This window comes from Fluviicoccus keumensis, assembly GCF_004217445.1.
GTDB lineage: Bacteria > Pseudomonadota > Gammaproteobacteria > Pseudomonadales > Moraxellaceae > Fluviicoccus > Fluviicoccus keumensis.
Genome location: NZ_SHKX01000010.1, coordinates 739,103 through 853,498, shown reverse-complemented (window position 1 = coordinate 853,498; position 114,396 = coordinate 739,103). Strand labels below are relative to the sequence as shown.

Annotated in this window: 101 protein-coding genes, 1 pseudogene and 1 riboswitch (1 of these 103 running past the window's edge); of the genes and pseudogenes, 64 read left to right on the top strand and 38 right to left on the bottom strand. The window is 62.4% G+C overall.

Translation table 11 applies throughout. From position 1 onward, the window contains the following. Positions 1-920, top strand: the 3' portion of a protein-coding gene (locus tag EV700_RS04905; protein WP_130411253.1) for an iron-containing alcohol dehydrogenase. 235 nt of this gene lie to the left of the window's left edge; only the last 920 of its 1,155 coding nucleotides appear in the window; the start codon falls outside the window, past its left edge; its stop codon occupies positions 918-920. A gap of 319 nt (positions 921-1,239) precedes the next feature. On the opposite strand, the gene EV700_RS04900 is transcribed toward EV700_RS04905, so the two are convergent. From EV700_RS04900 to EV700_RS04895, 3 genes are read right to left on the bottom strand one after another with little or no spacing between them, the layout of a single operon-like run. Further along, a complete protein-coding gene (locus EV700_RS04900; protein WP_165391337.1) occupies positions 1,240-2,106 on the bottom strand; it encodes a Hint domain-containing protein in 867 nt (288 codons plus the stop codon). Positions 2,107-2,122: 16 nt separating this feature from the next. Beyond that, positions 2,123-2,350, bottom strand: coding sequence for a hypothetical protein (locus EV700_RS16770; RefSeq protein WP_165391336.1), 228 nt, complete (start codon positions 2,348-2,350; stop codon positions 2,123-2,125). A 17-nt stretch (positions 2,351-2,367) separates the two neighbouring features. Continuing rightward, positions 2,368-3,573, bottom strand: a complete 1,206-nt coding sequence (locus tag EV700_RS04895) for an OmpA family protein (protein ID WP_130411249.1) — start codon at positions 3,571-3,573, stop codon at positions 2,368-2,370. 266 nt (positions 3,574-3,839) lie between these two features. Here EV700_RS04895 and EV700_RS04890 point away from each other — a divergent pair, with 266 nt between their 5' ends. The 5 genes from EV700_RS04890 (at position 3,840) to EV700_RS04870 (ending at position 10,755) form a co-directional block, all read left to right on the top strand. Continuing rightward, positions 3,840-6,113 carry a heavy metal translocating P-type ATPase gene (locus tag EV700_RS04890; RefSeq protein WP_130411247.1) on the top strand — a complete coding sequence of 758 codons (2,274 nt, stop codon included), beginning with the start codon at positions 3,840-3,842 and terminating at the stop codon, positions 6,111-6,113. A 130-nt stretch (positions 6,114-6,243) separates the two neighbouring features. Next, a complete protein-coding gene (locus tag EV700_RS04885) occupies positions 6,244-7,431 on the top strand; it encodes an efflux RND transporter periplasmic adaptor subunit (RefSeq protein ID WP_130411245.1) in 1,188 nt (395 codons plus the stop codon). Continuing rightward, a complete protein-coding gene (locus EV700_RS04880; RefSeq protein ID WP_130411243.1) occupies positions 7,428-8,642 on the top strand; it encodes an ABC transporter permease in 1,215 nt (404 codons plus the stop codon). The genes EV700_RS04885 and EV700_RS04880 overlap by 4 nt, the downstream gene beginning before the upstream one ends. Before the next feature lie 9 nt (positions 8,643-8,651). Beyond that, positions 8,652-9,344 (top strand): ABC transporter ATP-binding protein, encoded by a 693-nt coding sequence (locus tag EV700_RS04875; RefSeq protein WP_130411241.1) that lies wholly within the window; start codon positions 8,652-8,654, stop codon positions 9,342-9,344. Between the two features lie 325 nt (positions 9,345-9,669). Further along, entirely contained in the window at positions 9,670-10,755 is a 1,086-nt protein-coding gene (locus EV700_RS04870; protein ID WP_130411240.1) for a lipid A deacylase LpxR family protein, read from the top strand. A 12-nt stretch (positions 10,756-10,767) separates the two neighbouring features. On the opposite strand, the gene EV700_RS04865 is transcribed toward EV700_RS04870, so the two are convergent. Next, positions 10,768-11,352 (bottom strand): YceI family protein, encoded by a 585-nt coding sequence (locus EV700_RS04865; RefSeq protein ID WP_130411238.1) that lies wholly within the window; start codon positions 11,350-11,352, stop codon positions 10,768-10,770. A gap of 192 nt (positions 11,353-11,544) precedes the next feature. On the opposite strand from EV700_RS04865, the gene EV700_RS04860 reads away from it, so the two are divergent. Both EV700_RS04860 and EV700_RS04855 read left to right on the top strand, forming a co-directional pair. Continuing rightward, positions 11,545-13,053, top strand: coding sequence for an alkaline phosphatase D family protein (locus tag EV700_RS04860; RefSeq protein WP_130411236.1), 1,509 nt, complete (start codon positions 11,545-11,547; stop codon positions 13,051-13,053). 401 nt (positions 13,054-13,454) lie between these two features. Then, positions 13,455-17,030 (top strand): restriction endonuclease, encoded by a 3,576-nt coding sequence (locus EV700_RS04855; protein ID WP_130411234.1) that lies wholly within the window; start codon positions 13,455-13,457, stop codon positions 17,028-17,030. Positions 17,031-17,410: 380 nt separating this feature from the next. On the opposite strand, the gene EV700_RS04850 is transcribed toward EV700_RS04855, so the two are convergent. Further along, a complete protein-coding gene (locus EV700_RS04850) occupies positions 17,411-17,707 on the bottom strand; it encodes a helix-hairpin-helix domain-containing protein (protein ID WP_130411232.1) in 297 nt (98 codons plus the stop codon). Positions 17,708-17,853: 146 nt separating this feature from the next. Between EV700_RS04850 and EV700_RS04845 the strand changes: the two genes are divergently transcribed. Further along, entirely contained in the window at positions 17,854-19,098 is a 1,245-nt protein-coding gene (locus tag EV700_RS04845; RefSeq protein ID WP_130411230.1) for a putative solute-binding protein, read from the top strand. Positions 19,099-19,118: 20 nt separating this feature from the next. On the opposite strand, the gene EV700_RS04840 is transcribed toward EV700_RS04845, so the two are convergent. The 4 genes from EV700_RS04840 to EV700_RS04825 all read right to left on the bottom strand — a co-directional run bounded on the left by EV700_RS04840 (position 19,119) and on the right by EV700_RS04825 (position 22,746). Beyond that, positions 19,119-21,209: a hypothetical protein gene (locus EV700_RS04840; RefSeq protein ID WP_130411228.1), complete on the bottom strand. Its 2,091-nt coding sequence runs from the start codon at positions 21,207-21,209 to the stop codon at positions 19,119-19,121. A gap of 207 nt (positions 21,210-21,416) precedes the next feature. Continuing rightward, positions 21,417-21,758: a type II toxin-antitoxin system RelE/ParE family toxin gene (locus tag EV700_RS04835; RefSeq protein ID WP_130411226.1), complete on the bottom strand. Its 342-nt coding sequence runs from the start codon at positions 21,756-21,758 to the stop codon at positions 21,417-21,419. After that, positions 21,758-22,033, bottom strand: a complete 276-nt coding sequence (locus tag EV700_RS04830; protein ID WP_130411224.1) for a type II toxin-antitoxin system Phd/YefM family antitoxin — start codon at positions 22,031-22,033, stop codon at positions 21,758-21,760. Before EV700_RS04830 ends, EV700_RS04835 begins: the two co-directional genes overlap by 1 nt. A gap of 62 nt (positions 22,034-22,095) precedes the next feature. Further along, positions 22,096-22,746: a TetR/AcrR family transcriptional regulator gene (locus EV700_RS04825; protein WP_130411222.1), complete on the bottom strand. Its 651-nt coding sequence runs from the start codon at positions 22,744-22,746 to the stop codon at positions 22,096-22,098. 68 nt (positions 22,747-22,814) lie between these two features. Here EV700_RS04825 and EV700_RS04820 point away from each other — a divergent pair, with 68 nt between their 5' ends. Further along, complete coding sequence (locus tag EV700_RS04820) at positions 22,815-23,999, top strand: acyl-CoA dehydrogenase family protein (RefSeq protein ID WP_423201208.1); 1,185 nt, start codon at positions 22,815-22,817, stop codon at positions 23,997-23,999. Between the two features lie 3 nt (positions 24,000-24,002). Here EV700_RS04820 and EV700_RS04815 read toward each other — a convergent pair whose 3' ends face one another. Beyond that, a complete protein-coding gene (locus tag EV700_RS04815) occupies positions 24,003-24,896 on the bottom strand; it encodes a LysR family transcriptional regulator (RefSeq protein WP_130411220.1) in 894 nt (297 codons plus the stop codon). Positions 24,897-25,010: 114 nt separating this feature from the next. Here EV700_RS04815 and EV700_RS04810 point away from each other — a divergent pair, with 114 nt between their 5' ends. The 8 genes from EV700_RS04810 to EV700_RS04775 are packed head-to-tail and all read left to right on the top strand — an operon-like array spanning position 25,011 to position 33,598. Next, positions 25,011-26,531, top strand: a complete 1,521-nt coding sequence (locus EV700_RS04810; RefSeq protein WP_130411218.1) for an NADH-quinone oxidoreductase subunit L — start codon at positions 25,011-25,013, stop codon at positions 26,529-26,531. Beyond that, on the top strand, positions 26,531-28,966 hold the full coding sequence (locus EV700_RS04805) for a YbcC family protein (protein WP_130411216.1): 2,436 nt from the start codon (positions 26,531-26,533) through the stop codon (positions 28,964-28,966). The genes EV700_RS04810 and EV700_RS04805 overlap by 1 nt, the downstream gene beginning before the upstream one ends. Further along, the gene (locus EV700_RS04800) at positions 28,963-30,348 is read left to right on the top strand and encodes a UDP-N-acetylmuramoyl-tripeptide--D-alanyl-D-alanine ligase (protein WP_130411214.1); all 1,386 of its coding nucleotides are present in this window, start codon (positions 28,963-28,965) and stop codon (positions 30,346-30,348) included. Before EV700_RS04805 ends, EV700_RS04800 begins: the two co-directional genes overlap by 4 nt. Next, a complete protein-coding gene (locus EV700_RS04795; RefSeq protein ID WP_130411212.1) occupies positions 30,336-31,283 on the top strand; it encodes an L-threonylcarbamoyladenylate synthase in 948 nt (315 codons plus the stop codon). Before EV700_RS04800 ends, EV700_RS04795 begins: the two co-directional genes overlap by 13 nt. Positions 31,284-31,335: 52 nt before the next feature. Then, on the top strand, positions 31,336-32,148 hold the full coding sequence (locus EV700_RS04790; protein WP_130411210.1) for a helix-turn-helix transcriptional regulator: 813 nt from the start codon (positions 31,336-31,338) through the stop codon (positions 32,146-32,148). 60 nt (positions 32,149-32,208) lie between these two features. Further along, entirely contained in the window at positions 32,209-32,754 is a 546-nt protein-coding gene (locus tag EV700_RS04785) for a YbhB/YbcL family Raf kinase inhibitor-like protein (protein ID WP_130411208.1), read from the top strand. 47 nt (positions 32,755-32,801) lie between these two features. Continuing rightward, the gene (locus EV700_RS04780) at positions 32,802-33,179 is read left to right on the top strand and encodes a nuclear transport factor 2 family protein (protein ID WP_207224575.1); all 378 of its coding nucleotides are present in this window, start codon (positions 32,802-32,804) and stop codon (positions 33,177-33,179) included. A 20-nt stretch (positions 33,180-33,199) separates the two neighbouring features. Then, entirely contained in the window at positions 33,200-33,598 is a 399-nt protein-coding gene (locus tag EV700_RS04775; protein ID WP_130411206.1) for a VOC family protein, read from the top strand. Between the two features lie 4 nt (positions 33,599-33,602). Here the strand turns inward: EV700_RS04775 and EV700_RS04770 are convergent, their stop codons facing one another. Continuing rightward, positions 33,603-34,286 carry a DUF4334 domain-containing protein gene (locus EV700_RS04770; RefSeq protein ID WP_165391335.1) on the bottom strand — a complete coding sequence of 228 codons (684 nt, stop codon included), beginning with the start codon at positions 34,284-34,286 and terminating at the stop codon, positions 33,603-33,605. 246 nt (positions 34,287-34,532) lie between these two features. On the opposite strand from EV700_RS04770, the gene EV700_RS04765 reads away from it, so the two are divergent. After that, on the top strand, positions 34,533-35,201 hold the full coding sequence (locus EV700_RS04765; protein ID WP_130411202.1) for a hemerythrin domain-containing protein: 669 nt from the start codon (positions 34,533-34,535) through the stop codon (positions 35,199-35,201). Between the two features lie 5 nt (positions 35,202-35,206). On the opposite strand, the gene EV700_RS04760 is transcribed toward EV700_RS04765, so the two are convergent. Continuing rightward, positions 35,207-36,550, bottom strand: a complete 1,344-nt coding sequence (locus EV700_RS04760; RefSeq protein ID WP_130411200.1) for a GAF domain-containing protein — start codon at positions 36,548-36,550, stop codon at positions 35,207-35,209. Beyond that, complete coding sequence (locus EV700_RS04755) at positions 36,547-37,032, bottom strand: hypothetical protein (protein WP_130411198.1); 486 nt, start codon at positions 37,030-37,032, stop codon at positions 36,547-36,549. Before EV700_RS04755 ends, EV700_RS04760 begins: the two co-directional genes overlap by 4 nt. Before the next feature lie 143 nt (positions 37,033-37,175). Between EV700_RS04755 and EV700_RS04750 the strand changes: the two genes are divergently transcribed. Next, a complete protein-coding gene (locus EV700_RS04750) occupies positions 37,176-37,826 on the top strand; it encodes an MOSC domain-containing protein (RefSeq protein ID WP_130411196.1) in 651 nt (216 codons plus the stop codon). Between the two features lie 6 nt (positions 37,827-37,832). Here the strand turns inward: EV700_RS04750 and EV700_RS04745 are convergent, their stop codons facing one another. The 4 genes from EV700_RS04745 to EV700_RS04730 form a co-directional block, all read right to left on the bottom strand. Beyond that, positions 37,833-39,533 (bottom strand): BamA/TamA family outer membrane protein, encoded by a 1,701-nt coding sequence (locus EV700_RS04745; protein ID WP_130411194.1) that lies wholly within the window; start codon positions 39,531-39,533, stop codon positions 37,833-37,835. A 91-nt stretch (positions 39,534-39,624) separates the two neighbouring features. Continuing rightward, positions 39,625-39,927: a hypothetical protein gene (locus EV700_RS04740; protein ID WP_130411192.1), complete on the bottom strand. Its 303-nt coding sequence runs from the start codon at positions 39,925-39,927 to the stop codon at positions 39,625-39,627. Positions 39,928-40,062: 135 nt separating this feature from the next. Then, entirely contained in the window at positions 40,063-41,577 is a 1,515-nt protein-coding gene (locus EV700_RS04735) for a hypothetical protein (protein WP_130411190.1), read from the bottom strand. Between the two features lie 23 nt (positions 41,578-41,600). Continuing rightward, the gene (locus EV700_RS04730; protein ID WP_130411188.1) at positions 41,601-42,890 is read right to left on the bottom strand and encodes a hypothetical protein; all 1,290 of its coding nucleotides are present in this window, start codon (positions 42,888-42,890) and stop codon (positions 41,601-41,603) included. Positions 42,891-43,147: 257 nt separating this feature from the next. Here EV700_RS04730 and EV700_RS04725 point away from each other — a divergent pair, with 257 nt between their 5' ends. From EV700_RS04725 to EV700_RS04705, 5 genes are all read left to right on the top strand, one after another. Then, entirely contained in the window at positions 43,148-43,894 is a 747-nt protein-coding gene (locus EV700_RS04725) for an START domain-containing protein (protein ID WP_165391334.1), read from the top strand. Positions 43,895-44,050: 156 nt separating this feature from the next. Further along, positions 44,051-45,571, top strand: a complete 1,521-nt coding sequence (gene exaC, locus EV700_RS04720) for an acetaldehyde dehydrogenase ExaC (RefSeq protein WP_130411184.1) — start codon at positions 44,051-44,053, stop codon at positions 45,569-45,571. A gap of 298 nt (positions 45,572-45,869) precedes the next feature. Beyond that, positions 45,870-46,793 carry an AraC family transcriptional regulator gene (locus EV700_RS04715; RefSeq protein WP_130411182.1) on the top strand — a complete coding sequence of 308 codons (924 nt, stop codon included), beginning with the start codon at positions 45,870-45,872 and terminating at the stop codon, positions 46,791-46,793. A 142-nt stretch (positions 46,794-46,935) separates the two neighbouring features. Further along, positions 46,936-49,794, top strand: a complete 2,859-nt coding sequence (locus EV700_RS04710; RefSeq protein ID WP_130411181.1) for a M48 family metallopeptidase — start codon at positions 46,936-46,938, stop codon at positions 49,792-49,794. Positions 49,795-49,841: 47 nt separating this feature from the next. Next, complete coding sequence (locus tag EV700_RS04705) at positions 49,842-50,513, top strand: hypothetical protein (protein ID WP_130411180.1); 672 nt, start codon at positions 49,842-49,844, stop codon at positions 50,511-50,513. Positions 50,514-50,568: 55 nt separating this feature from the next. Here the strand turns inward: EV700_RS04705 and EV700_RS04700 are convergent, their stop codons facing one another. Beyond that, the gene (locus tag EV700_RS04700; RefSeq protein ID WP_130411179.1) at positions 50,569-53,130 is read right to left on the bottom strand and encodes an FG-GAP-like repeat-containing protein; all 2,562 of its coding nucleotides are present in this window, start codon (positions 53,128-53,130) and stop codon (positions 50,569-50,571) included. A 185-nt stretch (positions 53,131-53,315) separates the two neighbouring features. Here EV700_RS04700 and EV700_RS04695 point away from each other — a divergent pair, with 185 nt between their 5' ends. The 6 genes from EV700_RS04695 (at position 53,316) to EV700_RS17295 (ending at position 59,776) form a co-directional block, all read left to right on the top strand. Continuing rightward, the gene (locus EV700_RS04695) at positions 53,316-55,616 is read left to right on the top strand and encodes a putative bifunctional diguanylate cyclase/phosphodiesterase (RefSeq protein WP_130411178.1); all 2,301 of its coding nucleotides are present in this window, start codon (positions 53,316-53,318) and stop codon (positions 55,614-55,616) included. 145 nt (positions 55,617-55,761) lie between these two features. Then, positions 55,762-56,319: a BLUF domain-containing protein gene (locus EV700_RS04690; RefSeq protein WP_130411177.1), complete on the top strand. Its 558-nt coding sequence runs from the start codon at positions 55,762-55,764 to the stop codon at positions 56,317-56,319. 87 nt (positions 56,320-56,406) lie between these two features. Beyond that, a complete protein-coding gene (locus tag EV700_RS04685) occupies positions 56,407-57,135 on the top strand; it encodes an SDR family NAD(P)-dependent oxidoreductase (protein WP_130411176.1) in 729 nt (242 codons plus the stop codon). 142 nt (positions 57,136-57,277) lie between these two features. Next, positions 57,278-58,423: a DNA cytosine methyltransferase gene (locus EV700_RS04680; protein WP_130411175.1), complete on the top strand. Its 1,146-nt coding sequence runs from the start codon at positions 57,278-57,280 to the stop codon at positions 58,421-58,423. Beyond that, positions 58,416-59,345, top strand: a complete 930-nt coding sequence (locus EV700_RS04675) for a DUF4928 family protein (RefSeq protein ID WP_130411174.1) — start codon at positions 58,416-58,418, stop codon at positions 59,343-59,345. The genes EV700_RS04680 and EV700_RS04675 overlap by 8 nt, the downstream gene beginning before the upstream one ends. A gap of 5 nt (positions 59,346-59,350) precedes the next feature. After that, positions 59,351-59,776, top strand: a complete 426-nt coding sequence (locus tag EV700_RS17295) for a very short patch repair endonuclease (protein ID WP_130411173.1) — start codon at positions 59,351-59,353, stop codon at positions 59,774-59,776. Between the two features lie 221 nt (positions 59,777-59,997). Here EV700_RS17295 and EV700_RS04665 read toward each other — a convergent pair whose 3' ends face one another. Both EV700_RS04665 and EV700_RS04660 read right to left on the bottom strand, forming a co-directional pair. Continuing rightward, on the bottom strand, positions 59,998-62,319 hold the full coding sequence (locus EV700_RS04665) for a fatty acid cis/trans isomerase (protein WP_242610182.1): 2,322 nt from the start codon (positions 62,317-62,319) through the stop codon (positions 59,998-60,000). A 150-nt stretch (positions 62,320-62,469) separates the two neighbouring features. Continuing rightward, positions 62,470-64,095: a hypothetical protein gene (locus EV700_RS04660; protein ID WP_165391333.1), complete on the bottom strand. Its 1,626-nt coding sequence runs from the start codon at positions 64,093-64,095 to the stop codon at positions 62,470-62,472. Between the two features lie 262 nt (positions 64,096-64,357). Between EV700_RS04660 and EV700_RS04655 the strand changes: the two genes are divergently transcribed. The 9 genes from EV700_RS04655 (at position 64,358) to EV700_RS04615 (ending at position 71,930) form a co-directional block, all read left to right on the top strand. After that, positions 64,358-65,668 (top strand): hypothetical protein, encoded by a 1,311-nt coding sequence (locus EV700_RS04655; RefSeq protein WP_130411171.1) that lies wholly within the window; start codon positions 64,358-64,360, stop codon positions 65,666-65,668. A 28-nt stretch (positions 65,669-65,696) separates the two neighbouring features. Beyond that, the gene (locus EV700_RS04650; RefSeq protein ID WP_130411170.1) at positions 65,697-66,551 is read left to right on the top strand and encodes a hypothetical protein; all 855 of its coding nucleotides are present in this window, start codon (positions 65,697-65,699) and stop codon (positions 66,549-66,551) included. A 57-nt stretch (positions 66,552-66,608) separates the two neighbouring features. Next, positions 66,609-67,127 carry a hypothetical protein gene (locus EV700_RS04645; RefSeq protein WP_130411169.1) on the top strand — a complete coding sequence of 173 codons (519 nt, stop codon included), beginning with the start codon at positions 66,609-66,611 and terminating at the stop codon, positions 67,125-67,127. Positions 67,128-67,216: 89 nt separating this feature from the next. Continuing rightward, positions 67,217-67,546 carry a hypothetical protein gene (locus EV700_RS04640; protein ID WP_130411168.1) on the top strand — a complete coding sequence of 110 codons (330 nt, stop codon included), beginning with the start codon at positions 67,217-67,219 and terminating at the stop codon, positions 67,544-67,546. 135 nt (positions 67,547-67,681) lie between these two features. Further along, positions 67,682-68,935, top strand: a complete 1,254-nt coding sequence (locus EV700_RS04635; protein WP_242610181.1) for an IS256 family transposase — start codon at positions 67,682-67,684, stop codon at positions 68,933-68,935. 417 nt (positions 68,936-69,352) lie between these two features. Continuing rightward, on the top strand, positions 69,353-69,913 hold the full coding sequence (locus EV700_RS04630; RefSeq protein WP_130411167.1) for a TIR domain-containing protein: 561 nt from the start codon (positions 69,353-69,355) through the stop codon (positions 69,911-69,913). Positions 69,914-69,929: 16 nt separating this feature from the next. Beyond that, entirely contained in the window at positions 69,930-70,517 is a 588-nt protein-coding gene (locus EV700_RS04625) for a hypothetical protein (protein WP_130411166.1), read from the top strand. Between the two features lie 14 nt (positions 70,518-70,531). Next, positions 70,532-71,335: a hypothetical protein gene (locus EV700_RS04620; RefSeq protein ID WP_130411165.1), complete on the top strand. Its 804-nt coding sequence runs from the start codon at positions 70,532-70,534 to the stop codon at positions 71,333-71,335. A 133-nt stretch (positions 71,336-71,468) separates the two neighbouring features. After that, positions 71,469-71,930 carry a toll/interleukin-1 receptor domain-containing protein gene (locus tag EV700_RS04615; protein ID WP_130411164.1) on the top strand — a complete coding sequence of 154 codons (462 nt, stop codon included), beginning with the start codon at positions 71,469-71,471 and terminating at the stop codon, positions 71,928-71,930. Between the two features lie 99 nt (positions 71,931-72,029). Here EV700_RS04615 and EV700_RS04610 read toward each other — a convergent pair whose 3' ends face one another. The 4 genes from EV700_RS04610 to EV700_RS04595 all read right to left on the bottom strand — a co-directional run bounded on the left by EV700_RS04610 (position 72,030) and on the right by EV700_RS04595 (position 75,991). After that, positions 72,030-72,233: a DUF2442 domain-containing protein gene (locus EV700_RS04610; protein WP_207224574.1), complete on the bottom strand. Its 204-nt coding sequence runs from the start codon at positions 72,231-72,233 to the stop codon at positions 72,030-72,032. Positions 72,234-72,264: 31 nt separating this feature from the next. Continuing rightward, entirely contained in the window at positions 72,265-72,696 is a 432-nt protein-coding gene (locus EV700_RS04605) for a hypothetical protein (protein ID WP_130411162.1), read from the bottom strand. Positions 72,697-72,741: 45 nt separating this feature from the next. Beyond that, positions 72,742-75,450 (bottom strand): DNA polymerase I, encoded by a 2,709-nt coding sequence (gene polA, locus EV700_RS04600; protein ID WP_130411161.1) that lies wholly within the window; start codon positions 75,448-75,450, stop codon positions 72,742-72,744. Positions 75,451-75,535: 85 nt separating this feature from the next. Further along, positions 75,536-75,991 (bottom strand): response regulator, encoded by a 456-nt coding sequence (locus tag EV700_RS04595; RefSeq protein WP_130411160.1) that lies wholly within the window; start codon positions 75,989-75,991, stop codon positions 75,536-75,538. Positions 75,992-76,305: 314 nt separating this feature from the next. On the opposite strand from EV700_RS04595, the gene EV700_RS04590 reads away from it, so the two are divergent. Genes EV700_RS04590 through EV700_RS04580 form a run of 3 tightly spaced genes read left to right on the top strand, consistent with a single transcriptional unit; the run spans position 76,306 to position 82,004 of the window. Further along, entirely contained in the window at positions 76,306-77,016 is a 711-nt protein-coding gene (locus EV700_RS04590; RefSeq protein WP_165391332.1) for a 4'-phosphopantetheinyl transferase family protein, read from the top strand. 7 nt (positions 77,017-77,023) lie between these two features. Then, positions 77,024-81,022 (top strand): Pls/PosA family non-ribosomal peptide synthetase, encoded by a 3,999-nt coding sequence (locus tag EV700_RS04585; protein WP_130411158.1) that lies wholly within the window; start codon positions 77,024-77,026, stop codon positions 81,020-81,022. A 31-nt stretch (positions 81,023-81,053) separates the two neighbouring features. Next, entirely contained in the window at positions 81,054-82,004 is a 951-nt protein-coding gene (locus tag EV700_RS04580; protein ID WP_130411157.1) for a homoserine kinase, read from the top strand. Between the two features lie 256 nt (positions 82,005-82,260). Here the strand turns inward: EV700_RS04580 and EV700_RS04575 are convergent, their stop codons facing one another. The 7 genes from EV700_RS04575 to EV700_RS04545 all read right to left on the bottom strand — a co-directional run bounded on the left by EV700_RS04575 (position 82,261) and on the right by EV700_RS04545 (position 88,889). Beyond that, complete coding sequence (locus EV700_RS04575) at positions 82,261-83,688, bottom strand: aldehyde dehydrogenase family protein (RefSeq protein ID WP_130411156.1); 1,428 nt, start codon at positions 83,686-83,688, stop codon at positions 82,261-82,263. A gap of 59 nt (positions 83,689-83,747) precedes the next feature. Next, complete coding sequence (locus EV700_RS04570) at positions 83,748-84,296, bottom strand: GrpB family protein (protein ID WP_130411155.1); 549 nt, start codon at positions 84,294-84,296, stop codon at positions 83,748-83,750. A gap of 66 nt (positions 84,297-84,362) precedes the next feature. Then, positions 84,363-84,803, bottom strand: coding sequence for an acyl-CoA thioesterase (locus EV700_RS04565; protein ID WP_130411154.1), 441 nt, complete (start codon positions 84,801-84,803; stop codon positions 84,363-84,365). Then, positions 84,803-85,954 carry an iron-containing alcohol dehydrogenase gene (locus EV700_RS04560; protein WP_130411153.1) on the bottom strand — a complete coding sequence of 384 codons (1,152 nt, stop codon included), beginning with the start codon at positions 85,952-85,954 and terminating at the stop codon, positions 84,803-84,805. The genes EV700_RS04565 and EV700_RS04560 overlap by 1 nt, the downstream gene beginning before the upstream one ends. Before the next feature lie 37 nt (positions 85,955-85,991). After that, the gene (gene hemB / locus EV700_RS04555) at positions 85,992-87,005 is read right to left on the bottom strand and encodes a porphobilinogen synthase (protein ID WP_130411152.1); all 1,014 of its coding nucleotides are present in this window, start codon (positions 87,003-87,005) and stop codon (positions 85,992-85,994) included. A 101-nt stretch (positions 87,006-87,106) separates the two neighbouring features. Then, positions 87,107-87,541 carry a hypothetical protein gene (locus tag EV700_RS04550; protein ID WP_130411151.1) on the bottom strand — a complete coding sequence of 145 codons (435 nt, stop codon included), beginning with the start codon at positions 87,539-87,541 and terminating at the stop codon, positions 87,107-87,109. A gap of 22 nt (positions 87,542-87,563) precedes the next feature. Beyond that, the gene (locus EV700_RS04545; protein WP_130411150.1) at positions 87,564-88,889 is read right to left on the bottom strand and encodes a coiled-coil domain-containing protein; all 1,326 of its coding nucleotides are present in this window, start codon (positions 88,887-88,889) and stop codon (positions 87,564-87,566) included. 131 nt (positions 88,890-89,020) lie between these two features. Between EV700_RS04545 and EV700_RS04540 the strand changes: the two genes are divergently transcribed. Further along, a complete protein-coding gene (locus tag EV700_RS04540; RefSeq protein WP_130411149.1) occupies positions 89,021-90,193 on the top strand; it encodes a helix-turn-helix transcriptional regulator in 1,173 nt (390 codons plus the stop codon). Positions 90,194-90,241: 48 nt separating this feature from the next. After that, positions 90,242-90,898 carry an isoprenoid biosynthesis glyoxalase ElbB gene (elbB, locus tag EV700_RS04535; RefSeq protein WP_130411148.1) on the top strand — a complete coding sequence of 219 codons (657 nt, stop codon included), beginning with the start codon at positions 90,242-90,244 and terminating at the stop codon, positions 90,896-90,898. A gap of 89 nt (positions 90,899-90,987) precedes the next feature. Here elbB and EV700_RS04530 read toward each other — a convergent pair whose 3' ends face one another. Further along, complete coding sequence (locus EV700_RS04530; RefSeq protein WP_130411147.1) at positions 90,988-91,563, bottom strand: DUF1415 domain-containing protein; 576 nt, start codon at positions 91,561-91,563, stop codon at positions 90,988-90,990. Between the two features lie 174 nt (positions 91,564-91,737). Here EV700_RS04530 and EV700_RS04525 point away from each other — a divergent pair, with 174 nt between their 5' ends. Further along, a complete protein-coding gene (locus EV700_RS04525; RefSeq protein ID WP_130411146.1) occupies positions 91,738-92,229 on the top strand; it encodes a thioesterase family protein in 492 nt (163 codons plus the stop codon). A gap of 121 nt (positions 92,230-92,350) precedes the next feature. Then, positions 92,351-93,340 carry a hypothetical protein gene (locus tag EV700_RS04520; RefSeq protein ID WP_130411145.1) on the top strand — a complete coding sequence of 330 codons (990 nt, stop codon included), beginning with the start codon at positions 92,351-92,353 and terminating at the stop codon, positions 93,338-93,340. 58 nt (positions 93,341-93,398) lie between these two features. On the opposite strand, the gene EV700_RS04515 is transcribed toward EV700_RS04520, so the two are convergent. Then, positions 93,399-95,534, bottom strand: coding sequence for an acetyl-CoA hydrolase/transferase C-terminal domain-containing protein (locus EV700_RS04515; RefSeq protein ID WP_130411144.1), 2,136 nt, complete (start codon positions 95,532-95,534; stop codon positions 93,399-93,401). Positions 95,535-95,697: 163 nt separating this feature from the next. On the opposite strand from EV700_RS04515, the gene EV700_RS04510 reads away from it, so the two are divergent. The 4 genes and pseudogenes from EV700_RS04510 (at position 95,698) to EV700_RS04495 (ending at position 99,754) form a co-directional block, all read left to right on the top strand. Further along, entirely contained in the window at positions 95,698-95,979 is a 282-nt protein-coding gene (locus tag EV700_RS04510) for a YkgJ family cysteine cluster protein (RefSeq protein WP_165391283.1), read from the top strand. Between the two features lie 21 nt (positions 95,980-96,000). Continuing rightward, positions 96,001-96,756: pseudogene (locus EV700_RS04505) on the top strand (class II glutamine amidotransferase); the annotation flags it as partial. A 44-nt stretch (positions 96,757-96,800) separates the two neighbouring features. After that, the gene (locus EV700_RS04500; protein ID WP_130411141.1) at positions 96,801-98,285 is read left to right on the top strand and encodes a sensor domain-containing diguanylate cyclase; all 1,485 of its coding nucleotides are present in this window, start codon (positions 96,801-96,803) and stop codon (positions 98,283-98,285) included. Between the two features lie 212 nt (positions 98,286-98,497). Then, positions 98,498-98,610: riboswitch (guanidine-I (ykkC/yxkD leader) on the top strand. Between the two features lie 61 nt (positions 98,611-98,671). Beyond that, on the top strand, positions 98,672-99,754 hold the full coding sequence (locus EV700_RS04495) for a putative urea ABC transporter substrate-binding protein (RefSeq protein WP_130411140.1): 1,083 nt from the start codon (positions 98,672-98,674) through the stop codon (positions 99,752-99,754). 54 nt (positions 99,755-99,808) lie between these two features. Here EV700_RS04495 and EV700_RS04490 read toward each other — a convergent pair whose 3' ends face one another. Continuing rightward, a complete protein-coding gene (locus EV700_RS04490; RefSeq protein ID WP_130411139.1) occupies positions 99,809-100,771 on the bottom strand; it encodes a GlxA family transcriptional regulator in 963 nt (320 codons plus the stop codon). A gap of 91 nt (positions 100,772-100,862) precedes the next feature. Between EV700_RS04490 and EV700_RS04485 the strand changes: the two genes are divergently transcribed. Beyond that, complete coding sequence (locus EV700_RS04485) at positions 100,863-101,447, top strand: glutathione S-transferase family protein (RefSeq protein ID WP_165391330.1); 585 nt, start codon at positions 100,863-100,865, stop codon at positions 101,445-101,447. A 27-nt stretch (positions 101,448-101,474) separates the two neighbouring features. Next, positions 101,475-101,894 (top strand): MAPEG family protein, encoded by a 420-nt coding sequence (locus EV700_RS04480; protein ID WP_130411137.1) that lies wholly within the window; start codon positions 101,475-101,477, stop codon positions 101,892-101,894. A 25-nt stretch (positions 101,895-101,919) separates the two neighbouring features. Here the strand turns inward: EV700_RS04480 and EV700_RS04475 are convergent, their stop codons facing one another. Next, on the bottom strand, positions 101,920-102,777 hold the full coding sequence (locus tag EV700_RS04475; RefSeq protein ID WP_130411136.1) for an ankyrin repeat domain-containing protein: 858 nt from the start codon (positions 102,775-102,777) through the stop codon (positions 101,920-101,922). A gap of 195 nt (positions 102,778-102,972) precedes the next feature. Here EV700_RS04475 and EV700_RS04470 point away from each other — a divergent pair, with 195 nt between their 5' ends. Beyond that, entirely contained in the window at positions 102,973-103,203 is a 231-nt protein-coding gene (locus EV700_RS04470; protein WP_130411135.1) for a TIGR02450 family Trp-rich protein, read from the top strand. A gap of 10 nt (positions 103,204-103,213) precedes the next feature. Continuing rightward, entirely contained in the window at positions 103,214-104,206 is a 993-nt protein-coding gene (locus EV700_RS04465) for an NAD(P)/FAD-dependent oxidoreductase (protein WP_207224573.1), read from the top strand. Between the two features lie 61 nt (positions 104,207-104,267). Here the strand turns inward: EV700_RS04465 and EV700_RS04460 are convergent, their stop codons facing one another. From EV700_RS04460 to EV700_RS04450, 3 genes are all read right to left on the bottom strand, one after another. Further along, complete coding sequence (locus EV700_RS04460) at positions 104,268-104,732, bottom strand: hypothetical protein (RefSeq protein ID WP_130411134.1); 465 nt, start codon at positions 104,730-104,732, stop codon at positions 104,268-104,270. Then, positions 104,713-105,669, bottom strand: a complete 957-nt coding sequence (locus tag EV700_RS04455; protein ID WP_130411133.1) for an alpha/beta fold hydrolase — start codon at positions 105,667-105,669, stop codon at positions 104,713-104,715. The genes EV700_RS04460 and EV700_RS04455 overlap by 20 nt, the downstream gene beginning before the upstream one ends. Before the next feature lie 117 nt (positions 105,670-105,786). Next, positions 105,787-106,530, bottom strand: a complete 744-nt coding sequence (locus EV700_RS04450; RefSeq protein WP_130411132.1) for an AraC family transcriptional regulator — start codon at positions 106,528-106,530, stop codon at positions 105,787-105,789. Between the two features lie 331 nt (positions 106,531-106,861). On the opposite strand from EV700_RS04450, the gene EV700_RS04445 reads away from it, so the two are divergent. From EV700_RS04445 to EV700_RS04405, 9 genes are all read left to right on the top strand, one after another. Beyond that, a complete protein-coding gene (locus EV700_RS04445; RefSeq protein ID WP_130411131.1) occupies positions 106,862-107,788 on the top strand; it encodes an alpha/beta fold hydrolase in 927 nt (308 codons plus the stop codon). 133 nt (positions 107,789-107,921) lie between these two features. After that, positions 107,922-108,449: a DUF2059 domain-containing protein gene (locus EV700_RS04440; protein WP_130411130.1), complete on the top strand. Its 528-nt coding sequence runs from the start codon at positions 107,922-107,924 to the stop codon at positions 108,447-108,449. 150 nt (positions 108,450-108,599) lie between these two features. Beyond that, entirely contained in the window at positions 108,600-109,871 is a 1,272-nt protein-coding gene (locus tag EV700_RS04435; RefSeq protein ID WP_130411129.1) for an AAA family ATPase, read from the top strand. Next, positions 109,871-110,545 carry an RloB family protein gene (locus EV700_RS04430; protein WP_130411128.1) on the top strand — a complete coding sequence of 225 codons (675 nt, stop codon included), beginning with the start codon at positions 109,871-109,873 and terminating at the stop codon, positions 110,543-110,545. Before EV700_RS04435 ends, EV700_RS04430 begins: the two co-directional genes overlap by 1 nt. Before the next feature lie 179 nt (positions 110,546-110,724). After that, positions 110,725-111,189 (top strand): hypothetical protein, encoded by a 465-nt coding sequence (locus tag EV700_RS04425; RefSeq protein ID WP_130411127.1) that lies wholly within the window; start codon positions 110,725-110,727, stop codon positions 111,187-111,189. A 190-nt stretch (positions 111,190-111,379) separates the two neighbouring features. Then, on the top strand, positions 111,380-111,766 hold the full coding sequence (locus EV700_RS04420) for a hypothetical protein (RefSeq protein WP_207224572.1): 387 nt from the start codon (positions 111,380-111,382) through the stop codon (positions 111,764-111,766). Between the two features lie 2 nt (positions 111,767-111,768). Then, positions 111,769-113,100: a nucleoside 2-deoxyribosyltransferase gene (locus EV700_RS04415; protein ID WP_130411126.1), complete on the top strand. Its 1,332-nt coding sequence runs from the start codon at positions 111,769-111,771 to the stop codon at positions 113,098-113,100. Next, positions 113,097-113,717 carry a 7-cyano-7-deazaguanine synthase gene (locus EV700_RS04410; protein WP_130411125.1) on the top strand — a complete coding sequence of 207 codons (621 nt, stop codon included), beginning with the start codon at positions 113,097-113,099 and terminating at the stop codon, positions 113,715-113,717. The genes EV700_RS04415 and EV700_RS04410 overlap by 4 nt, the downstream gene beginning before the upstream one ends. Further along, on the top strand, positions 113,714-114,364 hold the full coding sequence (locus EV700_RS04405) for an HhH-GDP family DNA glycosylase (protein WP_130411124.1): 651 nt from the start codon (positions 113,714-113,716) through the stop codon (positions 114,362-114,364). The genes EV700_RS04410 and EV700_RS04405 overlap by 4 nt, the downstream gene beginning before the upstream one ends. The last annotated feature ends 32 nt before the right edge of the window (positions 114,365-114,396 follow it).

Here is a 114,396-nt window from a genome sequence, read left to right as displayed (position 1 = left end):
GTGCCGTGGCCGTGGTGCGGGAACAGCGGCTGGACTTCATCCTGGGCGTGGGCGGCGGCTCGGTCAGCGACGGCGCGAAATTCGTGGCGGCGGCCGCGCTGTACGACGGTGAGGGCTGGGACATCGTCAGCGGCCGTCATGCCGTGACGCAAGCCCTGCCGGTGGGCGTGGTGCTGACGCTGCCCGCCACCGGCTCCGAATCCAACGCCGCCGCCGTGGTCACCCGCGCCGCCACCCGCGAGAAGCGGGTGTTCTACGCCCAGGCCGCGCGGCCGCGCTTCGCCATCCTCAACCCCCGCGTCATGGCCAGCCTGCCCGACCGCCAGTTGGCCAACGGGCTGGTGGACGCCTTTGTGCATGTTTGCGAGCAGTACCTGACTTATCCGGTCGGGGCGCTGGTGCAGGACGGTTATGCCGAGGCGGTGCTGCGCGCCCTGAAGACGCTGGCCGATACCTTCGAGCGGCGGCGCGAGCCGGACTGGGGGCAGAACCTGATGTGGGCGGCGAACCAGGCTCTGTGCGGCATTATCGGCGTGGGCGTGCCGCAGGACTGGGCCTCGCACCGGCTGGCGGTGCAGCTGACGGCGCTGTACGACATTGATCACGGGCGGACGCTGTCGATCATCCAGCCCTTTGTGCTGCGGGAAGGCATCGAGGCGCGGCGGGCGAAGCTGGAGCAGATGGGGCGGCAGGTGTTCGGGCTGGCGCAGCCGTCGGCCGAGGGGGTGATTGCGGCGATTGAGGCGATGTACCGGGGGCTGGGCATGCCGCTGCATGTGCGCGAGGCGGGGGTGAGTGAGGCAGATGCGGCCGGGCGGGTGCTGGCTTTGGCGCGGGCGCAGGGCCACGTACCGTTCAAGGGGGCGATGCCGTTGGATGAGGGGCAGGTGGAGAGGGTGATAAGGGGGGCGTGCGGGTGATGGTAAGCCGGCTTTTAGGCTGGCTTACGTTATTGCCATTTATTTATATACAACATACAGAAAAACGTTATGCCTGCTGCACTGAAATCTAATCCCATAAGAAGCGGCATACTATTTTTTGTTAAAAAATAATTTGCATTCTGATTCAAAAAAGATTGAATAAAAACAGATAAAAACATGCATGCAATTAAGCTTAAAGCAGTAATGTTTGCCTGCCATTCCCCATAACGAAATCGAAGGATAAATTTCGCAAAGAAATAACCTATGGCAGCCATTGCAAAAGGCAAAAAAAGTAAAGCTACTTTGCATGTAATTTCTTTCAGGATTCGCCCCCCTCCTGGACTAAATTGAGGTTTGTCTCCGATTCAATAGTCACTTCTACACAGTTTTTATGGTGAACAAAAATACCTCTCTGGCCAACAAAATAGGTATGATAATCCGCCACCTCTAAGTTATAAACTTTTTCTTTCTTCACAGGGAAACACCAGTCACCATCATTTGGCAAGCTAAAAGCACTATTATTGCTAACCTTATAACTAGAGACTAGGGGTGTGCGAGTAAAATCAATAAAATATCCATCCTCATCCCCATACTCCCACCAATCACCTAATGGATAGCCCTGCAAAAACCCACAATCTTGATTTGTCATCTGAAAAACTGGCTGGACAGCAAAGACACATGCTAAAATGCCATCTGCCCGCAAAACAACAGTGTATTTTCCTAGTTGATCTAATCTAGCCCAATATGGTTTCTGGTGTAAAACCAACTGAAAATCATCGTAATATAAAATCTCACCAACAACCCAAAATGGATGATTCGGCGTTCCAATTATTAGATCGGCGCAATGCGTCACTTTCCCCGACTGAAACATTTCATCTGGATAGCAACCAATAGAGGTAAATTTTACAATCCAAATCTCCTTACCCTCAAAATCAAAGATCTTCAACACTGGCTTATAGGTTAGTTCACCTTCACCGTTTTTAGGCTTAGACAAAACCATGTCGCCTACCTTTATCTGCTCGATCGGCACCAAACCTTTATCCGTATGCACCAATGTACCAGCAACAAAACACCCTATCGCATCGCGCTCCACATTCTTCGACGCTAACGAAACAATTTTCGTATACATCGCATCTCCAGAAAATCCTAGTGCAATACATTTCGCTTTGAAATCATCAAAGCTCATAATTGGTTGAAACAGATCAATTTGCTGTCTGCGCGAACACGCTGATTTCATTGAAAATGAAGCTGTCGCGGAAAGAAAGCTCCGGCAATCTTATCACTGACTTGCCGCCAATCCCAGTTGTTACAAGCCTTTGCGGAACATCTGAACTGCCGAAAAGAACCCGACCGATTGGCGTCTTCGCGGGGGAGCAAGCACCATTCCCTGGCGCGATGCCGCCGGATGCTACGCAGATAACGCGCATCATCCGGGCAGCGTATTTCCTTACTTCTTCATCTTGATGGCTTCGGACTCACCCTTGGCCGTTGCGACCACGCGGCGGTTCTTGGCCCGGCCTTCTTCGGTTTTGTTGTCAGCCACCGGCTGGCCGGCGCCATAACCCACGGCCTTCAGACGAGCGCCATCCACGCCCAGCTTCACCAGCGCTTCACGCACGGCATCGGCGCGTTGCTGCGACAGGGTCTGGTTCTTGGCGGGCTTGCCGCGACTGTCGGTGTGGCCTTCGATGGTCACGTTGACATTCGGGTAGCGCTTCATGAACTCGGCTACCTTGTTCAGCTCGGCGGATGCATCCCCGACAATCTCGGTCTTGCCGGTCACGAACTGCACGTTCAGGGCGATGGATTCGCTGTTCTTCAACACCACATAGCAACCCTGCGCATCCACGACCGCACCGGCCTTGGTGTCCGGGCACTTGTCCTGATAGTCGGCCACGCCGTCCTTGTCGTTGTCCAGCGGGCAGCCTTTGGCATCCACGGCGGCTCCGGCGGGAGTGTTGGGGCAGCGGTCCTGATCGTTGCTGACGCCGTCGCGGTCGTCATCGGCCGGGGCGACGGGCGCTACCGGCGTCACGACCGGGGTTGCCGCTACGGCGGGTTGTACGGCGACGGGTTCCGGAGTTGCCGGGGCGGCGGCCTTGGCGAATTTGCCCAGGTTGATTTCCACGCCCGCCAGCGCCAGCAGGTTGTTCCAGCTCTTGCCGGGTTCATGCTGGATGCGGGCTTCGGTGCGCAGGTTGATGCGTTCGTTCAGCGCCCACATCAGGCCGCCGCCGGTTTCGCCGAAACCGTTGGTGAAGGAGGCAGCAGCGTTATCGGCTTTGTAGATGTTGCGGCCGATACCCAGCAGCACATATGGGTTCAAACGGCTGTCGGCATTGAAGCGGTACAGGGCGTCCAGCGATTCGCCGCGCACGCGGGCGTTGACCGCGCCGAAGGGAGCGTCTTCCTGGGTTTTCACGCGGCCAAGGTTGGCTTCCACGCTCCAGGCGGGGGTAAAGCGGTAACCCAGACCGATGGCGTAGTGGGTGCCTTCATCCAGGCCTTTGGCGGGCAGGGTCAGGTCGGGCTGGGTCTTCTTGTCGAAGTCATGGTAGCCAACCAGCGGGCTGATCGTGACGACACCCGCCAGGGCCGAACCGGTGAGCAGGGCCAGGCTGACGCCGAGGGCGAGGGAATGAATACGGGACATGAAAACCTCCGGAATAAAGGGTCGTCGGTCTGGTGAACAGGACAAACGAGGGACAAAGCGGGCGCATCCTAAAAGTCGAGCTTCGGTGCGGCAAGCAAAATTTTGTAACGCAGGTTGTTAAAAAACCGTTTGTAATCAGATATCTACTATTTTTATTGTGGGTTTTTTCATCGGGTGTGGACGCGGGTGCGGGCGGGCTCCGCGCGCGTTACACTGAAAACGCGGAATATGGTTTCCGTGTCGTTTCCCTTCTACCGGAGTTTTTGATGCCTGCATTTTTGCTGCCGCTGGTGGTGGTGCTGACGATGGCCGGCGGGGTTATGGCGTTGGTCGGGCAGGAAGAGGCCGCCGCCCGGCTGTGGCAACTGGCCACCCTGCCGGTGCTGCTGTGGCTGGTGCTGGAAAGCCTGCGCAAGCTGCGCCGGGGCGAATGGGGCGTGGACCTGGTGGCGGGGCTGGCGATGGGCGGGGCGCTGCTGCTGGGGCACTCGCTGACCGCGGCCGTCATCGCGCTGATGTTTGCGGGCGGTCAGGCGCTGGAAAGCTTTGCCGCCAACCGCGCCCGCCGCGAGCTGACCGCGCTGCTGGCGCGCACGCCTGCCACGGTGGAACGGCAGGAAGACGGGGCCTGGCGCACCGTGGCGGTGGCCGAGGTGCGCGCCGGCGACCGGCTGCTGGTGAAAACCGGCGCAGTGCTGCCGGTGGACGGGCTGGTGGCGGCGGGCGGTCCGGTGTCGCTGGATGAGTCCTCGCTGACCGGCGAGTCGCTGCCGGTCAGTCACGCTGACGGCGAGGCGGTGGCCAGCGGTACTCTCAACCTCGGGCAGGGCTTCGAACTGACCGCCTTGCGCTCTGCCGCCGACAGCACCTACGCCGCCATCGTGCGGCTGGTGCAGGAAGCGCAAACCGGCAAGGCCCCCTTCACGCGCATGGCCGACCGCTACGCCTTCTGGCTGGTGCCGCTGACGCTGGCGGTGGCGGGGCTGGCCTGGCTGCTGTCCGGCGACCCGTTGCGGGCGCTGGCGGTGCTGGTGGTGGCGACGCCGTGTCCGCTGATTCTGGCGGCGCCGGTGGCGATTGTTTCCGGCATCTCGGCGGCGGCGCGTCGCGGCATCCTGATCAAGAACGGCGCGGCGCTGGAGGCGCTGGCCGACGGCAAGCGCCTGCTGCTGGACAAGACCGGCACCCTGACCACCGGGTTGGCGCGGCTGGTGGATATCGAAACCGATGGCGGCTGGACGGCGGAGGACGTGCTGAGGCTGTGCGCCTCGCTGGAACAGGTGTCGCTGCATCCGGTGTCGGCGGCGCTGGTGCAGGTGGCGCGGGCGCGCGGGCTGGCGCTGTCGACGCCGACCGGGCTGGCGGATGCGCCGGGTCACGGCCTGTCGGGCCTCGTGGACGGGCATCGCGTGGCGGCGGGTCAGCCCGGCTGGGTCGGCTCGGTGGCCGGGACGCCGGACTGGGCGCGGGCGGCGCTGGAGCGGGCCTTGAACGAGGGCGGCATGGCGGTGTTCGTGGCGGTGGACGGCCGCGTGGCCGGGGTGCTGCGCATGCAGGATGAAATCCGTCCCGATACGCCGCGCGCCATCCGCGCCCTGCGCGCCGCCGGGATCGAGCGGCTGTCGATGGCCACCGGCGACCGTCAGGACATTGCCGACAGCATCGGCGCGGTGCTGGGGCTGGATGCGGTCTACGCCGGGCTGACGCCGGAGGGCAAGGTGGAGGCGGTGCGCCGCGAGCGCGAGGGCGGGGTGACGCTGATGACCGGCGACGGCATCAATGACGCCCCGGCGCTGGCGCTGGCCGATGTCGGTATTGCCATGGGCGCGCGCGGGGCCGGGGCCAGTTCCGAGGCGGCGGATGTGGTGCTGATGGTGGATCGCCTCGACCGGCTGGCGGAGGCGCTGGCGTTGTCCCGCCGCGCCCGCGCCATTGCCCGGCAGAGCGTGCTGGCGGGCATGGCGCTGTCCGGGGTGGCGATGGTCGCCGCCGCCGCCGGTTACCTGACGCCGCTGGCGGGCGCGGTGTTGCAGGAAGGGATTGATGTTGCCGTCATCCTCAACGCGCTGCGCGCCCTGCGGCCGGTAGCGCGACCGCTGCCGGCGCTGTCGGCGGAAGAACAGGCGCGGCTGGCGGCGGCGCACCGCGACCTGCAGCCGGTGCTGGAGCAGCTGCGGCGGCAGGCGGAAGCGCTGACGCCGGGCCGCGCGCCCGACCTGGCCGGGTTGACCGCGCTGAGCGGGCGGCTGGCCGCCGAGCTGGTGCCGCACGAACAGGGCGACGAGCGCCACCTGCACCCGGCGTTGGCGCGGCGCATGCCCGGCCCGGACCCGCTGGCGCTGTTCAGCCGCACCCACCGCGAGATCCTGCACCTGTGCGAGCGCATCCGCCAGGACATCGCCGGGCTGGCCGCCGACGCCGTGCCGGATGAGCACACCCGGCAGCGGCTGGTGCGGCAGCTGTTCGCGCTGGAGGCGATCCTGCACCTGCACTTCGACCAGGAAAACGAGCTGTACGCCGGGCTGGCCGGGGAAGGCTGACCGTTTGTCCTCTTCCGGGGCCGGGTGCGCGCCGCTAGACTGGCTCCGCAACCCCCCGATGCCTGCGCATCGCCCCCCTGTTGCACAGGAGGGAAAGACTCCTTAATTGACGGTTAGTGATGACCCGACCATGAAAAAAACCGCTGTCGCCATCCTGTTCCTCCTGTTGATCGTCGGCGGCCTGTTCTACTGGCGGCAGCAGCCGCTGACCGTCGATGCCGAGACGCCGCGTCCGCTGGCCTTCCGCCAGAGCCTGGTGGCCACCGGCCGCGTGCAGACCGAGGCGACGCTGGCGGTGCGCGCCGAGACCGACGGCCGCCTGCGCACGCTGGCGGCGGAGGGCCAGGCGGTGCGGGCGGGCGAGGTGCTGGCGGAACTAGACGACCCCGACGGCGAGGTGCAACTGGCGCAGGCGGAAGCCGCCGTGCGCGCCGCCGAGCTGGAATGGCAGCGGCTGGCGCAGCAGGACCGGCCGCAGGCGCTGTTGCGCCGCGATCAGGCGCGGGTGCTGCGGCAGCAGGCCCAGCGCCAGCTGGACAACCTGAACGCACTGAAGCTGAGCCAGGATGTCTCGGCGGACGCGCTGGCCGCCGCCCGCGAAACGCTGGCCCTGCGCGACAGCGATCTGCAGCAGGCGGAACTGACGCTGGCGGCGGTGCGCGAGGGCGGCATCGACAGCCGCCGTCGCGAGGCGGCGCTGGCGCAGGCCCGCGCGCAGGCCCGCACCGCGCAGTTGCGCCGCAGCCGTGTCCGCGTCCTCAGCCCGGTGGACGGGGTGGTGCTGCAACGGCAGGTGCAGCCGGGCGAGCGCGTGCGCGCCGGCGACAGCCTGTTGGAACTGGCCGCCCGGCAAGGCCGCGAAGTGGTGGCCGACCTCGACGAGCGCTGGCTGCCGCAACTGGCGGTCGGCCAGAGCGCGACGCTGCTGGCCGACGCCTGGCCCGACCGGCCCTTCACCGCGCAGATCACCCGCATTTCCCCCGGCATTGACAGTCTGCGCGGCACGGTGCGCCTGCGGCTGGGCGCGGCGCAGTGGCCGGAATTCCTGCGGGAAGGGCTGACGCTGTCGGTGCAGATCGGCGGCGGCGAGGTGCTGGCGCTGACCGTGCCCGTCACGGCGCTGACCCAGGCCGACGGCCGCAGCGGCGTCTGGCTGGCGCGCGACGGCCGCGCCGAATTCCGGGCGGTGCGCGCCGGGCGCAAGGCGGAGGGACGGGTGGAAATACTGTCCGGGCTGGCGGCGGGCGAGACGGTGGTGAGCCAGTCCGCCGGGCTGAAGGCCGGTCAGGCGCTGCGCCTGCGGAGCCGCGCGCCATGAGCTTCGAGTGGCAGCTGGCTGTGCGCCTGCTGCGCGAGGGCCGGGCGCAGACGGCGCTGATCGCCGCCGGGATCGGCCTGGGCGTGGCGGTGGTGGTGTTCCTGACGGCGCTGATCAACGGCTTGCAGGCCAACCTCATCGCCCGCACGCTGGGCTCGCAGGCGCACATCACCCTGACCGCGCCCGACCGCGTGGTGATGCCCGCGCAACTGCCCGGTCCCGGCGAATTCCAGTCGGTGCAGCCGCGCCCGCAGCGCGTCGCGCCCATCCTCAACAGTGCGCTGCTGCTGCGGCAACTGGCGGCCGAACCCGAGATCACCGCCATTTCGCCGCTGGTGTCCGGCGCGGCCTTCGCGCTGCGCGGCGCGGCCGACAAGTCGGTGGCGGTGATCGGCGTCGACCCCGAGGCCTATGCGCGCATCATCCCGCTGCCGGCGCAGCTGGTGGCGGGCGAGTGGCGGCTGGGCAGCGAGGAGGCGGTGATCGGCCGCCGCCTGGCCGACGAGCTGGGCATCCGCACCGGCGACCGGCTGACGCTGCAAAGCGCGGGCGGGCGCAGCCTCAACGTCACCGTGCGCGGCATCTTCGAGCTGGGGGTGAAGGACCCGGACCGGCGCTGGGTGTTCCTGTCGCTGCGCTCGGCGCAGAACCTGCTCAACCTGACCGGCGAAATCACCGGCATCGACCTGACCGTGCGCGAGCTGTTTGCCGCCGACACCGTGGCCGCCCGCCTGCAACAGCGTTATGACATCCGGGCGGAAAGCTGGATGTCCAGCAACCAGCAGCTGATGACCGGCCTGCGCTCGCAAAGCGCCTCCAGCAGCGTCATCCGCTTTTTCGTGCTGGTGTCGGTGGCCTTCGGCATCGCCAGCGTGCTGGCGGTGGCGGTGGTGCAGAAGCAGCGCGATATCGGCATCCTGCGCGCCATGGGCATGTCGCGGCGGGCGGTGCGGCAGGTGTTCCTGATCCAGGGCGGGCTGCTGGGGCTGCTGGGGGCGCTGGCCGGTTGCGCCGCCGGGGCCGGGCTGGCGCGGCTGTTCGCCGGGCTGGTGCGCAACACCCAGGGCGACCCGCTGTTCCCCATCGCGCTGACGCCGGACCTGTTCCTCTCCGCCACCGCCGTCGCCGTGGTCACCGGCCTGATCGCCGCCGTGCTGCCCGCCGCCCGCGCCGCCGCCCTGGACCCGGTCCAGGCCATCCGCAACAGCTAGGACTCCGCCATGACCCCGCTCCTGCAACTGCGCGATGTCTGCCACGCCTACGGCGAGGGCGAGAACCGCCAGCCGGTGCTGCATCATGTCAGCTTCACGCTGGCCGCCGGCGAATTCACGGCGCTGGTCGGCCAGTCCGGTTCCGGCAAGTCGACGCTGCTCAACCAGGTCGGGCTGCTGGAGCACGCCGCCAGCGGCAGCATCCGCCTGAACGGCCGGGAAGTGACGACGCTGGACGATGACGCCCGCACCCGGCTGCGCAACGAACAGCTGGGCTTCATCTTCCAGTTTCATCATCTGCTGAATGCCTTCACCGCGCTGGAGAACGTGATGGTGCCGCTGAAGATTCGCGGTCAGCCGGAGAAGGCCTTGCGGGAACGGGCGCGGTCGCTGCTGGACCGGGCGGGGTTGTCCGGGCTGGAAAACCGGTTTCCCAACCAGCTGTCCGGCGGGCAGCAGCAGCGGGTGGCGATCGTGCGCGCGCTGATGGCGGGTCCGGCGCTGGTGCTGGCGGATGAACCCACCGGCAACCTGGACAGTGAAACCACGGGGCGGATTTTTGAATTGCTGCGGCAGATCAACCGCGAGGACGGCACTGCCTTCCTGATCGTGACCCATGATGACGGGCTGGCCGCCGCCTGCGACCGGCGTCTGACGCTGAAGGACGGGCGGCTGACCGGCGATTCGGCGGCGGCGCCGTGAAGCGGGCAAAAAAAAGCCCGACGGGGGATGTCAGGCTCAAGTTGCTCGTTTGACCATGGTAACCGGCCGAGGGGGCCGATCAGCTGTGTTCATGGTGACTATCCTAAGACCCGGACTGGTTTAGCGGTAGTCGCACTTTGGGCAAAAGCCTGTTCTTGATAGGGAAACACGGGCGGCTGATTGGCCCGTATTTCCCCCGTAATTCTTGTGGTGTTTCCTTCGGGAGAACAGGGCATTGCCGTCCCGTCATCTAGTCGTGGTCATGCATACCCCTTAGGGTAACGGTATCCGCAGTCCCGCCTGCGTCTGTCGGGAGGATACCCTCATGAATGCCCACCTGCTTCCCCGGCTTGGCCGGACGGCCGTTGCCGCGCTGGCCTTCGCCACCTTCACCATTTCTCCGGTTCAGGCCATCGAGGCCTTGGAACCGGACCACAGCGGCTGGTCGCTGTACATGGACAATGACCTGTTCGTGCCCAGCCCGCGTGATCAGGATTACACCGGCGGCCTGTCCTTTACGCAGGCCGGACAAGTCGCCATGCGCGGCGTATCGCTGGACCCGGCGCTGGACCGGGTGGATGCCTGGCTGGGCCTGCCGGGGGAAAACCCGGCCGAGGGCCGCCAGCAACTGCATGCCCGCCAGTTCGGGCTGGCGGTGTTCACCCCCGGCGAGATTGATGTCGGCGGCGTCACCCCCGGCGACCGTCCCTACGCCAGCCTGCTGTTCATGGCCGCTTCGCGCCTGACGCTGGATGAAAACCATCCCGATACGGTGCAACAGAGCACCCTGACCCTGGGCGTGCTGGGCCTGCCGCTGATCGCCGATGTGCAGGAGCAATTCCATAGCGTGATCGGGTCAACGCCGCCGCGCGGCTGGCGGCATCAGGTGTCCGCGGGCGGCGAGCCGACCTTCCGTTACAGCCGTTCGCTGCAGCATTTGCTGGCGGACGGCAATCTCGGCGCGTGGCGCTATGAGATCAAGCCCGCCGCCGAGGCCGGGATCGGCTTCATCACCGACGCCAACGCCTCGATCTCGCTGCGGCTGGGGCGCATCCACACCCCGTGGTGGAGTTTCGCCCCCGACCGCGCCGAGTATTTTTCGCAACCGGCCACCGGCATGACCTACCGCGAATTCGCGGGCGACCGCGAGCATTATGTCTGGGCGGGAGCGAAGGTGAAGGTGCGGCCGTGGAACGCCCTGCTGCAAGGGCAGTTCCGCCACAGCGACCTGCATTACAGCGCCGCCGAGGTGCGGCCGGTGTTGCTGGAGGCGTGGGCCGGGGTGACCCGGCAGGTCAGCCGCGATTACTGGGTGAGCTGGGTGCTGCGTTACCAGACTTCGGAGCTGAAGACCGCGCCGGGCGACCACGACCTGCTGTGGGGCAGCGTGTTCATCAACCGCTATTTCTAGCCCCGCTGCCGGTCAGGGTTTGGCCTTTTCCGCCACGGCTTCCACCTGGATACGCAGCGTCACATCCATCTTGAACCCCCAGTCCTTGCCCGCGCTGATGCCGAAGTCATCGCGGTTGAGGGTGGCGATGGCGTCCGCGCCGCAGAACTCGCGCTTCAGCATCGGGTGCGGCATGCACTTCACCGAATTCAGCGTCAGCACCAGCGGCTTGGTGACGCCGTGCAGCGTCAGCTCGCCTTCCACCCGCGACGGCACGCCGTTGCTGTAGCCGGCAAAATTGCCCTTGTAGTAAGCCTTCGGATACTTCTTCGCATCGAACAGCTCGGCGCTGCGCGCCTTGGCGTTCATGGCGTCCAGGCCATAGTCGATGCTGTTGATGTCGATGGTGATGTCGACGCTGCCGCTGCCGCCTTCCTTGTCGACAAGCAGCTTGCCGCTGGTCTTGTTGAACTTGCCGCGCCACACCGACATGCCGCCGAAGTGGTCGGCTTCAAAGCTGGGGTAGGTGTGGGTGGGGTCGATGACATAGGTGACCGGGGCGGCGGAGGCGGCGGCGCACAGGCCGAGCAGGGCGAGGGGAAGCAGGCGGATTTTCATGGGCTGTCCTTGTGAAGGTGATGTTGTAGTTTTGGGTGTAACGGAGTGATAGTACACCGGCTTTTTTGATTGGGAAAATGCCGACCCCGGTCGCTTTACTTCCCCCCGTTTTTCAACTAAAACAAGGCATCGTTCACCATTTGTTCCGGACACCCCAGGAAGCCCGCACGGGCTGTTTCACGGAGAGAAGCCATGTCCCTAGTCCTTGGTCCCATCCTGCAATTTCGCGGCATCCATTTCGGCCGTTACTGCGTGTCCGCGCTTGTGGTGACACCGCTCAACGCCGCGCCGCCCGTTGCCCTGTTTCCGCATCCTGAATATGCCCTGCCGGTGGTGAAGCTGGCCGCCGTACCCTTTGGCAGCCCGCGTTATCAGGTGTGGCGGGTGGACATGGATGTGTTGCAGGGTGAAGCCGCGCGGACGGTGGATTATGTGGTGGAAGGCGTGCCTCACCGGTTTGAAGTGCCCGCCGCCGGGCAGACGCCGCGCATGGCCTATGTGTCCTGCAACGGTTTTTCCGACCCCAAGCTGATGAAGGACGTGGGCGAGAAGTTCGGCCGCTGGCAGGACCTGGCCAAGGCGCACCGGGCGGGGGCTTATCACCTGCTGCTGATGGGCGGCGATCAGGTTTACAGCGACGAGATGTGGCAGGCGGTGCCCGCGCTGCATGACTGGACCTCGCTGTCCGAGGCAAAGAAGACGAAGGCGGCCTGGTCGCAGCGCTTGCAGGCGGCGGTGGACGGTTTCTTCTGCAACCTGTACCTGCGGCGCTGGGCGGAGCCGGATTTGCAGACGGTGTTCGGTTCGGTGCCGACGATCATGATGTGGGACGACCACGACATCATGGACGGGTGGGGTTCCTATCCGCAGGCGCTGCATGGCTGTGCGGTGTATCAGGGCATTTTCGCGGTGGCGCGGGATTATTTCCAGTTGTTCCAGTTGCAGCAGCCGCTGGGCGTGGCGCATCCGGCGGCGATACCGGGGCAGGATGCTTTCAGTCTGGGGTTTACCGGGCTGGGCGAGGTAAGCCTGCTGGTGCCGGATTTGCGGTCGGACCGGGCGCCCACCATTTCAGTGCCGAATATGCCGGTGCAGCCGACGCGGATTGTGTCGGCGGCGAACTGGAATGCGCTGTTTGCGTGGCTGGATGCCATGCGCGGGCACAAACATCTGCTGGTGTTGAGCAGTGTGCCGGTGGCGTATGTGGATTTGAATTTGCTGGAGCGGATGCTGGGGGCGCTGCCGGGGCAGCAGGAGCTGGAGGATGATTTGCGCGATCATTGGCGCAGCGTGCCGCACCAGCAGGAGCGTTTGCGGTTGATCAAGCGGTTGGTGGGGCATGCGCGGTCGGCGGGGTGCCAGGTGAGCATCCTGTCGGGGGATGTGCATGTGGGGGCGATGGGGGTGATAAGGGCAGCGGCGGAGGGGGATTTGCCGGCGGTGGGGGTGAATCAGTTGGTGTCGTCGGGTATTGTGCATCCGCCGGGACCGGCGTTGGCGCGGTGGGTGCTGGAGCAGGTGGCGGATAAGCCGGAGTTGGTGGCGGAGGGGGTTTCAGCTTCTTTGGAGCGGTTGGCGGGGAGCAGTCACTTTTTGATTCAGGCGCGGAATTGGCTGGCGTTGGAGCCGGATGGGCGGGGGAGGATTTGGGCGAATTGGCATGTGGAGGGGATGGGGCATGTGTTGACGAGGGTGGTTTGAGCAGTCTGGTCGTGTTATGGCGAGCAGATCATTGCTGGGTTATCCCGACAGCTGGAGGTTATCAAGTCACCCCGCAACACCCGGATTCTGAGGAGATGGGAGTGTGGTGGGTTGTGATTTATCTGCTAGGATTGTCGTTTAACGTACCCTCTGGCATTCGAGTCTGGCCCCGTTTCCGTTTCGGCGTAGTTGGCTGAGAGTTGCGGGGGAGCATTGATTGGGGAGCGACAGCAAGGCAACACAGATTTTGCCCAACAAATGTGAACAAGCATGATAAATTAAGACGATGGCGCAAGTGCTGTAAAGATCCTATTTGGGAATAGTTGGCAAGAACAACACACTTGAAAGATTCAATGCTGGTGATGATTGTTAATCAAATCATATGATGAGGATGAAATAAATTGAGTAATGACGTAAAAAAAATACCATTGTATAGAGGGCAACAATTGCCTTTGACAGGCCTATCTTCCGATTTGTTTGAAGATTTCACTTATCAAGTTCTAGTTAAATTAGGTGCTTACAAAGGTTTTGAGTTGATGGCTGGTCGCCAACCTTCGGGAGATCAAGGTTATGATTGCACGGCTATACGAAATGATGGTGGATTAGTTTGCATACAATGTAAAAGATATAGTGATACTCTTTATACTGATACTGTCATTGAAGAACTAATTAAAGTTGCGCTGGATGGCGCTGTAAATGGAAACTCTCCAAAAGAGCATTACATCATTACCGCGAGTGATGTTTCTGGAAAATTAAGGGTTCAGCTACGTCAGAAAAATTATATCGACATCAAGGAACTTTGCAGGGAGAAATTACAAGCAAATAAATACAATTCTGAGCAGTTGATTGTTGTCAAAGGAAAAGGACTAGATCCGTATTCTCTTGTTGTTAATTACCTTGACTCCCTTGATAAGCTTTTTATATGGTCAAGTATTGACTTTGGTAATGAGCTGGGCGTTATTTGGAGTGAGATCTCCCATATATTAGATCGATTTTTCGTGTTGGAGTTGGCTTTTAAAGAGCATCCACGTCCCGATTTTAATATTAAGAAATATATCAGTAATAAATTGCAAAAAAATAATTTTGTGTCCTTGGATTATTCATTTGCGGCGTTACCGAACAAATTTGAGTCTATCGAAGAATATAATGGTGATGGGGGGCCAATTTCGTTGGATGGTATTTTGAGTTGCTTGAGGGATGGGCGAAATATTGTGCTGTCATCTGCAGGTGGCAGTGGAAAAACAACTACAATCTCTGTAATTGAGCACCTATTACTAAAGCAGTGTGATGATTTTGAATATCTCCCAGTACGAATTGATCTTCGCGGTTATTCCAGGAATGTGCTAAAGCGGAAAATAAATGAAGTGCTTGGGATTAATTATGGCTCCTGGATGTCACTTCCGTACAAGTTTGTATATTTGTTTGATGGCTTGGACGAGATGCTTGAAACAGATACTCAGGCTTTTGTTGATGAGATTGAGTTATTGGGAATAAGTGGGTTTATCATTACTCTGAGGGATGTCGGTCTTAATATTCTTACGCGAATTAATAAGGTGGACTTTTGTATAAAGATACTACCAATATCTTACCGCACGGTTTTTGATTTCGCGAGAATTAATTTTAATGGTGAGGAATTAAGTTTATTTTGCGATGAATACAGAGGAAGTTTGGGTCGTTTTGGTAGAGAGTATTTGTCATTGCCGTTCTTTATGAGCATGACGATGGACTTCTTTAAATTTAAGAATAACCTACCGCAATCCATTAATGATCTCTTAGATCACTGGCTCGAAAAAAAGTTGGATGTCGACAGGTCAAAAATCAGAAGCGAAAATCTAAAGATTAGCAAGATACCAAAAGGACTGATAAAAAATATTTTGTCGCTGCTGGTGTATAATTTTCGAGTGAGAACTAAGTTGGTTAATATATCAACGAAGGATTTTGAGGAAGGCTTATTAGAGGTTTTCAAAACCGTTGAAAATGACAGCAGCATTAATGGGGTTATTGGTTTCGATGATCTCTTGTCAATGGTCACTTATTATGAAATTTTTAGAGAGGACTTTAATGGGTATTATTATTGTCATTTAATTATTGCTGATTATTTGGCTGCAGCGGTTTTCTCAGAAAATTGGAGGAAATTTAATTCAGAATATCACGATGATAGATATGAAGACTTATGGCTGTTCACGGCTATGCACATTAGTGATGACGAGAAAAAAAATTTTTTGAATTATGTTTTCTCCTTTAATATACTGCTTGGCGCTAATGTTGCCAAAAAATATGGTGGTGAATATTTGCTGCTTGCCGAGGAAATACTATTTGATCTTGTGCAGGGCGATAAATATTTAGAGAAAAGCAAGGCAATATTTGCTTTAGGAGTACTTGGTACGGATAATAGTATTGCAAGGTTAAAATACTTATCAAACATAAGTGATCATCATTATTCCTTTCAATGTCTGCGTTCGTTAGCAATCAATGGGCATAAGGAAACTCTTTTATTAATACTGCAAGATAATGAATTGAAGAGTCAAATGCCTGCCAAAATCTCCGGTGGCACTTATTCGTTATGGTTTAACTCCCCTCCTCAAGCTACTGTTGATATTGTTAGATCAAGATTGCACGAGTGGATCACTGATAAAAATATTCCACTTTGTTTTTCTTTGCGAACCTTAGCTTACTATGGCGATTTCGATGACGTAGAGTCTCTTAAGTTGGTTATGTTTAATACGTCAGAATTGCAAGAATTCTACGATGCATTTCATGCATTAAACGTAATTTCACATTCTGATCTCGTTTCCGCCTTGATCGATTATTCTGTTGGAGCGAAAAAATTTTCATTCTACTACGCAAAGAGTCTATTGATTTCTTTGGGATCCAATGTGGATATTAGTGAAGAGTTTAATTTTTTTCTTGAGTGCACTAATTATAATGAGGATTACATAGTTAATTCGAATTTATACTATTTTTTGGGAAAAATTGCTGACCTAATCATCAAAACAGAACTGTCAATACCGCAAAAAAATCGATTTATTGAAACTTATAAGTCTATGAGGTTTGCGAATGATTTTTTTTATTGGAATCTATTTCATCATATAGCCGCATCCTTAAAGTTGTACGATTTTTTAGAGATTGTCATAGATGCTTTTAAGAACGAAGATGCATCTGAAATTCACCAAGCATTTCAATTTGTTAATAGCCTCCAAATGGGGGAAATTCCTAATGAGTTAAAGTTATTGATCAATGCTTATGAGGCTAAAGTAGATAAATCATCATATGGCATTAAGCTTGACTATATCAAGTATAATATCAAAATGGGATTAGTGGAAAATGCCGCAGGGATTGCTAATGATTGTCTTATAGGCTTGCTTGATGCTTATGATTTCCCATCCGCGAGTTACGAGAAAGTGATGGAATATTTTACGTGGGAGCATATTATATATTCCATATTGCAAGAGTTTACTTCCATGAAAAATCTAATTGATGAGGAGGCTATATTAAAGTTATTGCTTTTAAATTCTAGGCATTATGCCAATGGCAATGATTTGAAGCAGTTTTTTTTGAAAGAATTATCCCCTCAGAAGATTAAATTAAAGTTATCAGAAGTATGCGACGAACAAGTAGATGTTTTTATTCGTGCCTATTTGGCTGAGATTGGTTTATTAGACTTTTCAAACGATGACTTGTCTCGGATTTTGGATTTTATGTTTGCGAATCACTTTAATTTCCCTAGCCTAAAGAAAATATGTTCTCGACTTTGGAGTGATGAGTTTTCTCAAGTATTTCTGAATTCTTTTGCTTGTGCGAAATGGAATCCAGTGACAGTTCAGGTATTTGAGGATTATGTTTTTTACTTTTCAGGATTGATTACAAAGAGCCAAATTGAATTATTTGAAAATAAAAGAGGTAATGCCTTGGATAATGGAGCAGAGAGAATATACTTAATATGGCTAGAATCAAAGGGGTGTTGCCTTTCCCGTTAATTATCAAGCATTTTAGTAGATGTGCCAAAAATTTAAAATACAGTGCGTTGAAAGAACACTGATTCCCGGAGTCGTTAGTCACAATCGTGTGAAAGGACTACAGAGTGTACCGACTTGTGCCCGGCACCTTCCCGCGCTCCAAAATAAACATTACAATCAAGCAACGAAAATTACACCGGTTTCCCTCCCCCCCCCCCGCAACAACCCTCTCACCACCCGCGCCGCCTGGGAAAGCGACCGACAGGCCTGCCAGACCGACCCCGGCCGCTACCACGGCAACATCGCCCGCAAGCAACTGCACGGGTAGATCGAACCAGAGAGTAAGGAAGCCCGCTGGTTCAGCTTCACCCCCAACGGCCGCAAGGGAGTAGGGCCACTTCTCATCGTCCCAGCGAGTCCATCCACGCCTTCCGCTCTGCCGTGTAATCCCACCACGGCCGCGCCTCTTCCCCATCTATAAAACGTATCACCGACATAAACGTATCCAGCATGCACGGATCGGAACGCACACCGTCAATTTCCGCCAGCCGGTCGTACAACGCCAGCGGACAGCAGCCAGCCAACTGCCCCGGCTCGGTAATGCCCAAGCGTTGCAGGTCGCCCGCCACGGCCTTCCCAACATTCGGTAAATCGGTCAGTTTCCGTACCCGTTCGCGCATCACTTTGGCGGGGTTCATCGTATTTTCCCTTGGTGGTTTTCAGCTCAGTTTAGACCTTACCGGCCCCTGCCGCCGTGACCGTCTGGCACAAATCATGACATCTGTCACTTGCCCTCCCGCCCCGCCCGCGCCAGCATCCCGTTGATATCATCAGGGGGCCGACCATGCACCAAATCAAAAAAACAATCATAGCCGCCGCCGCGCTGTTCGCCACCGGTCTGACCCTCGCCGCCGTTTCCGCCGCCGCGCCTGCCAAGGTCCCCAAAGCACCGGTGCTCAACGCTCCCGACAGCAGTTCCAGCTTACTGACCCGCACCAAGGCTCTGCTCGACAAGCCCGCCACCTGGAACCGCATTCCCCCCAAGGTGACGCTGTGCATGTACGCGCCCGGCGGCACCAACAGCCGCGCCTACCAGTACGCCATGAGCAGCCTGACCCAGTTGCCCAAGTACACCGCCATGGCCAAGGAAATCGGCATCGACCTGAACGTCACCTTCACCTCGCCCACCAGCCTGCGCATCGACATGGCGTCGGCCAAGCTGAAGCGCAAGGCCAGCACCGACGTCAAGATCAACCTCTTCACCGACGAACGCATCGCCACCGAGGAATTCAAGGTGGGGCAGTGCGACGGCGTGGCGATCAGCAACCTGCGCGGCCGCCAGTTCAACCCCTTTGTCGGCAGTCTGGACGCCATCGGCGCGATCCTGTCCTACCAGCAGCTGACCGAGGCCATCACCTTCCTGGCGAAACCGGAAATGGCCGGGTACATGGTCAATCAGGATGTCGAGGTGGTGGGCATCGTGCCGCTGGGGGCGGCCTATGTCATGGTCAACGACCGCCGCATCAACACGCTGGCCAAGGCGGCGGGGCGCAAGGTGGCGGTGCTGGATTTCGACAAGTCGCAGGCGACGATGGTGCAGAAGATCGGCGCGCAGCCGGTGTCTGTGGACCTCACCAGCATCGGCGGCAAGTTCAACAACGGCCAGGTGGACATCCTGGCCATGCCCGCGCTGGCCTTTGATCCCCTGGAGCTTTACCGGGGCATGACCGACGACAAAGGCAACGTGCGCGGGGCCATCTTCAAGTTTCCGCTGTTGCAGGTGACCGGGGTGATGATGATGCATCGCGGCAAATTCCCCGACGGTATCGGCCAGCTGGTGCGCGAATTCACCGCCATGCAGTTGGCTCCGGCCTACCAGTTCATCCTCGAAACCGAGAGCGCCATTCCGGTGAAATACTGGATGGACATTCCCGAAACCGACAAGCCCGGCTATGTGAACATGCTGCGCAGCGCCCGTCTGGTGGTGACGAAGGACGGGTTTTACGATGTGCGCATGATGCAGCTGCTGAAGAAGATCCGCTGCAAGCTGGAGCCGAGCAATTACGAATGCAGCCTGAATGACGAGTAAGGCCGGAAAACCGGCCCGCCCTACGGTTTCCGGGCGGCCGATTTCACGAAATAGCTGAGGCTGTCGCCGCGCACCTCGCCCATGTACAGGCTGGGTACGGCGCAGTCGCGGCCCGGCTGCAGGCCTGCGCCGTCGCATTCGCCGTTCTCCCCGCGCAGCCAGACTTCCAGGTTGCCGTCATGGTCCAGATCGGACACCGCCGCCAGCGCGCCGGCATCGTACTGATAGCGGAAACGGTCGGGAACGCTGACCGCCTGCAGCCGTTGCGGCGTCAGCACCAGCAACAGCCGTCGCTCATCGCCTCCGCCCCCGTCCCGGAACAGGGTCAGATCCACTAGTGTCGAGGCCCGTCGCGGGTGCTGCCAGCGCGTGGCCGCAGACAGCCGCCAGCCCTCGTTGCGGAATTCACGGGCCTGCTGCCGCATAGCCTCGCGGCCTGCCGTGTCGGCGGCGGGAATCAGCGCCAGCAGCCAGTGCTCCTCCGCGGCCGCCTGCGCCGTTCCGGCGGGCCGGTTCCGGTCCGGCAGCGGTGGCAGGCCGGTGCGGCGATAGCGTTCGCGCTCGGTCAGGCGCAGGCGGCTGTGCTTCAGCACCGGCCCGACCTCCTGCGGCTCGGATATCCGCGTGCGGCAGAAGTCGCGCAGCCAAGCCCGGGTCTTCTGCTTGGCCGGATCAAAGCAGTCGTTGCCGTTGCCGGTCAGCCCGGCGATCAACCATTCCCGTTGGCCGCCCTCCGCCCGATCCGACAACGCGATATAGCGATTGCGCAGCGTGCGCGCTTCGGCGGTCCGGCCGTCCTGCAGCCAGGTCCATTCCGGGGCGGCGCAGGCCACCGGCCGTCCGGCGCTGACCCGGGCGAGCACATAGCGGCTGGTCAGGCCGGGGGCGCTGTGTTCAAACCATTCCGCGAAGACCGGGCAGGGCGTGTCCGGCGGCAGCCGGTCCAGTTCGGCCAGCACCGCCTGCCACAGCGGTTCTGTCGCGGTCAACGCGCCCCAGGGATTGACCGGCTCGTTGTAGTAATCCAGCGCATAGGGATACCAGCGGTGATCGGCGGCTTCCGCCAGCCGCTGCCGGAATTGCGTCAATTGCCGCACCAGTGCGGGCAGGGCGTCGCCCGGCCAGGCGGCGGGCGCGGCCTGCACCGAGCGCAGCTTGGCGCGCAGGAAGGCGGCGCGGCGCAGGGCGGCGTCAAAACGGGCTTCGCCTTCCTGGCCGCCGGAGCCGTACTGGTCGGTGGGTTTTTCCAGTTCGGGCAGCGGCGTGTCCGGGCCAACCTCGTTTTCCAGCCGCCGTACCGTGGCGGCCAGTTCCGGATCATCGGGCGTCAGCGACGCCCACAGGTGCAGCACCAGCACGCAGTCGTCCGGGCCGGTGCCTTGACAGCCGTTGTCATCGAGGAAGCGGGCGAAGTGGCGGCGCAGCACCGGCGTCACCTGTGCCGCCAGCTGCCGCACTTCGGCGGCGTTGGACCGGGCTTCTTCCCTTGTCCAGCCGGCGCGCAGGCCGCTGCGGTTGGCCACACAAAAGCCGAAGTCGAATTCCTGTGTGGCGGAGCTTTGCGCGGCGATGGGCATCAGCGGCAGGCCGCCGTCGCGCTGCCGCCGGGCGAAGGGATTGGTGTCCGGCCGCAGCCAGGCGGATTGCGGCATGCAGTTCCACAGCGTCAGGAAGGCCGCCGGTTCGTCCCGCCAGCCCGCGAACGGGCCGTAGAGGTGCAGGTGGCCGAAGAAGCGCGGGTCCGGGGCGGCCCGGGCCTGGCGGAATTCCTCGGGGAACCAGGTTTCCAGGCGGCTCACGATGTCGGAGGGTTTGTCGAAGCGCAGCAACTCGCCCTGCCCGGCGAAGATCAGGCCGTTTTCACGGACATTGCGCGGCTGCGCCGTGATCTCGGGCATGCGGTACAGGCGGTCGATGCGTTCCGGCGTGGCTTCGCGCACCGGGAAGTCCTTCACCCGGTTTTCGTCGGTGCGGATCATCGCCTGGATCTCGGGGATCACCTTTGCCAGTTCGTCCGGGGACAGCGGCGGGCGTTCTTCCGCAGCGGCCGGGCCGAGCAGGGCCAGGCAGGTCAACAGCAGGGGTCGGAAACGAAGGCGGCGGGCGGGCATGATCGGGGCCGGGCTGACAGGATGCCGCCGATTCTGGCACCCCGCCCCGTCACCCACAAGCCGCTCAGGCGGGGTCGATCCACCGTTCCCACAACACTTCCATGCCCGGCTTGAAGAAGCTGAAGTCGCGGGTGTTCGTGGAATTCGTGAAGCAGGTGATGCGGGAGGAGCGGGGTCCGGGGTGAATCCGGGATTGATCCCGCCCGTTCAGGATTCAGCCGCCAGCAGCCGTCGCATCAGCAGCGAAGCCATGTCGCGTCGGCCGTCGGCGATCAGCAGGATATGAACCTGTTCACCGCACACCCGGTAAATCAGTCGCCAGGGTTTGAAGTAGACCTGCCGGTACTCGCGGATACCCAGCGTCGCCAATTCCGGCGGGCAGTTTCCGCGCTCGGGAAGTTCCGCCAGGCGTTCCGCGACGGCCAGAATTTGGTCCAGAACCCGGTCTGCCGCCTCCGGCCCGTCATGGACGGCAAGGTAATCGTACAGGGCTTCCAGGTCCTGTTCCGCCCCGTGTGTCAGCAGTACTTCATAGCGATGATCCGTCATCAGTCGGGAACCCGCTTGGCCTTTAGCCGCGCCACCACGTCTGATACCGGTTTCTCGCGTCCCTGTTCAATCTCGCGATTGCCCAGCGCCAGCAGTTTCAGCAGCGCCAGGGTTTCCTGCGTTTCTTCATAGCTGGCGACATCCTGCATTACCGCCCGCGCCTCCCCGTTCTGCGTGATGACCAGCGGACGGCGCTGCTCGGCCAGGTCACGCAGGATTTCGGCGGCATTGGCCTTGAGGTAACTGACCGGCTTGATATCGGAGGGCAGGGTCATGGCGGCGGCCTCGGGACTGAATAAAGACTGAATATAGTCCGGTTGATGAGGGGCGGCAAGGGTTAGTCGCGGGCGATCCCCAACAGCGCCGTTTCCGCCGCCCTGACCAGCGCCCCCGTTTCTTCTTCCCCACCGTCGCCCCGCGACAGCTGCACCGTCAGCCCTTCAATCAGCGCGATCATCAACCGCGCCCGCCGCGCCAGTTCGCCTTCATCCAGCGCCGGGGCCACGCCCTGCACCAGTCGCATGAACTGCTTGCGCTCGCGCAGCCGCACCTGCTCCAGCACCCGCGCCGCCGCCGGATGACGGTTGGCCAGCGACCAGATTTCCATGAAGACGCCGCCGACTTCCGGCCGCCGCGCCTCGGTCAGGAACAGCGCCATCGCCGCGCGCAACCGCGCTTCCGGTCCGGCGTCGGCCAGCACGCCGCTCAGCTCCGCCACCGCCGCCTGGTACTGGTCCATCTGGTACAGCAGCACGGCTTCCAGCAGCGTGTCCTTGTCGCGGTAGTAGTGCTGCACGGTGCTCAGGCTGATGCCCAGCGCCGCCGCCACGCCGCGCATCGACAGTCCGGCATAGCCTTCCGCCGCGAACAAGGCCCGCGCCGCCTCCAGGATGTCGCGGGCGCGGTCCATGCCCTTGCCGGTGGTGCCGGAGTCTTTTTTCTTCAACGATTCAAGCAGGGTGTCGCGCATGCGGAAACGGCCGGTCACGGGAATTCGGGGTGTCTATTCTCCGACCGGTTGACGAATCGGTCAACCGACCGATAACATCCGCCCCGATTCGGTCACCTGACCTAGACCCGCTCCCGGAGAACGCCATGAACACCGCCAAGAAACGCTGGATGGATGCCGACCTCGAATTCTACCGCGACACCGTGCGCCGCTTCGTGCAGAAGGAAATCGCCCCGCATGCCGAAAAGTGGGCGAAGCAGCAGCACATCGACCGCGAGGTGTGGCTGAAGGCGGGCGAACTGGGCCTGCTGCTGGCCGACGTGCCGGATGACTACGGCGGCAGTGGCGGCAACTACGCGCACATGGCCATCCTCTTCGAGGAACTGGGTTACGCCGGTGACCGCGCCTTCGGCGCGCACGTGCACGCCATTGCCGCGCACTACATCCTCAACCTCGGCACTGAGGAACAGAAGCAGAAGTACCTGCCGAAGCTGGCCAGCGGCGAGATGATCGGCGCCATCGCCATGTCCGAGCCGAACGCCGGTTCTGACCTGCAGGGCACCCGCACCCGCGCCGTGCGCGACGGCGACGAGTACGTGATCAACGGCTCGAAGATCTTCATCTCCAACGGCTACTTGGCCGACCTGATCGTGGTCGTGACCAAGACCGACCCGGAAGCGGGTTCCAAGGGCGTGTCGCTGATGCTGCTGGAAACGAAGAATGCTCCCGGCTTCAAGGTCGGCCGCATCCTGGAGAAGCTGGGCCAGAAGGGTCAGGACACCTGCGAGCTGTTCTTCGACGACGTGCGCGTGCCGGCGGCCAACCTGCTGGGCGGCGTCGAAGGCAAGGGCTTCTACCACCTGATGAGCGAGCTGCCTTACGAGCGGCTGATGCTGGGCATCGGCGCGATGGCGATCATCGAGCGGGCGCTGGACCTGACCGTGACCTACACCAAGGAGCGCAAGGCCTTCGGCAAGCCGCTGCTGGAAATGCAGAACACCCGTTTCGTGCTGGCCAACCTGAAGGCGCAGGCGGTGATGGCGCGCGCCTTTGTCGACGAGTGCATCCAGCGCATGATCGACGGCGAGCTGGACACGGTGACCGCCTCGATCGTGAAGCTGAACCTGAGCGAGCTGGAATGCCAGGTGATGGACCAGTGCCTGCAGTTCTTCGGCGGCTACGGCTACATGCTGGAATACCCGATCACGCAGATGTACGCCGACGCGCGGGTGCAGCGGATTTACGGCGGCACCAGCGAGATCATGAAGGAGATCATCGCCCGCTCACTGTAAGCCTCAGGCCAGTCCTTCCCCCAGATCCCGCTGCAGCAATTCGCCCAGCAGCGGGTGCTGGAACTGCCGCTTGATGCCGATGGCGAAGAAATCCTCGTAGAGGTCGGGAATGCGCGCGTATTCCTGCAGCAGTCCCTGCCGCAACTCATCCCGCACCACCACCGCCGGCACCAGAGCCGGCGCGTCCGCCACCCGCGCCAGCACCCGCATCATCGCCATGTCGTCCACCTCGGCCAGCACCTTCACCCGGATGCCGCGCTGCTCGCAGAGCAGGTCGAAGCCGGTACGAAGTTCGCTTTCCGGGCCGGGCAATATCAGCGTCAGGCCCTTCAGGTCTTCGGGAAAGCGGAAGGGCGCTTGCCCAGGACGCGGCTTGCCGACCAGGCTGACCGGCTGCCGCGTCAGGCGCTGGCAGCGCCAGGGATGGGCGGCGTCGGCGATGACGCGGCGGTTCGACAGCACCAGGTCGAGGTTATGCGCCGCCAGCCGGGTCAGCAGTTCCGCCAGCCCGCCGGATTGCAGCACCAGCGTCACGTCCGGGCGTTGCAGCAGCGGTTCAATGAAGCTTTCCTGGAAGTTGCGGCTGAGCGTCGCCACCGCGCCGATGCGCAACACCTGCCGCGCTTCGACATTGCCGTCGCGGAACAGCGCCATCAGTTCGCTGCCGCTGGCGTGGATGGTCTCGGCGTAGTTGAGGGCGATGCGTCCGGCCTCAGTCAGTTCCAGCCCGCGTCCCTGGCGCAGGAACAGCGGCTGGCCCAGTTGATCCTCCAGCTGGCGGATCTGCGTCGACAGCGCCGACTGGGCGATGTGCAGCTGCTGCGCGGCGCGGGTGAGGTTGCCGGTCTTGGCGACGACGCGGAAGTAGTTGAGGTGGTGGTAATTGAGCTGCGGCATGGCCGGGCCTCGCGGCTGATCGTTCGTTTTAATGGAACGATACCATAGTTTATCTGTATTTTACGGAACGACCGCGAGGCCGGACAATGGGCCATCCCCCACCGGAGCCCCGCCATGTGGTCTGACCTTCTTCCCTTCGACCCCGCCGGAATCCTCTTTCCCGCCGCGCCGCTGTTGCTGGCGCTGGCGGCGCTGCTGACCTTCCGACATCCCGAATGGGCGCGCCGTCTGGCCGGGGCCCTGTGCCTGCCGGTCGCGCTGCTGGCCGCCGCCGCCGTGCCCGCCGATGCCTTGGGCGGCCTGATGCTGGCGCTGACCGCCTTCATCGGCTGGGTGATCCTGCGCTATTCCGACCGCTACCTCGCCAACCATCCGCGACAGCCCGCCTACCTGCGCGGGCTGCTGCTGACGCTGGCCGCCGTCTGGGCGCTGGTCGGGGCCAACCACCTGCTGCTGCTGGTGCTGGCTTGGGCGGCCACTGACGTTTTCCTGCACGGCCTGCTCACCTTCTTCCGCGAGCGGCCCGCCGCCCTGCTGGCGGCGCGCAAGCGGCTGCTGGCGGTGGGAGCGGCCAACGGCCTGCTGCTGGCGGGCAGCATCTGGCTGTACGCGCGCTTTGGCACCTTCGCGCTGGACGGACTGGCGCAGGCCATTGCCGCGCCCGGCGGTCAGGACGGCCTGACCGGTCCGGCGCTGCTGATCACGCTGGGCGTCATCCTCAAGAGCGCGCAACTGCCGGTGCACGGCTGGATTTTGCAGGTGATGGAAGCACCGACGCCGGTGTCGGCGCTGCTGCACGCCGGGATCGTCAACATCGGCGGCTTCGTGCTGCTGCGGCTGGCCGGGCTGCTGGAAGCCGCGCCGGTGGCGCAGGCGCTGCTGGTGACGGTGGGCGGCCTCACCGCCGGGTTGGCGGCGCTGGTGATGATGACGCGGGTCAGCGTCAAGGTGATGCTGGCCTGGTCGACCTGCGCGCAGATGGGCTTCATGCTGCTGGAAATCGGTCTGGGCGCCTACCCGCTGGCGCTGCTGCACCTGCTGGCGCACTCGCTGTACAAGGCGCACGCCTTCCTCGCCGCCGGCGGCACGGCGCGGCGGCTGACGCGGCTGCCCGCGCCGCGCGCCGCGCAAACGGTACCTTTCGCCGGTCTGGCGCTGGGGCTGGCCGGTCTGGCGACGGTGGCCTGGCTGGCGGGGCTCGATCCCCGGCAGGAACCGGCGCTGCTCATCCTTGGACTGGCGCTGCTGACCGGGCTGGTCCCGCTGCTGCGGGACGCCGCCGTCGCCAACCGGACGGTCCGCTTGCGGCTGGCCGGGGCGGCGCTCGGGCTGGTGCTGGCCTACGCGCTCTGGCACCACCTCTTCGCCGCCGTGCTGCCGCTGGCGACCGCCGCGCCGTCCGTCGTCTGGCTGGCGCTGCCCGCGCTGGGGCTGGTCCTGCTGCAGGTGGTGCAGGAAACGGTGATTGCCCGGCCCGACGGCGCGCTGGCGCGCCGGCTGCACCCGCTGGCCTTCGCCGGTTTCCACCTTGATGAGGGCATGACCCGCCTGACCCTGCGCCTGTGGCCCGGCGCGGTGACGCCGGTCGCCCCGTCCACCCCCGTTTTCCAACCCGCCAACCGGGAGCATGCCTGATGAACGCCGCCCTGATCGCCGAAACACCGAATCCCGTCCTGGAACCCGCGCTGGCCCAAGCCCTTGATGCGGCCCTGCAACGCATCGCACCGGTGTGGCCGCTGGACCGCTTCATCGCCGTCAACCCGTGGTGGGGCTTCACGCAACAGCCGCTGCCGGAAGCCGCGCGCCGCCTGCACGGCCTGAACGGCACGCTGGCGACCTGGTCGTCCGCCGAGTACCGCGCGGTGCTGTCACGGGGCGAGATCACCCGGCAGTCGCTGGCGGAAGCGCTGCGCCGCCGGGGATGGCCGGACGAGGTCGAGGCCTTCCTCGCCCGCCCGGACGCTGCCCCGGCCGCCCCGCCGCGCCTGCGGCTGACCGACTGGCTGGAGTCCGCGCCGGGTGAAGGCAAGGGTCTTTCCCTCACCGCCGTGGTGATCCACGCCATCGGCCAGCACTGCGCCTCGTGGTTTGATCAGGGGCAGGCGCTGTGGCGTCCGGCCGCCGGGGAAGGGCTGTATGCCGCCTGGAAGCGGATCACCGCCCACGACCATGGCCTGTCGTTGCTGACCGGCATCCCCGGTATCACGGCCCGCCTCGCCGCCTTGCCGGACGATCCCGAGCGGCTGCTGGCCGAGGCCTGCCGCGCGCTGCGGCCCGGCGCGCCGGAACGTTACTTCACGGCGCTGCTGCTGTCGGTGAACGGCTGGGCGGGCTGGTGCGCCGGGCTGGCCTGGCGGGCGCGGCAGCAGGGCGGGACGGACGACAGCCTGCGGCAGCTGCTGGCGGTCCGGCTGGCCTGGGACTGGGTGCTGGCGGATCTGGCCGGGGATGACGCCCTGCGCGCCGCCTGGCGGCGGACGCTGGCCGAGGACGATGCGGCGCTGGATGACACGCCGTGGATCTGGCAGGAGGCGCTGGAAATCGCCTGGCAGGCCGATGTGAACGCCGGTCTGGCAAGGGTTGAACCCGTGTCCGACGCCGCCCGGCCGCCGCTGGAGGCGGTGTTCTGCATCGACGTGCGCTCCGAGCCGCTGCGGCGGGCGCTGGAAGCGCAACATCCCGGCATCCGCACCCACGGCTTCGCCGGCTTCTTCGGCCTGCCCATTGACTACCTGCCGCCCGGCGGCGATGTCGCCCGGCCGCAGTTGCCCGGCCTGCTGGCTCCGGCGCTGCGGGTCACGGCCATCGCTGACAGCCAGGCCCGTACCGCCGGGTTGCGGGACGGCATCCGGGGGCGGCTGGCGCGCGAACGCAGCTGGCAGGATTACCGCACCTCGGCGGGCGGCGGCTTCGGCTTTGTCGAGGCGCTGGGGCTGGGCTATCTGTGGAAACTGGTGCGCGACACCCTCGGCGGCAGCGCGCCGGAGCATCCCGACGGCCTGACCGCCGCCGAAGCTGCGCAACTGCATCCGGTGCTGGAGGGCGTATCCCTGGACCAGGCGGCCGACCTGGCGGCGGCGGTGCTGGCGGCGATGTCGCTGCCGCGCGCCCTGGCGCCCTGGGTGCTGCTGACCGGCCACGGCAGCGGCACCGTCAACAACCCGCACGCCGCCGGGCTGGACTGCGGCGCCTGCTGCGGCCAGACCGGCGAGGTCAACGCCCGCGTGCTGGCTTCGATCCTCAACGACCCCGGCGTGCGCGAGCGGCTGGCGGCGCGCGGGGTGTCGCTACCGGCGGATACCCGTTTCATCGCCGCGCTGCACGATACCGTCACCGATGAAATCACCCTCTATGATCCGCCAAACGACGGCTTGCAAAGCGTGCGCGGCTGGCTGGCCGCCGCCTCCGCGCAGACCCGTCATGAACGCGCCCCTGCGCTGGGGCTGGCGGACTGCGATGACGCCGCGCTGGCGGCGTTGCTGCGGTGGCGCAGCCGCGACTGGTCGGAGGTGCGGCCGGAATGGGGGCTGGCGAACAACGCCGGTTTCATCGCCGCCCCGCGCGAACGCACGCGGCACCTGGACCTGCACGGGCGCTGCTTCCTGCACGATTACGACGTCAGCCGCGATCCCGAGCACAAGGTGCTGGAGCTGATTCTCACCGCGCCGGTGGTGGTGGCGCACTGGATCAACCTGCAGTACTACGCCTCGACCGTGGACAACCGGCGCTGGGGCAGCGGCGACAAGGTGCTGCACAACATCGTCGGCGGTAACATCGGTGTCTTCGAGGGCAACGGCGGCGACCTGCGCACCGGCCTGCCGCTGCAATGCCTGCACGACGGACAGTGCTGGAGGCACACGCCGCTGCGGCTGACGGTGTGGGTGGAAGCGCCCTGCGAGGCGGTGGAAGCGATCCTCGTCCGGCACGAGACGGTGCGGGCGCTGGCGGACGGCGGCTGGCTGCATCTGGCCTGCATTGCGCCGGGCGGCGGGCGGATTTTCCGGCGTGTACCGGGTAAGGACGGGGCGGACTGGCGTCCGGTGGTCGTGGCGGAGGGCGGGCGGTCATGAACACCACCACCCCGAGCCTGGCGGCGCTGTGCGGCGCGCGCCTGTCCCGGTTGGACGCCGTGCCGGTGACCGGCGTCAGCACCGACACCCGCACCCTGCGCCCCGGCGAACTCTTCCTGGCGCTGCACGGCGACCGCCATGACGGCCACGACCATCTGGACGCCGCCCTCGCGGCCGGGGCGGCGGCGCTGCTGGTCGACCGCGATCCCCCGGCCGATTGTCCCGTGCCGGTGCTGCGCGTCAACGATAGCGGCGAGGCCCTGCAACGGCTGGCGGCGGGCTGGCGGCAACGCCATGCGCTGCCCGGCATCGCCGTCTGCGGCAGCAACGGCAAGACCACCGTCAAGGACATGCTGGCGGGCATCCTGCGCGCAGCCTTTGGCGACGGGCTGCTGTCGACGCCGCTGAACCACAACAACGCCATCGGCGTGGCGGCCACGCTGCTGGGGCTGGAAACGCATCATCGCGCCTTCGTGCTGGAGCTGGGCACCAACCATCCGGAGGAAATCGCCGGACTGGCGGCGATGGCGCGGCCGACCGTCGCGCTGATCACCAACGCCCAGCGCGAGCACCAGGAATTTTTCCGCGACACTGACACCGTGGCTGTCGAGAACGCCGGGGCGCTGGCGATGCTGCCGCCGGACGGCGTGGCGGTCTTTCCCGCCGGTTCGCCCTATACCCCGGTCTGGCGCGCGGTGGCCGACGGTCGCCGCTGCCTCACCTTCGGCGAAGGGCCGGAGGCCGATATCCGTCTTGAGGCCTTCACCACCGGGGATACGCACAACACACTGGTCTTGACCGGCATTCCCGGCCTGCGCGATTTGCACCTGCGTGTGCCCGGCCGTCACAACGCCCTCAACGCCGCCGCCGCCGCGACCGCCGCGCATGCGCTGGGGCTGGACGCCGGGGTGATCCGCGCCGGACTGGAAAGCTACGGCGGCACGCCGGGACGGCTGGTGCGCCTGCCGCAGCCCGGCGGCCGCCTGCTGATCGACGATACCTACAACGCCAACCCCGACTCGGTGCGCGCGGCCATCGACGTGCTGGCGGCTTGTCCCGGCCCGCGCTGGCTGGTGCTGGCCGACATGGGCGAATGCGGCGAGCGCGCGCCGGAATTCCATACGGAGGTCGGCCGTTATGCGCGTGAACGCGGCCTCGACCGCCTGTTCACCCTGGGCGAAGCGTCACGGCACGCCGCTGCGGCTTACGGCCCGGATGCCGTGGCAACATCCGGCCTGCCGGAACTGCTCGCGGCCTTGGGTGATCCGCCGCCCGGCGGCACGGTGCTGGTGAAAGGCTCGCGCTTCATGCGCATGGAACGGGTGGTCGCGGCGCTGCGTGAGCGCCTTGGCGGGGGGGAGGGCGCGTCATGCGGATCCTGAGCGCCTCACCCGCCGACCTCGACCAGGCCGCCGCATTGCTGCGTGAAGGGCAACCGGTGGGCATGCCCACCGAAACCGTCTACGGCCTGGCCGGGGACGCCCGCCACCCGGACGCCCTGCGCGCCATCTTCGCCGCCAAGGGCCGTCCGCTCGACCATCCGTTGATCGTGCATATCCACCGGCTTGAAGAACTGGAGGAGTGGGCGGACCCCGTGCTGCCCGCCGCCACTGCACTGGCTGCTCGATTTTGGCCGGGCCCGCTGACGCTGGTGCTGCGCCGCCGTGCCGGGGTCAGCGACCTGGTCACCGGTGGTCAGGAAACGGTGGCGATCCGCATGCCCGGCCATCCGGTGGCGCTGGCGCTGCTGCAACGCTTCGGCGGCGCGGTCTGCGCGCCCTCGGCCAACCGCTTTGGCCGCATCAGCCCCACGCGGGCGGAACATGTGCGCGAGGAACTGGACGGCCGGGTGGCCGCCGTGGTGGACGGCGGTGCCTGCGCGGTCGGTATCGAGTCGACGATTGTCGATGTCCGCGACGGTGAACTGGTGATCCTGCGGCCGGGCGGCATCGGCGCGGAAGCGTTGGCGGCCTGTACCGGGTTGCCGGTGCGGCGCGCCGGGCCGAAACCGGCGGTGCGGGTGTCCGGGGCGCTGGACAGCCATTACGCGCCGGTGACCCCGGCGTTCCTGCGGCCGCGCGCGGCGCTGGCGGCGGCGGGGGGAAAACATCCGGGCGGCGAATTCCTGCTGACCTTCGGCCCGCTGCCGCCCGGCGCGGCCGGGCAGGTGTTGCCGGATACGCCGCAGGCCTGCGCTGCCGTTCTCTACGCCGCCCTGCGCACGGCCGACCAGGCCGGTTGCGCGCGCATCCTCGTCGAGGAACCCCCAGCCGACGAGGCCTGGGCGGCTGACGCCGCGTCCGCGCCGGTGCCATAATGATCCGCGCCGCGCCGCCATTTCCGGCGGCGCGGTGAAGGAGAGGCCCCTGATGAGTCCGGAACTGCCGTACGGCGCGCGCATTGTCGCCACCGACGCCTACACCCTGCGCACCCTCACCATCCGCGATGACGCCTTCATCGCCGTCACCGCCGGTCTCAAGCGCCTGCACCGGCCCGGCGCGGCGCTGGAGATCGGCGAGGGGCAGGGCGTCGCCATCGCGCGCGGCACGCAGTGGGATGTCACCAACGACCCGCGCGACCGCCGCGCCTACCGGGCGCTGGCGGTGGCCTTTCCCGCGCCGCTGTTGCGCGAATTCGCCGCCGAGGCCCCGACGGATCTGCCGGCAGCGACGTCGGCGCAGGTGCTGGCCGTGGACGATGAATTACGGGACGCCCTGCAACGCATCCTGCCGCCCGCCGAGCCCCGGCCGCTGGCTTCACGCCTGCACCGTCACCGGCTGATCGAGGTGCTGCTGTTGCTGGCGCAGCGCGGTTGCCGCTTCGCGGCGGCGGAAGAACTGTCGTGGCCGGAACGGGTGCGGCGACTGGTGGCGCAACGGCCTCATGCCGACTGGGATGTGCCCGCGCTGGCGGCGGCCTTCCATGCCAGCGAATCCACCCTGCGCCGCCGTCTGGACGGCAGCGGCGTGACGCTGGCGGCGCTGGTGCGCGAGGTACGGCTGGAAACCGCGCTCGGCCTGTTGCAGACCACCGGCCTGCCGGTGGGCGAGGTGGCGCAGCAATGCGGCTGGCAGTCGCACAGCCGCTTCAGCGCCGCCTTCCAGGAGCGTTGGGGAGTGCCGCCGTCGCTGGTGCGCGCCAACCTGAAAGAAGATGCACAAGGACTGACGGAAAGCGGATAACGGCGGCGCGCCTTCCGGCGGCATCCTGACGGTGTTCCCCCTGAATACCGGAGTCGCCTCATGAACCGTTCCCTCCTGTTCCCTGTCCTGCTGCTGGCCGCCGGGCTGGCCCAGGCCGCCTTCCGCGTCGACAGCCCCACCTTCAACCCGAAGACGCCGCTGCCGTCGCTGCATGTCTTCAACGGCTTCGGCTGCGACGGCGGCAACCGCTCACCGGAATTGCACTGGGCCGACGCCCCCGCAGGCACCAAGAGCTTCGCCGTCACCCTCTACGATCCGGACGCGCCCACCGGCTCGGGCTGGTGGCACTGGGTGGTCTACAACATTCCCGCCACCGCCGGGGGCTTGCCCGCCGATGCCGGTGCCGCCGACGGCGGCCGGCTGCCCGCCGGGGCGGTGCAGGGCCGCACCGATTTCGGCGCGCCCGGCTTTGGCGGCGCCTGTCCGCCGGCCGGGGCGGGCAAGCACCGCTATATCCTCACCGTGCATGCGCTGAAGGTGGAGACGCTGCCCGCGCCGCCCGACGCCTCGCCCGCGCTGATCGGTTTCCTGATCCACATGAACCGGCTGGGCTCGGCGGTGCTGAAGACCACCTACGGCCGCTGATCCGTGGCATGCTTGTCCCGTGACCCTTGTGATGGAGGAAAGCCGTGATGAATGCCCCCTGTGTGATTGATGACGCCTTCGCCCGCCGTTTTGCGGCGGAGTGGATGGCCGCCTGGAACGCCCACGATCTTGACCGCGTGCTGGCGCACTACCGTGATGATTTCAGCTTCCGCTCGCCGATGATCACTATCGTCACCGGCGACCCCTCCGGGCAGCTGCAGGGCAAGGCGGCGGTGCGCGCCTACTGGGCGGCGGCGCTGCAACGCCTGCCGCAGTTGCGTTTCGAGTTGTGCGACGTGCTGCTGGGCGCGGACTGCCTGACGCTGTATTACCGGGGGCATCGCGGTCTGGTGGCGGAAACCTTTTTCTTCGACGCAAACGGCCGGGTGGCCAGCGCGGCGGCGGCCTACAGTCTTGATTCCTGAGCGGTTGATGGAGAAACGTGATGATTTCCCATGTCTTTCTCGGCACCAACGATTTCGGGCGGGCGCTGGCCTTCTACCGGCCGCTGATGGCGGCGCTGGGTCACCGCGAACGCTTCTGCGAGCCGTCGCGGCCGTGGGCGGCCTGGGAGCCGTCGCCGGGGGCAAGGCCGCTGTTCGTCATCGGCCGACCCTTCGACGGGGAGGCCGCCGCGGCCGGCAACGGCCAGATGACGGCGCTGCTGGCCCCGGACCGCGCCACGGTCGACCGCCTGCATGCGCTGGCCCTGAGTCTCGGCGGTGCGGACGAAGGCGCGCCCGGCCTGCGTCCGCACTACCATCCCCATTACTACGGCGCGTATTTCCGCGATCCGGACGGCCACAAGCTCTGCGTGGTCTGCCACCGCCCGGAACCGGCCTGAGGCCTCAGGCCCTGGTCGGCGTTTCCGCGTCCAGCGTCAGCGTGAACCAGCCGCCGGCAATGTGCTTGTGCGTCCACACGCCCAGCAGCACCACCCGGCCGTTTTCATCGCTCAGCAGCTTGAAGTAGTCCTTCCACGGCTGGTGGTCGTAGTTCATGGTGGCGGTGGTTTCGCCGCGCCAGCGGATGTCGGTCATGCCGACATTGCCCCACAGCGGCACCGGCGAATAGACCCGGCCCTTCCAGTTGAACAGCAGCGGGTCGCCCTGGTCGGCGCTGCGGTAGCGCTTGCCCCAGGCCAGCCCCAGTTTCGACAGCGGCCGCACGATCGCCCATTCCGCCAGGTCCAGCACCGAACCACCGGTGCGGACGATGCGGCCCTTCCAGGTGCGGCCGATCAGGTGGTCGCGGGCGCTGACGGCGGGCAGGGCGTCATACAGCCGCACCAGGTCCTGTTCGTTGAAGGCGATGTCGGCCCCGCCCAGCAGTTCCTGCTTCAGCAGCTCCAGCGACTTGCCGCTGCCGCTGACATCCTGCGCGGCAAAGCCGTCGCCGTTCCATTCCGACTGTCCCGGCTGCAGGTAGCACAGGCCGCCGATGGCGTAGTTCAGGGGAAACATGGCCAGCTGGATCAGGTCATAGGCCACGGCGGGGAAGTACAGCACGGTGCGGTTTGGGGCGACGGACATGGTCGGTTCTCCGGAAACAGGCGGTGATGCCGCGTGCGCGGCGGAAGCGTTCCCCGTAGACCGGCGTGATTGCCGGTAACGGAATGAACGTTCATTCATTTATGGTAGGAGGGAGAAGCCGGGGTGTCAAGCGCGCTTCGTCGGCGACGTTTTAGGGAATTCTTAGGATGTTCTTAGAGATCATTTAGCAAACGGCGTCGGCCGGGCCGGATACGCTGTCTCCATCAACCTCAGGGAGTACCCGTCATGTCCGCACCGCGTTTTGATATCTACCGTTTCATCCACAAGGGCCTGCGCGCCTATCTCGCCGAAACCCTGCTCCAGGTCGGCCGCGTCGATTTCGAGGTCTACGCCGACCTGCACCGGACGATGGCCGAGCTGGACGGCCTGCTCGACTTCTGTGAAAGCCACCTGCACCACGAGAACACCTTCATCCACCCGGCGATGCAGGCGGCGGTCCCCGGCTCGGCGGACAGCATGGACGCCCACCACCGCGAGCACATGACCCTGATCTGGGAGCTGCGCGAACTGGCCGATCGGGCCCGGGCCTGCGAACCCGGTGCGCGCGAGGGCGTGCTGGCGGCGCTGTACCGCAAGCTGGCGCTGTTTGTCGCCGACAACCTGGCGCACATGGACGAGGAGGAAAGCCGCAACAACGCGCTGCTGTGGCGGCATTACAGCGACGCGCAGATCATCGGTATCCACGACCGGCTGGTGGCGTCGATTCCGCCCGAGGAGAACGCGGTGGCGATGCAGTGGATGCTGACCGCCTTCAACCCCAGCGAGCGCCACCGCCTGCTGGACAGCGTGCGCCAGGAAGCGCCGCGCCCGGTGCTGGACGGCCTGCTGGCGCTGGCGCGCGGGGTGCTGCCCGCGCCGGACTGGCAGAAGCTGCAACTGGCGATGGGGGTCTAGGCGGCTCAGGACGCCGCCGGCTGCTCCAGCAGCTGCGGCGTCTGCCGCACCGCCAGGCGGAAGCGCCCGCGCCCGGTCTTGACCAGGGCTAGGGCGTCGGTCTTTTCCGCCAGCCGCCGTTGCAGCAGGATCAGCCGCGCCTCCAGGTTGTCGTCGATGTCCGGCAGGTGCAGATGGCGGTCCAGCCGCAGCTCGCGGTTGCTGAATTCGCGGCGGCCTTCCTGCGTGTACAGCTGCAGCAGCCGCCAGAGGATGGCCCCGGCCACGCCCTTGATCAGGTAGTCGTCGCCCAGGAAGATGCTCTGGTTGGCGGCAAAATAGCGCACCGGCAGCACGCTGGCCGCCGGCGGCTCGGCGCGGGCGGCGGCGCTGTCGGTTTCGGCCTCGGCTTCGGCGGGTTCGCGCAGCCGGGTCAGCGCCTGCGCCACGAAGCGGCAGAGCACGCTCAGCGCGTCCTCGTCGTCGTAGGTGAAGCGCAGGTCGGTGTCGCTGTCGGCATAGAGCACGCCCAGCAAGCGGCCGCCCGCCAGCAGCGGCACCGCGATCTGGCTGTGCGGTTCCGGCAGGCCGGGGAAGGGGATGGCGGTTTCCAGCTGGCGGTCGTCGCGGGCGAACGCTTCACACACCGCCTTGCCGTAGCCGTATTCCGCCGCCATGTGCGTGATGCGGATCGGCGTGCGGTGCTCGGCGGCGACGCCGATGACGCCCGCCCCCAGCGGGATTTCCGAGCCGATGCCGGAGCAGGCGTAGCCCCGGCTGGCCACCGTGTACAGCTTGCGGCCCGGCCCGTCCGCCATCATCAGCATGGCGTGGCGGATGCCCAGGCAGTCTTCCAGCCCGACCAGGGTTTCCTCGAACAGTCCGGCCATGTCGTGGCAGTTTTCCAGCCGTTCGATCAGGGTGTGCAGCGCCGACAGCCGGTTGCAGGCGGGCGGGCGGCGCGGCGCTTCGGCGGCGGGCACCGGCTCGATGTCCAGCACGCGGCAGATATCCGCGCCGCGCAGCCGGAACACCCCCGCCATGCCGGTCTGCGAGGCGATGCCCGCCAGCTTGGCCTTCATGCGCTGGAACAGCGGCCCCTCGGTCTCGGTGCGCAGGTAGAGCAGCGCCAGCCGGTAGCGGCCGCCGGTTTCCGGGTCGATCAGGTAGGCGGTCAGCTGCGGGTTGGCCAGCATGTTGCCGCGCGTCTTGTTGAAGAACTGGAAGGACAGCGCGACGTGGGCGCTGTCCGCGTAGTGGATCTGCGACACGTAGGAAACATTGGGGACGCCGTCGGCGTCGCAGGTGGCGACCACGCCGGGAATCGCGCCCTCCAGGCAGTGGCGGATGGCGTCCAGACCGGGTTTCATGCGCCCCCCGCGATGCGTTCGCCCGCGCGCGGGCCGGGGCTTTGATGGAAAACGTCGGCGGGGGTGAAGACCAGCGCGCGCAGGTCGTCCGGTTCATGCGTGAACATGCGGCGCACGAATTCGCGGTCGAAGCCGATCAGCGCCAAGTCGCGGGCGAAGGCTTCCTCGGTGGCGGCCAGGCAGGCGCGGTCGGCGTCATCGGGGGAGTCGAGGCGGGCGTCGGAACCCTTGACCTGCAAGGTACGGTGGGTGCTGGGTTGGCTGAAGACGGCGGCGAGCTGCCCGCAGCGCCCGATGTCGCGCAGCAGCGCCCCGCCTTGCGAGGCCAGCAGCAAAATGCGCACCCGGCCGCCGTCCAGGCGGCAGGCCAGCGCCCGCGTCAGCGAGGGTACGTGCCGGACGTCGCGCGAGGCGACATTGATGGAGACGCCTTGCTGGATGAAGGCGGCGTTGTCGTCACTGATCACGGTGTGGCCGGACATGGCCCGATCCTCCTGCGGCTTCCCTGAAAAGACGATGATAACGCAAGGCGTCGCCTCCGGCCTGAACCCGTTCCGCATTTCCGCGCGGCGGCCCGGCAATCGGCTATGATCGGGATTCCGGCCGAACCCGACAGCAGCCCCCCATGCCCGCACTCCCGTCTTCCGCCCGCGTCCTCCGTCTCCAGATCGGCGAGGCGATGCCCTTTGCCCGCGAACAGACCAGCGCCATCCACAAATACGCCGTCGATCAGGCCATGGTCACCACGGACGGCCTGACGGGCGATGAACAGGCGGACCCGTTTTTCCACGGCGGCCCGTTCCAGGCGGTGCACCAGATGCCGCTGCGCGTCTATGCGTTGATCCGCCAAGCCTTTCCCGGCGTTACGGTCTATGAAGGCGGGCTGGGGGAAAACCTGATCGCGTCCGACATGGACGAGGCCGGCGTGTGCATCGGCGATATTGTCCGCATCGGCGGGGTGCGGCTGCAAGTCACGCGCCCGCGCCGTCCCTGCTGGAAGATCGACGCGCTGCTGGATCAGCGCGGCGTCGCCAAATTCCTGCAGGATCAGGGATGCGTCGGCTGGTACTACCGGGTGTTGCAGCCGGGCGCGATCCGCGTGGGCGACGCCTGCGTGCTGGAGGAGCGGCCGCATGCCTTCGCCACGCTGGCGCGGTTGTGGACCATCTATAACGACAAGGCGTTCCGCGACCCGGAAGAAATCGGGCGCTGGCTGGCGATCGAGGCGCTGGAACGAAGCTTCAAGGTCAAGCTGGGCGAGCGGCTGCCGCAGTAGCCGCCGCTAGAAGCTGCTCTGCGATTGCAGCGACCACTGGAATTTCTTCACCGTGCCGCGATCGGTCAGCGGGATGGCGAAGTCCAGATGCATCACGTGGTTCGGCCGCGCCTTCGACGAATTCGCCCGCAAGCCGATGCCCACATCCGTCAGCACGGTATTGCTTTGCATCACGGTATGGGTGGAGTCCCAGGCCTTGCCCGCCTCGGCGAACGCCGCCGCGCCGAAGCGAAACAGGTTCAGGACATGCTTGTCGAAGAAGTGCCGCCGCTCCACATTCACCACCACCCGCCGGTCGCCGCGCTGCCAGCCGGAGGGGTAGCCGCGCAGAAAGGTATCGCCGCCCGCCTTCAGCTGGTTGTCGCTGGACAAGCCTTCACCGATATCCACCGCCACCCGGGCATGCCAGCGGTTATTGTCGTCGATGAAATAATCGTAGTTCGTGCCGGCCCCGTAGACCGAATTTTCCCAGGCCTTCCGGTCTTCGTCCCAAAGCAGGCTGGCGCCCACCGTGTTGCGCAGCAGGTGGTGCGCGCCGAAACTGACGGTGTTGTTATAGGCCAGCTGCGCCACCAGCGCATCGGTATCCGAGCGGATGGCGCGGGTGGTGGCCCCGAAACGGACGCGCCATTCCTCGCCCAGGTTCACGTCCTCATTGCGGAACAGCTGCGACAGGTTGGAGGTGGTGACGAAGGCGTCCTCGCGGCGTTCGTATTCGATCCAGGGGTAGGCAAACTGCTTGTTGACCGGCAGCGGCGCGGTATAGGCCGCGTCCTGGTTGTCGTAGATTTCATTGTTGTAGGTCATGCCGATGCGCCAGCGCCGCACCTGGCGGTTTTGCACCTGACTGGCCAGGCCGCCATAGACTTCCAGGTATTGCAGGCGGTCATCGTAGCGGTTGGTGGTGATGCCGTTGGCGCTCTCGGTCTCGATGCGCTGGTCCTCGAAGCCGGTGATACCGGCCGCCCAACGGGTATCGAAGGCGTAGAAGGGGTGGTCCAGGGTGAAGTCGCTGCGGCGGCCGTCATCATTCTTGGCGTAGCCGAGCCCCAGCTCGGTACGGCCGTCGAACATGTGCTGGCCGTCGAAATTCAGCACCACGCCGCTGCGCTGGGCGTTCTTGTCCCAGGACAGGCTGAGGCTGTGGCCCAAGCCCAGCAGGTTGTCGTCCACAATGCCGACGGACGTGCTGTTCTGCCCGCCGGTGCGTTTGAACGAGGCCGTGGGCTGCAGCGTCCAGATGTCGCGCACCACCACCATCAGGTCGATGCGGTCGCCGCAGGCGCGCTCGGGTACGATCATGGCGTCATACAGGTAGCCCGCGCCGCGCAGGATGCGTTCGCTTTCGTGCAGGTGGTCGACGTTGAGCGGCTCGCCTTCCCTGATCAGCAATTGCTTGTTCAGGGTCTTGGCGCGCGTCGGCTTGTGCAGCCGGTTCAGGCCGCGAAAGACAAAATTGTTCTCGTGCGGGTCGGCTTCGTTGAAGATGGGCAGCGTCACCAGCGAGATGCGGCCGATGGTGCGCCCCTGCCACGGCGTAAAGTCGGCCGCCTTGCGGGTCTGGATGAAGTCGAACAGACGCGGGTCGCTGGCGGTATAGAACGTGGTGCACCCGGGATCTTCCGCGCCCAGGGCCAGGCCGGAAGCCATGGTCAGCGGCAGTAAGAACAGGACGGATTGCAGCCGGTGGGCCAGGGAATCGCGCACGGAAGACTCGCTGTATCGGGTAATGAAGGCCCCCCGATCATAGCAGGCCTGGATTAAGGGCGGCTTAGGGTGAAATTGTAACCGCCGCCCGTCAGAAGTCTTCCGCCGGAGCAGTCTTGATCTTGTCCTGGAGCAGCTTGGGCATGGCAGCGGGCGCGGCCGGTTTGGCAGGTTCTTCCTTGCGCAGGTAGCGGTCCCACGCGCCGTAGGCCAGCGCCCCCCACAGCAGGCACAGCAGCACAATTTCCAGCAGCGTCTTCGGTTCCTTTTCCCTGATCGCCTGCCGCGTGGACGGCGTGGTGTTCCTGATGTTGAAGGAATCACAGGCGGGACAGCGGCCGCCGGGAAATTGGCGGCTGGACTTGTTGCCGCAGTCGTTGCAGAGGTAGGGCATGGCCATTCCAGCGCGCAGCTTCTTGTTCTGTCAGAACATACCTGCAATTGCTGTGATTGCCAATGCGCTAGTGCGAAGGACAACGCTGGCGTCGTCGTGCCTTCGCTTATCAGCGAGTCTTCTCAAAAGTCGTATCTATAAGCCAACTACCCGCTTGCACTCCTCATCCAGATCCTCATCCCTCATGCGCAGGTAACGCCCCAGATTGAGCCGGTTTTTATCATTGCCCAACTGAAGTACTTTAAGGGCAAATTCGGCAGGCAATTCCCGATTAATAGCCATTGATCCTATCAATCCCTGCATATCATCATCATCGTTCTCATAAGTGGTCATTAATGTGGCTAGCGTATCAGCCCGCACTTGAGGATTGCTGGCAATACTTTGTTTGAAAGGGTTTTCAACGGTTTCAGCCAAATGCGCCAGCAGTTCCGGTGCAATATCTTCTCGCCAGATCAAAAACTTTAGGACGTCATTGTCGTTGCCCCGGGTAAACCGTTCCATGATTGCCGGGGTCAGTACTGTGTTCAGCGCCAGATTGAGCCTTATTTCATAGAAAGGATGTTCTGACAACGACAACATCATGTCTTCGGTCAAGTCCGGGCGGTTAGCCAAGGCCATGGAGATACGGGTACTAAGATCATCGTCGGCATTCTTGGAGAGCCGCAGCAAAAAATCCAAGGGTAGCTGGCTGTTCTGCATGGCCGCTTCCACAACATCATCATCATCATCTTGGCAAAGTACTTTCAAGATTGGAGCCGGTGTCTTTGGGTTCTTGGCGACATGGTATCGGATAACCTCGTTTTCATCATGGGCCAGTTGGGCCAGTGCAGCCTCAGGAGCGTTTGGGTGCATTGCTACGGTAGCTCGGACCTCCTCGTCCTCGTCTTCGGCTAACATTTCCAGTATATCCCGTGGTGCATTGGGGTTTTCGGCGGCGGCCTCCCGCACCTTGGTCTCGGCATCGTGGGCCAAGAGCTTGAGCAGTCTTGCTGGAGTATATTGGCTTTTAGCCACATCGTATCGGACCTGCAACACGTCATCTGCCGCCAGTGTTTCCAGACAGTCTTCCGGGCAGGCTGGGTTTTCTGCGGCGTAGCAGCGCACCCAGCGGTGGCTATCCTTCGACAGGGATTTTAGCAGCGTAACTGGAATGGAGGTGTTTTGAGCCAATGTCCAGCGCACGCTGTCATCCTCATCTGTTACCAGTGAAATCATCACTTCAGGCGGACATTGTGGATTCAACGCCACGGCGGCCCGGACTTCAGGATGGCTATCACAGGCCAACCTCCCGAGTAGGGCAGCCGGGGTCAGGGCATTTGCAGCTAGAGCTGTTCTGACAGAGAAGTCTTCATCCGTTGACAATTGTTCTGGTAAATGTAGCGGAAGGGTGTCATTGCCGGCCGCTGCCTGACGTACTTCATAATCCGGATGGCTGGCAAGCTGCTCCAGCAGCGTGGCAGGTGTCCGGTTATGTGACGCTACGTTCGCCTGGATATCATAATAAATATCGGTTCCCAAAAGAGTCAGCGCCTCGGGGGTGGCAAGCGGATGCCGGGACGTGGCCTCGCGCACGGCGGGATCGGGATCTTGTGCCAGTTTAAGGAAGACTGGCGCCAAGGCGTCATCATTCTTGGTAAATAAGGGATTCATGCAAGCACTCCGGCAATGGGTCTTCAATCAGCCAGTCGAATATGTCGGGCCACACTTTCACGAACAGTCTCACTGTCATCTGAAGCCAGCTTTTGCAGGGACTTCAGAGAAATATCGTTACGGGAGGCAAGATGGTGCCGGACAGTCTCATCGTCGGCGTCAGCCAGCATGTCGAGAGTTGCTGCCGGAGTAGTTGGATTCTGGGCTAGTGATTGACTGATACTCCAATCGTCCTCATCGAACTCCACTAGTTTGGCAAGCAGCTCGGCGCTGGCCTGCGGGTGGTTCGCAATCATATTGGCGGTATATTCCGCACCATAGCTCATTAAAATGCCCAAGATCTCATTAGTGGAAGAAGGGTTGTTGGCCAAACTCACTTGCATATGATCGGAATACCTGGCGTGACTTCGCGCCAGCTTGAGTAAAACAGAGGGCGGAGTGCGTGGATTGTCGGCGATACCACTTAGCAAATATTCATTATTTTTATCAGCCCACGCAGTCAATAGATCTGGCGGCACTGCCGGGTGCGAGGCCACGTCACGCCAGATGACTTCATCTTCTTCTTCCATTAATGCCAACAGGACAGGCAACGGAGTCACCGGATTCCGGACTACCTGTAGCCGAACCTTATACTCGGAATCGTTGGACAGCTTGTTGATCAGTGTAACGGGCAAGGCGGAGTTCTTTGCCACATTTTCCCGGATATCCGGTTCGGGATGCTCCGCCAGCCTTTTTAATAAGTCGAGGGGGGTGGCAGGATTTGCCGCGACACTGTTTTGCACCCAGCCTTCGTAACTCTCAGCCAGTTTCTCCAGGATATGGGCAGGAGTAAAAGGGTTTTCAGCGATGGCGCCCCGTAAGCTAACTTCGCTTCTGCGACTGAATTTTTCCAGGAGCCACACCGGGCAATTAGGGTTACGGACTATATAGATGAAAAACTTTGGATTCCTCGCGAACTCCTCAAGCTTGTCTACCGGCATGGCTGGATTTTGGACCGCCAGGCCTGCTGTGTAGTTATCCTCATCATTTGCCAAGCGAAGTAGTACCGGAAGAGGCGTATTCGGGGAAGATGAAACATCTGGCTTTCTGGGCGGCCAAACAGCGCAGCTCATCTCTTCTGGTGGGTTTTCAATAAAGTCATAAGGGTCATAGTCGGCAACCTGTTCATCCTCCTCAAGCAGGGACTGGCGGAAGGCTTCTGGCAAGTGGGTGTTCATGGCCAGTGCATAACGAACCCGGATACTTGAGTCGTTTCTTAACTCCTCCACAATCTGTTTTCGAATATTGGCTGACTTTGAAAAGAGGGAGAACAATGTGTGAACCTCCTTGTTATCTGGAATAAATGATTACCGGCTTCTACCCGGCTTCGTGCCATGATCTTGCCTTAAGTACTACGGGCATGAAAAGTGGTATTCATACTTAGCACTTCCCGTATGGCTTTGCCGGGGCTGGTCGGATGCTGGATGTCGCTTTGTCTCCCCCGGTTTCCTGATCGCTGTGTCGGAAAGACGACAGAGTTTTGCGCCCAAACCGCGCATGATGAAAGGAGAACCTGATCAGGAGTCAGATGATGAAAGCCCTGTCTATCCTTCGTACAACCACGTCCCCGGCCCTGCCGGCTGCCGGCGGTGCGATGCGCATGGCTCGCGCCACCCGGGGACGACTGGTACAGGGACTGTTCTGCGCGTTCATCGCCGTGGCGGGGGTTGTGCCTGCCCACGCGGCCGAACCGGTCGCGCCGCCCGCGAAACTGGCGCTCGACCGCCAGGGCATCCGCGTCTGGACGCATATGGCTGAGGGCAATCCGGCGGTGAATTACCGCGCCACCACCGTCCTCAACAGCACCGTGGCCGGGGCGGCCAAGTTGATTCTGGACCCGGACATTGCGCCGCAGTGGGCGCCCTATGTCCACCGCATTGACGTGATCAGCCCGCCCGACAGCGCCGGCATCATGGTCTTCCGCATGGAGCTGGATCTGCCGTTCCCCTTGCAGGACCGCGATGTGGTGGTGCGCGCCCGCATCACCCGCACCGCGGACGGCGTCTTCACCCTGCTGGGCGAGGCCGTGACCGACGCCCGCGCGCCGGTGCGGCCGGACGTGGTGCGCATCACCCGTTACCAGGGCGGCTGGACCATCCGTCCGGCGGGCGCGGGCCAGGTGGAAGTCACCACGCGCGGCTACGCCGACCTGGGCGGCGCGGTGCCGCTGTCGCTGGCCAACCTGCTGGTGCCGCAGCAGCTGTTCCACATGCTCAGCAACATGCGCGACCAGGTCGGGCAACCGGCTTTCCGCAAAATGACCGCCTCCCTCGACTGACCGTCCGCGCCGGGCGTCCGTTTCCGGACGCCCGGCAAACAGATCCAGACGCCCAGTCAAGTTTCCCCCTCCCGAATTCCCTACGTTAGGCGATAGCAGACCCGGATCACCGGGCCGTCCCTGTCCCCGACACAAGAACAAACCGGGAGTTCCACCATGATCTACGCCAACCCCAACCACGAAGGCTCCGTCATCCACTTCAAGGGCCGCTACGAGAACTACATCGACGGCGGCTGGGTGCCGCCGGTCAAGGGCCAGTACCTCGACAACCTCAGCCCGGTCAACGGCGAGGTCTTCTGCCAGGTGCCGCGCTCCACCGCCGAGGATATCGAGCTGGCGCTGGACGCCGCCCACCGCGCCTTTGCCCTCTGGGGCCAGACCTCCGTCACCCAGCGCAGCAACATCCTGCTGCGCATCGCCGACCGCATCGAGCAGAACCTGGAAATGCTGGCCGTGGCCGAAACCTGGGACAACGGAAAGGCGGTGCGCGAGACGCTGGCCGCCGACATCCCGCTGGCCGTCGACCACTTCCGCTACTTCGCCGGCTGTATCCGCGCTCAGGAAGGCAGCATGGCCGAGATTGACGGCCAGACTGTCGCCTACCATATCCACGAGCCGCTGGGCGTGGTCGGGCAGATCATCCCGTGGAACTTCCCCTTGTTGATGGCGGCCTGGAAGCTGGCCCCGGCGCTGGCGGCGGGCAACTGCGTGGTGCTGAAGCCCGCCGAGCAGACCCCGGCCTCGATCCTGGTGCTGATGGAACTGATCAACGACCTGCTGCCGCCGGGCGTGGTCAACGTCGTCAACGGTCTGGGCGAGGAGGCCGGACAGGCGCTGGCCACCAGCAAGCGCATCGCCAAGATCGCCTTCACCGGCTCCACCCCCGTCGGCCAGCACATCCTGCGCTGCGCGGCGGACAGCCTGATTCCCAGCACCGTCGAACTGGGCGGCAAGTCGCCCAACATCTATTTTGCCGACGTGATGCAGCACGAGGACGATTACCTCAGCAAATGCGTCGAAGGCATGACGCTGGCCTTTTTCAACCAGGGCGAAGTCTGCACCTGCCCGTCGCGGGCGCTGATCCAGGAAAGCATCTACGACGACTTCATCGGGCTGGTGGTGGAACGCTCGCAGCGCATCATCCGCGGCAACCCCCTCGATACGACGACGCAAGTGGGCGCGCAGGCGTCCGCCGAGCAGTTCGACCGCATCATGAGCTACATCGCCGTCGGCAAGGCGGAAGGGGCGAAGGTGCTGCTGGGCGGCGACGTGGCCAAGGTCGGTAACGGCTTTGAAAAGGGCTTCTACGTGCAGCCGACGCTGCTGCTGGGCACCAACAACATGCGGGTGTTCCAAGAGGAAATCTTCGGGCCGGTGGTGGGCGTCACCACCTTCAAGGACGAAGCGGAAGCGCTGGCCATCGCCAACGACACTGAATTCGGCCTGGGTGCGGGCCTGTGGACGCGCGACATGAACCGCGCCTACCGCATGGGCCGCGCCATCCAGGCCGGACGGGTGTGGACCAACTGCTACCACGCCTATCCCGCGCACGCCGCCTTCGGCGGCTACAAGAAATCCGGCATCGGCCGCGAAACGCACAAGCGGGCGTTGGAGCATTACCAGCAGACGAAGAATCTGCTGGTGAGTTATTCGACGAGTCCGTTGGGGTTCTTCTGACAAAACCCCCTCTCCCCTTGGGGGAGAGGGCCGGGGAGAGGGGTGCGGAAAGCAGCCGGAACACACCGGCACTTCAAGCGCCGCCGCCGTACCCCTCTCCCTAACCCTCTCCAGCCTTCGGGTTGCACCCCTCAGGTTCCAGCCGGCAAGCAGCGCTGCTGCTTGAAACCCCGGCTTCACCCCCAAGGGGAGAGGGGACTAAACCCGCCGCTCATCCCCCCGCGCTAGCCAACCACCTCCCGCCATGCCTACACTCCCCGGAACCCATAACAACCATAACCCTCGTCCCGAGGTCGTCATGCTGGATTCCGGACTGGCGTCGCGCGCCGCCTTCAACCGCCGTCGGCAAACCCCGGCGCAGCTGGTGGAAAACCGCACCATCTACGAGCGCCACGGCGCCGAACTCTCCATTTACGATACCTTCGCCCCCGCCGAGAAAGTGCGTCTGGATGCCGAGGAAGTGCTCTATTGCGGCATGATCACCGGCAAGAAGGTGCTGCACGGCCAACAGCAGTTCCAGTCCGACTTCCTGCCGCACGAGTCCTTCGTGATGGGCGCGGGCGAGACGGTGGAAATCGACTTTCCGGAAGCGCGGCTGGACGCGCCGACCAGCTGTCTGACGCTGGGCATCAGCCGCGAGCGCCTGCGCCAGGTCTGCGACCAGCTCAACCGCGACGAGCCGCTGCCCGCCGCCCTCGGCGAGCGTGACGCCCGGCGCGACCGGATGTTCCACATCTGGCATACCGAGGCGACGCAACGGCTGCTGGTGCGCATCGTCGACAGCTTCCTCAGCCAGGACGACGATCGCGACCTGGTGCTGAACCTGGGCGTCACCGAGCTGCTGTCGCGCATGCTGCGGCAGCAGGGTCGGCAGTTCCTGCTGGCCTGCGCGTCCACCGACCCCACCCGTCATGCGCTCACCGCCGTGCTGCGCCATATCGACGACCACCTCGACCAGCCGCTGGAAATCGACCACCTGTGCCGTATCGCCTGCATGTCGCGCAGCAAGTTCTACGAGCAGTTCCGCGCGGCGGTGGGTTGCGGGGCGATGGAATACATCCAGCAGCGGCGGCTGGAACGGGCGCGGGAATGGCTGGCGGCCGGGCGTGGCGTCACCGAAGTCTGCTATGCCGTCGGCTATGTCAATCCGAGTCACTTCACCCGGCGCTTTCACCAGCAATACGGCATGTCCCCGAAAGCCTATGGACAGGGACGGCGCTAGGACCGGCCGCGCGGGTTGCCCTCCGTCACCCCCTTGCCCATAATGCGGGCAGGGTCATCATGCCAATCCGGCCATGCCGATCACCGGCCTTTTGGGCGCGACCGCCCGCGGCGTCTTTAAATACCATCACAGGGAGAACACGATGGACGATCTTTATCCCCCCGGCCCCGGCGATGTTCCCGCCGATCTCACCCGACCCACCACCGCCTACAAGCACCGCGCCTGGCTGGCCGGCCTTAGCCTGGCCGTATTTCTGGGCGTTTACCTGTTCCTGGCGGGCTGGTTCGTGCATTCGGCCTACCGGCTGCTGGGTGACGGCATGGCCAGCGGCGGGGATGGCATCGGCAGTCTGGTGATGGGCGCGGGCGCGGCCTTCCTGGCAATCTTCATGGTGAAGGCGCTGTTCTTCCTGCAGCGCGGCGGTGCGCCGGATGCGGTGGAGGTGACGTCCACCGGCCAGCCCCGGCTGTTCGCTTTTCTCAACCGGCTGGCGGATGAAGCCGGCGCGCCGCGACCGGCCAAGGTCTACCTGTCGCCGCGCGTGAACGCGGCTGTCTTTTCAGACCTGTCGGTGTTCAACCTGCTGTTTCCGGCGCGCAAGAACCTGGAAATCGGGCTGGCGCTGGTGAATGTGCTGACCATGAGTGAACTGAAGGCGGTGCTGGCTCACGAATTCGGCCATTTCGCGCAGCGCTCCATGGCCATCGGCCGCTGGGTCTATGTCGCCCAGCAGATCGCTACCCAGATCATTGCCCGCCGCGACGCCCTCGACGGCTTCCTGCAGGGCCTGTCGCGCTTTGACCTGCGTTTGGCCTGGGTCGGCTGGCTGCTGTCGGTGATCGTCTGGTCGATCCGCTCGCTGATGGACGCGCTGCTGCGGGTGGTGGTGCTGGCCCAGCGCTCGCTGTCGCGGCAGATGGAATTCCAGGCGGATCTGGTGGCGGTGTCCCTGACCGGCAGCGATGAACTGGTGCATGCCCTGCACAAGCTGCAGGCTGCGGATGACGCCTGGAGCCGCGCCTTGCGTTTCGCCGAGTCGGAGATCGGCCAGGGCCGCCTGCCGCATGACCTGTTCGAGGTGCAGACCCGCATCATCGGCAAGACCGCCAGCATTCTCAACGATGACACCTATGGTCGCGTGCCGCCGGTGAATCCCGGCGCCAACGGCAAGCACCGGGTCTTCAAGACCAGCTTCGCCCAGCCTCCGCAGATGTGGTCCACCCATCCGTCCTCGTCCGACCGCGAGGAGAACGCCAAGCGGGTCTACCTGCCTTCCACCCATGACGAGCGCAGCGCCTGGCTGTTGTTCGACCATGTGGAAAGGCTGAAAACCAAGGCGGTGGCGACGCTGGTGGGCAATGATGTGAAGGCGCAGCCCGCCACCCCGGAAGACACCCTGCGCGCCCTCGACCAGCGCTATGGCCTGCAACAGTACGACACCCGCTATCGCGGCGCGTACCTGGGCCGCGCCCTGACCCGTCACGCCCAGCGTCACGACGAACTGTACGGGGCCTACCTGCAGTGCAAGGACGCCCAGGCGGCGCTCGCGGTCCTCTATCCCGAATCGCTGGGCGATGACCTGGCCCGCCTGCGCGAGCTGGATGAAGAACGCCTGACCCTGCAGGCCTTGCAGGAAAAGGTTTTCCAGGCCACGGGCGGACGACTGGTCTATCGCGGTCAGGAAGTGACCCGGCGGCAACTGCCCGCCCTGATCCGGCGGGTCAGCGCCGAGGCGGACGTAGTGCGCCAGCGCATCCAGGCCCATGACCGTGACTGCCGCACCGCGCACCTGGCCGCCGCCCAGCAGGTTGGCGGCGGCTGGCGGCAATACTTGCAGGGCCTCATCGAGGTGCTGCACTTTGCCGAGCACACCGCCGCCGACCTGGCCGATGCCAAGGGCCTGCTGGCGAATGTTTTCAATGTGGTCATCGCCGATGGCAAGGTCAGCGACGCCGAGCGCAAGCGCTTGGTTAAAGTCGCCGCGGCATTGCATGCCGCGCTGGCCGCGGTCCACCAGCAGAAGGGACAGGTTCGGCTGGACAGCAGCCTGCAGAACCGGCTGGATACCGGGTCCTGGAGCGCCATGCTGGGCGAGTTCCAGCTGTCGGCGCCCGATGAGCACAACATCGGCGAATGGCTGCGGGTCATTGACGGCTGGACGGACAGCGTGACCGGTGCCTGCAACGCCCTGGCCACCGCCGCTCTGGAACTGCTGCTGCTGGCCGAGGCCCGCGTGGCCGGCGCTGTTCATGGCGGTGAACCGGCCGGAGACGCGCCCGCGCCCTCCGCCGTGCCCGGCCAGTACGCCCGCCTTCTGGTCGGTCAGGAACGCGAACGCCAGAAGAAGCTGGACTGGTGGAGCCGCTTCCAGACCGCCGACGGCATCCTGCCGGGCACCGCCCGGCTGCTGGTGGCGGGCGGCATCGTCAGCGCCGTGCTGGGCTACAGCGCGGCGACGTCCTTCAGCACCACGGTCTCTGTCTACAATGGCCTGGGAATTCCGGTGATGGTGCACATCGACCAGTCCACGATCAACGTGTTGCCCTATGCCTCGGCAGAGGCATCGGTGGAGCTGGGGGATCAGGCCCGGGTGGAAGCGCGAACGGCGGAAGGGGCGTTGATTGAAACGTTCAACCCGGTTCTGGAAGGCCACGGCCATCACTACGTCTACAATATTGCCGCCGCTACGCCGCTGGTGGAGTGGACCGCCACCTACGGCAATGCCGCCGAGGTTCCGCCTAACATCATTGCTCCGGAACGCTGGCGCATTTCCAGCGCCAGCATCTTTTTCCATGAGCCGCCGCAGAGCGTCAGTACCAAGGGCGGCGGCGCCACCCGGCTGGTGCTGTCCGGGCCGGGTCGCGAGGCCGAGCCGGAGAAAGTGCTGGCGATGGTGAAAAGCCCGTCCGAGCAACGCCGTATCCTCGACCTCCATGCGCAATGGACCTCCGGTTCCGACCCGCAACGGGAGGCCTGGCAAAGCTTGTCGGCCCGGTTCTGAGCTGGTGCGCGGGCGGCGCCAGGCCCGTCTGATTTCAGGAGTTAGTTATGACTGCGTATTACGGCTTCCTCCCCGCCGAGCCGGTGCGGGCTGAAATCCTGGACCTGCTGGCCCGGCTGGCGCAACCATCGGCTGCGCCGCTGTACCCGCAATCCAACCGGCTGGCTGCGATGCTCACCGACGATGTCATCGACCACCTGCTACTGAAGCTGGTCCAGGCGATGCAGGCGGCGGGCGGTCAGGGCCACGGCCTGGTGCTGCTGCTGGGCGGCTTCATCAAGACCACCATGCACGGCCTGCTGAAGGTAATGCTGGGCAGCCCCGGCAATACCGAGGTAGACCGCCGCACCGACTTCATCCGCGCCGTGTTCCTGAACCTGCCGCAACAACCGCCGCGCATCGGCTTTGTGATGCCGGACGATCTTCATCGCCGGTTTCTGAAAGCCTTTGAAGAAATCGACGCCGGACGCGGCAAGGCGCAGGCGGCGGTGCTGGTGCAGGCCTTGGCCGAATTCACCGACCTGGCGCTGATCCATTTCTTTGACGGCTTTGTCGACCGGCTGAACCTGGGCTTCCTGCTGAAGAAGGGCGCGGCGGTGGCGCGCGGGCAGATGAAGGCGCAAAGCACGGCCACCTTCGGCAAGATGATCCCGGCGCTGAGCGACGCCGAGCTGAAGGCGCTGGCGGATTATCTGCGGCAGCGGATGGTAGAGGTCTAAGCGGGCGTTTTAGCGACGGAGCCTCCGGCAGTGCGGAGGCTCCGTCCCGATCCGCTTACTGCGGCATCAGCCACCGCAGCTTGGCCGGTTGCCGGTGCAGCATTGGTAGCGGCGCACTCTTGCGTTGGCGGCTGACCGGCGTGCCGGTGCGACTCTTGGTAATGGCCGGAACCGAGCCCAGACGGTTGTAAAGCACCGCCAGATTCCCGTTATAGTCCGCCAGCACGATATCCTTGAAACCGTCGCCGTTGACGTCGTCCACCGCCATACCCTGCGGGTTGTACCCCGCCGTGTAGGGAGCATTGAACAGGGTTTCCGGCTCCAGCTGTCCCGTCGCAGACTGGAGGAACAGACCCACGCTGGCCCAGCCGAAGTGGGCGATGATCACATCGGTGCGGCCATCGTTGTCCATATCGGCGGTGACAGTACTGCCGGAAATATCCTGACTCGGCAGCACCATCGGCGTGCCAAGCTTCCCGCTCGCCTGCTGCTGCAGGATGCAGAGCAGGGAATCCGGTCTGTCGCCGCCCGCTGTGAACAGCAGGTCGTCCCTTCCGTCTCCGTTAACATCGCCGATCGTTCCTGAGTTCAGCTTACGGCCGCCGGTGTCCGGATAGAAGGCTGTGCCGAAATTACGATCTGGATTTTGCAGGATGACGCCAAGGGCGCTGTCGCCCTGCCCGCTGATCACGGCCAGATCTATCCGACCATCGCCGTTGATATCACCTATAGCCAAATCCTCCTGGCCGCTATGATTTATGTCGTAGTCGCGGACGCCAAATCCACCCCAATACTGCATCCAGAATGTAACCGTGCCCGTTCCCCTGCCCGCGCCGACGATATCGGTCTTGCCGTCGCCGTTGAAGTCAGCAGTGCGAATTTGGTAGCCGTTGGTCCCGGCCAGCTGCTTCGTGCTTTGCCATTGCCCGGCGCTGTCACGTGACAGGATTTCCACACCGCAATTACCTTCACCAACCACGACTTCGGGCAGACTGTCGCCGGTCATATTCGCAATAGCCACTGAGGTAGCTTTGCAGACATAGGTGCTTTTCAAGCGAACACGGGTAGGGCCCGACAGCGTACCGTCACCCTGTTGCATGAACACCATCAGCGTGTAGTCATTCGCATTGTCAAATTCGAAACCGGTTGTCATGACGATATCCTTGCGCCCGTCGCCGTCAAGGTCACCCACCGCCACCGCTTCCGCCCAAGAGCCGGTATGGAAATAGACCGGCGTCTGGAACATACCGGAGTCGGCGGTGAAGCTCAGGGTAGGTGTCCATCCCGCCGCGTTGCCGTTCAGATCCCTCAGATTATTCACTCTTACTGTATAACGCTTTCCACGCTGCAACATTTCTCGGGGTTTCAGGGTAACCCGGGAGCCGTTTACGGTCTGGTCCGCTAAAATCCTTTCCGAATTGTCATCACGCTGCAACTGGACCACCAGCGTCGTCGGATCCACTGCCTCACTGAAGGTGAGCAGGATCGGGCTGTCCAGGGGCACTATCGTGGCATTATCCACCGGTATGGAGGACAGCAGGGCGGGAGCGTCGGCATCCGCCGTGATCGTGCGTTCGATATCTGTCCCCAGCGAATTGCCGACCCGGTCGGTCACGCTGCCCCGGATACGCAGGGTGTAGCGCCCACTGGCCAGCGGTGCAGAAGGAGTAAAGGTCAGCCGCCGCTTCGCGTAGGCGGTATAACCGCTGACAGGCTGGTTGTTCTTGTCCAGAAGCTGGACATTGTCGTTTCTGAACGATGCGCCATCCATGTCCTCGCTGAAATCCGCTGAAAAAATGGGCAGCGCGCTCTGGGTGGAGTCGGCGGCAGGCAGCAATTGGCTCAGTTGCGGAGGTTCCTTGTCCGAACCAAGCTCTCCGATTCGGTAGGCCAGCAGTTGCTGGCTGAACCCGTAATCGTAAGCGGGGTCGGGGAAGTGGGTCTGTGACATCGACTTTACCTGGCCGATGCCGTCCACATACCAGTCAAGGCTGGCATAGGTGATCGAGAGGTTGCTGCCGGACCGCGAGTAATGCAGGGTTTGAGTCCCCCGGGTTTCAATCTTGAGCGCTTGGCCAAAATGCCCGGCCGGGACATCCACGGCCTCCATACCTGCCACCGTCAGTTCGTAGTGGATAGACATGCGCTCATTGATGCCGTCGCCGTCATAATCGGAACCACTATCCTGATCGGGCTCGTCGGTCTGCACAAAGTGGTCGCCGATATGCAGCGGCAACCGCATCAGGTCAACATGCGTGGACCCGTCCTCAGCCCATAGAGACACGGTCTGGTTGGCAATGCTGAAAAACGCGTTAAATTCGGGATCTCCGCTTTCGGCATTATGCGAAACCATATCGTAGGCCGGATTACCCGCAATCAGACGCTTTCCGGTAATTTCCTGGATGGAGGTCGAGCCTTCCGGGGCATTGCTACTGCTGTCTGCCGTCTGGTACACCCAACGGGCGCCGGTCTGGGTGGGGATGAAATTGCCGGAGATCGGGTCTGACGGGGCTGCGGATTTCGTTGAACCGCTATCACCGCCACCGCAGGCGTTCAGCAGCAAGGACAGGGCCAGCAGGGTTGCCGGCATCTTCAGGGCATGGGGGTAACGGGACACAAGGCCTCCGGGGTGCGGTTTTCGGGAGGTCACTTGAATCCATCATCCATGACCGGGGCGGGCAGCGGATGCGCCCTGCCTGTCGGGGAATTGTAATTGACTTCATCTGAAATCCAAAACCGGCAGCGGCCTGAAATTTGCTAGACATAACCCTTGGCGTTGCTTTCACTCCAGGGTCCGATTTCATGCATTCCTCCCCGTTACTGGCGAAACCCTTCCCTCCGGCACCGGACGCCTCGCTGCCGCCCGCCCTGGCCTCCTTGCTGAAACAGGCCCAGAGCCCCGACGCCGTCGAGCAGGCGGCCGGATTCGGCCGCTGGTGGCTGGACACGCGCAGCGGCCAGTTGCTGCTGTCGACCGGCGCGGGACGGCTGCTGGATGTCGCGTCCGGCTGGCATGCCCGCCCCGATCAGGCGCTGGCCCATGTGCTGGCGGACGATCGCGTCCGGCTGCCCGCCGTGCTTCATGGTGAGGCGGAAAGCGGCGGCGACTGCGAATGCCGCATCATTCATGTGCTGGACGGCCTGCGCTGGGTTCGGTTCACACCCTTGCCGCCGACGCCGTCGCTGCCCGGACTGAAAACCGGCGTGCTAGTGGATGTGACCCAGGCCCGCCACGCACAGATGCGCGAGCATTTCAGCCTGGAGTCCAGCCGCCTGCTGGTGGGCGCGAATTCGCTGGGCAAGGCGATCACCAAGGTCATCCAGCTGGTCTGCGAGAACCTGGGCTGGGAGTGGGGCGCGTACTGGGCGCTGGAGCCGCACCCGATGGGCGCGCATCGGCTGGCCTGCGAATACTACTGGCATGCCGCCGAGTACCCGCTGGGTGCTTTCACCCGCGAAAGCAGCGCGTTGCGCATGCGACCGGGGGAAGGGCTGATCGGCAATGTCTGGCGCACCGCCCGGCCCGCCTGGGTCGAGGACATGGCCAACGACCGCCACTTCCTGCGCCGCGAAGGCGCGCGCGCCTGCGGCCTGCAATCCGGCTATGCCTTTCCGGTGTCGTACATGACCCCGGACGGCCGCCGTCACAGTCCCGGCGTCATGGAATTCTTCAGCAAGCACGCCCGCCAGCGCGAGGCGCAGCTGCCCGCGCTGGCGGGCGTGATCGGCGCACTGGTGGCGCAGGCGGTGCAGCGCATGGAGCAGCAGGAAAGCATCCGCAAGCTGTCTCAGGTGGACGATTTGACCGGCCTCTACAACCGCAACCGCTTCCACCAGATTCTTGACGCCGCCTGCCTCAGCGCCACCGCCGACGGCGCGCAGTTCGGGGTGCTGTTCATCGACCTCGACCGCTTCAAGCCGATCAACGACGCCTTCGGCCACGATGCCGGCAACGCGGTGCTGCGGGAATTCGCACAGCGCCTGCAACAGCTGGCCCCATCCGGCTGCGCGGTGGGGCGGCTGGGCGGCGATGAATTCGCCATGGTGACTGGCCCCGCCGAATCGGTGGCGGCGCTGAAGCTGCTGGCGGAACGGGTGCTGCGGGCCGCCGTCACCCCGTTCTGGTTCGGCGATCAGGAGCTGACGGTCTCGGCCAGTGTCGGCATCAGCCTGTTTCCCGACAACGGCTGGACCGGCGCGGAACTGATGCGCAGCGCCGACGCCGCCATGTACCGCAGCAAGCAGGGCGGCCGTAACGCCCTCAATTTCGTTTCCGACTGCGCCACCGCCGATCTCGCCGAACAGCAGTCCTCGCTGGCGCAGCAGCTGACGATGGAAGCCGAGCTGCACCATGCGCTGATCAAGGGCGAGTTCTTCCTGGAGTACCAGCCGCTGTTCGATTTCGGCCGCTCGGGGCAGCGCATGGCGGCGGTGGAGGCGCTGATCCGCTGGCGGCGCGGCAACGGCGAGCTGGTGTCGCCGGAGGTGTTCATTCCCATCGCCGAACACAGCCGGCTGATCCTGCAGATCGGCCGCTGGGTGATGGAACAGGCCTGTCGTGATCTGGCGCGGTTGCAGCGCGGCGGCTTCCCCGACCTGCAGGTCAGCATCAACCTGGCCGCGCCGGACTTCGTCAACGCCCGCCTGCCGTCCGAACTGCTGGCGCTGACCGAGGCCTGCGGCATCGCTCCGCAGCATGTGTGTCTGGAGATGACCGAGGGCATGGTGATGAAGCATCCCGACAAGGCCGTTCCGGTGATGACGCTGTTGCGGCAGATGGGTTTCAAGATCAGCCTGGATGACTTCGGCATGGGCCATTCCTCGCTGTCGCGGCTGAAGGAGCTGCCGGTGTCCTACCTGAAGATCGACCGCTCGTTCATTCGCGGCATTCCCCACGATCGCGGCGACAAGGCGATCATCCGCACTATTCTCGACCTGGGGCGGCACATGGGCGTGCCGGTGATTGCGGAGGGCGTGGAAACGGACGCGCAGTTCGGCTTCCTGCGGCAGTTCGGCTGCACCTTGATTCAGGGGTTCGTGCTGGGCAGGCCGAAGGGCCTGCAGGATTTGCTCGGTGCCGCGCCGTTGTCCGGCGCGGGCTGAAGCCGCCCGCCGGTTACACAAAAAACAAGCTGTTCAGTATCTGTGGTACACAGTCCGTTCGCTATCTCTCTAATCTGTATAGGACATTTCGTGGACATCTGTGCTCCGCCGCATGTCTTTGTCCTTCTGATTAGCCGAGGTTGCCATGTCGCTTATCCGTTTGTGTTACGTCAGCAGAGCTACCTTCAAACCTTATACGGTCAATGGAATGGACCAGCAGGTCGCCGGGATCCTGTCGCAGTCCCGCATCAACAACCAGCGCCGCAATCTGGTGGGCGCGCTGTATTACGCCAACGGCGTGTTCTTCCAGTGCCTGGAAGGCGAGGAAGCCGCCATTGACCGACTGTTGGCGCAGTTGCAGCAGGACGACCGCCACACCGACCTGCGGGTGCTCAGCCGCCTGCCGATCCGGGAGCGGGCCTTCCAGGATTGGGAAATGAAGTACGCCATGCTGGACCGGGAAATCCGCCAGTTCCTGCGTGAACAGCATCTGGGCAAGTTCGACCCCTACAAGTTCACTTCACCCATGACCGAGGCGTTGGTCAAGGTGCTGCTGGCCGCCCAGGATGTGGAAACGGAGCAACTGGAAGCCGTCGTCAGCCAAGCGCACCGCCCGTCGTCCTCGCTGTTGCTGCAACCGATGTTCATGCTGGTGGTGGGCTTGCTGGCCGGCGCGGGCCTGGTGGGGTTGTTCGGCTACTGATGTAGCCGGGTGCATCCCGTCCATGGCTTGACTACCTGGCGCTCTCCGCCGGGGCCGTTATCCTGTCGCAAACCTTCGGAGATACTCATGACCGATCCTGTCCTGATCTACGGCGCCAACGGCGGCATCGGCTCCGCGCTGGCGCGGCGGCTGCATGCCGAAGGTCGCCGCGTGCACCTGGCCGGACGCCGCGCCGAACCGCTGGCGGCGTTGGCCGCCGAACTGGATGCGCCTTACACCGTTGCGGATGTGCTGGAACCGGCATCGTTCGCCCAGGTACAGGCCGAAGCCGGGCCACGGCTTTCCGGGCTGGTCTATGCCGTCGGCAGTATCACGCTGAAGTCGCTGGCCCGCCTGACCGAAGCCGATGCCCTGCGCGATTATCGCCTGAACGCGCTGGGCGCGGCGCTGGCGGTGCAGGCGGCCCTGCCTGCTTTGAAAAGCTGCGAGTCCGGCGCGTCGGTGCTGCTGTTTTCCAGCGTCGCGGCGCTGAACGGTTATCCGATGCATGCGTCGATTGCCATGGCGAAGGGAGCGGTCAACGGGCTGGTGCTGGCGCTGGCCGCCGAGCTGGCCCCGCGCATCCGTGTCAACGCCATCGCCCCGTCGCTGACCCGCACCGGCCTGGCCGCCGGGTTGCTGGCCAACGAGAAGACCGCGCAGGCGCTGGCGGAACTGCATCCGCTGCCGCGTGTCGGCGAGCCGGAGGAGGTGGCGGCGCTGGCGCGTTTCCTGCTGTCCGGCGAGGCGTCGTGGATGACCGGGCAGGTGGTTGCGCTGGACGGGGGGAGGTCGGGGGTGAGGCCGAAGGGCTAATAGGAAACAAAATGATGCTGTTTTAGAGGCTCGTCTTGTCGGCGTCACCAGCCGTCGCGTCCTGATGATTCTTCATAGTTCACCAAGGTACTCGTACCCTATAATGGCGGAAATTACCCACATGGATAATGGCGGACCGCCCATGGAATTCGAACTCGAATCCCCCAATTATTTTGCTGCAGCCGCAACACCTGACACATCAGGTGATCAGGGGAAAATTCCGTTTCTGGAATTTTTCGCGGGCAGCGGTTTAGTTGCTCAAGGGATGAGGGACAGCTTTCGCCCTGTGTGGGCGAATGATATCTGTGCCAAAAAGGCCATCGTCTATCACGCCAATCACGGCTCCGGTCATTTCAAGCTGGGCTCCATTACCGACATCAAGGGGCGTCAACTGCCCGCCACACCCATGGCATGGGCTTCTTTTCCTTGTCAGGATTTGTCGTTGGCCGGTTTGACTGGCGGTATTCACGCCTCTCGCAGCGGACTGGTGTGGGAATGGCTGCGGGTTATGGATGAGATGCGCCAGAGGCCCCCGGTTTTGGTGGCGGAGAATGTCGCTGGACTGGTGTCTTCCGCGAACGGAGCGCACTACCGCGCTTTGCATGAAGCCTTGCGGGAGCGCGGTTATCAGGTTGGGGCGGTGTTGATGGACGCCCGCCACTGGGCTCCTCAATCCCGTCCGCGTGTCTTTGTGATCGCCATTGATAAAGAGGTTGGCATTCCTGCCGGCTTGGTAGATTCTCGGCCGAATTGGCTGCACACCAGCGCTATTCGCAAGGTCGCCGAAGGTCTGAGTGACTGGGTCTGGTGGAATATGCCTGAACCGGCGTCACCCCTATTGTCTCTGGAAGAAGTTATTGAATGGGATGCGCCATTCCATGATCCGGTTACAGAGGCCCGGACGCTGGCTCTGATTGCGCCGAAACATCGGGAGCGCCTCGACGCGATGGGTGATGATGTCCGTTTTGTGGCTCCGGGCTACAAGCGCACGCGGAACGGCAAGCAGGTACTGGAACTGCGCTTTGACGGTCTTTCCGGCTGCTTGCGCACCCCTGAAGGCGGCAGCAGTCGTCAGGTTATCGTGATCAAGCAAAATGGCCTACTCCGCAGTCGTTTGCTGACGGTGCGTGAGGCGGCGCGACTGATGGGGGCACCCGATACTTACCGTATTCCCGGCAGTTATAACGATGGCTACAAGGCCATGGGCGACGCTGTCGCGGCGCCAGTAGCCGGTTGGTTGGCTCAGCATTTGCTTAAGCCCTTGGTGGAGGCGACTAGCCGTGGATGATCTGCAAACCCGTCTGCAAGCATTTTGTCATGCGAAGAAAATTCGGGGGAAAGGCCCCTTGGCGGTGGTTCTGCATCTCACTCGTTATGCCAAAGAAAAGGGCTTACCGCTGGATGCTGCTCAGTTAGTGACTGAAGGCTCCGGTCAGGTATTGGGACTGGGTAAAGGTGCTGTGCAGAAGGTGCTGAATGATTATGGCATCAAGCTTGTACTGGCTGAAGAAGGCGGTCGCACCAGTCGAGGCAGCTTAGGCTATATGAAGGACTATGTGGCTTTTCTGAACTCCTTGCAGGCTGATGGATTAGCCGATATGGCCGCAGTTGAAGGCTGGTGGATTGAAAGAGTCAGGGAGCATTTCTCGGCCAAGCCGTTCCGCCTGAAGTTCGACCCCGCCAAAAGCATGCAGGCGATTATTCAGGATTTGCTGGCACAGGCAAAAAAACGTCAGCAGGAATCCAGCGGTACGATGTATCAAGGCGCCATGTTGCAGCATCTGGTGGGGGCCAAGTTGACGCTGGCGATGCCGGAGCTGACTATCGAACATCACGGCGCGTCCGTGGCGGATCAGGTCAGCGGACGCTCCGGGGATTTCGTGATAGACAATACGATCATTCATATCACTACTTCGCCGGGTGAAGCGGTGGTGCGCAAGTGTCTGGAAAATATCAACGCTGGGGCAAAACCCATCATTCTGACGTTGGCTGATGGCGTGACGGTCGCCAAAGGATTAGCTGCTTACCTGGATTTGGCCGGTCGCATCGACATCATGGACGCAGAGCAGTTTCTGGCGGCCAACCTCCATGAGTTGAGTCTTTTCAAAACGGCGGCGCGTTGGGATACGTTACAGAAGCTGGTGGAAGTTTATAACCAGATTGTGGAAAAACATGAAACCGATCCCAGTCTGAGGATTGATGCGGGCTAGCTGGTATGACGGACATCTTCTCTCCAGAAAAACGCTCGTCGATCATGCGGAGCGTAAAGGCCCGTGATACCGGGCCGGAGATGAAGGTGCGGCGGCTGATCTGGAGCTTGGGTTTCCGCTATCGATTACATGCCAAGGATTTGCCGGGTAAGCCCGACTTGGTTTTCCGGGGGCGGCGGAAAGTCATTTTCGTACATGGTTGTTTTTGGCATGGCCATGACTGCAAGCGCGGTTCGCGGGTTCCCGTGGCGAATGCGGAGTACTGGCGGGCGAAGGTGGCTGGAAATGCAGCCAGAGATGCGGAAAGTTGCCGGAGGTTACAAGGGGCGGGTTGGGAGTTTCTGGTGATTTGGGAGTGTCAACTGAGGGATGAAGAAGTCTTATCCGCGAGGGTAAGGAAATTCTTAGGGGCTACAGACTCCCGACATTGAAGTACTGTCAGCATTATTGCTGCTTTAGCCAAAGACAGGACTCATATGTTTTCTGATGTGGCGATGAAGTGGTGCTTCGGAAAATTCCTAGCAGCACCACTATTTTCGAACGGTTGTCCTCTCTGCCGGAAGATTTTATCGTTGAAAGTCGGGATGACCATCCGCCATCTGAACAGGAGGAGCGCGGATGGCGGAGAATTGGGTCGGCTAGTCTCGCCCCCTCAAAAATTCTCCCACCGGTTCATATCCAGCAACCCCGCCTCCCGCGGCTCCGTTTCCCGCATGTACGCCGTAAAGTCATGGAACACCTCCCAGAAATCCGTCCGCGTACGCCTGACTCCCCAGCGCGCCGCCACCGCCTGGAATTCTTCCGGCGACCCCGCCAGCCGCAGCGCCGCCACAAAGCGCTCCAGTTCGTCCGACGGCACATCAAACGCGAAATTGGGATAGCTGCCCTGCACCCCCGGAAACACCGTCAGCGTGTCCTGCTCCGGCTGGTAGCGCCAGTCCTCGCCCAGCATGAAGGCGACGTTGCTGTGGGCGCGGTTGCGGATCAGCGAATACACCTCGCGGTGGCCCTGGCCGTCACGCACGCGCAGCAGCGTCAGTTCCGGCATCAGCTTCACCACCGGCAACTGCGCCGCCGGTTTCGCCGCCAGCCGCGCCAGCGCCCGGTCGGCGATGCGGGCGAACTCCGGTGCCTCCGGTCGGCTGCAGTCCGCCCCGGCCGCGCAACGGTTGATCGGGTCCGGCCGGGCGTTGACGGCGGCGAAGCGGGTCAGCAGCCGTTCGGCCAGTTCGTCATGCGGGTTGGCGGTGGCATAGGCTTCGCGGGTCGGCGCGCCGGTATCGGGTTCGCCGTAATCCAGCCATACCTTCAGCTTGCCGCTGCCCTGATACCAGTCGTCATAGACCGTGCGCCGCACCTTCGGCGGCAGCAGGCGCAGGAAGTTGATCTCCGCGCCGTTGCGGATCAGGTCGAAGTAGAGCCGTGTTTGCGCCTGGTGCGATACCGTACCGAAGACGTTGAAGTTGGCCACCAGCCCGTAATAGGTGCGCTCGAACAGCGGGTAGTCCATCAGCCAGAAGGTTTGCGGAATCTCCCCGATCAGCCCTTGGCGCACCGCCGCGCTGTCGAAGTGGCGGAAGACGGTCAGCAGGGCGTTGCGATTCCCGCCGTCGCCGTTCCAGACATCGTCCAGCGATGCGCCCTGCGGTTCGGCGGCGGCATAGGCGGCGCTGCGCAGGCGCTGGTACAGGTTGCGGTCACGCTTGAACCGCGCCCATTCCGGGGCCAGATCGAGCAGGCCGTCCTTCTGCCCGGCCAGCCCCAGCAGTGGCGAGGCGGTGGCGCGGTGCACGGGGTCGGTGATGTACAGGTCGCTGTCCGGCTTCTGGAAGATGGTCCAGAACTGGTCGCGGATGACGTCGGTGGCGATCTGGCCGTGGCATACCGGACCGCGGATGAAGGTGCGCACGAAATACTCGGCGTGGTCCAGCATGAACTGGTAGCGCCCGCGTGCGGGCAGCGCGGCGAAGGTGGTGAAGGGATTGGCGCGCGCCGCTTCGTCATAGCCGGGCAGGGTGCCGGCCTTCCACGCCGGGGCCAGGAACTGCTGGCGGGTCCGCGCCAGCAGGGCCGGGCTGAGCGGGAAGGTGATGTGCGTCTTCAGCACGATGACGCCTTGCACCGGCCGCAGCCGGTAATAGACCGGGCCTTGCGGATCGTCGTTGGGGGCGGCGGTGGTGATTATCCGTATTGGTTTGCCCGGCGGCGTATGCGAGCGCACCAGCTCGAAGAACTGGCTGTCGGGTAGGTCGCTGAAATACAGGTGCGCCAGGAACAGGTGTTCGTACAGCCAGCGCGCCATCAGCCGCTCGCGCGGGCCGCGCTGGTTGAGGAAGGCCTCCCATTGTTGCAACTGGACCTGCTCCTCGGGACGGGCGTGGCGCACCAGCGCGTTGTCGGTTGGCGCGCCTTCCTGCAACCACTGGCTGACCAGCGTGTATTCACTGTCGCTCAGGCCGGTCACGCCCAGCGGCATGCCCTCGCGCGGGTGCTTGCGCCGGTATTTGTCGAAGCTCTGGTCATCCGCCGGACAGGTATTTTGCCGGGTGACGCCCAGCACCAGATCGTCCGGCAGCCGTTCCCCGGCCACGAAGCCGTTCTCGCGCCCCAGGGCCAGCATTTGCGCCAGCAGCCGCGCCTGACCGCCGCGCCCGTCGTTACCCGCCACCGCGTAGAAGCCTTTCTTGCGCCAGTCGGCGGCGGTGTTGGCGTCGGTAAACAGCCGCGTCGGCGCGGCAGGCTTGGTGCGCGCGCCGTCATAGACCAGCGCCTGTGTCGCGCCCCGGTTCAGGCCGTCGGCGCTGCCCAGGTTCAGCTGGCAGGGCGATTCGTAGCAGGCGTGGCAAGCCACGCACTTGTTCTCGAAGATGGGCTGGATCTGGCGCGACCACGAGACTTGCGCCGAGGCGGCCAGCGGCAGCAGGGCCGCCGCCGTCAACAGCAGCAGGCGGAATAGGGCGGGGAACAGGGGCACGGGGGAAGGCTCCGGAGGCGGTTCTGGCGGCTAGGATGCGTCGCCGCTCCGCCGGACGCAAGAGCAGCTATGTAGCGCCCCCGGCGTCTTACAGCAGCGGCACGGTATTCTCGCCGCGTTCATACACCACATCCGCTCGGCTCGCCGGATTCAGAGCTTGGCCGGACTTTTATTCAGCGGATCAAGCACAATGGGAGGGAGAGGGCCCCTGCCAGCCTTGCCGTCACCAGCCGCGGCCGCAGCTGGTGTTGCCGCAGGCGCAGTAGCTACGGGCTTTTTTGGGGCAGCTGGCTTTTTAGGAACCGCTGGTTTCATGGGGTCAGCAACCTTCATGGCAGGCGGCGCCTCCTCGGGGGCTTCAACCCCTGCGGCTCCGCTACCGTTCAGCGCAGCAACGACGTTAGCGTAGTCGGCGGCACTCAGGTTTTGGCGAAGTTTGCCGGTAAACGCTGTCATCAGTTCCCAGTATTTGGTGGCATAGAGGTTGGCGTTGTTGATATTGGCCTGCGCCGTGGAAATATCTTCCTGCAACAGGATGATGCAGCTTTGCACGACGGGATTGACGAAGGTCTGCCCGTCGGCAATACGTTGCGCCAGATTAGTCTGACGAGCCATCAGCGATTTCAGTACCGGGTCGTTATCCAGCACATAGTCAGCCCCTTTTTCCTTTTTCAGGCGAGCGCTTTCTTTATCAATCCGTTGATTGGCGGCTTTCAGTTGGTTGGTCATCAGTTCCAGGCCGATGTCCTCGCTGTCAACGGACTGGCCGGCACTGCGTCCCAAAATGGAGGTACACACTTCCCTCCCGAAGCCCAGCACCAAGGTATCTTTCGTGATTTGCTGAACCGTGGCCGCCAGTTTTTCGATGGTGGCGTCGGAGACCCGGGAGCCGCCACCATTGCCGATATTGGCGGCCAGGGTCTGGCTGCTGGCGTGAGAGGAAGGTATCAGGTTCGTCATGGCTGTTTTCAGCGACTCCAGCTCGGCCTTGGCCTTGTCCATGGCATCCTGGGCCTGTTTCAAGTCTGATTCAGCGTTACCCGTGGCTTCCTGGTTGTTCTCTTTTGCCTTCTCGGTGTCGTATTTGGTCTTGGCGTTGTCACGTGCGGTGGTCAAGGTGGTGACTTCGGTTTCCTTCTTGTCCACCAAGCTGGCCAGCGTGGCGTAGTCGGCGGTATCCATGGCCTCGGCTTTACCGGTCAGCGCTACCGTGGGCGGCGTAACGGCCCCGGTCAGCTGTTCAATCGCCAGGATGGAAACCATGGTGCTCTGGAACCGTCGTTGCAGGGTTTCCAGGCCGATGGGAGAAATCGCTCCGTTGGCGAAGCCTTCGCAGTTGCGGTAAGTGATGTCGCGCAGGGCCTGGATGGCGGCGGTGCGCAGTCCGATATTGGTGGAGCTGATGTTCTGGGCAACCGACATGCCCAGTTTCAGCTTGTCCTCGGCTTGCAGGTTGAGGCCCAGGCTGGAGGCGAGGGCATTCATGGCGTCCGGGCTGGGCTCAGCGCAAAACGCACTGTAGGAGGCGGCCAGGGTGTTGTCGGCCGGTGAAACCGCCGGATCTTCCGAGGCGGCCGGGGGTTGGCCCTTCGGCGGAGCCGCCTTGTCGGTTCCGGGCTGATATCTGGGGATGGAATAGACAACCCGGTGCTGGGCGCCCAGCGCTTCGGCCTGAACCGCTCCGAGGGCGAACGACTTGGGTGGCGTGGCGTGGGTCTGGCAGGCGGAGATTCCGACAGCCATGGGGATAAGCACAAGCAGATGCCGTGTTTGCATGATCTCAACTTCCGTGTTGGTTGAATTACGTCCAGAACAAACGCTAGGCAGGAAGTGAAAAACTGTCAAGGCAATTTGCTGAAGCGGCCTGCGTCTGACGCTTTGTGAAGTACGTCACGTTTCCCGTATGGCTTGGCCATGGGCTTGAAATACCTGTATTTCCCTACTTTACACCTGCCTTTTCTTGCTCTAATAAGCATTCATCCCTTCGCCGGTTTCGTTGCCGGCCGCAGGAAGCCGTTCGTTCAGGAAGCAACACACCATGCAGGAACCGACCAGAAAACTGCTGTTGGGACTCGCCATCGGCGCAATCGTGGGCACCGTGGCCTACTATCAGGTCGATAGCCGTCAAAAGGCGCAGAAAACCCAGGCCGCCAAGGTTGCCCTGCAGGACAACGAAGCCGCGATCCGTAATGTGGACAAGATGGTCGCGGACATCATGGCCCCGTCCAAACCCGAGGCCGCTACCGACCGGTCCGAGATCATTAACCGTTTCGCGGCCGCCCTGGTGAGCGCCAAGGCCAGCGCCCCAAAAGGCGAATTCAACGCGGTCTATTTCGATACCCGCCTGGGGAAGGTGCTGGACAAGACAACCATGCCCAAGATTGGCATCAGTTATGCGTGGCATGACCAGTACGAGACCCCGTCCGAGGATTTCGGGGCGTACTGGGCCGGAAAAGCGGGTTTCGACCAAGACACCCTCAAGTATTTCAAGGTGGATATTTCGCAGGGTGTCGCCCGCATCGCGGTGGATGGGGTGGTGGTGTACGAGGGGGATGAAAAAGCAGAGTTCCCCTACCATTTTTCCCGGGGTGACCATCTGGTTGAAGTACGCTTCTTCAACAATTGGCATACCACCGACCTGGCGGTATCGATAGTGAATGAAGATGAGGTCCAAGAGGAAAACCGGCACCCCGTCTCCCTGCCCATCAAGCACTCCCGGCCGTCGGACCCGTATGAAGAAAGCAACCAGGGCCTGGCGTTCCTGCCCCAGCAAAGCGCGACCCTGTCCGTGGGCAGCCTGTCGCCGGAATTTACGGCTAACCCGCCCCAGCTGCTTCTGGTGGGCATTTACAAGTCCACACTACCGGACTCTTCGGTCACCGTCGTTCTGAACAAGGCGCCCACGCCGCTGATCCTGATGCTGGACGGAGGTTCTGGCGTGCACTGGGTGATCAAGAACCCCGCCAACACCCCGATCGCCAAAGTCATTCACTCTCGCGACACCAGTGTCAGTCTGGAAACACCCGTCCCGATTCCGGTGGAGGCGAAGGAGTTTCCGTCGTTGACCAGTTTCCGGAGCGATGACCTGAGCTGCAGCTGTGCCGGCGCCTATTTTCATTGCGAAAACCGGCCGTTGCTGCCACTGATCAACGCCTTGCAGTTAAAAACCGGCCTGCCGGTATATGGCTACACAATGGAATACGAGGCCGCCATGGTGGAAGCGCCGAAGCAAATCCTGGCCGGAACGCTGAAGAATCTGGGTGGTCAATTGCAGCGATTCCGGGACGAGAGCCGCCAGTGCAGCGCCAAGGCCAGCCCGAATTTCGACACCATGCTGGATGCCTTCTGACAACCCCCATTGACCGGAGGAGCCGGAGATGCGCCAAAGTATTCTGCCGCTAGTGTTCGGGATTGCCGCCGGTGCGGGCCTCGCTTTCATGGGATTGTCCGCCTTCAACACGATGCGGGGCGATCTGGTCATGCCGGATTTGGCCATCTTCCAGACCCCCGGCAGCCGGATCAGGGCGCTGGACGAGTTTGTGCACGAAGACATCGGCAAAGTCACGGCGAGTGATATCGCGGCGGCCAAGGCATCCGCGGCCCCCCCGTCCACGGGCTTTTCCGTGGGGGTCAGCCATTCATCGGCCAGCGGGGAGTCCTTGCGTTGGCCGGATGCCAATCCGATGAGCGTGACGCTGGGGAAGTTGCCGCTCCGTTACCGCCTTACCCCGCCGCGTCTGGTGGTGGTGGGCCTGACCCGCCCGTTGTACCGGCACAAGGAGGTCTCGGTGATCCTGGACCGGATCCCGGTTCCGGTCATTCTGATCATGATTTCCGGCGAGCCGGTGGATTGGCGGCTTAGCAACCCGGCGGGCAATGCCTTGCTGAAGGTGATCCACGGCCCCGGAACCCGGGTGTTGATGGAGCCGGGCAGCACCGTGCCGGTTGAGCAGCAGGCGCTGGGGCGACTGGATACCTATCTGGACGGCGACCCGGTGTGCCAGTGCCTGAGCGGCTTTTACTATTGCCACGGCAAGCCGGTGCTGCCCCTGCTGAACGAGATCCAGGTCAAGACCGGGGCGCTGGTGTACGGTTATGCCTTCGGCCGTGACACGACCGCCATGATGGTGCCGACCACGCTGGTGGAACCCTCGCTGCCGCGAATGATGCCGGTTTACCGGGATTACCGGCTGGCCAAGGAGGCCTGTATTGCTTCGGCGGAGCCTCAGTGAGTCCTGATGAAATTGGCCCGTTAACGGGCTTTACCTTTACATGGAGTATTTCCGCCGATGTCCCGACTTTCCCTTTCCTTGGTTGCTAACGATGTGTTGCGGCGGTTTCAAGCCTTGTTGCTGCTATGTCTGCCGGTTTCCTCGGCATTGGCCGACACCGTGGTGATTCGGGATGATGATCCTCAGGTGAAGAAGCTGGTGGCGGTGTATGAGCGCTTCCGTGAGGCGGCCCTGAAGGATGACGAGGTGACGGCGCGGCGTTTGCTGGCGGGGTATTCGGCGGGGTCGATTGATAACTGCCTGAAGGAGTACCGCTGTGCGAAAGCGAATGGCGGCAGTTTTACGGGAATGTTGCGGCAGCAGATCAAGAACGGGTTTTATCCGGATTTGAAGGGCAGTGTGCCCTGGGTGTTTGACGGGGGGCATTATGATGCGCAGACAGCCCGGTTGCGTTGGACGTCGCAGGAGAATTGGGGGCAGATGCGTTCGACGGGGTCTTTTGCGGTGGATTTTGTGTGGGTGGATAAGGGGTGGCGGGTGTTGTCGTCGGGCGGGGTGTCGAGAGTGGGGATGTAGGGCAAGGACGGTGCCGAGGGCTATGACGCCTATGTCGATACCTATCTGAAGCGTCTGGTCTCCGGGCCGCTGCGGTTGTCCTATAACCCGTGGCGGGCACGTCGCGCAGCCTGTCCAGCTTTGTGTCGCCGGTGGTTCTGGATGATCTGCAGCAGCGTCTGGCGGCGGAGGCGCTGTTGAAGCAGTTGAAGTCCGGCAAGAGTGTCCGCGAGAGCATGGAGGTGGCCAATCTGCAGCAGTCGGCGCTGAATGCCTTGGGCAGCATCGAGATTACGGACAAGGAGTATCTGCTGTTCAACGAGGCGACGAGGGAGTTGCTGGCGATCAATGGGGATAATTACAGTCAGGTGATGGGGGCCTTTTTGCTGGGTGTGCGAAGGTGGAGGCGGGGCAGGCGAAGAGTTTGGGGAAGTCGATGAAGAGGATTGTGGAGGCGGTGGGTTATTTGAATAGGGTGTGTTTTTGAGGGGTGTGTGACTTCCGGAGCCTGTAAATAAAACCGTGTAACTGCTTTTCCGCCTCTGGTACAAGAGGCCCATGCTGGAGAAGCAGCCATGAGCAGACCCCGCAAGACCAAGCCCGTTGATGACGGGCTGACCCCTGAGATTCCTGATCACGTCATCGAGGAAATTGCCCGCCACGTCAAAACGCCCGATGACCTGAACCGGCTCAGCCGCCAGTTGCTTAAGCTAACTGTAGAGAAGGCCCTGTCCACTGAGTTGACCGAGCATCTTGGTTACGACAAGCATGCCTTCGCCGGGCGTGATTCCGGCAACAGCCGCAACGGCTTTGGCGAGAAGACGCTGAAGACCACCGACGGCGAGATCGAGATCAGCACGCCCCGCGACCGTAACGGCAGCTTTGAGCCGTTGCTGGTGCGCAAGGGCCAGACCCGCTTCACCGCCATGGACGACCAGATCCTGGCGCTCTACGCCCGGGGCATGAGCACCCGCGATATCTGCGACATGTTCCAGCAGCTCTACGGCGTCGAGGTTTCCCCGGCGCTGGTCAGCAAGGTTACGGATGCGGTCATCGAAGAGGTGATCGCCTGGCAGAACCGGCCGCTGGATGCCCTGTACCCCATCGTCTATCTCGACTGCCTGGTGGTCAAGGTCCAGCAGGATCAACGCGTGATCGACAAGTCCGTCTATCTGGCGCTGGGTATCAACCTGGAGGGGCACAAGGAGTTGCTGGGCCTGTGGATGACCGAGAACGAGGGGGCGAAGTTCTGGATGAACGTGCTGACCCAACTCCAGAACCGGGGCCTGAAGGACATCTTCATCGCTTGCGTGGATGGCCTGAAGGGCTTCCCGGATGCCATCCGGGCGGTCTATCCCCAAACCCGCATCCAGCTTTGCATCGTGCATCAGGTACGGCATTCGCTGAAGTACGTCACTGACAAGGATCGTCGCCCGGTGGCGGCCGATCTGAAGACGATTTACCAGTCGCCGACCCGGCAGGCCGCCGAAACCCAGTTGGACGTTTTTACCGGGAAGTGGGATGGCAAGTATCCGAGCATCAGCCGGTCATGGCGGAATAACTGGGAGAATCTGGTGACGCTGTTCGACTATCCGGACGACATCCGCAAGGTGATCTACACCACGAACGCCATCGAATCTCTGAACAGCGTCATCCGCAAGGCGATCAAGCTGAAGAAGCTGTTCCCCACGGATGATGCGGTGTATAAGCTGGTGTATCTGGCCATCCAGCAGGCCTCGAAGAAGTGGTCGATGCCGGTCCGGGACTGGAAGCAGGCCCTGAACCGGTTCAGCATCGAGTTCGAAGACCGGATGCCGGATCAACTATAAAATCCGCAGTTACACGGAATCGTTTACAGGCTCACTTCCGTCACGTTTCCTGTTCCGGCGGGCTGAGGGGTTGAAATTCGGGGATTTCCCTACTTTACGGCTGTCTTTTTTTGGACTAAAAAGGAGCAATGCTCGGGCTTTGTCTGATGCCCTATCCCTGAAGGAAGTTGCCCGTTGGCGGGTTTTACATGGAGTGTTTCCTGGATGTTCCGATCCTTTTTATCTTGTGTGAATGTGTGTCTGGCAGCGGCTTTTGGCCGGGTTGCTGATGCGTTGGCTGTAGTCCTAGGCTGGGGGGGTGAAGAGGAGCCGGGTGGAGCGGATATCGTGTCTGACCCCATTTTTAATAATGGACCCCGTTTTTAATGCGTTTTCTCCAAGATAGTTATAACTTTGCACGATGGATAGGAGCATAAGATGGCATTGTTCGACCAGCAAACCTTAATTGAAAGAGCAAAAAGGGAACAGATATCAAAGCGTTCCGTAAGTATGGAAGGACTCATAAAAGAAAGTGTTGAAGCCTCTGCCAGAATGAGTAGTTTTGATATTTTTCTTTCGCACAGCTATCTTGATAGGAAAATTATAATTGGAATTAAGTTGGCTTTAGAGGATCTTGGTTACTCTGTGTATGTTGACTGGATAGATGACCAGCAGCTAAGTAGACTAGAGGTCAGTAAGAGTACAGCTCAAACATTAAGGGCTCGTATGACGCAGTCACGGTCATTATTATATGCCACTACACAAAATGCTGAAAACTCAAAATGGATGCCTTGGGAACTTGGTTTGATGGATGGACTTAAACAGAAAGCAGCAATCCTTCCGATTGCATTAAATCCGAATCAACCAGAGGAATATAGAGGGCAAGAATATCTCGGTGTGTACCCATATGTTGTCAATACAGGTGGAACATTATTTGTCCATAGGACTTTGACTGAATATATGTCTTTTAGTCGATGGATTGCTGGCCAGCACATATAATAGGGGGTGTATTGAATTGAATGAAGATCAGATTCGTCAGTTCGAACTAATTCAGCAAATTATTTCGAGAATGGCAAACAACTCTTTCTTAGTGAAGGGATGGAGTCTGACTTTGGTCGCAGCAATCTTTGCGGTTGCTGCCCAGGGTAATACTTGGGGACTAGTTTGGACAGCTCTTTTACCAGCATTTGTCTTTTGGGGACTTGATGCCTTTTATTTGCGCCAAGAGCGCTTATTTAGGCACCTTTATGATGATGCCATTATTAGCCAATCTGTTAGCTTTTCGATGAACACTAGGCGGTATGAATATCAGGAGTTATATTGGGATGTCGCTAGAAGACGAGCAATATGGCCACTGCATATTGTGATTCTGATAACGATTGTTATCGTTGGAGGGTTGAAGTCAAGCATGTTTTCAGTAAATCGGATAACAGAAAAACATCCAGACAGCCAGGTTAATAAAACCATAACCAGCAATTGTCCTGCGCCAGTCGTGATTGTCAGAGAAGTGCCAATGATGACTAGTGATATGTCTCATAATAAGGATGACAAGGTCATGAAAGTTTATCAACACACAAAGCATTGCAAGCATTCGCACAATTAAGAACGGAGATTCATATGCACGCACGATTTAACCTCGATCCAGCACGCAAAGACTGGAGGGAATATTTTGGAGAAGGCAAGCGAATTTATAATGAATATAAAGCGAACGTGGTGAAAGATCTCAAAAGATTTGAGAGTCCACGAGGCATTTTACAAGCAAAAGATATCATTGAGAATTGGTTTCCGGCAATTGATGCTGATGTTTTCCTGTCTCACTCACACAAGGATGAACCCCTCATAATTGGTCTTGCTGGGTGGCTACATAAGGAATTTGGATTAAAGCCTTTTATTGATTCTACAGTCTGGGGATATTCAGATGAACTTCTTAGAGTAATTGATAATGAGTGCGATCAATATAAAAAATATGAGACCTATAATTATTACCGAAGAAATCGGTCTACAAGTCATGTTCATATGATGCTTTCAACTGCATTAATGGATATGATGGATCGTTGTGAGTGTTTGATTTTTGTCAATACCCCCAATTCGTTTATTCCGAATGACTATCTTATGAGCCAAGGGGAAACTGAGTCGCCATGGATATATTCTGAAATTGCAATGACGCGGATGCTTCGACAAAAGCCTCCAAAAGAGCATCGTGCCAAGGCAGTTTATGATGGCGTGAATGCATCACTAGAGCATATCAAAGAGGCTAATGAGCTGCGTGTAGCATATCCGCTTGATACACTGCATCTAACCCCACTCACACTTAGCGACTTAGATCATTGGATGTCGAGGAAACGTACGGATACCCGTAATACTAATCCTCTCGATATTCTTTATGAGATGAAAGCCAGTAAAGGTGTTATCGTGGGCTGATGCTGAATTGATAGTTGCCCAATTGGAACCCAAGAGAATATGAGGGGGTGAGGCGACGGCGGATGAACGCTATCGAGTCAGCCCCCTTTACTATTCCTCCATAGTATGCTTATTTCTGAGGATGAGGTAATATATGAGCTTTATGGTCTTTATGAGTTATGCGACAGCCGATATAAGTGTTGCTAAGCAGTTGAAGACGATTCTGGAAAGTAGCTCAGTTAGTGTTTTTGTTTCTGAGTTTTCATTGTCCGCTGGTGAGCCTCTCATAGCAGGAATTGATGCGAAAATAATGGAGTGTAATCTTTTTTTACTGCTTTGGAGTCATAATTCAAAATGCTCTGATTGGGTTCAGCAAGAAATCGGAATTGCTAAGGCCTATAAAAAACAAATTCTACCGGTGGTATTAGAAAAGAACCTTAGCCTCCCTGCTTTTATAAAGGACATTAAATATCTTCCGATATATGATTCACCACAGGAAATGGTTGTGTGGCTGAGGAATAATATTTACGCAAAGGCAAACGCGAAAGAAAGGGATGATGGGCTTTTTTGGTTAACATTAGGAATTGGTTTATTGGCGCTGACTTCACGTTCATGAACGGTTTTTGGTGATTAATATTGGCAAGGGGCGCGTCATAGCAGGCTCTCGGTGGAAATCGGGGGGGGGGGATACGACTTCAGGGAGAAGTTACTATTTTTAACTCGCATACCCCAACAACGCCGTCACCGAAAAATCCTCATCAATCTCCGGCCAATGCACCCCTTCCCCATGGCCAATCAACCGCCAGTTCGCCCGCTGGGCCGGTGTTGCCTTCTCCAGTACCGGAAACCGCGACAACGGAGCCGACAACACCCGCCCATCCGCCAGCAGGATGTGCAGCGCCTCATCATCAACGGACACAGTGGCAATAGGAGACAGAGCAATATTCAATTCAAGGATGCTGCCATGAAAAGGTCTGATAAAAATCCCTATCTTCCCAGTCATCCTTTAGTGCCGCCAAGATCATCTCCGAAGATCTATGCAAAGGATTGGTAATCCAAACGTCGCCTGGATCTTTGCTAAGACGTGCTGCAAGTACATGGAACTCCGGCCAGCGTGACGCATGTGCCAAGAACCAAATAAAATCATCCGGCGCAAAACCCTCTGGCCGCTTGGTAATGCCACTTTGGACCACGCCGCCAAGGAGGGTGCGCTCCATCATTTCCATGAACCAAGGTCGAATCTCTGGACATTCCTCCAGAGACTTCCACGCCTCTACGAACAGGAACTCTGCATGATTCACGCCCATGTTCCGTACAAACAGCATGTCGAACTGGTAGTCCAACAGAATTTCCAGATATCCCTTCCGGGTCTCGGCGTTCATCCCATCATCCTTTGAGCCGTGAGGCATTCCAAAGGATGGGGCCGCTCAATGCGCCTCATCCCAATTCCCCCCCACACCCACTTCCACCAGTAGCGGCACGTCAAGACTCGCCACCCCACTCATCGCTACCTTCAACATGGCCGACACGGCTTCGACTTGATCCTCGCGGACTTCCAGCACCAATTCATCATGCACCTGCATCAGCAGCGCCGCATCAAACCGCTGCAACTTCAGCTGCGCATCCACCGCAATCATCGCCCGCTTGATAATGTCCGCCGCCGACCCCTGTAACGGCGCATTGATCGCCGCCCGCTCCGCCCCCTGGCGCATTGCTGCATTCTTGCTGTTGATCTCCCGCACCGGCAGCTTCCGCCCGAACAGCGTCTCCACAAACCCCTGCTTCGCCGCCAGCGCCCGCGTCTCGTCCATATAACGCTTCACCCCCGGATACCGGCTGAAATACAGCTCGATATACGCCTGCGCCTGCGGGCGCGACGCATTGATCTGCTTCGCCAGCCCGAACGCCGACATCCCGTACAGCAAGCCGAAATTGATCGCCTTCGCGGCACGCCGCATCTCGTTCGTCACCTCCGTCAGCGGCACGCCCATCACCTCCGCCGCCGTCGCCTTGTGCACATCCTCGCCCAGCGTAAACGCCTCCAGCAGGCGCGCATCGCGGCTCAGGTGCGCCATCAACCGCAACTCGATCTGCGAATAGTCGGCCGACACCAGCTTGTAGCCCGGCGGCGCAATGAAGGCCTGGCGGATCATCCGTCCTTCCGCCGTGCGCACCGGAATGTTCTGCAAATTGGGGTCCGACGACGACAGCCGCCCCGTCGCCGCCACCGCCTGGTGATACGAGGTATGGATGCGGTGCGACACCGGATCGGCCAGCTGCGGCAGCTTGTCGGTGTAGGTGCCCTTCAGCTTGCTCAGGCCGCGATGCTCCAGCACCACCTTCGCCAGCTCGTGATCCAGCCCCTCCAGCACGTCCTCGCCGGTGGCGTACTGGCCGCTGGCGGTCTTCTTGCCGCCCGGCAGCATCAGCTTGTCAAACAGCACCTCGCCCAGCTGCTTCGGCGACGCCACGTTGAACGGCATCCCGGCAATGGCGTGCGCCTGCGTTTCCAGCTCGGCCAGCCGCTTCGCCATGTTCTCGCTCAGACGTTGCAGCTGCGGGAAGTCCAGCAGCGCGCCCTTGGCTTCCATCTGCTGCAAAATCGGCGCCACCGGCATTTCCAGTTCGTGGAACAGGTGGTTCAGCTTCGGCTCGGCCAGCAGCAGCGGCTGGAAATGCTCCTTCAGGCGCAGGGTGATGTCGGCGTCCTCGCAGGCGTAGGCGCTGGCCGGTTCCAGTTCAATGCGGTCGAAGGTCAGCTGCTTCACGCCCTTGCCGGCAATCTCCTCGAAGGTGGTGGTCTGGTAGTTCAGGTAGTGCCGCGCCAGGTCGTCCATGTTGTGGCGGGTGGCGGTGGCGTCCAGCACATAGCTGGCCAGCATGGTGTCGAAGACCACGCCGCGCAGGGTGATGCCGTGGTTGGCCAGCACGTGCGTGTCGTACTTCAGGTGCTGGCCGATCTTGCCGATGTGCTCGTTTTCCAGGATCGGCTGGATGGCGACCAGGGCGGCGTTGCGGTCCAGCTGTTCCGGCGCGCCCAGGTAGTCGTGCGCCAGCGGCACGTAATAGGCTTCGCCCACTTCCAGGCTCACCGAGAAGCCGACAATGCGCGCTTCGCGGTAGTTCAGGCTGGTGGTCTCGGTGTCGAAGGCGAAGGCGCGGGCTTCGATCAGGCGCTTCAGCAGCGCGTCGTAGGCGCTCTGCGTGGTGACGGTGTGGTAACGGGTGGCGATGGGCGGGGCGGACGGTGCTTCGTCGTCCTCGACGGCGGGCAGGGCGGTGGCGTCCAGCGTCGCCAGCAGGCCGGAGAATTCCAGTTCGGTGTAGATCGCCTTCAGCGCCTCGCGGTCGCTGTCGCGGCGGGTCAGGCCGTGAATGTCCAGATCCACCGGCGCTTCGCAATGGATGGTGGCCAGCGTGCGGCTCAGGCGCACCTGATCGAGGCTGTTGCGGAAGGTTTCGCCGACTTTGCCGGTGAGTTTGTCGCCGTTGGCGATCAGGTTGTCGATGCTGCCCCAGGCCTGCAGCCACTTCACGGCGGTTTTCGGACCCACGCCCTGCACGCCGGCAATGCCGTCGCTGGCGTCGCCCACCAGCGCCAGGTAGTCGATGATCTGGTCGGGACGCACGCCGAATTTCGCTTCCACCCCGGCCGGGTCGAGGATGCCGTCCTTGTCGGTGAACGGGTTGACGATGGTGATGCGCTCGTTGACCAGCTGCGTCATGTCCTTGTCGGCGGTGGAGATGATCACGTCCTGGCCGTGGCGTTCCGCCAGTTTGGCGAGGGTGCCGATCACGTCGTCGCCTTCAAAACCGTCCACGCACAGTACCGGGATGCCCATCGCCCGCACCAGCTGCTTCAGCGGCTCGAACTGCGCCTTCAGGTCGTCCGGCGTCGGCGGACGGTGCGCCTTGTAGTCGGCGGCCATCTCGTGGCGGAAGGTGGGGCCGGGCGGGTCGAAGACCACCGCGATGTGCGTCGGGTGGTACTGTTTCAGCAGCTTCTGCAGGGCGTTGACCGCGCCGCGCACCGCGCCGGTCGGCTGGCCGCTCTTGGTGGAGAGGGGCGGCAGGGCGAAATACGAGCGGTAGATGTAGTACGAGCCGTCGATCAGCAGCAGGGGCTTGGCAGTCATGAAATGTTCCGTCCGGTTGGGCTGGGCGGAAGTGTAGTACAGGCGGGGGTGCGGTGGCAGCCCGGATTGCACCGGGCTGCCGGTTTCAGGCGGCTTGCGGGAGCCGGACGACCCGGAACCAGTAATGGGCGATGTCGCGGATGCACTGCGCCAGTTCGTCGAAGTCGATGGGCTTGGTGGCGAAGGAGGCGCAACCCATGTGGTAGGCGCGTGCAATCTCGCGCGGATTGCAGGTGGAACTGAAGGCCACCGTGCGCACGCCGCCCACACCGGGGACAGACGCCATCTCGGCCAGGACGTCCCAGCCGTCCATCAGCGGCATGTGCAGATCCAGCAGCATCAGGTTCGGGGTGGGGCAGCCGCTGTACATGCCCTCCTTGCGCAGGTATTCGAGGCAGGCGGCGCCGCTGTTGGCCCAGTGCAACTCCACCGGAATGTCGCAGAGGTGGAAGCATTCGCGGATCAATAACCAGGAGTAAATATCGTCTTCAACCACGAGGACAACGGGGTGATGTGACGTAGCAAGAGTATGCTGGTGCATGATGACCTGCCGACCCGGACGGGAGCGAAATCCGTTTCCAGCACCGTTTGCAGGGTATTGGTGAGTGATGGTTGCAGCCTAAGACGAGGAGTGTTCGGGCTCTGTTAACGGCAGCGGGAGCAGCCCGTCGGAATGATGAACGGTCGTTTTTTGGCGACGAAAATGTGATGTTTGTCACGTTTTGGCGCTGGCGTTCCGCCTGCCGGGCCCGCCGGTGTGTGCCCGCGCCACTGGATTTTTTACCTGTTGATTACCCCCGGAAGGGCTGTCGCGCCCTACAATGCCGCTACCGTTCCGCGCCGGATAAAGCCCATATGCCCAAGCCCGTTCCCTTGCCCTTACCGGCTGCCGTTCCTGCCGGCATTGAAGCCTGGCGGCTGGCCTGGGACGCGGATGAACAGCCGGATCTTGCCAGCTTGACCGCTGACGAGCAGGCGCGCGCGGCCCGGTACCTCCGTCCGCCGGATGCCTTGCCGTTTGCCTTGACCCGAATCGCCCTGCGCGCGCGGCTGGCCCATGTGTTGGGGATGGAGCCGCTGGCGGTGCCCCTGTGTGTGGATGCGCGCGGCAAGCCGGCGGTGAACCGGCCGGGAGCGCCGGCGTTCAGTGTCAGCCACGTGGCGGGGCAGGCGGTAATCGTACTGTCCGCGATCGGAGCGGTCGGGGTGGATATCGAGACCGGACAGCCGGAGACGGTGTGGCGGGAGACGGCCGCCGTGTTCCTGACGCCGGACGAGCAACGCCGGTGCGAAAGTCTGCCCTTGTCCCGGCGGGCAGCGGCCTACGCGGTCCGCTGGTCGCTCAAGGAGGCGGCGCTGAAGGCGGCCGGGATCGGGATCGGCGACCGGCTGGCCGATCTGGAACTGTATCCGGACGGGGAGGGCTGGCGGATGCGTCCGGTCCGACCCTGGCCGTTCCGCCTGCAGGATATGCGGGCAGTGACGTTGAGCCTGCCGCCGGGTCTGACCGGTGCGCTGGCGTGGTTCGACCCGGACAGTCCGGGCCGGACGGGATTGGGGGAGTGAGCCTGTAATGCCCGTAGCGTCTTCGATTGTCCGGGGCGATGACCGCCCGGACCTGTTGCAAAACGAGATTCTGGCGGACCTGTTCGAGGCGACGGCGGCGCAGCGACCGGAGCATCCGGCGCTGGTGTTCGGCTGCCGCACGCTCAGCTACCGCCAGCTGGACGAACTGGCGGACCGCATCGCCCACGGCCTGATCGGGCTGGGGGTCGGGGCCGGGCAGATTGTCGGCTTGTGGCTGCCGCGCGGGCCGGAACTGCTGGCGGCGCAGCTGGCCATCGCCAAGGCGGGAGCGGCCTGGCTGCCCTTCGACATGGATACTCCGGTTGACCGCATCCAGGTGTGCCTAGATGACGCGGCCGCCACCGGTCTGCTGACCACCGTCGAGTGGCAACCGGGTCTGGCCGCGCTGACGCGTCCGGTCTGGACGGCCGAGAGCCTGGGGGAGGTCGCTCCCGGCGAGCCGTTGCGCCGTCGGGGCGAGGTGCTGGCGCATCATCCCGCCTATGTCATCTACACCTCCGGGTCCACCGGCAAGCCCAAGGGCATTGTCATCAACCAGGGCCGCATCTGCCATTTCCTGCGCAGCGAGAACGCGGTGCTGGGCGTGCGCGGCGATGACCGGGTCTATCAGGGCTTTTCGGTCGCCTTCGACATGTCCTTCGAGGAAATCTGGATCAGCTATCTGGTGGGCGCCACGCTGTGGCTGGCTCCGAAGGCCCTGACCAGCGATCCCGAAGCCTTGCCGAAAGCCCTGCAGGACAACGGTATTACCGTGCTGCATGCCGTGCCGACCTTGCTGGCCCTGTTCGTCACCGATGTGCCGTCGCTGCGGATCATCAATCTGGGCGGGGAAATGTGCCCCGATGCCGTGGTGGAACGCTGGGCGAACGGGCAGCGGCAGGTCTTCAACACCTATGGCCCCACCGAGGCCACCGTGTCGGCCAGCCTGGCCGAGTTGCAGCGCGGGCAGCCGGTCACCATCGGCAAGCCGCTGCCCAATTACGGCTTGCTGGTGATGGGCGCGGAAAAGCAGCTGCTGCCGACGGGTGAGGTGGGCGAGTTGTGCATTTTCGGGCCGGGGGTGGCGCAGAGCTATCTGGGGCGGCCGGACCTGACGGCGGAAAAATTCATCGTCAACGATTACGCCGCCGATCCGCTGGAGGCGCGGTTGTACCGCACCGGCGATCTGGCCACCATCGACGCCAACGGCGTCATCCAGTGCCTGGGCCGGGTGGATGACCAGGTCAAGATTCGCGGTTTCCGGGTGGAGCTGGGTGAAATCGAGGCGGCGCTGTGCGACCAGCCGGGCATCGGCACGGCGGCGGTGGTAGTGCGGCAGGAAGAGGGCATCGACCAGCTGATCGCGTTCATCGTCGCCGAGCAGGCGGCGGCGGCTCCCGATCTGCCGGTGCTGCGCCAGGCCCTGCGCGACCGGCTGCCGCCCTACATGGTGCCGGGCCGTTTCGAGGTGCTGACCGAGCAAACCCTGCCGCGCCTCACGTCCGGCAAGATTGACCGCAAGGCGCTGCGGGCGATGCCGCTGGCGGCGGTCAGCGGCAATCCCGAGTCGGACGAGCCCGAGAACGAGGCCGAAAGCGTGCTGTTCGCGGTGATGCGCCGCCTGTTTCCCGGCCAGCCCTTGCAGCGGCGGGCGGATTTCTTTGATGACCTGGGCGGCCACTCGCTGCTGGCGGCGCGGCTGGTGTCCGGCCTGCGCGGTGACGCCCGCTTCGGCCATATCACCATCCAGGATATTTACCGGGAACGCCGTCTGGGTGCGCTGGCGGAACGGATGATGGCCAGCCGGGCCGAGCCCGAGACGGCCTGGACGCCGCGCGCAGTGCCGCCCGCCGGGCTGCGCCGGGTGGTCTGCGGCGTGGCGCAGGCGGCGGCCCTGCCGCTGTTGGTGGTGTTGCAGATCCTCAAGTGGCTGGCGCCGTTCTTTACCTACCATGAATTGACCGGGGAACCCGGTGATTCGATTGCGCTGGCCATCGGCTGGTCGCTGGTGGTGTTCCTGCTCAGCCAACTGGCCGGGTTTGCCGTGGCCATTGCCGGTAACCGGCTGCTGTTGGCGGGTATCGGTCCCGGCCGCTATCCGTTGTGGGGGTTCACCTTCTTCCGCTGGTGGCTGGCGGACCGGCTGACCGATGTCGCGCCGGTCTATTTCCTCTATGGCTCCACGCTCTATACCGATTACCTGCGCGCCCTGGGCGCACGGGTCGGCCACGATGTCACCATCGGCTCCATGACCACCCGCGTACCCGGCCTCATTACGCTCGGTGACGGCGTCAGCATCGGTTCGTCTGTCAACCTGGATAACGCCCGGGTGGAGCGGGGGGAACTGGTCATCGGCACGATCACGCTGGGGCGCGAGGCGCATGTGGGTTCCTATGCCGTGCTGGAAGGGGATACCGTCATCGCCGACCACGGCCAGTTGCAGGGATTGTCCGCGCTGGCGGACGGCGGCCGCATTGGCGAGCGCGAAGTCTGGGACGGTTCGCCGTCGCGGCGGGTCGGGCAGTTCGATCCTGCGGTCATGCCGCGTCGTCCCGCCTTTACCCGGCGTCAGAAGGTGCGGGAAAACCTGATGTTCCTGGCGGGCATGGTGGTGATTGCCTGCCTGTTCTTCATCCCCATTTTCCCCACCTTCATCCTGGTGGACTGGCTGGACACCAATGAAATGATGGCGCTGATTCCCGGTGATTCCCCGGTGTCGGCGGCGGTGCGCTATTTCCTGCTGGCCGTGCCGGCCAGCGCGCTGATGATTGTGGTTACGGCGTTGCTGTCGGCCGCCATCCGCTGGACCGCGCTGCCGCGCCTGCAGGTCGGCACCTGGCCGGTGCACAGCCGGTTCTATTACCGCAAATGGTTCGCCAACCAGATCCAGGAATCCAGCCTGCAAGTGCTGCACGGCGTTTACGCCACGGTTTTCGCACCCACTTGGTACCGCCTGCTGGGCGCGCGGGTGGGGCGCGGCGCGGAAATTTCCACGGCGATGGGCGTGGTGCCGGATATGCTGACCTTGGGCGACGAGAGCTTTATCGCCGACGCGGTGATGCTGGGCGATGAGGAAGTGCGGGGCGGCTGGATGACGCTGCAACCGACCGTGGTCGGCCACCGCACCTTCATCGGCAACGGCGCGTACATTCCGGACGGCACCACCTTGCCGGACAACGTGCTGATCGGCGTGCAGTCGAAAGCGCCGGAAGCGCCGCAAGTGGTCAAGCCGGGCGATACCTGGTTCGGCTCGCCGTCGCTGTACATGCCCGCGCGCGAAGTCCTGGGCGGCTTTTCCGAGGAACTGACCTATGCGCCCAGCGTCTGGCGCAAGCTGGGACGGGCGGCGGTGGAATCGCTGCGCATCGTGCTGCCGCTGGCCCTGACCATCGGCGTCGGTTACATGCTGGTGCTGGAGGTGCTGGCCGTGGAAGAGCGTCACGGCTATCGCGAGGGCCTGCTGGCGCTGGGTATTGCCGGATTCCTGTACGGACTGGGCAGTTTTGTTTTTGTCTGGCTGCTGAAGTGGCTGTTGATCGGACGTTACCGGCCGCGCGCCGCGCCCATGTGGACCTGGTTTGTCTGGGTCAGCGAGGCGATCACCAGCCTGTATGAAGCCATCGTGGTGCCGAACTGGCTGAACTACATGCGCGGCACGCCGCTGCTGCCGTTTTTCCTGCGGTTGATGGGGACGCGGATCGGGCGGGGCGCCTATCTGGACACCACCGATGTCACCGAGTTTGATTGCGTGGAGATCGGCGACGGCGTGGAACTGAACAATCACGCCGGTCCGCAAACGCATTTGTTTGAAGACCGGATCATGAAGATCGGCCGGGTGAAGATCGGGAATGGCGTGACGGTACGCGCGCGCGGTACCATTCTGTATGATGCCGAAATTGGCGCCGATGCGTGCCTGGGGCCGTTGACCCTGGTGATGAAAGGCGAGCACATTCCGCCCGCCAGCGCCTGGAGCGGCTCGCCCGCCGCCCCGGACACCCATCGCTGACCGCGCCCCTTCATTCAGGAAAGAACTGTCCATGTCCGTCTACACCGAACTCAGCCTCGACGAAATCCGCGCCTTTGCCGCCGATCATTACGGTCTGGCCGTGACCGGCTGCGAGCCCATCGCCAGCGGTATCGAGAACACCAATTACTTCGTGCGCGGCGACGACGGCCGCGAGTTCGTGCTGACGCTGTTCGAGGAACTGAACGCCGCCGAGGCCGCCTTCCTGCCGCCGCTGTTGCAGCACCTGCACCGCCAGGGCGTGCCGGTGGCCGGGCCGCTGACGGCGAAGGACGGCCGCTCGCTGCTGACCCTGCGCGACAAGCCGGTGCAACTGGCGCCGCGCATCCTCGGCGGGCATCCGTCGCCGGTCAGCACCGCGCATTGCGCCGCCATCGGCGAGGCGCTGGCCAAGCTGCATCTGGCGCTGGAGGAATACCCGCTGCACCGCGACAACGCCCACGGCCAGGAGTGGTGGGAAGCCGAGGCCAACAAGGCCCGCAAGGCGATGAACAAGACCGACCAGCTGCTGCTGGAAACCATCCTCGAAGACTTCGAGGAAACGGTGGAGGACTATGAAGACCTGCCGATGGGCCTGATCCACGGCGACCTGTTCCGCGACAACACCCTGTTCGAAGGCGACGAACTGCGCGCCATCCTCGACTTCTCGGAAGCCGGCGAAGACTACTGGCTGCTCGACATCGCCATCACCATCAACGACTTCTGCAGCGCCTGGCCCTCGGTCAAGCTCGACCAGGACCTGTACCACGCCTTCCTGCGCGCCTACAACAACCTCCGCCCGCTCACCGCCGACGAACAGGAAGCCCTGCCCGCCTTCCTCGGCATGGCCGCCACCCGCTTCTGGCTGTCGCGCCTCAGCGTCGCCGCCCGCAACGCCGCCGAAGGCCGCAGCGGCGAAGCCGTCACGCAAAAAGACCCGAATGAAATGAAAAGGATGGTCGCCGCCCGCATGATGGGGGAATAACGAAGCCACAGGCCGTCCGCAGCCAACTGTTTGAGCCAACAGAACGGACAACGCAGGGATGGAAGCAGGGCGGTGTTGCAGCGGCACCCCGGTCAGCGAGTTTTGGCGAAGGACACGGTTTTTGCCTTCTTTTTGCCAAGACAAAAAGAAGGGCCCGCGGCAGGCGGATGAAAGAGGCCATATCACAGGCCGTGTGTGTCAGAGAACCCCCCAGCCCTGCGGGCAGCCCCCCTGTTCCACAGGAGGGCGTAAAGCCTCAGGTCTCCCGAATCACCAGCAACCGCTGCTCGGTCATATCCTCAATCGCATACCGCACACCTTCCCGCCCCAACCCGCTGTCCTTCACCCCGCCATACGGCATGTGATCCACCCGCCAGGACGGCACATCGCCAATCACCACCCCGCCCACTTCCAGCGTGTCCCAGGCCTTCATCGCCTTGAAGATATCGCGGGTGAAGATGCCCGCCTGCAGCCCGAACTTGCTGGCGTTGACCTCCAGCAGCGCGTCCTCGAAGTCCTCGAAGGGGCTGAGCACCGCCACCGGCCCGAAGGCCTCTTCCTGCACCAGCGCGCAGCCCTGCGGCACGTTCTCCAGCAGCGTTGCCTCCAGCATTGCGCCCTGACGGCCGCCGCCACACAGCACCGTCGCCCCGGCATCCACCGCTTCGCGGATCCAGCCTTGCAGCCGCTCCGCTTCCTTCGCCGAGATCATCGGGCCGATGAAGGTCAGCTCCTCGTGCGGGTTGCCCATCACCAGCTGTTGGGTCGCCAGCGCCAGCCGGGTTTTCAGCTCGTCGTAGATGTCGCGGTGCGCCAGGATGCGCTGCACGCTGATGCAGCTTTGCCCGGACTGGTAGAACGCGCCGAAGATGATGCGGCTGACGGCGTCGCCGAGGTCCGCGTCCTTGTCGACGATGCAGGCGGCGTTGCCGCCCAGTTCCAGCACCACCTTCTTCTTGCCCGCCTTGGCCTTCAGCGCCCAGCCCACTTCCGGCGAGCCGGTGAAGCTCAGCAGCTTCAGGCGGTCGTCCGTGGTGAACAGCTCGGCGCCGTCGCGGCTGCACGGCAAAATGGAGAACGCTCCCTTCGGCAGGCTGGTTTCGGCCAGCACTTCGCCGATCACCAGCGCGCCGATCGGCGTCAGGCTGGCGGGTTTCAGGATGAAGGGGCAACCGGCGGCGATGGCCGGGGCCACCTTGTGCGCCGCCAGGTTCAGCGGGAAGTTGAACGGGCTGATGAACGAGCAGACCCCGACCGGTACGCGCTGGGTCATGCCGCGATAGCCCTTGGCGCGGGCGGAAATGTCCAGCGGCAATGTTTCGCCGGTGATGCGGGTGGCTTCCTCGCTGGCGATGCGGAAGGTGTCGATCAGGCGGGTGACTTCGCCGCGCGCGTCCTTGATCGGCTTGCCCGCCTCGATGCACAGGCTTTCCGCCAGCTCGTCGGCGCGCTCGCGGAAGCGGCGCACGCAGTGGTCCAGCACCTGCTGGCGTTCGTAGGCGGGCATGCGCGCCATGGCGTGCTGCGCCTTGACGGCGGCGCTGATGGCGGCGTCGATGGCATGGCTGTCGGCCAGCGCCACGCGGGTGGCGATCTCGCCGGTGTACTTGTCGGTGACGGCCAGGTCGGTGTTGGCGTAGACGGCTTCGTTGGCCAGGAAATAGGGGTAGGCGGCTTTCAGCATGGGGGTCTCGCGGGCAGGGGGACGGCGCAGGCGGCGTCGCCGGGACAGGGGGTCGGGGTTCAGGATTCGCCCAGCACCGCTTTCACGAAGTCGGACTTGGAACGGGTATAGGTATCGCGGTCGCCGCCGGAGCGGCCGACCAGATCGGTCTTCAGGCGGGCATAGCGCGCGGCCAGGTCCGGGTCGCGCAGCAGGGCGTCGCGGAAGCGCAGCAGCCGGAACCATTCCTCGCCTTCATAGGCCACCAGATGCAGGTGGTGGGTGCGGTGGCCGTCCTTCTGCCGCAACAGCCAGCGCCGGTCGGGCAGCATCAGGTTCTGCTCGGGCACATACACATAATCACCGCCCAGCCGCAGCGGGTCCACCAGCGCCTCCACGGCCGCCATCGAGTCCACGCCCGCCAGCAGATCGATAACCGGCTTGGCCTGCAGGCCGGGAATGGCGGTGCTGCCGATATGTTCGATGGCGCGGAAATGACCGGGGAACAGGCTTTCCAGACGAACGCGTTCGCGGGCGAAATGCTCGGGCCAGGCCGGGTCGTAGGGGTGCATGCACACCCCTTCGCGGATCGCGTTCCTGATGCTGTCATCGGTGGCGGTGGACGTCATGGCCAATCTTCCGTGGGCCCGGTCGGGGCCCTATGTTGTTCTTCTACCCGTCATTCTAGGCGAAACTCAGGCCGATGCCACTAGGACAGACAGCGCCTGGCGGATGTTTTCCGGAATTGCGACGGGGCTGTTGTTTGCCTTGTTCACGAACACATGCACGAAGTGGCCTTCCGCCACTGCCGTGTCCTCGCCCGCCTTGAAAATGGCGATGCCGTATTCCACCGAGGACTTGCCCAGCTTGTTCACCCGCAGCCCGCCGTCCAGCTTGTCGGGGAAGGCGATGGGGGCGAAGTAGTTGCAGCCGGAATTGACCACGAAACCCACGGTGTCGCCGGTGTGGATGTCCAGCCCGCCGCGTTCGATCAGGTAGGTGTTGGCCACGGTGTCGAAGTAGCTGTAGTAGGTAACGTTGTTGACGTGGCCGTAGATGTCGTTGTCGTGCCAGCGCGTGGTGATGGGGCAGAACCAGCGGTAGGCGTCGCGGCGGGAAGGAACGGGACGGGACATCAGTACACCTCGCGGTAAATGGCCAGCGCGTCGGCTTCGCTGACTTCGCGGGGATTATTCACCAGCAGCCGCTGTTGCAACAGGGCGTCGCGGGCCAGCATCGGCAGGTCGGCTTCCGGCACGTTCAGGTCGCGCAGGCGGACGGGCAGTTTGACGGCGGCGATCTGTTCGGTCATCGCGGCGACAAAGGCCACGGCCAGTTCCTCTTCCGTTCCTTCAGCCTCCGGTTCCAGCACGGTCATCAGTTCGGCGTACAGTGGCGCGGCGGCGGGCAGGTTGAAGCGCAGCACGGCGGGGAGCACCAGCGAGTTACTGAGGCCGTGCGAGATGTGGTAATGCCCGCCCAGCGGGTAGGCCAGGGCATGCACGGCGGCCACCGGCGCGTTGGCGAAGGCCTGTCCGGCCAGCATCGCCCCGAACAGCACCGCTTGCCGCGCCTCGCGGTTGCGGCCGTCTTCGACGACGGTGACCAGGTTGGCGGCCAGCAGGCGCAGCGCCTCGCGCGCCAGCACGTCGGAATAGGGGTTCTTGCGGATCTTGCTGGTGTAGGCCTCGATGGCGTGCACCATGGCGTCGATGCCGGTGGCGGCGGTGACGGCGGGCGGCAGGCCCAGCGTCAGGTCGGCATCCAGCAGCGCCACATCGGCGTAGAGCAGGGGGGAAACGATGCCGGTCTTGGTGGTCTCGCCGGTGGTGATGATGGCGATCGGCGTCACTTCCGAGCCGGTGCCCGCGGTGGTCGGCACCTGGATCAGCGGCAGGCGCGTTCCCTTGGCGTTGCCGACGCCGTAGACCTCGGGCAGCGTCTGCGCCGACTTCGTCAGCAGCGCGATCACCTTCGCCACGTCCATGGAGCTGCCGCCGCCCAAGCCGATCACGCCGTCAATGCCCGCATCACGCGCCATTTGCAGCGAGTCCAGCACCTTGGCTTCGGGCGGGTCGGCCACCACGTCGCTGTAGATTGTCACCGGGATGCCGGCCTTGGCCAGACTGGCCAGCGCCGGTTCCAGCAGGCCGCACTGGACGATGCCGGGGTCGGTGACAATCAGCGCGCGGGTAATGCCCAGACCCGCCGCGATCTCGCCCAGCCGGGCGCTGGAGCCGCTTTCGCTGATCACGGTCTTGACGGTGGTGAAGGTGAAGGGGGTCATGGGCGGGCTCCTTGTTGTTGTTCCCGATTTTACCAACTCACTTCTGCAGCAACATGGCTGCTTCTTTCGCAAAGTACGTCAGAATGGCATCCGCCCCGGCGCGCTTGATGCACAGCAGCGACTCCAGGATCACCGCATCGCGGGCCAGCCAGCCGTTCTGGATGGCGGCCATGTGCATGGCGTATTCGCCGCTGACCTGATAGACCAGCGTCGGCACCGAATAGGTATCCTTCACCTCGCGCACGATGTCCAGATAGGGCATGCCCGGCTTCACCATCACCAGATCCGCGCCCTCGGCCAGATCCAGCCCGACTTCGTGCAGCGCCTCCTGGCGGTTGGCGGGGTTCATCTGGTAGGTCTTCTTGTTGCCGCCCTTGAGGTTGCCCGCCGAACCCACGGCGTCGCGGAAGGGGCCGTAGTAGCTGGAGGCGTACTTGGCGGCGTAGGAGAGGATGCAGACATTGGGATGGTCATTCTCTTCCAGCGCGCGGCGGATGGCGGCGATGCGGCCGTCCATCATGTCGGAGGGAGCGACGATGTCGGCTCCGGCTTCGGCATGTGACAGCGCCTGCTTCACCAGCGCCTCGCTGGTGATGTCGTTCAGCACGTAGCCGTCGACGTCGATGATGCCGTCCTGGCCATGGGTGGTGAAGGGATCCAGCGCCACGTCGGTGATGACGCCGAGTTCCGGCACGGCGGCCTTCAGCGCGCGCACGGCGCGTTGCGCCAGCCCGTCCGGGTTCCACGCTTCCTCGGCCAGCAGGCTTTTCGCTTCCTGCGGCGTCACCGGGAACAGCGCTACGGCGGGAATGCCCAGCTTCGCCAGCACTTCCGCTTCCTTCACCAGCAGGTCGATCGACAGCCGTTCGATGCCGGGCATCGAGGCGATGGTCTCGCGGCGGTTCTCGCCTTCCAGCACGAACATCGGGTAGATCAGGTCGGCGGGGGTCAGCAGGGTCTCCTGGACCATATTGCGCAGGAATTCCTGCGAGCGCAGGCGGCGCAGGCGGGTGTGGGGGAAGGCGGCGCGGTTGAAGGTGAAACGGGACATGGGAGGCTCTCGCGACAAATTCTTTGCCGGAAGAATACTCCAGAACGCGGGGGGATGGGGCGGGATTCGGCGCTGGGCGTCACCGGTCCCGCCCGGTCGGTTCAGCCGCAGTTTTTCAGGGTCAGCATCCGCTCCAGGGCGGCGCGGCGGCGGCTGATGCCTTCCTGCTGCAACTTGGCGGTGGCGGCGCTGGTTTCGTCAGTCGCCTGATCCCGGGCATTATCCGTCGCCATCTTGGTGGCTTCGTTCAACGAGGCGGTATCCCCCACCGAAGCGGCCATGCCGCCGAGCACTGCGCTGAAGGCGCTGAGGGTGGAGTTGGTCCCGGCGCTCTTGTCGTGATAGGTCTTTTTATCGGCATAGTAGGTTTCCCAGGCCCGGACCGAGGCCAGCTCGTTGCGTACCCCCTGGCAGTCCAGCGCGGGATAGGCGGTGAGGGGTGACATGGCGGCCGACGGCTGCATCGGGGCCGTGGCGCAACCGGCCAGCGACACCGAGAGCACCATCAGGGCAGACAGGGGCAGGGCGTTTTTCATGAGCATTCTCCAGGGGGTGTTCTCAAAAGTGTCGGGCGGGCGTACAGCGTCGGCCGCCGGATTGCACGGCGTTGCAGGCTTCCTCGGCCTTGTCGCGGGCATCGATCAGTTCCCGGCGCGCCTTGGCGTAGTCGGGGGAACCGGCGCATTCGCTGTCCAGCTGCGCCAGCATCCGGTCCAGCCGGTACATCAGGTTTTCGGTCTGGGCGGTGATCGAGGCGTTGGCGGGCGGCAGGGCGAAGGACTCGGGGGTGATGCGGCAAGTCCCGTCCGCGGATCCGGATTCGTCCCCGCCGGGTAGCGCTACACTGCCTGAGGCGGATGGCGCGGCGCTGCTGCCGGCCGGTTCATCGGCGGCCCGCCGGTATTCAAGGCGGCCGGTCTCATCGGCTTCCCCGCGCCCGCCGGTCGCGGCGCGGGCGATGTCGCCGCCGGAACTTTTGCCCAGGTCGTTCAGCGTGCCCACCGCCTGGCCCAGCGGCGAGTTGGCGATGTCCGTCTTGATCTCGCGGACGGCGCGCGGTGCGGCTTCCATTTTCGCCATCATCTGGGCCAGCAGGGTTTCTTCATCGGCGTTGGCGGCGGCGACCGCCTCATGGTCTTGCCGGGCCGATTCCAGCCGGGCTTGGGAGTCCTTGCTGGTCTGCTCCAGCAGGCTCATGCGCATTTCATGGAGGGCCTGCTGCTGCTCGGCTTCCGCCTGAGCCTGCCGCGCGGCCTGTTCCGCCCGGATTTGCGCCTGCCGCTGCGCCTCGGCCTGCCGCGCGACGGCGGCCTGCTGCTGGGCCTGTTGTTGCGCCTGATACTGTTGCTGCACTTGCCGGTTGCGCTCCTCGGCGGCGCGGTTGTAGGCGTCGCGTTCGGCCTGTCCCCGGCGCATCTCGGCATTGAAGGCCTCGGTACGAAGCTGCTCCTGCTGGCGCTCCGCCTGTTCATTCAGGCGGCGTTGCGTTTCGGCCAGTTTCTTCTGCGCTTCCAGGTCGGCCTTGTTCCGGTTGGCGATGCCCAGGCATTGTTCCCGGCGCTGTTCGTAGGCGGCTTTGACGCGCTCATATTCGGCTTCGGCCTTGGCGCGGTTGGCTTCATGCCACTGATGGGCCCGGCCGTCACAGGCGAAGCGCTCCCGGGTCATCGATCCGTATTGGTAGCATTGCTGGTAGTTGGCTTTGCTCTGGTCGAATACCGCCTGGTAGGTCCGGCTATACGTCTCGGCGTGTTCATTCGAGATTTGCCAGTAGGTCGGGCACTGCGAGGGATCCGTGGGCCCCGGCGTCAGGGCGGCAGCCGGTAAGGAGGCGATCAGCAGCCCCAGGCTGCCCAGCAAAGTGACAGAGCGAGCGTTCAGCATGTGTCAGTATCCGGGTTCCATGGAAATGGTTATCGTTTGACATTAACGCGACAGATATGCTGTCGTGTACCCTCATTCGGGGGTAGTGACGGCGTCGTTTTTGTGGCCGTGGGTTGAGACAGGGGATGCGGATGAACAAAGAACAGCAAGTGCTGGAAAACCGGCTGATCGGCGATATCTATGACGCCACGCTGGCGCCGGAGCGCTGGCCGGTGGTGCTGCAGGGCATCAGCGATCTCTGCGGCGGCGAGAAGAACGCCTTCCTGTCCACCGACCTGCTGAACCCGGCGGCCAACCTGCTGTTTTTCAGCGGTCATAGCGAGGAAGCCGGGCGCGAATACCGGGAGGGCGGCTTCGATGTGCTGGAATTCGAACACACCGGCGGCTGGATGCGGCGGATCGGCGTCGGCGTGCCGTCGTCTTCCGATGACTTCTTCGGCGGCCCGGAAGGCTACGCCGCGTCGGGCGGACGCTATGTTACCGACTATCTGAACCGTCACGGCACCTATCGCCAGCTGATCGTGGCGCTGGAACTGGCCGAATTCCGCTTTGCCGGTTTCGGGCTCAGCAACGGCCTGGACCGTCCCTTCACCCCGGACAATGTGGCGATGCTGGGCCGGATGACGCCGCACATGCGCCGGGCGCTGCAAATCCATCGCCAGCTGCGTCTGGTCGAATCGGACAACGCCTCGCTGTACCGCATTCTCGACCGGATGAGCGCCGGGGTGCTGCTGCTGAACGCGTCCGGCGCGGTCGCCTATGGCAACGACGCCTCGGCGCGGCTGCTGCGCGAGCATCCCGCCCTCAGCGTCACCCGCCAGGAGGGCCTGCGCGCCGCCGACTTCGCCGAAAACCAGCAATTGCAGACCCTGATCCGGGGCGCGCTGCAAACCGGGCAGCGCGAGGGCCGGGGCGTGCCCGGCGGGGTGATCGGGCTGACGTCCCCGCTCAGCGCCTCGCCGCTGATGCTGACCATCGCGCCGCTGTCGGCCTGCGGCGAATACCGCGACCTGGCGCGCGACCAGATCGCCGCCGTGATCTTCCTCAGCAATCCCGACGCCGGGCACCAGTTGTCCGCCCGCCTGCTGGAGGCGTCCTACAGGCTGACCGCGCGCGAGGTCGAACTGTGCCAGCGCTTCCTGAACACGCCGGTGCTGGAGGCGGTGGCGGAAGAAGCGGGCATTACGCTGAGCACCTTGCGCAGCTACCTGAAAAGCATTTATGAAAAGACGGATTGCCATTCCCAGGCGGAACTGATGCGCTTGCTGATGGGCCTGAGCGTCAATTTCGAGCATATTGCCTGAAGCCTGCCTGCCCCGAGGGGGCGGCCATCACTCACGAAGGAAACGACCATGAATCCGAAAAAAGTCGCCGTGATCCTGTCCGGATGCGGTTTCAAGGACGGGGGCGAAATCTACGAAGCCACCCTGACCCTGCTGGCGCTGGACGAGGCCGATGCCGTCGTCCAGTGTTTCGCACCCGACATGCCGCAGATGCATGTGGTGAACCACTTGACCGGCGAGGAGATGCCGGAGAGCCGCAACGTGCTGGTGGAAGCGGCGCGGCTGGCGCGCGGCTACATCAAGCCGGTAACCGAGGCGCGGGTGGCCGATTTTGACGCGCTGATCATTCCCGGCGGTTTCGGCGCGGCGAAGAACCTGTGCAATTTCGCGGTGAAGGGCAGCGACATGACGGTGCAGCCAGACGTGCTGTCTTTCGCCAAGGGCATGAACGCGGCGGGCAAGCCGGTGGGGCTGGTCTGTATCGCTCCGGCGATGGCCCCGGCCATTGGCGGCGTCGGTACGCAGTACACCATCGGCAACGATGCGGGCACGGCGGCGGCGATCAACGTCATGGGCGGCAAGCATGTGGACTGCGCGGTGGACGAGTGCGTGGTCGACCGCGAGCACAAGATCGTCACCACGCCCGCCTACATGTATCCGGCGCGGATTCGCGAGGCGCGGGCGGGGATCAAAAAGCTGGTGGCGGCGGTGCTGGATCTGGCGTGATACCCCTGCCGTAGTCGTAGGGTGGGTCAAGACCCACCGGCAGCCCTCCGATCCCAAGCCGGCGGTGGGTCTCGACCCACCTTACGGGTTTACGCGCCGTCTTCGGCATCCTTCCGGCACTGTGCCCGCAGCGCCGCCCAGCCCTCCGCGCCCAGCCGCTGCATCGTCCCGATGTTCTCTTCATAAATGCTGTCCGGATTCTCCATCGATGCCACGGCGCGGTCGATGCTGCTTTCCCGCAACAGGTGCAGCGTCGGCCACGGCGAGCGGTTGGTGGCATTGCCGATGTCGTCCGGCTCTGTTCCAGCGAACTGATACGCCGGATGGAAGCTGGCGATCTGGAATTCGCCCTCCAGCCCGGCGCGGCGCAGGCGGCGTTCCGCCTGTTCCAGAAAGTCGTTGAAATCGAGGAAGTCCGTGAACGTCCCGGTCAGGATCAGCAGCGTGGTTTCAATCTCGTCGGCCGGGGTTTCGGCCAGCAGGGCGAATTCCGCCAGCATCTGTTCCAGGATCAGCGCCGGGTCGGTGCTGTCGCTGACGATGTAGCGCATGCGGTCCTTGACGTCGACGGCGCGGGCGAAAGGGCACAGGTTCAGGCCGATGACGGCGCGGCGCACCCAGGCGCGGGTTTCGGCGATCACGGTGTCGGGGCAGGCGGGCGTCATGGCGGTGTCCGGGCAGGGGATGGGGTCGATTCTACCATCGTCAGCGGCGGTCCCGATGCTTGGCCGGTTGCCGCCGACCGCCCGACATTCCGGCCACTGGCAAGCAAGCGGTCGATCGGGTACAACTGACGGTCGATCAGATTTTTATCCCGATACCCGATAACGGAAGCCGTCATGAGCGAACACTCCCACGCCCCCCACGAAAGCGAAGCCGAGGCCAAGGCGCGCGTGCTGAAAGAACGGATGCAGATGGGCTTCAACATGATTCCCTTCAACCAAGTGATCGGCCTGCAGATCACCGACATCAGCCTGGAACGGGTCAGTGCGCAGTTTGCGATGAAGCCGCAGCTGATCGGCAACATGACGCACCAGATCCTGCACGGCGGCGTCATCGCCACGGCGCTGGACACCATCGGCGGCGCGATGGCGATGTCGGCGGTCTATGCGGCGCTGAAGGGCATTTCCCGCGAGGAGCGGATGATGCGCATCCTGAAGCTGGCGACGCTGGACATGCGCGTGGATTACCTGAAGCCGGGGCGCGGTCAGATGTTCACGGTGTCGTCGACGGTGCTGCGCGTAGGCAAGAAGGTGTGCGTGACGCGCATGGAGCTGGAGAACGAGGACAAGGAGCTGATCGCGGTGGGCACGGCGACCTATATGTACTAAGTCGTGACCCGGCCTTGTGTATAAATACTGCAATCGGCAGGGCTCAATGCGGGTCGGGCTCTTCCGGGTGTTATTCTGGGCCCGCATAATCGCTTTTTCAGATGGCACAGGGAGAGACAGGGTGAAGTATTCCATTTCTGTAGCAGGTCGTGTCCTGCTAACGGGCGTAATGGCGGTTCTGGCCGGTTGCGGCGGCAACGGCAAGGTAACCGTCAGCCCCACAAAATACCGCCTGCTGGAAATACGTGGCTACACATACAGCGGCACAACGCCGACGCAGACTTCTCGTCAGAGCTTCAGCTACAACTCCGGCAATGAACCTGAAACGGTTATCTATTTCAAGGGCAAGGGCGCCAACGGGGCGTGGGGTGACAATGATGACGTCATCAGTTATTACGTCAGTTGCGCCTATTCGGGCAAGATGGACGTCGGGGCGTATGATCTGGAGTCGGAAATCTATGATGGCCTGAACTCGTTGTTCACCGGGTTTGGCGTTGCTCTGGGCGGCATCACTCAGGAGGACGTGTCACGTAGTTGCGCCTCCAACTACAATAACCAGAGCGCCTTGACCATGAAGCTTTACAACGGCCCTGGTGCCGATGGAGTATGGAAGACGGCGGATGATGCTGTGCTGGCCACCATAAACTGGAAAATGCCGGGGACAGCGGCGGATTCAGAGGTTACGGTGACTGCGCCGTCCGTGACCGGGTATACCGCAACCACGACCCTGCATGACAATTACGCCTTTAGCAACGGAGCCATTCGTGATCTTGTGCGCCCCGGCTACTATAGGCACTACGAGCTGAATCCCCAGAATCGCCCTACACGGATCAGTATGTACAGTTACTCCGGTCCGTTTTCGGCTTGGCTGTCCCGGAATGCGGCCAGTGATCTGCGGCTGGAACATACGGATTTCAGCTATGGAACCAACGACGTGGTGAAGTGTCATTACGATCTGATGGGGATGCCGACAGACGCCAGCCGTGATGTCATTGTCAACGGCCTGCTCAGCGAGCGCCAGCGTTTTGACGCCGGCCTGGATCTGACGCCATGTACTGGTGATGATGCAGTCACCTATCTGGAAGGATTCACCTTCGAGAAGGCGCAGTAAGCGGTCCATAACAATCCCGGGGCGGCCAAGGCCGCCCCGTTTCATGGATCCCGCCGGGCTAGAAATTGCCCATGAACAACCGCCGCATCACCCGTTCCTTCAGGCTGTGCGTTTCCTCCAGACCCATCCGCTCCAGATAGCGCTGCGGCACTTCGTGGTCCTTGAACACCGAATTGATCACCGATTTCACCAGGTTCAGCGGATTCTCGGTGCTGGCCTTCAGCGCCATCAGCGCCTTGACGATGGCCAGTTCGTCCTTGGTGAAGTCGGTGCCGAAGGGGAAGGCGGGCAGGCTGGCCTGGAAGGGTTCCAGCCGCGCCGCCAGCGATTCCGGGGTGTTGTCGCGGTAGATCTTGGGAATGATGTAGTCCGCCGACAGCTTGCCCTGCGCCACCGCCCATTCGCGCAGTTCGTCCTGGCAGCGCGAGTCGGTCACGTTCAGCAAGGCCTTGATGATGTCGCTGTCGTTCTTGGCGCGCAGGTCGGCAATGCCGTATTCCGTCACCAGGATGTCGCGCAGGTGGCGGGGAATGGTGATGTGGCCGTAGTGGGTGACGATGTTCGACTTCACTTCGCCGTCCACCATGCGGTGGCTGCGCATCATCAGCACCGACCGTCCGTCCGGCAGCTCGTGCGCCTGCGCCACGAAGTTGTACTGGCCGCCGACGCCGCTGACCACCTTGCCGTTTTCCAGGCCGTCGGAGACATGCGCCCCGGCCAGCGTCGTCATCATGCAGGTGTTGATGAAGCGGGCCTTGGCGCGTTGGGCGCGCTTCAGCTTTTCATCGCCGTAGCGGTCGCCGTACAGGTGGTTGATGAAGGTGATCGAGCTCATGCAGATGCGCTCGCGCTCCGGCTCGCTCATGCCGCGCAGGGTGTCGTAGAAATCGCGCGGGCCGAGGAAGAAGCCGCCGTGCATGATGACGCCGCCGGTCAGCTGCTGTCCCAGGCAGTGGGCGATGATGCCCTGCAGCACGTCGCTGTCGTCCAGATCATTGCCGATCACCGTTTCCCCGGCGTGCAGCTGGCCGTCCTCGAAGGTGCAGTCCTCGTGGAAGATGCCGAAGCGCACCAGGAAGCTGATGTCGTCGCCGTCCAGCGGGCTGGCGATCAGGCCGTGCTCACGCAGGATGCGCAGCGTATGCGGTGTCACCTTGTCGGTAAGCAGGCCCTTGTTCAGCAGCGTTTGCAGCCCGGCGTGGCCGTAGACCGGCTTGCGGATGATCCCGGCCTGCATCAGCTTCAGGAAGCCGTTGACGAACATCTCGCTGCAGCCGTAGAGGCCCTTCACGAAGGGCGTGGTTTCCTGGTCGGGCTTCAGCGGCACGCCCTGGTTCAGGCGGCGGATCAGCGTGGTGTAGTTGCTGTTGTCGTGCTGGCGCATGATCAGCGAGTGGGCGATGGCGTCGCCCAGCGAGCCGATGCCGATCTGCAGCGTGCCGCCGTCCTGCACCAGCGTGCTGGTGTGCAGGCCGATGGCGTAGTCGGTCTGGGTGACCTTCATGTTCGGGGTGGAGAACAGCGTGTGCGTACCCGCCGGGTCGTCGATGATGATGTCGAACAGGTCGGGCGAGATTTCGGCGTCGTTGACCATGTACGGCAGGTTGTGGTTGACCAGCCCGACGGTGAAGATCTTTTCCCCGGCGTCGCGGCGCGGCTGCAACAGGTCGATCATGTCCATGGTCACATCGGAGTTGCAGGCGAGGCTGATGCGCAGCCCGGCTTCATCCTCGCGCATGGCCACGGCCTGCGCCACCACGTTGACGCCGTTGTGCGCCATGTCGCGGGCGATGTGGGTGTAGTTGCTGTTGATGTAGTTCTGCTGCGCCACGGTGTTGGCCAGCCAGTCGCCCGACTTCAGAAAGAATTCGTTGACGGTGATGTTCGGCGGCAGCGTGCCGTCGCGCAGGTCGTTCAGGTAGTCCAGGTCGGGGTAGTCGCCGAAGACGCGCTCCACGAAGGGATTGAGGAAGCGCGCCTCCAGGTCGCTGTGCGCGGTCGGCTTGTTCAGCGACAGCGCGGTGTAGATGTTGAGGCGGCGCTTGCCGTCGGCCTTCAGGCGGCGGTACAGCTCGTTGACAAGGGGATTGGGCTTGCCCAGCCCGAGGGGCACGCCCAGCGTGATGTCGCCGTCAATTTCATTGAGGATGTGGCTGACCGCCTGGGTAATGGACGAATAGCGGTTGGTGCTCATGAAGCGCTCCCTGGGACTTTTCGGATTCGGGTTTCTTGGTATTCTGGCAATATTCCGGTAGAGCGAATACTCTCACTTGGTAGAGTGAGCATAAGCCATCGCGGCCCGGCCACAAAGATTCCCTGCGGGGAAAAACCCTTTCACCTGTCAGGTTTTTGCGCCGGTGCAACGTATCGAATGCCGTGAACCCGAAATTCCCTGCCGCCCGCATTGTTCGGCCTGCTGCATCGCGCCGTCGATCAGCTCGGCCATTCCCGGCATGCCGTACGGAAAACCGGCGGGCGTGCCCTGCGCGCAGCTGGACGGGGAAGGTTCCTGCCGTATTTTCGGCCGACCGGAACGCCCGGCGGTCTGCGCCAGCCTGCGCCCGACGGCGGGCATGTGCGGCGACAGCCGCGCGCAGGCGATGGCTTACCTGGACGAACTGGAACGCCTGACCTCCTGAGCGTTTTTTGAGGATTGGACCATGTGCCAGCTGCTCGGCATGAACGGCAATGTGCCGACCGACATCTGTTTTTCCTTCAAGGGCTTCGCCTGTCGCGGCGGCCGCACCGACCACCACAGCGACGGCTGGGGCATCGCCTTTTTCGAGGGGCAGGGCTGCCGCCTGTTCCTGGACTATTTGCCGTCGGCCACCTCGCCCATCGCCGAGCTGGTGCAGAACTACCCGATCAAGTCGACCAACATCATCGCCCATATCCGCAAGGCGACGCAGGGCGTGACCAGCCTGGCCAACACCCATCCCTTCCAGCGCGAACTGTGGGGGCAGTACTGGATCTTCGCCCACAACGGCGACCTGAAGGGGCTGCCGCCGGTGAGCGGCGAGCATTACCGGCCGGTGGGCAACACCGACAGCGAGCACGCCTTCTGCCTGATCCTGGAACAGTTGCGGCAACAGTTTGCCGAAGCGCCGCCCCTGCCGGAACTGAGCCGGGCGCTGGCGGAAATCGTGCGCGGCATCGCCGCCTACGGGGTGTTCAACATGATGCTGTCCAACGGCGAATGGCTGTTCGCGCATTGCGCCACCAAGCTGCATTACCTGGTGCGGCAGGCGCCGTTCGCGGTGGCGCAGCTGAAGGATGAGGATCTCAGCGTCGATTTCAGCGCCCTGACCTCGCCGGACGACCGGGTGGCGGTGATCGTCACCGAGCCGCTGACCGCCAATGAAGCCTGGCGGGCGATGCAGCCGGGCGAATTGCTCTGCTTTCGCGACGGCCTGCCGCAACCGGTGACGGTCTGAGCGGACGCGGCGGGGGCGGAAAGGTTATGATGCGCGCTTTCCGAGAGCCGACCGGTGCCGCCCCGATGGATACGCTGCTGCAAAGACGCCGCCTGACCGTCATCCTGAGCTTGCTGCTCAGCATTTCCTTTGCCGCCGTCTCGCTGATCAGTTATCAGGCCTCGCGCAGCACCATCCAGGTGGCGCTGGTGGAAAAGGAACTGCCGCTGACCTCGAACGCCATTTACGCCGAACTGCAGAAAGACCTGATCCGCCCGTATTTCATTTCCTCGATGATGGCCACCAACACCTTCCTGCACGACTGGGTGGCGTCCGGGGAAAAAGATCCCGACATTGTCAGCCGCTATCTGCGGGAAACCAAGCTGAAATACCAGGTTTTCACCAGCTTCTTCGTCTCGGAAGCCACGCGCAACTACTACTACCCGGACGGCATCCTCAAGAAGATCTCTGCCAGCGTGCCAGTCGACAAGTGGTATTTCCGGGTGCAGCAGATGCCGGAAAGCTACGAGATCAACATCGATTACGACGCCGCCAACAACAATTCGCTGGCCATTTTCATGAATTTCCGCGTGCTGGACCGCACCGGCAAATACCTGGGCGCCACCGGCGTCGGCCTCAGCATGGACCGCCTGCATCGTTTGCTGGGGGAATACGGCGGTCGTTACCAGAAGAACATCTTCCTGGTGGACGCCCAGGGCCGCATCCGCCTGACCGGCAGCCATCCGGCGTCCCAGCGCAGCATCCAGCAGGTGCCGGGCTTGCGGGATATCGCCGCCAAGGTGTTGCAGGCGCGCAACGGCACCTTCCAGTACCGCACCGCCGACGGCATCACCTTCCTCAATGTGCGTTACATGCCGGAGGTGCGGCTGTTCCTGTTTGTGGAAGGGCAGGAAGGCGAGGCGGTGGCGAAAGTGCGGCAGGCGCTGTATCTCAACCTGGCGATCTGCGTGGTCATCGTGCTGCTGACCATTGTCCTGACCGACCTGACCGTGCGCCGCTTCCGCAAGCGTCTGGAAGTGATGGCGACCGTGGATCACCTGACCGGGCTAATGAACCGCCAAGCCTTCGAACTGATCAGCGAACGCGTCATGGCGGACAGCGTGCAGGCGGGCGAGCCCTTCGCCGTGGTGTTGGCTGACCTGGATTATTTCAAGCAGATCAACGACCGGTTCGGCCATCTGGCCGGAGATCATCTGCTGCGTGAAGTGGGCGCGTTGCTGCAAGCCGCCGAGCGCGACGCCGACCTGCTCTGCCGCTGGGGCGGCGAGGAATTCCTGCTGTTGTTGCGGCATTGCGACGCCGCCGAGGCGGAGCGGGTGGCCGAAGCGCTGCGCCGCCGCCTGCTGGGTCATGCCTTCATGCTGGGCGGCCGTCGCGAGCGCATCACCATGAGCATGGGCGTGGCCACCTGGCGCAAGGGCGACAGCCTGCAATCGATGATCGACCGCGCCGACAAGGCGCTGTATGTCGCCAAGGATACCGGCCGCAACCGCGTCAATATCGCGGTCTAACGCCCCTACGGCTCCGTTTCCCCCGTTCGCACCAGAACGGGAGGACTCGCCCCCATATGGCGCATTCCGACCGTCAAAACTCCGCGACTGTTCCCGAATTCCTTTTCCTGCCGTGAATTCCCGACTTGGCACGAACCCTGCTAGGTAGGGATGGTCTATCTGAAACCGTGCCCGGCTGTTCCCTGGCCGCACGTCAAAGACATGTATTGCCGAAACGGGGCGGCTAGGGTTCCGGCGGCGGGGCGACCCGGCGCGACTGGTCCGAGAGCCGCCCGACCGGCCGGATTCACCGGACGGTGCACGGAGGGATAAAAGCCCGGGAGATTCTTCGGTGATTGCCATGCGCTGGCCGAACGCCAACGCCCGACCCAGAGAGGAACCACCCCATGTCAGTGAACCGTCGCACCTTCAGCCGTTTCGTCCTTGGCGGCCTGGCCGCCGCCGCCCTCAGCACCGGCCTGACCGGCCAGGCGCTGGCCGCCGAAAAGAAAACCTACAACATGGCCTGGAGCATCTACGCCGGCTGGATGCCGTGGCCCTACGCCCAGTCCAGCGGCATCCTGAAGAAGTGGGCCGATAAGTACAACATCGTCATCAACCTCAAGCAGATGGACTACATCGAGTCGATCAACCAGTTCACCGCCGGGAAATTCGACGCCTGCCTGATGACCAACATGGACGCGCTGACCATTCCCGCCGCCGGCGGCGTCGACACCACGGCGCTGATCGTCGGTGATTATTCCAACGGCAACGACGGCCTGATCCTGAAGGGCAAGACGGCGCTGAAGGACATCAAGGGCCAGAAGATCAACCTGGTGGAATACTCGGTGTCGCATTACTTCCTGGCGCGGGCGCTGGCTAGCGTCGGCCTGGCCGAGAAGGACGTGAAGGTGGTGAATACCTCCGACGCCGACATCGTCGCCGCCTGGAAGACGCCGGGCGTCACCGCCGCCGCCGCCTGGAACCCGCAGCTGGCCGACATCCGCAAGCAGCCGGGCACCACGCTGGTGTTCGACTCCTCGAAGATTCCCGGTGAAATCCAGGATATTGCCGCCATTCGCACCGATGTGCTGAAGAAGAGCCCGGAACTGGCCAAGGCGCTGACCGGCGCGTGGTTCGAAACGCTGAAGGTGATGGCGGCGCAGGACGCCAAGGGCAAGGCCGCGCGCGCCGAGATGGCCAAGCTGTCCGGCACCGACCTGCCCGGCTACGAGGCGCAGCTGAAGACCACCAAGCTGTTCTACACCCCGGCCGAGACGCTGTCCTTCACCGCCAGTCCGCAGATGGTGACGATTACCGACAGCGTGCGGAAATTCTCCTTCGCCCACGGGCTGCTGGGGCAGGGCGCGCCCAATGTCGATGTGATCGGCATCCAGTTCGCCGACGGCAAGGTGCTGGGGAATGCGAAGAACGTGAAGCTGCGTTATGACACGTCGATCCTGAAGATGGCGGTGGAGGGCAAATTGTAAACGGTCCGGTGCTTCATGATCTTTGGGGGCGCACGGTGTGCGCCCTTGTCTCCGTCAGCGCAGCGCGCCGGGGCTCTCCCGGTACCCCTTCTTCATCAGCCGCCGCAAGGCCGTGGCATCCTGATACCCCACCGCTTCCGCCACCTGCTCCACATTCAGCCGGGTGGATTCCAGCAGCGCCCGCGCCCGCCGCAGGCGCACGCTCTGGATCAGCGCCAGCGTGCTGCGCCCGGTCGCCGCGTGAATGTGCCGTCCCAGCGTCCGTTCCGACATGGCGAATTCCGCCGCCAGCGCCGCCACCGAGGGACAGTCGGGCAGGGCGCTTTCCACCCGCGCCACCAGCCGAGTCGCCAGCGCATCGCCGCCCGCCAGCATTTCCGGAATGATGTAGTCCGCCTGCGCTTCGCGCCCGTCGATCAGCAACACTCGCGATACCCGCTCCGCCAGGGCCGCGCCGCCGCGTTCGCGCAGCACATGGATCATCAGGTCCACCTGTGCGAAGGCGGCCCCGCCGGTAGTAACCGGGCCGTCGGCGCAGACCATGCGGTCGCTGTCGATGCGGGCTTGCGGCGCATGCTGTTGCAGATGCGCCGCCAGCCACCAGGTCGTGGTCACCCGCCGTGAGGGCAGCACCCCGGCCGCCGCCAGCAGGAACACCGCCGAACAGACTGCCGCCACCTCGCCGCCCGCCGCCATATGCGCGGTAATGCGCGCCACGGCCGCCTGCGCGTCCGGCTGCAGCAGACGCTTGTCCACCCGCGACGGCGTATCGGTCGCCAGTCCGGGGATGATCCACAGCGAGCGGTCCACCGCACCGGGTTCGGGCAAGGGCCCGGTGTCGATGCGGAAGCCGTTCTGCAAGCCCACCGCGCCGCCCGTGACCGAGCACAGCCGCCAGGTCGGGACGCTGACGCCCAGCTGCCCGGCGATGGTTTCTGCCGTGGTCAGTATGTCCACCGCCGCCGCCACGCCGCTGGCGAACGCGCCGTCCAGCACCAGAATCGTGAATGTCGTCATTGTCGGAAAAAGCCCTGAAGATGTCATATCGGACACTGGGAGGCTACGCCGCCGTCTGCTGAAATACCAGCATTCCTGCAGGAGCACCGCCATGAAGCTTTACTACACCACCGGTTCCCACTTCGCGCGCAAGGTGCGCCTGCTGCTGGCGGCGCTGGAAACCGATGTGGAGCTGGTGGACGCGGTGAGCACTGCGCGCACGGAGCCGGAGCGTTTCGGCGGCAATCCCTTGCTGACCGTGCCCGTGCTGGTGGACGGGCAGCAGACCGTCCTTGACTCCGACCGGATCGCCGCCTGGCTGGTGCAACGTTTCGATCCCGGCGACCGTTTCCGCGTGCTGACGGCTGACCCGGACCGGCTGAACGCCCGCATGGTGCTGAACGGGGTGATGGCCGCCGAAGTCGAGTTACTGTTGGCGGCGCGCAGCGGCCTGTCCATGGATAGCCGGCGCTGGGAGAAGAAACGACGGGTGATCCGCCACGGGCTGCTCTGGCTGGAGACACGGTCGGACCTGTTTGCCGGGGAGCCGGATTATCTGGATTTCCATCTGCTGGCCTGTTGGGACCACTTGCGGACCTACGGGCATTTCCCCGACCTGGAATTGCCGTTGCTGTCGGCCCGGGCGGCGCGGCTGGCAGCCTTGCCCTGGGCCGCCGCGTCAGCGTTCCAGCCCTGATTGGCCTATTTTTCCCGGAGAACGACCATGCAAGCTCCCCTGTTGATGCCGATGATGGCCCTGATAGCGTGGACCGCCATCATCGGGGTGGTGGCGGTCCGCCGCCGTGTGGCGGAAATCCGCCGTCAACGCATTCCGCCGCAGTCGCTGGCCCGCGCCAAGGACGTGGCCGCCCTGTTGCAGGACACGGCGGCGATGGACAACTTCAACAACCTGCTGCAGTTACCGGTATTGTTCTACGTCGCGTGCCTGGCGGCGACGCAGATCGGGGCCGGCGGCCTGCCGGTGCTGTTTCTGGCCTGGGGGTATGTGCTGCTGCGGGTGGCGCACAGCGCTGTGCAGTTGGGCAGCAACCGGGTGATGCGGCGCTTTCCGGTATGGATGGCGGGCAATCTGGTGCTGTTCGCGCTGTGGAGTTGCCTGGCGGCCGTGCTGGCGACGGCCTGAGCAGTGTGCAGGTATCCTGCTCTGCTTACTGGCAGTTCAAGCCGCCCGCCGCGATGCATTCCTTGTAGGCGTTGTCATGCCGCATGCGCTCCAGCTCCGTCTGGGCGCCCCGGGCGTTCTGGCAGGCCCAGCCGCAGGATTCTTGCGCCGGAGCAGACTTTTGCTGTTCGCGCTGCTGCGCTTCTGCAGCCGAAGCGGCCTGACGGCGCATGTTTTCATTGGCTTGTTCAATCCAGGCGTTGTCCCGCCGGATCTCTTCGTTATGCTGCAAGGTGCGTTGATACTGGGCCTCATCGTTGGCCTGCATGAACTCCGCATAGCTTTGTCCCTGGCTGTTCCGCGGAACCGGGTCCGCGCCATGTGCCACAAAAGCCCGCCACAATTCGGGATTTTCGTGGGACCAGAAGAATCCCGGCGGTTGGCCGTTCTTGTCCGGATCGCGGATGTCCGCGCCTTGTGACAGCAGGTATTCCATCATTTCCTTGCTGCGCGCGAAGTGGATGACGGACTGGTTGTAATAACCACCACGGGCCTTCACATCGGCGCCCCGGCTGACCAGCAGCTTGACGTGGCTGACATTGCCGCTGGCCACCACTTGCTGAAACCCTTCAATATCGGTGTTGACGTTGGCGCCGTGGTCGAGCAGCACCTGCACGGCTTCCTTGTTTTTCATTTTGAAGGCCCAGGCGAGCATGCTGCCCCCCGGTCGCGCCCTCCCATTGGGATTGCCCTTTTTGAGGCATTTTTCAACCACGCCGGGTTTGTTGCTCCAGATGGCGTCGGAAAGGCGGTCGTCGGGGGTGTCCTTGCTGCTGCCGGTGGTGGCACAGCCCGCGAGACCGAGCATCAGGACGAGGGCGAGGGTTTGGGCCGGGTTTCGCATGAGGCGGTCTCGGGAAGGAAGGTGGGTGAGACCCGATCATGCAGGGTTGGAATAACCTTGGCAAGTATATGGAAATAGGGAATTCCATGTCCGTTGCAACGCCGGGCGATGCCCCTTTGTCCCGGTCTTGTCCCGCGACGGACTCCGGCGTGGTGATTACACTGGCCAATGAAGCCCATTCTGAACGGTCCCGTCATGCCTTCCCCCGTCCGCCTCAACCCGCGCAAACTGCATCTCAGCAAGTGGACGGCGGTGCAGCCGCAGCGCAAGGAATTGCACTTTCTGGTGACCCGCGTGCTGCTGCCCGATGACCCGGCGCAACCGATCACCGACGTGGAAATGGAGGCGGTGTACAGCCACCGACGTTTTATACTGCCCTGGAAAGCCCTGACCGATACCGCCGTGTGGCGGCAAGGCTGGCATTGAGAGACTTTGCATGATGAACACGACAAGGGCGGTGGCGGTTGTCGGCGCCGGGCTGGCGGGCCTGTCCTGCGCCCGCGTGCTGCAGGACGCCGGACTGGCGGTGACCGTCTTCGACAAGAGCCGGGGCGTGGGCGGCCGCCTGTGCACCCGGCGCGGCGACGACTGGCAGGCCGATCACGGCGCGCAGTATTTCACCGCCCGCAGCCCGGCCTTCCGGGCGCAGGTGGACTTGTGGATGCATGCCGGGGTGGTAACGGAATGGCAGCCGCTACGGGCGGTGTTCGGCCCGCATGAGACCTCGTCGGGCGAGCCGGTGCAACGCTTTGTGGGCGTGCCGGGCATGTCGGCCCCGGCCAAGGCGCTGGCGGCCGGGCTAACGGTGAAGACCGGGCATACGGTGCAGGTCCTGCGGCGGGTGGAAGACGGCTGGCGGCTGGAGACGGCGGAGCACGGCCTGTTGCCGGGCGTGTTCGGCGCGGTGCTGCTGGCGGCTCCGGCGGCGCAGGCGGCGGCCTTGCTGCAGCCGGTATCGGCCTCGCTGGCGGCGATGGCTGCCGGGCATCGCATGCTGCCCAGCTGGACGGTGATGGCGCGTTTCGACGCCCCGCCGGAGCTGCCCTTCGAGGCCGCCTTCGTTAACGAGGGGCCGCTGCGCTGGGTGGCGCGCAACAGCAGCAAGCCGGGCCGCAGCGGGCGCGAGTGCTGGGTGTTGCAGGCCTCGGCGGCGTGGAGCGCGGTGCATCTGGAAGAGGAGCCGGAGGTGGCGGGGCAGGCGCTGGTGGCGGCGTTCCGGGCCCTGGGCGGGCCGGAACCGGCGGCGGTGTCGGTGCATCGCTGGCGCTATGCGGATTGCGAACCGGCGACGACCGGGAGTGTCTGGGAGCCGGAATCCGGGTTGGGCTTGTGCGGGGACTGGCTGCTGGGTGGACGGGTGGAAGGGGCGTGGAGTTGTGGCCGGGAATTGGGCGGCAAGGTCTTGTCGAATTTGCCCTCCGTCAAATGATGCGTAGGGGCGCACTGCGTGCGCCCTCGTCAACGGACACGCCCTCCCGGCTGTCCGATGGTCACCGTCCTGTCAGATCATGCACCGCCTTCAGACTGCTTTCATCCCCGGCCAATTCCCTTTTGGCAAAAGCCTCGATGGCCTTCTCGTGCGCATAGACATAGGCAAAGAATGGCTTGTCCGCGCCCTCGGCATGATCCTTCAGGCGCAGGAATTTCTCCTGGAAGGGCTGCGTGCCGTTGCGCAGCAGCCGCATGGCCAGCCACCAGGGCATCACCGCCAGCGCCGCGCCTTCCGCCATGCCTTTCAGGGCCCAGCCGCGCGGCTCGGTAATGCGCTGGCCGGTCTGGTTCATGTAGTCCAGATAACGTTGCAGCGTCTGCTCTTCCAGCGCCTTGAGCGCCAGCCATTTCTGCTTGCGCGCCGGGTTCCGGGTCAGCCGCGCCGCCGTATCGAACACGGCGATGCCGTAGACTTCGGACTCATGGATGCGCTGCAAGTCCGCTTTATACTCGGGATAGTTCATGACTCAACTCCTGCCTCGTGACGGCTTTGGGGAGGGAAAATTTCGTACCGGCCGCCAGTTCTTCCAAGGCACGTTCCAGAGCCTCGGCATACGCATCCGGATCTTCAATAAAGGGCATGTGCCCCACATTCGGGAATACCACCAGCCTGGACCGTGGAATGCGGCCCGCCAGCAGCAGGGATTGTTCTGAGGTCACGACCGGATCGTTGGAGCCGGCCAAGAGATAGCAGGGTATCTGGATGCGGTCCAGCCGGTCGCCAATGGCCAGGGTGGTAATGCCGCCAAACAGGGCGAACAAGGCACCGGGGTCTTGTTTCAGCATATCCGCTTCAACGTTGTCCAGCATCTTCCGGCTGAGGGGACTGGCCCGGTATGCCGCCGGACGGTAGGCCAGGAAACTGGCGAACAGTCTCCGCACCCGCCGGCTTTTTTTCGAGATCAGCAGATTGGTGATGAAAGGGCCTTTTCCCCAGGCACCCAGACCGGCGAGACGCAGCAACTGGCCTTCCACCCCGCCCCAGCGACCCAGGTGAAAACCGGCAACACTGACAATGCCCGCCACATTCGGGGCATGGTGCGCTGCCAGGTTGAGCGCGCTGAAGCCGCCGGTGGAATGGCCCACGACGATGATCTTCCGGTTGCCCAGCATGTGCTGCAACGCACCGTTCATGACGCGGAAAAACCACGCATCATCGACCTGCCGGGCATCGAATCCCTCCGGAGCCGTGGACGGGTAATGGGCCGGCAGGCTGAGGGAGTACCAGGCCTTGGAATCGCGGAAGGATTCCGGGACACAGTCGCGCCAGAAATTGACCGACACCAGCACGCCGTGAATGAAGACGATGGCCGGTTCGTCCGCGTTATCCAGATGCTCGTTCACCGCCAGATAGGCCAGCCGGTGACCCTCGGCCTCGGCAAAACCCTGTCTTGTCTTCATGATCTTTCGCGCCCCCGTATCACGGTTGCTCCGTCCGGACACCCGAAGGAGACGCCGGATTCCCGGCCAGTGAGCGCAGGTTAGCACCCGGCAAAGCGGGGGTATTGAACGAAAGAGCTAATAGCGGGTGGATTGCTGCAGGGCCTTGAGCGCATCCAGATAGGTGAGGCCGAAGGACTCGGCAAACGCCCGGCACATATGGGCCAGGTCACTGAAGCCCGCGTCCATCGCCGCCTCCACCGGCGAAGTTCCGTTCAGCAGGGCGTCCATGGCGACCCGCAGCTTCAGCCACTTCTTGTAGCTGCGCACCGGAACCCCGGCGTGTTCGACAAACCAGTGGGAGAAGCGGGTGGGGGAGAGGTTGGCCACGGCGGCCAGCCGCTTGCGGTCGATGTCCTCGCCATCCCCCAGGCCGGCCTTGATCGCCTCGATCACCGCCTTGAAGCGTTCATCCCCGGCGAGGGTCCGGTCGGACGTGGCCAGCACCTCCGAGTTCAGCAGGGCGCGCAGGTCCGTGTCGGCGCTGAGTGACGCCAGAGGCGGCGGCAGTTCGTCCCGGGACAGCGCCAGCCACGCCGGGGGCGCGGGGTTGTCCAGCGCCTTGAGGATGGAGCCGCACAGGGGGTCGAAGTAGATGGAACAGACCAGCGGGCCGGGCTGCAGGCGGTGCCGGGTCCTGGAGGTGAGGTACACGGCTTTGGCCTGCATCCACCCGGCCGTGGTTTCGAATGCGAGGTCGCCGTCCAGGGCAATGGTCAGTTGCGACGCCCAATGGCCGTGCGCCTTGTTTTCGCCGACATGGCCGCGAAAGATGGCGACGCTGTCGGAGAATACGATGTCGCCTTTCCAGTCGATGGGCATGAATGTGCGCTCCTGCGGCAGGGCATGAAGGGGGAATGGGCTCCGCCGCCTGATTTTTCTACTATGGATAATGCGGGGATTTTGGACGGAGCTCCACGCCTGACAGGGAATTATTTCGTTCGGTTCCCTTTTTTTAGTTCGATGATGCGTAGGGGCGCACTGCGTGCGCCCTCGTGAACGGACATGCCGGTTTTTATTGAACGGTCAGCGTGTCCGGCGGAGAAGGGCGCACGCAGTGCGCCCCTACGGCTGCGCTCTGTCGCCATTCCTCAATAACCCCGCCCCCATTCCGCTAAGCTTCCCCCATCCTTCCCTCCCCGTAGAAACCGACATGCGCAAGATGATGCTTGCCGCCGGCCTGGCCCTGAGCCTGGCGCTGGGCGGCTGCACCCCCGATCTGGAAGACAAGCTGAGCGCCTGGGCCATTGGCAGCGAGCGCGCCCGCGCCCATCTGGAGCACAAGGCGCTGACCGTGGACGGCTTCAACATTGCCTGGCTGGAAGGCGGGCAGGGCGAGACGGTGTTCCTGATCCACGGTTTCCAGTCCAACAAGGACATCTGGGTGCGCATGGCGCGCGAGCTGACCGCGCACTACCACGTGATCGCCATCGACCTGCCCGCCCACGGCGAGAGCACCATTTTGCCGGACCGTTCCTACACGGTGCCGGAACAGGCGAAGCGGGTGATGGCGATCATGGAGGCGATGCAGCTGCGGCAGCCGGTGAACCTGATGGGGCATTCCATGGGCGGGGCGATTGCCTTTCATGTGGCGGTGATGGCGCCGGAGCGGGTGAAGACGCTGGCGCTGGTGAGTTCGGCCGGGGTGATTTCGCCGACGCCGAGCGAGTTGTGGCGCTTGAACCGGGAGGGGAAGAATCCGCTGATTGTGCGTAACGAGCAGGATTACCAGGCGATGCTGGCGTTTACGATGGCCGATCCGCCGTGGATTCCGGGGCCGGTGATCGGGACGCTGACGCGGGAGGCGATTGCGCGGCAGCAGATCGGGGAGACGATTTACCGGGAGCTGGATCCGGCGAATTCGCTGAAGCCGGAGGAGGCGTTGCCGAAGATCCATGTGCCGGTGCTGGTGGTGTGGGGGGATCAGGACCGGGTGCTGGATGTGTCGAGTGTGGGGGTGTTCAAGCAGTTCCTGCCGCAGGCGGAGGTGGTGGTGTTCAAGGGGGTGGGGCATGCGCCGCCGATTGAGCGGACGGGGGAGATGGCGAAGGTGTATGAGGGGTTTTTGGGGAGGGGGTGAGACAATCCGCCGGCTGGATTAGCCCGACAACACCGTTCCGTGTTGAGGGCTTCATGCCGACAGGTTGACGCTACCGCTGAAGGTGTTTACAAAGCTAGTCCACGTTAAAGGAAATTCCAGGGAAATCATAATCATGAACAAAACCATCTGCTTGGCATTTGCGCTTATCTTCCTGTGCTCTCCGAGCTTTGCTGTCGAGAAGAGCGGCACATTGGAAATTGCCCGCAAGATTGTTGAGTTACAAGGTGTCCGCGAGGTCCTGACACAAACCAACCGGCAAGTGGATGAGTCGATTAAAGTACAAGCCGAACAGTTATACCAGCAGGTGGTTGCGGCTAATGGTGGTGTCGAAGTGGCGGGAGCCCGTGAAGTAAATGATGCTTTTTTTGCTTCTGCAGCCTGGCACATTCCCGAAGATGACTTTGTTGCCCGATGGGCCGAAGCCTACAGCCGCAGAATGACGGCACAGGACTTGAAGGCAGCTTTGGCTTACTACGGTTCCCCAGCCGGGCAGCGCGAGGTGGCCGCGACCAAGCTGGTCAGTTCGGACTTGACGGGCTGGGTCCTCAAGGAAACCCAAACGCGCATGGATAAGGCCGTTGAGACGTATTTCAAGGACATGCAGGCCCTGTTAGCAAAGAGCGCCAAGCCTTTGCAATAACATGGACAAAGATTCAGAGCTCGTTTCACCTACTTGCCGGTGGTGCTGGGGGCTTTGCCCTGAAACCGGACCAATGATAAAAATAAATTGAAAATTCGCGCAGACAATGCAATATTTGAAAATATTAAATTGTCCGGTGGGGTGAATTCAATGCTGGTCGAGTTCCGTACCAAGAACTTCCGCAGCCTGCGCGACGAGCAGGTGCTTAGCCTGGTGGCGTCAACCGACAAGACCCTGCTGGACACCCATGCCCTGGATACCGGTCTGAAAGCGGCCCCGCATTTGCTGAGGAGTGCGGTGGTGTACGGCGCAAATGCCAGCGGCAAGTCCAACCTGATCAAGGCCCTGCAGTACATGCGCGGCGTGGTGCTGGAGTCGGCCGCGATGCAGCCGGGCCAGACCTTCGACCGACTCCAACCCTTCAAGCTGGACGCCGCATCGGGCAGCGAGCCCACGGAGTTCGAGATCACTTTCCTCCTGGACGGTGTGCGCTACCAGTACGGTTTTGCCATGAACACGCAGCGCATCGTCAGCGAGCATTTGCTGGTGTTCAAGGCCTTCAAGCCGCAACGCTGGTTTGAACGTCGCTTTGATGTTGAAAGCGGCAAGGATATCTATGAATTCGGGTCCGGCCTGAAGGGCGCCAAGCACCTGTGGGAAGGCGCCACCCTACCCAACATGTTGTTTTTATCCCGGGCGGTGAATCTCAACAGCGAGGCCCTGCTGCCGGTGTTTGATTGGTTCGCCAACCGGCTGGTCATCATTAACGAGCAGTCGCCGCTGTCCCCGCAGTTTTCCATGCAGATGCTGAAGCAGGATGCACCGCGCAGGGCCATCCGTGATTTTCTGCGCGCCGCCGACATCAGCATTGCGGATATCGAAGTGACGACGAAGCAGGCCATGGTGCACACGATCAACTTTGATCTGGCCACCGGCAAGCGTGAGGAGTCAACCGGGGAGCAGGCGGTCGATGAGGTGAAGTTCCACCACGTCACCGAGCATGGCAATGCGGTGTTTGATTTGATGGATGAGTCGAGCGGCACCCGTAACCTGTTGTTCCTGACGGGGCCGATTCTGGACATCCTGAACAAGGGCTTGACGCTGCTGGTGGATGAGTTGGACACCAGTCTGCATACCTTGCTGGTGCAGGCGCTGGTGCGCCTGTTCCACCGGCCTGACGTCAATACCGGCGGCGCACAGCTCATTTTCACCACGCACGATACGTCGCTGCTGGATGCTTATGGCCTGTTCCGCCGCGATCAGGTCTGGTTTGTGGAAAAGCGTGCGGATCAAAGCACGGCGCTTTACCCGTTGCTCGATTTCAGCCCGCGCAAGCATGAGGCGTTGGAGCGCGGGTATCTGCAAGGCCGCTACGGTGCGTTGCCATTCCTGAGTAATCCGTTGTTGGGGGTGCCGGGCTGATGGGACGTGACAATCAGGCCAAGGAGCGGCAGTTGCGGCGGAAGACGGTGCGGGAGGGGCGGCGCGCCGGTTACGCCCGCATCCTGATCGTGACGGAAGGCAGCAAGACCGAGCCGCTGTATCTGGAGGAGATCCGTGCGCTGTATCAGTTGCATTCCGCCAATGTGGCGGTGCAGCCGGGTCAGTTGGGTACGGCGCCCATCCAGGTGGTGCGCTATGCGCAGCAACTGTTTGAGCAGGGCGATTTGCACAAGGGGATTCGCCCCAGGAGCTTTGATCAGGTGTATGCGGTGTTTGACCGCGATGATCACGAGAGCTATTTCAATGCGCTGAATTTGGCGAAGTCGCTGGATGGGAAGTTGCGCAATGATGAGCGGGAGCCTGTGCGTTTCAAGGCGATTGCTTCTGTTCCAAGTTTTGAGTTGTGGTTGTTGTTGCACTATGAGGATGTGCGTGCGCCCGTTCACCGGGATGAGGTGATGGTTCGGTTGAAGCAGTACATGCCGGGCTATGACAAGGGGGCGGGTAGGGTGTTTGCGATGACGCGTGACCGGTTGGCGGTGGCGATGCAGCGGGCGAGGGGGTTGGCGGAGAGGTTCAGTGAGTACACGGAGCCTGAGCCGTTTACGGGGTTTTATGAGTTGGTGGGGGTGTTGACTACATTGCGGAACTGAAGCAGGTTGGAAAAAATAGTGTCTGATCCTATTTTAGAGTTGTTGTCGGATAAGATGCTTGGTTTGGCTGATAGATGGCATTGCGCTTATATGTCATAGAGTAATTCACTTGTAATGGAATGGAATCACTGTAGTGGTGCCATCAGAACCACATTTGACTCACCAGGGAGAGCGTGAACATGGGCATTTTTGATAGCTTGATTGACGGGGTATGCGATGCTATTGGCAGTGCTATCGAAGGCGTTGGCAAAGGCATTGATGTTGTTGACTCGGTAGGATCGAAAGTCATTGATGTAGTTGGTGGCGGTATAGACTCTGCCATTGAAACTGTCTCGGAAAATCCCGGTACTACTGTGGCTGTTGTTGCCGCCGCTGTTGCCACTGGTGGTGCTGCATTTGTAGCCGCTGGTCCCATTGCGGCTGCCATTGGAGGAACCGGTGCTCTTGGCGCTGCAAGTACAGGTACAGCGATTTCAACACTTTCCGGCGCAGCGTTGACTAATGCTTCTTTGGCCGCAATGGGCGGGGGGGCTGTGGCTGCTGGTGGTGCAGGGATGGCGGGTGGAACGGCTGTTATTGCAACGGCCGGTGCGACTACTGGAGCTGCTGTAGCGGGAGCAACTTCAGCTACTCTAAAAAGCTAAGAGCAAAGGATGTTTCGCTCTAACCCTTATTTTGGGGTGCCTCATTGTAAAGGTTGAGCGCAATCGGATTCATATACTTATTTCCTTGAATGGTCAAAGTCTGTATGTAGCATGCATACGATTCATCATACTCCCAACACGGCTCGGGTGACCTTGAAGGATAAAAATCAAACTACGTAAGGGGAATACTATGGGAAGCTCTGGCTCGGGTCGTTTTTCAGATTATCCTGGTACAAAGGCCAAGGAAGTGACAGGAAATGGAACAGGCGTAGCCGGTGGGATGAGCGGCGTCGACAAGTGCAAACAGGCATTTAGCGTAGTGCTCGATGATGTTGGAAATAGTGACTTCTATTCGAAGTTCAGAACTGTCCCGACAGTTGGCGATCAGCTGGAAATTCAATTCGACAAAAAACGCGTAGTCGCAGTTGATGTAAATGGCGTAATGGTTGGCGCACTCCCCACATCGTTCAATTATCTCGTAGCATGCATGAATGACGGTGTAACTTATATTGGTTTGGTGAGCACCTCAGCCGGCGCCCCCGTCCCCACCATTACTGCTGACTTTACAGCTAAATAATTATGTCTCTCACTGGCGTTGTGCTAGTAGTTGGAGAGCTTGTTGTTGACTATACGCTTGGCCATCATGGGTCTATCAGCAAACTTCGTTTAGGTGGCGTCGGGCACGCCGCAAGAGGGTTATGGGCTGCCGATCTTGAATTTTCAGTTGCAGCTTTCTGTCCTCAATATCTCATAGGTGAAGCAAAGGCATACCTTGCTGCGCTTGGATGTAGGGAGTTTATCTGGCTTGGTGATGTAGTTGGTGCTCCGAATGTGATCCTTATCGGCGACGTGAGGGAAGTTTCGCATCAAGGTTATGAAGACTTGATGCGTGAGACCAAGATAGTCAAAGTTCACGAACCACTACCGTGTCTTGACGCCTACCGAGAGGTCGTTGTCTTTCCTGGTCGGTTTGATATTAACGTACTCGCTAGCGCGTTTGCAGTTGATGCCAGACTCTCATTTGACATCGCTTATGATCTTGAGGACCTTTCATCGCTTATGGCATTCCAGCGCCGCTTGGGTGCTGTAATTCTCTCAACGTCTTCTCCGCTATTCATGAGACTTGGAAGTGATGATATTAATATCCTCCTAAATGCCATTAGGGCTCTTTCGCCGGAAGTGCTCCTTCTCAAAGAAAATAGAGGGGGTAGTCGACTCTTTGATATGCAACATGGCAGTGTCGAGGAGATTCCTGCAACATTGAGCCGTACGGTCAACTCCGTTGGTGTTGGAGATGTCTATTCCAGTGTCATGGTTGGCTTGTCTCATAGAGGATGGATCGAAGCGGCGTGGCGTGGCTGCCAAGCAGCTTCTGTGTACTCGCAATCAACGTTTCCCGATGACATAAAGCGTGATTTGCAACGCGGATTTCGACTCTCAATAGAAGTATTGCGAGCACTCGGCGGATCAATACTCCCATGGCACGATCGCCAGAGCTACTCGATCTACTTAGCCGGACCAGACTTTTCATACATTGAAAAGCAGGAGCTTGACCACGCTGTTGACAGTCTTACGTATCACAACTTCAGAGTCCGACGTCCTGTCATAGAGGGGGGGGAGTTACGGCGTCCCGCGAGTGAGGGTGACATGCGCCATATGTACAATATGGATTATCAGCTACTCAAGGAATGTGATGTGGTCTTCGCGGTTCCTCTCGATCGTGACCCAGGTACGCTCGTTGAAATAGGCATTGCAATCGAAATGGGCAAGCCAGTCATCACTTACGACCCGCGGGGTGAGAACAAGAACACAATGGTAGTAGCTGGAAGTTCTGTATACTCCGCCGACCTTGACGAGTGCCTCAATGGCACCTTCACAGTTATTGCAGCATTGAGAACTGGATCACGATGAAAAAAGCACTTCTTCTGGCCTCAGGTGGTCTGGACTCAACAACTGTTGGATACAAGCTCATGGCCGCTGGGGTGGAGGTCGTACCCATCTTCTTTGACTACGGACAACATTGCGCAGACATTGAGTGGGGGCGAGTGAATGAAGTCTTGCCTTCCAATATGCAACGTCCAGAGCGCTTCAATATTTCGGACATCTTTCGAGGTTCACAGTCGAGGTTGATTCGCGAAGCTGATCTCTGGACTGAAGAAGTTAAAGATGATGACTTGTACATTCCATATCGAACTATGCTCTTCTTCGCCGTTGCAGCCGCTCGCGCACAAACTGTTGGAATCCTTGATGTTTATACTGGCTTCATCAACAGCAACCATGCCAAAGAAATTGATTGCACTGCCGCATTTATGAATAGCCTCGACGGCCTTACTGAGAACATAGGTCCCGTTCGTTTTCACTCACCTTTCCGTAATTCGTCTAAGGCTGATGTCGCCAGGTCAGCTGCGGAGCTCGGTGTGCCTATAGGGCGTACTTACTCCTGCCAAGCGTCGGCAAAATTTCCGTGCGGCGCTTGTCCGAACTGCGTCGAGCGTCTGAATGCACTGAAAGAGGCTAATTTGGTATGAGTGCTTCAGCTATCGAGGTGCTACTCGTAGCACGTCGCATTGCCAACCATGCGAAGGATAAAGGCGTGCTCTTTGACGAGAAACCGCTCCGTGCTACTTGCGAGCATTTAGGAGCTGTTCTGGCGGACTCTGTGCTCCAAGCCGGGCTCAATTACAACACAGTTGTGCGTCCTCGGGTTCAAGCCATTCTACGACTACATCCAAATCGTCACACGATTTCTTCACTTGCATCGCTGATTCATGACGGCGAGACTGGAGCATTCTTGAATTGGAGGCATAACGAGAAGGTCAGTCGATTTGAAGCACTTGTAGCTTTTCTACAGAGGTCGGGCGTCGAAGATTTTCTGGATTTGCGTGCAGGTCTAGCTTCTGATGAATTTTGTGCCTCGATCAAAACAGTCAATGGGATTGGCCCGAAAACCGTTGATTATATGGCATGTCTAATTGGACTGGATTCGATTGCAGTTGATCGTCACGTCCGCACCTTCGCGAAGGCAGTTGGAGTCGAGAGGGATGATTACAATTTTCTTCGCGCATCATTTTGCTGCGCTGCTGACCTGCTAGAGCTTCCGCGACGTGAGTTCGATGCTTGGTTATGGCGCCGAGCTACAATGCCAGCTCAAGCACAGCTTAATCTTCTCGTGTAGCTTCCTAAATATTGCGAAACTAGCGAGAGTGA

What these genes read in the sequence shown, in the direction of transcription:
- EV700_RS04405 (WP_130411124.1), top strand. Translation starts at nt 113,714, where the DNA reads ATGAGTGCTTCAGCTATCGAGGTGCTACTCGTAGCACGTCGCATTGCC.
- EV700_RS04765 (WP_130411202.1), top strand. Translation starts at nt 34,533, where the DNA reads ATGTCCGCACCGCGTTTTGATATCTACCGTTTCATCCACAAGGGCCTG.
- EV700_RS04775 (WP_130411206.1), top strand. Translation starts at nt 33,200, where the DNA reads ATGATTTCCCATGTCTTTCTCGGCACCAACGATTTCGGGCGGGCGCTG.
- EV700_RS04800 (WP_130411214.1), top strand. Translation starts at nt 28,963, where the DNA reads ATGAACACCACCACCCCGAGCCTGGCGGCGCTGTGCGGCGCGCGCCTG.
- EV700_RS04885 (WP_130411245.1), top strand. Translation starts at nt 6,244, where the DNA reads ATGAAAAAAACCGCTGTCGCCATCCTGTTCCTCCTGTTGATCGTCGGC.
- EV700_RS04565 (WP_130411154.1), bottom strand. Translation starts at nt 84,803, where the DNA reads ATGTCCCGTCCCGTTCCTTCCCGCCGCGACGCCTACCGCTGGTTCTGC.
- EV700_RS04585 (WP_130411158.1), top strand. Translation starts at nt 77,024, where the DNA reads ATGCCCGTAGCGTCTTCGATTGTCCGGGGCGATGACCGCCCGGACCTG.
- EV700_RS04655 (WP_130411171.1), top strand. Translation starts at nt 64,358, where the DNA reads ATGCAGGAACCGACCAGAAAACTGCTGTTGGGACTCGCCATCGGCGCA.
- EV700_RS04630 (WP_130411167.1), top strand. Translation starts at nt 69,353, where the DNA reads ATGGCATTGTTCGACCAGCAAACCTTAATTGAAAGAGCAAAAAGGGAA.
- EV700_RS04740 (WP_130411192.1), bottom strand. Translation starts at nt 39,927, where the DNA reads ATGCCCTACCTCTGCAACGACTGCGGCAACAAGTCCAGCCGCCAATTT.
- EV700_RS04840 (WP_130411228.1), bottom strand. Translation starts at nt 21,209, where the DNA reads ATGCCCGCCCGCCGCCTTCGTTTCCGACCCCTGCTGTTGACCTGCCTG.
- EV700_RS04545 (WP_130411150.1), bottom strand. Translation starts at nt 88,889, where the DNA reads ATGCTGAACGCTCGCTCTGTCACTTTGCTGGGCAGCCTGGGGCTGCTG.
- EV700_RS04695 (WP_130411178.1), top strand. Translation starts at nt 53,316, where the DNA reads ATGCATTCCTCCCCGTTACTGGCGAAACCCTTCCCTCCGGCACCGGAC.
- EV700_RS04685 (WP_130411176.1), top strand. Translation starts at nt 56,407, where the DNA reads ATGACCGATCCTGTCCTGATCTACGGCGCCAACGGCGGCATCGGCTCC.
- EV700_RS04785 (WP_130411208.1), top strand. Translation starts at nt 32,209, where the DNA reads ATGAACCGTTCCCTCCTGTTCCCTGTCCTGCTGCTGGCCGCCGGGCTG.
- EV700_RS04870 (WP_130411240.1), top strand. Translation starts at nt 9,670, where the DNA reads ATGAATGCCCACCTGCTTCCCCGGCTTGGCCGGACGGCCGTTGCCGCG.
- EV700_RS04650 (WP_130411170.1), top strand. Translation starts at nt 65,697, where the DNA reads ATGCGCCAAAGTATTCTGCCGCTAGTGTTCGGGATTGCCGCCGGTGCG.
- EV700_RS04710 (WP_130411181.1), top strand. Translation starts at nt 46,936, where the DNA reads ATGGACGATCTTTATCCCCCCGGCCCCGGCGATGTTCCCGCCGATCTC.
- EV700_RS04760 (WP_130411200.1), bottom strand. Translation starts at nt 36,550, where the DNA reads ATGAAACCCGGTCTGGACGCCATCCGCCACTGCCTGGAGGGCGCGATT.
- EV700_RS04845 (WP_130411230.1), top strand. Translation starts at nt 17,854, where the DNA reads ATGCACCAAATCAAAAAAACAATCATAGCCGCCGCCGCGCTGTTCGCC.
- EV700_RS04490 (WP_130411139.1), bottom strand. Translation starts at nt 100,771, where the DNA reads ATGACGACATTCACGATTCTGGTGCTGGACGGCGCGTTCGCCAGCGGC.
- elbB (WP_130411148.1), top strand. Translation starts at nt 90,242, where the DNA reads ATGAATCCGAAAAAAGTCGCCGTGATCCTGTCCGGATGCGGTTTCAAG.
- EV700_RS04530 (WP_130411147.1), bottom strand. Translation starts at nt 91,563, where the DNA reads ATGACGCCCGCCTGCCCCGACACCGTGATCGCCGAAACCCGCGCCTGG.
- EV700_RS04485 (WP_165391330.1), top strand. Translation starts at nt 100,863, where the DNA reads ATGAAGCTTTACTACACCACCGGTTCCCACTTCGCGCGCAAGGTGCGC.
- EV700_RS04790 (WP_130411210.1), top strand. Translation starts at nt 31,336, where the DNA reads ATGAGTCCGGAACTGCCGTACGGCGCGCGCATTGTCGCCACCGACGCC.
- EV700_RS04450 (WP_130411132.1), bottom strand. Translation starts at nt 106,530, where the DNA reads ATGCCCATCGACTGGAAAGGCGACATCGTATTCTCCGACAGCGTCGCC.
- EV700_RS04580 (WP_130411157.1), top strand. Translation starts at nt 81,054, where the DNA reads ATGTCCGTCTACACCGAACTCAGCCTCGACGAAATCCGCGCCTTTGCC.
- EV700_RS04780 (WP_207224575.1), top strand. Translation starts at nt 32,802, where the DNA reads ATGAATGCCCCCTGTGTGATTGATGACGCCTTCGCCCGCCGTTTTGCG.
- EV700_RS04560 (WP_130411153.1), bottom strand. Translation starts at nt 85,954, where the DNA reads ATGACCCCCTTCACCTTCACCACCGTCAAGACCGTGATCAGCGAAAGC.
- EV700_RS04595 (WP_130411160.1), bottom strand. Translation starts at nt 75,991, where the DNA reads ATGCACCAGCATACTCTTGCTACGTCACATCACCCCGTTGTCCTCGTG.
- EV700_RS04680 (WP_130411175.1), top strand. Translation starts at nt 57,278, where the DNA reads ATGGAATTCGAACTCGAATCCCCCAATTATTTTGCTGCAGCCGCAACA.
- EV700_RS04415 (WP_130411126.1), top strand. Translation starts at nt 111,769, where the DNA reads ATGTCTCTCACTGGCGTTGTGCTAGTAGTTGGAGAGCTTGTTGTTGAC.
- EV700_RS04550 (WP_130411151.1), bottom strand. Translation starts at nt 87,541, where the DNA reads ATGAAAAACGCCCTGCCCCTGTCTGCCCTGATGGTGCTCTCGGTGTCG.
- EV700_RS04880 (WP_130411243.1), top strand. Translation starts at nt 7,428, where the DNA reads ATGAGCTTCGAGTGGCAGCTGGCTGTGCGCCTGCTGCGCGAGGGCCGG.
- EV700_RS04660 (WP_165391333.1), bottom strand. Translation starts at nt 64,095, where the DNA reads ATGCAAACACGGCATCTGCTTGTGCTTATCCCCATGGCTGTCGGAATC.
- EV700_RS04410 (WP_130411125.1), top strand. Translation starts at nt 113,097, where the DNA reads ATGAAAAAAGCACTTCTTCTGGCCTCAGGTGGTCTGGACTCAACAACT.
- EV700_RS16770 (WP_165391336.1), bottom strand. Translation starts at nt 2,350, where the DNA reads ATGATGCGCGTTATCTGCGTAGCATCCGGCGGCATCGCGCCAGGGAAT.
- EV700_RS04480 (WP_130411137.1), top strand. Translation starts at nt 101,475, where the DNA reads ATGCAAGCTCCCCTGTTGATGCCGATGATGGCCCTGATAGCGTGGACC.
- EV700_RS04420 (WP_207224572.1), top strand. Translation starts at nt 111,380, where the DNA reads ATGGGAAGCTCTGGCTCGGGTCGTTTTTCAGATTATCCTGGTACAAAG.
- EV700_RS04835 (WP_130411226.1), bottom strand. Translation starts at nt 21,758, where the DNA reads ATGACGGATCATCGCTATGAAGTACTGCTGACACACGGGGCGGAACAG.
- EV700_RS04815 (WP_130411220.1), bottom strand. Translation starts at nt 24,896, where the DNA reads ATGCCGCAGCTCAATTACCACCACCTCAACTACTTCCGCGTCGTCGCC.
- hemB (WP_130411152.1), bottom strand. Translation starts at nt 87,005, where the DNA reads ATGTCCCGTTTCACCTTCAACCGCGCCGCCTTCCCCCACACCCGCCTG.
- EV700_RS04750 (WP_130411196.1), top strand. Translation starts at nt 37,176, where the DNA reads ATGCCCGCACTCCCGTCTTCCGCCCGCGTCCTCCGTCTCCAGATCGGC.
- EV700_RS04470 (WP_130411135.1), top strand. Translation starts at nt 102,973, where the DNA reads ATGCCTTCCCCCGTCCGCCTCAACCCGCGCAAACTGCATCTCAGCAAG.
- EV700_RS04440 (WP_130411130.1), top strand. Translation starts at nt 107,922, where the DNA reads ATGAACAAAACCATCTGCTTGGCATTTGCGCTTATCTTCCTGTGCTCT.
- EV700_RS04465 (WP_207224573.1), top strand. Translation starts at nt 103,214, where the DNA reads ATGATGAACACGACAAGGGCGGTGGCGGTTGTCGGCGCCGGGCTGGCG.
- EV700_RS04525 (WP_130411146.1), top strand. Translation starts at nt 91,738, where the DNA reads ATGAGCGAACACTCCCACGCCCCCCACGAAAGCGAAGCCGAGGCCAAG.
- EV700_RS04590 (WP_165391332.1), top strand. Translation starts at nt 76,306, where the DNA reads ATGCCCAAGCCCGTTCCCTTGCCCTTACCGGCTGCCGTTCCTGCCGGC.
- exaC (WP_130411184.1), top strand. Translation starts at nt 44,051, where the DNA reads ATGATCTACGCCAACCCCAACCACGAAGGCTCCGTCATCCACTTCAAG.
- EV700_RS04755 (WP_130411198.1), bottom strand. Translation starts at nt 37,032, where the DNA reads ATGTCCGGCCACACCGTGATCAGTGACGACAACGCCGCCTTCATCCAG.
- EV700_RS04805 (WP_130411216.1), top strand. Translation starts at nt 26,531, where the DNA reads ATGAACGCCGCCCTGATCGCCGAAACACCGAATCCCGTCCTGGAACCC.
- EV700_RS04570 (WP_130411155.1), bottom strand. Translation starts at nt 84,296, where the DNA reads ATGACGTCCACCGCCACCGATGACAGCATCAGGAACGCGATCCGCGAA.
- EV700_RS04890 (WP_130411247.1), top strand. Translation starts at nt 3,840, where the DNA reads ATGCCTGCATTTTTGCTGCCGCTGGTGGTGGTGCTGACGATGGCCGGC.
- EV700_RS04540 (WP_130411149.1), top strand. Translation starts at nt 89,021, where the DNA reads ATGAACAAAGAACAGCAAGTGCTGGAAAACCGGCTGATCGGCGATATC.
- EV700_RS04875 (WP_130411241.1), top strand. Translation starts at nt 8,652, where the DNA reads ATGACCCCGCTCCTGCAACTGCGCGATGTCTGCCACGCCTACGGCGAG.
- EV700_RS04575 (WP_130411156.1), bottom strand. Translation starts at nt 83,688, where the DNA reads ATGCTGAAAGCCGCCTACCCCTATTTCCTGGCCAACGAAGCCGTCTAC.
- EV700_RS04645 (WP_130411169.1), top strand. Translation starts at nt 66,609, where the DNA reads ATGTCCCGACTTTCCCTTTCCTTGGTTGCTAACGATGTGTTGCGGCGG.
- EV700_RS04690 (WP_130411177.1), top strand. Translation starts at nt 55,762, where the DNA reads ATGTCGCTTATCCGTTTGTGTTACGTCAGCAGAGCTACCTTCAAACCT.
- EV700_RS04435 (WP_130411129.1), top strand. Translation starts at nt 108,600, where the DNA reads ATGCTGGTCGAGTTCCGTACCAAGAACTTCCGCAGCCTGCGCGACGAG.
- EV700_RS04865 (WP_130411238.1), bottom strand. Translation starts at nt 11,352, where the DNA reads ATGAAAATCCGCCTGCTTCCCCTCGCCCTGCTCGGCCTGTGCGCCGCC.
- EV700_RS04445 (WP_130411131.1), top strand. Translation starts at nt 106,862, where the DNA reads ATGCGCAAGATGATGCTTGCCGCCGGCCTGGCCCTGAGCCTGGCGCTG.
- EV700_RS04715 (WP_130411182.1), top strand. Translation starts at nt 45,870, where the DNA reads ATGCTGGATTCCGGACTGGCGTCGCGCGCCGCCTTCAACCGCCGTCGG.
- EV700_RS04620 (WP_130411165.1), top strand. Translation starts at nt 70,532, where the DNA reads ATGCACGCACGATTTAACCTCGATCCAGCACGCAAAGACTGGAGGGAA.
- EV700_RS04770 (WP_165391335.1), bottom strand. Translation starts at nt 34,286, where the DNA reads ATGTCCGTCGCCCCAAACCGCACCGTGCTGTACTTCCCCGCCGTGGCC.
- EV700_RS04425 (WP_130411127.1), top strand. Translation starts at nt 110,725, where the DNA reads ATGGGCATTTTTGATAGCTTGATTGACGGGGTATGCGATGCTATTGGC.
- EV700_RS04500 (WP_130411141.1), top strand. Translation starts at nt 96,801, where the DNA reads ATGATGCGCGCTTTCCGAGAGCCGACCGGTGCCGCCCCGATGGATACG.
- EV700_RS04725 (WP_165391334.1), top strand. Translation starts at nt 43,148, where the DNA reads ATGAAAGCCCTGTCTATCCTTCGTACAACCACGTCCCCGGCCCTGCCG.
- EV700_RS04830 (WP_130411224.1), bottom strand. Translation starts at nt 22,033, where the DNA reads ATGACCCTGCCCTCCGATATCAAGCCGGTCAGTTACCTCAAGGCCAAT.
- EV700_RS04810 (WP_130411218.1), top strand. Translation starts at nt 25,011, where the DNA reads ATGTGGTCTGACCTTCTTCCCTTCGACCCCGCCGGAATCCTCTTTCCC.
- EV700_RS04900 (WP_165391337.1), bottom strand. Translation starts at nt 2,106, where the DNA reads ATGAGCTTTGATGATTTCAAAGCGAAATGTATTGCACTAGGATTTTCT.
- EV700_RS04895 (WP_130411249.1), bottom strand. Translation starts at nt 3,573, where the DNA reads ATGTCCCGTATTCATTCCCTCGCCCTCGGCGTCAGCCTGGCCCTGCTC.
- EV700_RS04515 (WP_130411144.1), bottom strand. Translation starts at nt 95,534, where the DNA reads ATGAGCACCAACCGCTATTCGTCCATTACCCAGGCGGTCAGCCACATC.
- EV700_RS04460 (WP_130411134.1), bottom strand. Translation starts at nt 104,732, where the DNA reads ATGAACTATCCCGAGTATAAAGCGGACTTGCAGCGCATCCATGAGTCC.
- EV700_RS04795 (WP_130411212.1), top strand. Translation starts at nt 30,336, where the DNA reads ATGCGGATCCTGAGCGCCTCACCCGCCGACCTCGACCAGGCCGCCGCA.
- EV700_RS04430 (WP_130411128.1), top strand. Translation starts at nt 109,871, where the DNA reads ATGGGACGTGACAATCAGGCCAAGGAGCGGCAGTTGCGGCGGAAGACG.
- EV700_RS04615 (WP_130411164.1), top strand. Translation starts at nt 71,469, where the DNA reads ATGAGCTTTATGGTCTTTATGAGTTATGCGACAGCCGATATAAGTGTT.
- EV700_RS04735 (WP_130411190.1), bottom strand. Translation starts at nt 41,577, where the DNA reads ATGAATCCCTTATTTACCAAGAATGATGACGCCTTGGCGCCAGTCTTC.
- EV700_RS17295 (WP_130411173.1), top strand. Translation starts at nt 59,351, where the DNA reads ATGACGGACATCTTCTCTCCAGAAAAACGCTCGTCGATCATGCGGAGC.
- EV700_RS04455 (WP_130411133.1), bottom strand. Translation starts at nt 105,669, where the DNA reads ATGAAGACAAGACAGGGTTTTGCCGAGGCCGAGGGTCACCGGCTGGCC.
- EV700_RS04635 (WP_242610181.1), top strand. Translation starts at nt 67,682, where the DNA reads ATGAGCAGACCCCGCAAGACCAAGCCCGTTGATGACGGGCTGACCCCT.
- EV700_RS04850 (WP_130411232.1), bottom strand. Translation starts at nt 17,707, where the DNA reads ATGAACCCCGCCAAAGTGATGCGCGAACGGGTACGGAAACTGACCGAT.
- polA (WP_130411161.1), bottom strand. Translation starts at nt 75,450, where the DNA reads ATGACTGCCAAGCCCCTGCTGCTGATCGACGGCTCGTACTACATCTAC.
- EV700_RS04605 (WP_130411162.1), bottom strand. Translation starts at nt 72,696, where the DNA reads ATGAACGCCGAGACCCGGAAGGGATATCTGGAAATTCTGTTGGACTAC.
- EV700_RS04860 (WP_130411236.1), top strand. Translation starts at nt 11,545, where the DNA reads ATGTCCCTAGTCCTTGGTCCCATCCTGCAATTTCGCGGCATCCATTTC.
- EV700_RS04475 (WP_130411136.1), bottom strand. Translation starts at nt 102,777, where the DNA reads ATGCGAAACCCGGCCCAAACCCTCGCCCTCGTCCTGATGCTCGGTCTC.
- EV700_RS04705 (WP_130411180.1), top strand. Translation starts at nt 49,842, where the DNA reads ATGACTGCGTATTACGGCTTCCTCCCCGCCGAGCCGGTGCGGGCTGAA.
- EV700_RS04495 (WP_130411140.1), top strand. Translation starts at nt 98,672, where the DNA reads ATGTCAGTGAACCGTCGCACCTTCAGCCGTTTCGTCCTTGGCGGCCTG.